This window comes from Rhizobium aethiopicum (genome assembly GCF_014197535.1).
In the GTDB taxonomy this organism is placed as follows: Bacteria; Pseudomonadota; Alphaproteobacteria; order Rhizobiales; family Rhizobiaceae; genus Rhizobium; species Rhizobium aethiopicum_A.
In genome coordinates, this window is record NZ_JACIFV010000026.1 from 1 (window position 1) to 94,606 (window position 94,606).

Below are 94,606 nucleotides of genomic sequence, written 5' to 3' on the forward strand. Positions count from 1 at the left end.
CGCCTCCCGTCAATCCAAGCCGGCCAAAACCCAAAACATCGCCAAACCAAATGGCTTTCTTTTATGCCTGACAATTTCCCCGGACAGCCCTGCCGATGATGGGGAGAAGAGAATATGCCGCGTCGTCTCCGTTCCTCGCTGGCTCTTGCAGGGCGAACCGGGCAGCCCTGGCTCGAGGGCGAGAGTAACACGGGAGTAAAGACGAGGTTTGTCACGAGCTGAGCCCCTCCCAATTCGCTGAAGGGGCTCGCCGGATGTTACTCCGCAGCCTCCGCATAACTCTCCACCGGCGGGCAGGTGCAGATGAGGTTGCGGTCGCCGTAGACATTGTCGACGCGGTTGACCGGGGACCAATATTTGTCGACGCGGAAGGCGCCGGGCGGGAAGCAGGCCTGCTCACGGCTGTAGGGGCGATCCCATTCCCCGACGAGGTCTTCGACCGTGTGCGGGGCGTTCTTCAGCGGGTTGTTGGTCTTGTCCATCCGGCCTTCCTCGATGGCGCGGGCTTCCTCGCGGATCGCCAGCATCGCCTCGCAGAAGCGGTCGAGCTCGGCCTTGGTCTCGCTTTCCGTCGGCTCGATCATCAGCGTGCCTGATACCGGCCAGCTCATGGTCGGTGCGTGGAAGCCGCAGTCGATCAGGCGCTTGGCGACATCGTCGACGGTCACGCCGGCGCTGTCGACAAGGGGACGAGTGTCGATGATGCATTCATGCGCGACGCGGCCGGTCTTCGATTTATAGAGCACGTCATAAGCGCCCTTCAGCCGGGCGGCGATATAGTTGGCGTTGAGGATCGCCACCTTGGTCGCCTGGGTCAGACCTTCGCCTCCCATCATCAGGCAGTAGCTCCAGGAGATCGGCAGGATCGAGGCCGAGCCGAAGGCGGCTGCCGAAACCGCGCCCGACCGTCCATCGGATTCGGGGTGACCCGGCAGGTGCGGCGCCAGATGTGCCTTGACGCCGATCGGGCCCATGCCGGGGCCGCCGCCGCCATGCGGGATGCAGAAGGTCTTGTGCAGGTTGAGGTGCGACACGTCGGAGCCGATGTCACCGGGGCGGGACAGGCCGACCATGGCGTTCATGTTGGCGCCGTCGAGATAGACCTGGCCGCCGTGCTGATGCACCAGTTCGCAGATTTGCTTGACCGTCTCTTCGAACACGCCGTGCGTCGAGGGATAGGTGATCATGCAGCAGGAGAGATTGGCAGCATGTTCCTCAGCCTTGGCGCGGAAATCCTCCATGTCGATGTCGCCGTTTTCGCGCACCTTGACGACGACAACCTTCATGGCGGCCATCTGCGCCGAGGCAGGGTTGGTGCCGTGCGCCGAAGTCGGGATCAGGCAGACGTCGCGATGGCCTTCGCCATTGGCGATGTGATAGTTGCGGATCGTCAGCAGGCCGGCATATTCGCCTTGCGCGCCGGAATTCGGCTGCATGGAAAAGGCGTCGTAGCCGGTGACGGCGCAGAGCTTTTCGGTGAGATCATCAAGCATCTCGCGATAGCCGAGCGCCTGGTCCGTCGGCACGAAGGGATGGATATCGGAAAATTCCGGCCAGGTGATCGGCAGCATTTCCGCCGTCGCATTGAGCTTCATCGTGCAGGAGCCGAGCGGGATCATGGCGCGGTCGAGCGCGAGGTCACGGTCGGAGAGCCGGCGGATGTAACGCGTCATCTCGCTTTCGGCCCGGTTCATGTGGAAGATCGGGTGGGTGAGATAATCGCTGGTCCTGAGCAGGTCCTTCGGCAGGCGGTAGGACGGCTCGAAATCGGCAATGGTGAAATTGCCGCCGAATGCGCGCCAGACGGCTTCGAGCGTCGCGGGCCGGGTGCGTTCGTCGAGGCTGATGCCGATCCCGGTCTCGCCGACCTTGCGCAGATTGACGCCCTCGGCGACGGCGGCGCGCAGGATCAGGCCCTGCATATGGCCGACATCGACGGTGATCGTGTCGAAGAAGCTTTCGGGCTCGACCTTGTAGCCGAGCTTCTCCAGGCCCTTGGCCATCAGCACGGCTTTCTGGTGCACCTGCTGGGCGATCGCCTTGATGCCCTTCGGACCGTGGAAGACGGCGTACATCGAGGCCATGACGGCGAGCAGCACCTGGGCGGTGCAGATGTTCGACGTCGCCTTCTCGCGGCGGATATGCTGTTCGCGGGTCTGCAGCGACAAGCGGTAGGCGCGGTTGCCGCGGGCATCGACGGACACGCCGACGAGGCGGCCGGGCATGGAACGCTTGATGGCGTCCTTGACCGCCATATAGGCCGCATGCGGACCGCCATAACCGACGGGAACGCCGAAACGCTGCGAGGAGCCGATGGCGATGTCGGCACCCATTTCGCCGGGCGATTTCAGCAGCGTCAGCGCCAGAATATCGGCTGCGACGACCGCGATGGCGCCGGTCTGGTGCAGCCGCGCAATCAGGCCTGTGAAGTCATGCACATGGCCGTGCGTGCCCGGATACTGGAAAATCGCGCCGAAGACATCGACCGGATCGAGATCGGTGAAGGGATTGCCAACGATGACCTGCCAGCCAAGCGGCTCGGCGCGGGTGCGGATGAGGGCGATGGTCTGCGGATGGCAGTCGGCGTCGACGAAGAAAGCCTTCGCCTTCGACTTGGAGACGCGCTCGGCCATCGCCATGCCTTCGGCGGCGGCGGTCGCCTCGTCGAGCAGCGAAGCGTTGGCGACGTCGAGGCCGGTCAAGTCGCAGATCATCGTCTGGTAGTTCAGCAGCGCTTCCAGGCGCCCCTGGCTGATCTCCGGCTGGTAAGGCGTGTAGGCCGTATACCAGGCAGGATTTTCCAGGATGTTGCGCTGGATGACCGGCGGCGTGATCGTGCCGTAGTACCCCTGGCCGATCAGCGAAACGAGCACCTTGTTCTTGTTGGCGGTCTCGCGCAGCTTGTCGAGCGCCTCGCGCTCGGTCATCGGCGCGCCCCAGACGAGCGGCGCCTTCTGGCGGATGGCGGGCGGCAGTGTCGCGTCGATCAATCCGTCGAGGCTGCTATAACCGATCACCTTCAGCATCTCGGTCATCTCGGTCGGCGAAGGGCCGATGTGACGGCGATTGGCGAAATCGTAGGGCTGATAGTCGGTGAACTGGAATTCGGTCGGCGTCGTCATTACGCGGTGAGCTCCTTGTAGGCGGCCTCGTCGAGCAGGCCGTCGGCATCGGCGGGGTTCTTGAGCTTGAGCTTAAAGAACCAGCCGGCGCCTTGAGGATCGGAGTTGATGAGCGAGGGATCGGCAACGATTGCCTCGTTGACCGCGGTGATCTCGCCATCGAGCGGACAATAGACCTCTGAGGCTGCCTTGACGGATTCGACGGTTGCCGCATCGTCGTTCTTCGCAAAGCTCTTGCCGACTTCCGGCAGTTCGACGAAGACGAGATCGCCCAGCTGTTCGACGGCATAGGTGGTGATGCCGACGGTGGCGACATCGCCGTCGAGCTCGAGCCATTCATGTTCAGCGGTAAATTTCAGCATGGAAAAATCCTTTCGGAAAACAGGGTTTCAGCGTTTGTAGGTCGGCGTAACGAACGGCAGGGCGGAGACAGCGACGGGCAGGAACTTACCGCGCACCTCGGCATAGACCTGGGTGCCCACCGCCGCATGGGAGACCGGCAGATAGCCCATGGCGACAGGACCTTCGACGCTGGGGCCGAACCCGCCCGACGTGACTTCACCGATTTCGGTCTTGCCCTCGGCATCGGCGTAAAGCTTGGCATGGCCGCGCACCGGCGCCTTGCCCTCCGGCTTCAGGCCTACCCGGCGGCGGGCGGCGCCGTTTTCGAGTTCGGAAAGGATGCGGCCGGAGCCCGGAAAGCCGCCGGCGCGTGCGCCGCCGGCCCGCCGCGCCTTCTGCATCGCCCATTCGAGCGCTGCCTCGACCGGCGAGGTGGTGGTGTCGATGTCGTTGCCATAAAGGCAGAGGCCGGCTTCCAGACGCAGCGAGTCGCGAGCGCCAAGGCCGATCGCCTGGACGTCCGGATGTTCGAGCAATCGCATGGCGACATCTTCGGCCTTGTCAGCCGGGACGGAGATTTCGAAGCCGTCTTCGCCGCTATAGCCGGAGCGCGAAACTAGGCAGGAAACGTCGTGCAGCCGGCAGTGGCGCACATCCATGAACTTCATCGCCGCGACATCGGCCCAGAGCTCGGCGAGAACCTCGACCGCGCGCGGTCCCTGCAGCGCGATCAGCGCGCGGTTCAGGAGCGTGATGTCGCACTGGTCGCCGATGTGGGTCTGCAGATGGGCGAGATCGGCCTCCTTGCAGGCGGCGTTGACGACGAGGAAAAGGTGGTCGTCGACATGGGTGATCATCAGATCGTCGAGGATTCCGCCAGTGTCGTCGGTAAAGAAGCCGTAGCGCTGGCGGCCTGCCGGGAGCCCGAGAATATCGACCGGCACCAGGCTTTCGAGCGCCAGCGCGGCATCCTCATAGCTGCCCGATTTCGCCTTCACGATGACCTGGCCCATGTGGGAGACGTCGAAGAGGCCAGCCTCGGCGCGGGTATGAAGATGTTCCTTCATGACGCCCGCCGGATATTGCACTGGCATGTCATAACCTGCAAAGGGCACCATGCGGGCGCCGAGCGAAAGATGCAGGGCATGCAGCGGGGTTTTCTTGAGGGCAGCAGTATCGTCCAAACGACGCCTCCGGGGTTTGCGCCTTTTGTTAAGGCGCGGGCTCAAATCTGAAGGCGCGGCTGCGCGCCTCTCTCCTGAGCCCCCTCTGTCCCTTTGCCTGAGATTGTTATCCCTTCGGCGAGCGTTTCGAGAACGCTTCTCTCCAGAGTTCCGTCTGCCCCCTTGCTGGTCCTTTGGCCTGAGAGTTTCCGGGGCGGTTGCTCCTTCGGCACCGGTGGCACAAGCACCGGATTCTCCCAACAGGGTTGGCCGCAATTATCCGGCGGGCGCAGCGCTTGGCAAGGCCAAATGTCGTGACCTGACAAATTTTTGTCGCCATAGTCACGGAAGGGCGCGATCTGCGGCAAATCTGCTTTTGCATTCGGCAGGAAAAACGGCTATCGCGACTTGCTGTTGAAGGGGATTTCATGCGGCGGACAGGACTGAAAGCGACGCTCTTCCTGCGCATGCTTTGCGCCTTGGGTCTGCTTTTGCTCGGATTCGCCCATCAGGCGCCGCAGGCTGTCGCTTCCGATGGTTATGACGCCGCGGCCTACATGCTGCCCGACGGCAGCTTTGCCTCGCTCTGCGTCACCGTAAAGCAGGTCGAAGGCAAGACTGTCGGCTTCAAGCCGAATTGCGAAGCCTGTCGGCTGTCTGCGTCGGTGATCCTGCCGACACCGGATGCGGGTTCGTGGCTCGAGCGCAAGCCCGCCTCGCTTGTCAATGCCCCGATCGAGACCGCAGCCGTTGCCGGTGTCAGCGCCGTCAGCCGGGCAAATTCGCGTGCGCCTCCTTCCTTCATCTGATCTGCCTCCGCAACCTAAGACGCAGAATGCCGGTTCGCCCAAAAGAAGTTCGCGGCCGGCGAGGAGATATCCGATGAAAACAATCAAGACTTTCGCGCTTGCCGCGCTTCTTTCCGCAACCGCCTTCGCCGGCGCCGAGGCGCATGTCAGCTTTCTCGACAAGGAGGTGCCGCTGGACACCACGATTCTCGCCACGCTGCAGGTGCCGCATGGCTGCGATGGCAAGGCGACCACGGAAGTGCGGGTGAAATTGCCGGAAGGTTTCGTCTTCGCCAAGCCGCAGCCGAAGGCCGGCTGGGAGCTCGAAGTGATCAAGGGCGACTACCAGAAGACCTACGACAATCACGGCGACAAGGTGAAGACGGGCGCTATCGAGATCCGCTGGAAGAACGGCAATCTTTCTGATGATTTCTACGATACCTTCGTCATCCAGGGGAAGGTATCGGGCGTCGAAGCCGGCAGCTCGCTTGCTTTTCCGGTGACGCAGCTGTGCGGCGATGCAGTCACGGCCTGGGATCAGGTGGCAGAGGCCGGCGGCGATGCGCATGGGCTGAAAAGCCCGGCGCCGCTGCTGAAAGTCGTTGCCGGCGAAGATCACGGCCACGATCACGACGACATGGCTGGCATGAACATGCCCGGCATGGACACGACCGGCAAACCAGGCATGGACATGTCCGCCATGGGGGCTGCGGCGCCGGAAACGGTCAAGGCTGGCGACCTCGAAATCTCCGGCGGCTTCGCCAAGGCGATGCTGCCCGGCCAGCCGGTCGGCGGCGGCTTTTTCACGGTGAAGAACAACGGCAAGACGGATGATCGCCTGGTATCGGTGTCTTCCCCGGTGGCCGGCGAGGTTCAGATTCACGAGATGGCGACGAAGGACAATGTCATGCGGATGCGCCAGCTGAAGGATGGCGTCGCCATTGCCGCGGGCGAGACCCTAAAGCTCGAGCCCGGCAACCTGCATCTGATGTTTCAGAAGGTGAAGACGCCGTTCAAGCAGGGCGACACGGTGCCGGTGACGCTGACATTCGAGAAAACAGGCAAGGTCGATCTGGCGCTGCAGGTGCTTTCGGCGCAGGGCAAGTAAGCTCTGGCTGGTTAAACCGGAAAAGCCCGCAATGCGGGCTTTTCATCGGAAAGGCGATTACCTAGACGTCTTCGTAGGACTGCAGCGCCTGCTTGAGGCCGGCCTGCGGCTGACGATTGCCCCTCTCCATCAGGTCGAGTGCCACTTCGGTGGACTGGATGATGCTGGCGGGATCGTCGACTCCTTCGGTGGCTTCGGCCTTCAACTGCCGGTCAGCGAGGCGGCGCGAGTCGCGGGCGGCAGTGCTCGTGGCGACGCGCTGCGGTATTCTCAGAGTTTCCAGGGCAATGGCGGCGGTGCTTGCCGAAATGGACAGGAGCTGGGTCATGCCGGCACAATATCGACAGGATCTTGGCGCCGGCATAAGAAAGTCGCTGGCATTTTACTGAATTAAAAGAATTTATTCCGTCACGATCGGATGCGCTCTCAAACTCGGATATCCCGCCCATGATCCAGGCTCTCCTCGTCGCCGTCGGCGGCGCCATCGGTTCCGTCCTCAGATATTTTGTCGGCCAATGGGCGCTTAGGCTCATGGGGCCGGCCTTTCCCTGGGGCACTCTCGCCGTCAATGTCGTCGGCTGCTTCGTCATCGGTGTCTTCGCCGAACTGGTCGCGCGGAAGTTCAACGCATCGGTGGAACTGCGCCTGCTGCTCATCACCGGTTTTCTCGGCGGCTTCACCACCTTCTCGTCCTTCTCGCTCGATGCCATGTCGCTCTTCGAACGCGGCGAGGCGGTCGCCGGCGGCATCTACATAGCAGCCAGCGTCGGCCTTTCGATGGCGGCAGTGTTCGCCGGCCTCGCCATCATGCGCGCTTTGGTCTGATTCCGGTTTCCGTTTTGCATGAAAATGCTCTAAGGCTGCGGCAAGAACGCCGGCTTGGCCCGCGCTGCAATTTCCGAAAGACTATTCATGGCTGGCATAGAACATATCAAGGTTGAACTCGACGAGGCGGGCATGCGGCTCGATCGATGGTTCAAGGTGCATTTTCCCGGGCTGGGCTTCGGGCCGCTGCAGAAGCTGCTGCGCTCCGGCCAGATACGCGTGGACGGCGGACGCGTGAAATCGGATGCGCGCGTGCAGCCCGGCCAGACGGTGCGCGTGCCGCCGCTCGATGTCGACGCCAGGCTGAAAACCGGGCCGATCGCCGGCAAGGATCTCAAACATTCCACGGATTTCCACCTCTTGTCACGCATGGTGCTGCATGAGGACGACAAGGTGATTGTCCTCAACAAACCGGCCGGCCTTGCCGTGCAGGGCGGCTCCGGCGTCGCCAGGCATATCGATCAGATGCTCGAGGCATGGACCAGTCCGAAGGGCGAGAAGCCGCGCCTCGTCCACCGCCTCGACCGCGACACGTCAGGGGTGCTCGTCATCGCCCGCACCCGGGGTGCGGCACAGAAGCTGACGGCCGCCTTCCGCGAGCGCGACACGAAGAAGACCTATTGGTCTCTGGTGAAAGGCGTTCCGCGCAAGCGCGAGGACAAGATTTCGACCTGGCTCGTCAAGGAGCCGACGGCCGACGGCGACCGCATGCGCATCGCCAAGCATGGCGAAGAGGGCGCCGATCATGCCGTGTCCTACTACCGCATCGTCGAGACGGCGGCGCAACGTCTCGCCTGGCTGGAGATGGAGCCCTATACGGGGCGCACGCACCAGCTTCGTGTCCATGCCTTGCACATCGGCCATCCGATCATCGGCGATCCCAAATATTTCGACGATGATCCGAACTGGGATTTTCCCGGCGGTATCCAGAAGCGGCTGCATCTGCACGCCCGCCATATCGATATCCCGCATCCCTCCGGCGGCCGGCTGCGCGTCACCGCGCCTTTGCCGCCGCATATGGTGCAGAGCTGGAACCTGCTCGGCTTCGATGAAAATTCGGCCCCCATCCTGGACGATGAAGCATGAAACTTGCGCTTTTTGATTGCGACGGCACGTTGGTCGACAGTGCCGGGCTGATCCATGAAACCATGCGCCGCACCTTCGCGAAGTTCGGCAAGGCGGAGCCTCGATTTGACGACACCAAGGCCATTATCGGCCTGTCGCTGGATCTCGCGATCGCCCGCATGCAGGGCAGGCCGCATGTCGAGCAGGAAGACATCGACATGACGGCGCATTATAAATCGCTGTTTACGATTGTGCGTAGGGATCTCGACCACAGAGAGCCGCTGTTTGCCGGCATCCGCGAGATGATCGACGCGATCAGCGGCCGCGAGGATCTGCTGATCGGGGCGGTGACCGGCAAATCCCGGCGCGGGCTGAACCTCGTGATGGAGACGCACGGCTTCGACAAGCATTTTGTCGTTGCGCGCACCGCCGACGACTGCCCCTCCAAGCCGCATCCGGCCATGGTGACGGAATGTTGCGACGAAACCGGGATGAATGCCGCCGATACCATTGTCATTGGCGACGCGGTTTACGATATGCAGATGGCAAAGGCTGCCGGCGCCAAGGCGATCGGTGTTGCCTGGGGCTATGCCAGCGTGGATGAGCTGATCGCCAACGGCGCCGATGCGATCGCCTACCATCCGAACGAGATATTGCGCCATTTTTCCTGAGGTGAGCCCATGCGCGATCTGCTGAACGATCTGTCCGAGGGACTGAGCCATCCCGATCCCATCCGTCGGGCCCAGATCCAGATGAAGAAGCCGCTGCCGAAGCGTTTCTACACCGACGTGGCGGTCGCCGAGGACGAGGGCAGTTTCGCGATCACGCTCGACGGCAAGTCGGTGCGCACGCCGGCACGGCAGGTTCTTGCCGTTCCCACAGAGGCGCTCGCACAGCTTGTCGCCGCCGAATGGCGTCGACAGGGCGAGGAAATCGACCCGGTCACCATGCCGGTGACCCGGCTGGTCAACACTGCGCTCGACGGCGTGGCAACCAATACGCAGGCCATCTTCGAAGACATTCTCCGCTTTTCCTCGAGTGACCTCATCTGCTACCGCGCCGACGGGCCGGAGCTGCTGGTCGAGCGCCAGAGGGAACGTTGGGACCCGATCATCGACTGGGCGGCCCACGATCTCGGTGCCCGTTTCATTCTCGTCGAAGGGGTGATGCCTCACGAACAGCCGCGAGAGGCGACCGCGGCCTTCGCCGTGACGCTGGCGCGGCATCAGAGTCCGATGGCGCTCGCTGCCCTTCATACGATCACGACGTTGACCGGCTCGGCGATCCTGGCGCTTGCCTTGGCCGAGGGCCGGGTGATGGTGGAGGAGGCATGGTCGCTTGCGCATCTCGACGAGGACTGGACGATCGAGCATTGGGGGCGCGACGAGGAAGCCGAGGAGCGACGGGCCAAGCGCTTTGCCGAATTCAAGGCGGCAGCGGACGTTTTTTTCGCCCTAAGCGCCTGAAACATATTGCCTTCCCAGACATTATGACGAAATCTGCGACTCCAACGGGGTGGTGCGGGATTTGCGATGAATTGGCTGAGGTCGTGTTTTTGCCGGACCGTGCTCGTCTGTATCGCGCTCACGGCCTGCGTCAGCCTCTCGGCCAACAAGCCGAAGGCGCCGCTCTATGATGTGCGCAGCGCCGTCGTTCTCTCAGGCCCGAACATCCCGGCCGAGCTGCTTGCCGGGATCAACGACCGCGTCAATGCCGCGATCAATGCAACGATGCGCGACACCGTGCTGCCGCGGGTGGTGCTGACAATCCGCGTGGTTTCGATTGAGAAGGGACTCGGTTTCCAAAAGGACCGCAACGTCGCCAAAATCCGCGTCGACGCGGCTTCGGTCGACGACGGCTCGGTGATTGCCGTCAGCGCCTTCGACGTGACCAGTATCGCCGCCGACCCGAAACTTGCCGACGACATCATGGCCGACGACGTCGCTGCACGGATTCGCTCGGTTTTCTCGCTCAGCGGACGCAGCCGCTAGCGCATATCGACCGCGAGAGCGGCGAGAGGAGATCGCATGAAGGAAATTCTCGAGGAACTGGAACGCCGCCGCGGCATCGCCCGCCTCGGCGGCGGCAAGGAGCGCATCAGCGCCCAGCACAAGCGCGGCAAGCTGACGGCGCGCGAGCGCATCGACCTATTCCTCGACGAGGGCTCCTTCGAAGAGTTCGACATGTTCGTGGAGCACCGCTCCACCGATTTCGGCATGGATAAGAGCCGTATCGCCGGCGACGGCGTCGTCACCGGCTGGGGTACGGTCAACGGCCGCACGGTCTTCGTCTTCGCAAAGGACTTCACCGTCTTCGGCGGCTCGCTTTCGGAAGCGCATGCGGAGAAGATCATGAAGGTGCAGGACATGGCGCTGAAGAACCGTGCGCCAATCGTCGGCATCTACGATGCAGGCGGCGCCCGCATCCAGGAAGGAGTCGCCGCGCTTGGCGGTTATGCCGAAGTCTTCCAGCGCAATGTGCTTGCCTCCGGCGTCATTCCGCAGATCTCGGTGATCATGGGCCCCTGCGCCGGTGGCGACGTCTATTCGCCTGCCATGACCGATTTCATCTTCATGGTGCGCGACACCTCCTATATGTTCGTCACCGGCCCCGACGTGGTGAAAACGGTGACCAACGAGACGGTTACGGCCGAAGAGCTCGGCGGCGCCGTGGTGCATACGGTGCGCTCGTCGATTGCCGACGGCGCCTATGAGAATGATGTCGATGCGCTGTTGCAGGTGCGCCGGCTGATCGATTTCCTGCCGCTTTCGAACACCGCGCCGCTGCCGGAGATCGAATGTTACCAGTCAGTGACCGAGACCGATGCGTCGCTCGACACGCTGGTGCCGGCGAGCGCCAACAAGCCTTACGATATCAAGGAGCTGATCCGGAAGGTGGCGGACGAGGGGGATTTCTTCGAGATCCAGGAGAGCTTCGCCAAAAATATCGTCTGCGGCTTCGGCCGCGTCGAAGGCTCTACCGTCGGTTTCGTCGCCAACCAGCCGATGGTGCTGGCCGGCGTGCTCGACAGCGACGCCTCGCGCAAGGCGGCGCGCTTCGTGCGCTTCTGCGACTGCTTCAATATTCCGATCGTCACTTTCGTCGACGTGCCGGGCTTTCTGCCGGGCACGGCGCAGGAATATGGCGGCCTGATCAAGCATGGCGCCAAGCTGCTCTTCGCCTATGCGGAGGCAACGGTGCCGAAGCTCACGGTCATCACGCGCAAGGCCTTTGGCGGTGCCTATGACGTGATGGCGTCCAAGCATCTGCGCGGCGATTTGAATTATGCCTGGCCGACGGCGCAGATCGCCGTCATGGGAGCCAAGGGTGCCGTCGAGATCATTTTCCGCAAGGATATTGCCGATCCGGAGAAGATCGCCGCCCACACGAAAATGTACGAGGACAGGTTCCTGTCGCCTTTCGTCGCCGCTGAGCGCGGTTATATCGACGAGGTGATCATGCCGCATTCGACCCGGCGGCGGCTGGCGCGCGGACTGAAGATGCTGCGCAACAAGGATCTCGCCAATCCCTGGAAGAAACACGACAACATCCCGCTCTGATATCTGGCCGCGTGTTGCCTGCTGTCGAAAAAGTGAACGGCCGTCAGCGATCCGTGTGTTCAATCAGGGCCGGGGACGGGCTAACGCTCGGCTGCAATTTCTTTAATGGAGAGGTTTAATGTCAACTTTCGAGCGTCTTTCCGCCTATCGCCCCTATGGGTTGGCCGCTCTCAGAATCATGACTGCCCTGCTGTTCATCGAACACGGCACCATGAAGCTGTTCGCTTTCCCGGCTGCACAGATGCCAGGCCCGCTGCCGCCATTGATGCTTTTTGCGGCTCTTCTGGAGCTTGTCGGCGGTCTCCTCATTCTGGTCGGCCTGCTGACGCGTCCGGTCGCCTTCCTGCTGGCTGGCCAAATGGCGGTTGCCTATTTCATGGCGCATGCCCCGAACAGCTTCTTCCCGGCCGTCAACCAGGGCGACGCGGCAATCCTGTTCTGCTTCGTCTTCCTTTACCTGTTCTTCTCCGGTCCCGGCGCTCTTGCCGTCGATAACCGGAAGACGGCTTGAAATGGACATTGATTGCGGGGCGTTTCGGCGCCCCGCAGCATCTCGGAATCAGGCGGTGAGCTTGAGGCCGGCGATACCGGCGACGATCAACGCGATGCAGGCAAGGCGGGAGACACTTGCCCCATCACCAAGCAGCCAAATGCCGAGGAGCACGGCGCCGACCGTGCCGATGCCGGTCCAGACGGCGTAGGCGGTGCCGATCGGCAGATACTTCACCGCCAGGCCGAGCAGGACGACGCTCACCACCATTGAAATGACGGTCAGCGCCGTCGGCAGCGGCCGCGTGAAACCCTCGGTGTATTTAAGGCCGATCGCCCAGCCACATTCGAAAAGACCAGCGAGAAATAGCAGAAACCAGGCCATACGCCTCTCCTTGTTCAAGAGCGAGGCCGTCCCCGCGACGGTTGCATCCTCAGGACGCCGCAGTCGTCTGCGATCGTGCTTATATCAGTGAGGGAACGGCCGTCTTCAAGGTAGGAATCGGCATGGCCGCCATTCCACCCGTTTCTTGCTGGCTTGCGGAGGAGATCATGACTGGCGGTCGGCCTCGGCGGAAAAGTTCTTGGCGCGGCGGCAGAGGCGGTCGAAGGTTTCGAGGAAACGCGAGCGGTCTTTCGGGCTGAAGGCGGCGTTGTAGCCCTTGCTTTCGCCGGTTTCGCGCAAATGCGCGCCAAGATCACGCATGGCGCTCGCCATGCCGATATTGCTCTCGTCGAAGACACGTCCGGTCGGACCGCTGACGAAAGCGCCGGTCGCGACGCAGCGCACGGCGAGCGGCACGTCGGCAGTAACGACGACGTCGCCCGCGCCGGCGCGCTCGGCGATCCAGTTATCGGCGGCATCGAAGGCGTTGGAAACGATGACGTTGTGGATCATCGGATCGCGGGACGGGCGCAGGCCGGAATTGGCGACGAAGGTGACTTCGAGGCCGTGGCGTTCAGCAACCTTCAGGATTTCCGGCTTCACCGGGCAGGCATCGGCGTCGACATAGATCATGGCGATATCCTCATGCCGATTGGGTGGCCGGCTGTCTGATCATATCGATATGGGGAATGCCGTCTTCCAGATATTCCTGCGACGTCCCGACAAAGCCGAAGGATTCATAGAAGCGGCGCAGATGGGCCTGCGCCGACAAGGCGATCGGATTGGCAGGATAAAGCCGCTCACAGGCGGTGATCGATTCGCGCATTAATGCATCGCCCAGACGTTTGCCGCGATGGGCAGGCGAGACGACGACGCGGCCGATCTTTGACGGGTCCTGTGGCGCATGTGGTTTCAGTATCCGCACCGCCGCCAGGAGGTCACCGCCCTCCAGCAGTCTGAGATGCAGGGCATCGATGTCCTTGCCGTCGAGTTCCGGATAGGGACAGTTCTGCTCGACGACGAAGACATCGACACGCATTCGAAGGAGATCGTAGAGCTCCCGCGCGGGGAGCTCATCGAAATGCCTGAGATCGACCTGGTAGTTGGCTGCCGCCATCAATAGATCACCACGCCGCGGATGCTTTCGCCCTTGTGCATCAGGTCGAAGCCCTTGTTGATGTCTTCGAGCGGCATGGTGTGGGTGATCATCGGATCAATCTGGATCTTGCCCTGCATGTACCAGTCGACGATCTTCGGCACGTCGGTGCGGCCGCGCGCGCCGCCGAAGGCGGTGCCCATCCAGTTGCGGCCGGTGACCAGCTGGAACGGCCGCGTCGAGATTTCCTGGCCGGCGCCGGCCACGCCGATGATGACCGATTTGCCCCAGCCGCGATGCGAAGCTTCCAGCGCCTGGCGCATCACCTTCGTGTTGCCGGTGCAGTCGAAGGTGTAGTCGGCGCCGCCGATCAGGTCGCCATTGCGCTTGGTCATGTTGACCAGATAGGGAACGATGTCGTCGCCGACCTCTTTCGGGTTGACGAAATGCGTCATGCCGAACTTCTCGCCCCAGGCCTTGCGATCCGGGTTGATATCGACGCCGATGATCATGTCGGCGCCGGCCAGGCGCAGCCCCTGCAAGACGTTCAGGCCGATGCCGCCGAGACCGAAGACGATCGCCGTCGATCCGATCTCCACCTTGGCGGTGTTGATGACGGCGCCGATGCCTGTGGTGACGCCGCAGCCGATGTAGCAGACCTTGTCGAAGGGCGCGTCGGGATTGATCTTGGCGAGCGCGATCTCCGGCAGCACCGTGTAATTGGAAAAGGTCGAGCAGCCCATATAGTGATGGATCTTGTCCTTGCCGATCGAGAAGCGCGAGGTGCCGTCCGGCATCACGCCTTGGCCCTGGGTTGATCGAATCGAGGTGCAGAGATTGGTCTTGCGCGACGTGCAGGAATAACACTCGCGGCATTCCGGCGTATAAAGCGGAATGACATGGTCGCCCTTCTTGACCGAGGTCACACCCGGACCGACATCGACGACGATGCCGGCGCCCTCATGGCCGAGGATGGCCGGAAACAGGCCTTCCGGATCGGCGCCCGACAGGGTGAAATCGTCGGTATGGCAGATGCCGGTCGCCTTGACTTCCACCAGTACTTCGCCGGCCTTCGGCCCGTCGAGCTGCACGGTCATCACTTCAAGCGGCTTTCCGGCCTGAACGGCTACGGCGGCGCGAACGTCCATCTTCCTATCTCCTGCTGATTTGTCGGTGCCGAACTGCTTGTATCGGCCAAGCTTGACATGGCCGGCGAGCCGGGCTCAAGCGAATTCCATGATAACAGCGTCGACCGCCAGGCTTTCACCGGCGGCGGCGTTGATCTTCGAGACGACGAGATCGCGATCGGCGCGCAGGACGTTTTCCATCTTCATCGCCTCGACGATCGCCAGTGTTTCACCGGCCTTGACCTCCTGACCCTCGGCGACCGCGATGGACACGACGAGGCCGGGCATCGGGCAGAGCAGGAGCCTGGAGGTGTCCGGCGGTAGCTTCACCGGCATCAGCCTGTCGAGTTCCGCATGGCGCGGCGAAAAGATCTTGGCGGTCACCGACAGTCCCTGCCAGTCGATGCGCAGGCCGTTGAGGACGGGACGGATCTGCGCGGTGATATCCTGGTCGCCGACCCTGCCGCTCCAGACCGGATCACCCGGTCTCCAATCGGTGACAATACTCCGACTTTCGCCCTCGATCTCCATCTCCATATCGAAGGGAATGGTGACGAGGCCATCGAGCAACCTGACAGCGACGTAGCTGCCTTCTGTTTTGACCACCCAATGCTCCCGCAGCGTGGCCGATGCGGCGCGCAGGCGATCGGCGAAACGTTCGCGGCGGCTCGCTTCGATGAGCGAGGCAGACAGCGCGATTGCGGCAAGCGTGGCTTCCTCCTGCCGGTCCGGCTTCATCGGCGCGAAGCCGTCAGGATACTCCTCGGCAATAAAGCCGGTGGAAAGCCGGCCCTCGCGCCAGCGTGGATGTTTCATCAGCGCCGACAGGAAGGGAACATTGTGCTCGATGCCGTCGACGACGAAGCCGTCCAGCGCCCTGCCCATGGCCTCGATCGCTTCGCTGCGCGTCGGCGCCCAGGTGCAAAGCTTGGCGATCATCGGGTCGTAATACATCGAGATCTCGGCGCCTTCGAAGACGCCGGTATCGTTGCGGACCACGACATTGCCGGTCCTGCCTTCCGCCGGCGGGCGGTAGCGCGTCAGGCGGCCGATCGAAGGCAGGAAGTTGCGGTATGGGTCTTCGGCATAGAGTCGGCTTTCGATCGCCCAGCCGTCGAGCCTGACAGCCTCCTGGCTGAAGCCAAGCGGCTCTCCCGCCGCGATGCGGATCATCTGCTCGACGAGATCAATGCCGGTGACGAGTTCGGTCACGGGATGCTCGACCTGCAGGCGGGTGTTCATTTCGAGGAAATAGAAATTGCGGTCGCGGTCGACGATGAATTCGACCGTGCCGGCGCTCTGGTAGTCGACGGCCTTCGCCAGCGCCACCGATTGTTCGCCCATGGCCTTGCGGGTCTTTTCGTCGAGGAAAGGTGAGGGTGCCTCTTCCGCGACCTTCTGGTTCCGCCGCTGGATCGAGCATTCCCGCTCGCCGAGATAGACGACGTTGCCATGCGCATCGGCGAGCACCTGGATCTCGACGTGACGCGGCTCGACGACGAACTTCTCGATGAAAACGCGATCGTCGCCGAAGGAACTCTTGGCCTCCGAGCGGGCGCGCTCGAAGCCGTCGCGCACCTCGGCTTCGTTCCAGGCAATGCGCATGCCCTTGCCGCCGCCACCGGCAGACGCCTTGATCATGACGGGATAGCCAATCCCGCCAGCGATCGTTTCCGCATGCGCGGCATCCTCGATGATGCCGAGATGGCCGGGCACGGTGGAGACGCCGGCCGCATTGGCGAACTTCTTCGATTCGATTTTGTCGCCCATCGCCATAATGGCCTTAGGCTTCGGGCCGATGAAGACGATGCCCTGCTTTTCCAGCTCGGCGCAGAAAGAGGCGCGCTCGGAGAGAAATCCGTAACCGGGATGCACCGCCTCGGCACCGGTCGCCTTGCAGGCGGCGATGATCTTGTCGGCGACCAGATAGCTTTCCGACGCTGCGGCGGGACCTATGTGGACGGCCTCGTCGGCCATGTCGACATGCAGCGCATCCCGATCCGCGTCCGAATAGACCGCAACGGTCGAAATGCCCATGCGGCGTGCGGTCTTAATCACGCGGCAGGCAATCTCGCCGCGATTCGCGATCAGGATTTTCTTGAACATCGAGACTCCACCCAGAAATGCGTTCCGGAGTTTTACGCATAAAACACCGGAACGCACAATCGGCTTGGGGTCGGCGCGCGGGAGACGTGGGATTACGTCGCCGAATGTCAGGCGACGGCGGCTTCCGCGACGGATTCCTCGTCGACGATGCGCAGCCAGCGGCTGCGCCGCGGTTCCGCGCGATCGCGCAGCGTAACGGCGGCCATGATCCCAGCCCAGTGCGGATGGTTGGCGCCCGGCAGCGTTGCCTGCTCGATCTGGTGGAGGACGCCATATTCGGCCGGCGACACGGCGATGACGCCGCCTGCGGCGATGCTTCTGAAGATGCGCATCGCAAAATCGGCGTCCTGGCGTGTGATGTTCTTGCGGTCGACGGCGCGCGACAGATTATAGCCGCCGATGCCGTCGGTGATCGCCAGACGAAGTTGGTTGAGGGCAAGCGCCCTCAATTCACCCGGCACATCGGCCGAAATCTCCATGATGTGGAGAATGAGCTCGAGCTCCAGCGCCGAGTTGACGACGCCGTCGGTCGTGAACATGCGCATGATCCAGGCAACGTTGATTTCATCAAGCGAGCCCTGCGGATAAGTGTAATGGACTATGAAGCCGGCGATCTGCTCCACGAAGAAAGCGTTCCACTCGGCACATTTTTCGGGACAGGAATTGTTGAGCGCCAACATTGCAACGACATCCTGGGATGTCCGGATCCCCTCCGGAAAGGCATGTTTGCGCAGCAGTACGATATCTTCGGCCGTCAGCCGATGCTTACCGGCCACGACACAGGCCGGAAAAGCGAGACGGAATTCGCTCATGTTTTAACTCCAGGCTTCATCATGAAGCCGGAGACAGTTTTACCGTTCGCGAATTGACGATCCCTCAAGAAGGGGAGTTAACCGCCTGCTGCGCGAGTCACGAAGATTTTAGCGATCGCGCCTGCAGCCGCTCTCGCCAGATGATGAAAAGGCCGGATGCGACGATGATGAAAATGCCGATCCATTTGGAGAAATTCGGGAAATCATTGAACAGAGCATAGCCGAGCACGGTGGCCGAGATGATCTCGAAATATTGGAACGGGGCAAGCAGCGACAGCGGTGCAAGCCGGAACGCTCGCACTACCAGCATATGCGCATATCCGGAGATCGAGCCGAGGGCGAGAAGCAGCGCAAGGCCGAGGCCGGAGGAGGGCAGGGAAATGGCGAAATCCCCATTGCCGGCGCTGCCGCCGACGAGAAGGGCGGCCGCCATGAAGATCGTTCCGCCGATGCCGGCCATCGTCTGCATGGTGAGCGGCGAATCGGCCTCGCCGATCGCGCGATTGAGGAAAAGATAGAGCGAGAAGAGAAAGGCGCAGGCTACCGGCAGCAGCGCCTTCAGGCCGAAAACCTCGTAACTCGGCTGGATGACGATCATCGCGCCACCGAAACCGACCACGATTGCCATCCAGCGCCGCCAGCCGACTTTCTCCCTGAGAAACAGGGCTGACATGGCGGTCAGCATGAAGGGCTCGACGAAATAGATGGCAAAGACGTCGGCAAGCGGCATGTATTTAACGGCGACGAAGAACAGTAGGCTCGCCGCCCCATGCAGCACGCCGCGCAGCAGATTCATCCACGGCCGCCTTGCGGAAAGCGCCTTGCGTCCAAAAACGGCAAAGAGAATCGGCAGGGTGCAGGCGATCTGGAAGAAGAAGCGGTAGAAGGTGACCTGACCCGGCGACATCGATTCGATGCCATGTATTTGGCGATGGCATCCATGATCGGCAGGATGAACATGGCGCCGGACATGATGGCCATGCCCTGCAGGGAATCTTGATGGGGCTTTGACATGGCTGCCGATTCTCGTGGGAACGGCGTCCATCAATCACGGGAAAGCCGGGCAAATCAAGCCCGTGAAACCGCGCAGGCGGTCAGAGATCATTGGCCGTTTCACCGAAAACCGTCTCGAACGCGGCGCGCAGCCGGATGTCGACATCCGCCATCATGACGGGAAGGCCGAGATCGACGAGGCTGGTGACGCCATAGGCCGATATCCCGCAGGGCACGATGCCGCTGAAATGATCGAGATCGGGATCGACGTTGAGCGACAGGCCGTGGAAGGTCACCCATTTGCGCAGCCGGATGCCGAGGGCGGCGATCTTGTCTTCAGCCATCGTGCCGTCTGGCAGCAACGGCTTTTCCGGGCGGCGGACCCAGACGCCGACGCGATCCTCGCGCCGCTCGCCGCGCACGTTCATCATGTCGAGCGTGCGGATGACGACCTCCTCGAGAGCGGCGACAAAGGCGCGTACGTCCTGGCGCCTGCGCTTCAGGTCGAGCATGACATAGGCGACGCGCTGGCCGGGTCCGTGATAGGTATATTCACCGCCACGTCCGGTCGCAAAGACCGGAAAGCGATCCGGCTGGACGAGGTCGCCCGCATTGGCACTGGTGCCGGCGGTATAGAGCGGCGGATGCTCGACGAGCCAGACAAGTTCGTCGCCGCCTTCTCCGATCGCCGCCACCTCGCGCTCCATCGTCTCCACCGCCGCCTCATAGGCAACGAGTCCATCGGCGATACGCCAGCGCACCGGCCGCGTACCGAGTTTCGGGAGCATGGAGAATTCGAGATCGGTGCGAAGCATGGCCATTCCTTGCCGCCTGTCCCAAATGCCTGACGAAATAGGGGCGGCAGGAGACCTATATGGACCCGTTTTCCGGCCAATTCAAATGCCGTGAAAGGTTTTCAAAAAAACTGTCATATCGCCCTTGTGCACCCCAAATGCTTTTGCTACATGCTGCCCCGCCGACGCAAATCGGCACCTACCACGATGCGGTCGTGGCGGAATTGGTAGACGCGCAGCGTTGAGGTCGCTGTGGGGCAACCCGTGGAAGTTCGAGTCTTCTCGACCGCACCAAGTTATTAAAAAACCCTCGTGACCTTTTGGTTCCACGAGGTTTTTTTATGTCTTCATTTTCCCAGATATACGTGAGAGTGCCGCGACGCAGGAACTCAGCGGGTCCCCGGCTACAGCCCGGGACAGCTGAACAGAAAAAAGGGCCGGCTACGGCCCTTTCGTTCCGATCGCGTGTTATGGCCGATCAATGCATTGCGCGGCAGGCTTCGGTGCGCGAAGCGCCGCTGTCGGCACCTTTGGTATGGGAGCCGCTCGGGCCGACCATGCTGTGGCACGGGGGCAGGGGCTTGATGCTTGCGGTCGCGGTCTTGTCGACCGCGGGGGCTGCCATGGCCGTCGGCGCGAAACCGTCGCTGTCATTGGTATAGTCGCTGGAATAGGCCGGAGCCTTGTGGTTGTTGCTGTAGTGCACCGGGGCAGGCTGCGCCATCTTAGAGGGCGCGAAACCATCGCTGTCGTTGGTATAATCGTCGGAATAAGTCGGCTGAGCGAAGGCCGCGCCGGCAAGGCTGACGGCAAACAGGGACGCGGCGAGGGCAAATCTGATGCGCATGGTTCTTCTCCTCAATCTGTTGTTGCATTCAACAACATAAACCATCCCCGGCGGATAAGATTTCGCGCGCCAATTGCGGCAATATTGTGAACGGAAAGCGATCGCTTCATTGCCTTTTGTTCAAATGAAATCACGGTGTTGTCAACGAAAGTGACGTTTCCGTTACGGCAACCGCCGCACAAAATGAACGGCAGACTGCCTGCTCCTGCTGCAATCGGAAATTGTTAACTTTTGGTAATGTGAGGCAAGACCGGACGGGAGGCGGCGCCGCCTCCCTTCGATGATAACTGTCGGGCGTCATGGATCAGTCTTCGTTCGGGATATGCGCGTCGACCCCGGTCAGCTGCAGCTTGTTGCGGACATGGTGGACGCCGTCGACCGAAAGCGCGCCGAGCTCGACCTTGCGGGCAATGCCGATCGTCTCGACCGAGCCTTCGAGGGTGACGACATGACCGTCCGCGTGAACCTCGATGCTGTTGATATCGACCTCGGGAATGTTTTCGAGGGCGTCGTTCACCCGCGCCTCGAGCTCGTCGCTTTCATCGCGGTCGATCATACCGGCGCGCAACGAATCCTTGAGGCGGTTCTCGTTGCCGTCTTGGTCTGTGCCATCGACTCGGAAGCCGGTGTTGGGATCGCTGTCGAAATTTGCCGCAGTCTCGCCATAGGGGCGGTTTGCCGGGTCGCTGGCAGCGGTGCCATCGGCATAGGGCCAGCCGTCGTCGAGATTGCGTTCTTCGAGGTCGCGATAATCTTCTTCACGGGAAAGCTCGGGGGCCTCGCGTGAAATCGGGGTCTTGTCACCGATCCTTGCCATTATAGTCGCTCCTAGTTTCTCTCGGGACAACGCCGACAGGGGCGAATGGTTCGGTGTGGCGGGCAATTTGTCAGCCTTGGGTTTTCTCCCATTTTTTGACGAGGCGTTCGCGTTTCAGCCGCGAAAGCCGCTGCAGCCAGAAGATACCGTCGAGCTGGTCCACCTCGTGCTGGACGCAGATGGCGAGGAAACCTTCGGCGGCCTCCTCGTGCACGATGCCGCCGGCATCCTGATAGCGAAAGCGGATCGCTCGTGGGCGTGTGACCTCTTCGGTCGCGCCGGGCATGGAAACGCTGCCCTCGGCATGGTTCATCGTCTCCGGCGACCTCCAGGTAATCTGCGGATTGACGTAGAGGCGCACACTGTCGGCCCGGTCGAGCTCCAGCACCGTCACACGGAGGAAGACGCCGATATGGGCGGCGGTGATGCCGACGCCGGGGGCTGAGCGCATCGTCGCCAGCAGGTCGTCGGCCAGCGCGGCCAGCGAGGCATCGAAGGCCGTCACCGGTTCGCAGACGGTCTTCAGGCCCGGATGCGGATAGCGCAGGATCGGACGGATGGGCATGAAGCGGGCTCCCCTCTCTTTGAGCGGCAGGGAAACTATGGCCGGCCGCAGACATTGTCATCACGAAGCACGGTTGGCGCTTTACGACAAGGATGCTTTGAGCTAGCAGGGGCCAAGAATTCTGACTGCGGGAGCCTCGCGCGGGATTCGCTTATCCGCTTGTTGACAATGTGTTTTCGGCCGACATTTGCGAATGCGGTGCGGCAGTCGCTGAAATTCGAACCAGGTGCGAGGGCGGCAGATGACGACGACCGACACGGAAGACCGCATTCGCCGGCGCGATGACGAGGAAGCGGATATCTACGACGAGGACGGCAATGTCCGCGGCGATTTCCTGGCGCTCGTCGGTGCGGCGATCGCCGATAGAGATACGCTGTTCCTGCGCGGGAATGTCGCCCGCCTGCATGAATCCGAGATAGGCGACCTGCTCGAATCGATTCAGCCGGATCAGCGCCTGGCGCTGGTGCGCCTGCTTGGCGAAGATTTCGACATGACGGCGCTGACCGAGGTCGACGAGGCAATTCGCCGCGAAATCGTCGACCAGATGCCGAACGAGCAGATCGCGGCCGCCATCGGCGAACTCGATTCGGACGATGCCGTTTACATTCTCGAAGACCTCGACAAGGAGGACCGGGAAGACATCCTCGCCCAGATGCCGTTTACCGAGCGGGTGCGGCTGCGCCGGGCGCTCGATTATCCGGAAAGCTCGGCCGGACGCCGCATGCAGACGGAGTTCGTCGCCGTCCCGCCGTTCTGGACGGTGGGGCAGACGATCGACTACATGCGCGACGAGGAGGATCTGCCCTATTCCTTCTCGCAGATCTTCGTCATCGATCCGACCTTCAAGCTGCTCGGCGCCGTCGATCTCGATCAGATCCTGCGCACCAAGCGGCAGACGAAGATCGAGCAGATCATGCGGGAGACCAATCATCCGGTTCCCGCCGAGATGGACCAGGAGGAGGCTGCCCAGCTCTTCGAACAATACGACCTGCTCTCGGCTGCCGTTGTCGACGAAAACGGCCGGCTTGTGGGCGTGCTGACCATCGACGACGTCGTCGACGTCATTCACGAAGAGGCGGACGAGGACATCAAGCGCCTCGGCGGCGTCGGCGACGAAGAGCTGTCGGACAACGTGATCTCGACGGCGCGCTCGCGTTTCCTCTGGCTTTTGATCAATCTCGGCACGGCAATGCTGTCGGCGAGCGTCATCGGCCTGTTCGACGCCTCGATCGAGAAAATGATCGCGCTTGCGGTGCTGATGCCAATCGTCGCCTCGATGGGCGGCAATGCCGGCACGCAGACGATGACGGTGACCGTGCGTGCGCTCGCCACCCGCGATCTCGACATCTACAATGCCGGCCGCATCATCCGCAGGGAGGCCGGCGTCGGCATTCTCAACGGCGCCGTCTTTGCGACGATCATGGGCGCGATCGCCGGCATCTGGTTTCACGACTATCAGCTCGGCGGGGTGATCGCGGCGGCGATGATCATCAATCTGATGGCGGCCGCGCTTGCCGGCATCCTGCTGCCGCTGCTGCTCGACAAGGTGGGAGCGGACCCGGCGATTGCCTCGTCGGTGTTCGTGACGACGGTAACCGACTGTACCGGCTTCTTCGCCTTTCTCGGCATCGCCACCTGGTGGTTCGGCATCTGACGGTTCGCCCGAAATTGACTATTACGTAAAAGTCAATATTATTGCCGGTTCGACGACGGGGAACACATGCCGGTGAACAAATATTATAGCATAACGGAGCTGACGCGCGAATTCGGTGTCTCGACGCGCACGCTCCGCTTCTACGAAGACGAGGGACTGATCCATCCGGAGCGGCGAGGGCGCACGCGTCTCTTCCGGCCGGCGGACCGACGGCTCATCGGGGAAATCCTGCGCGGACGGCGGATCGGCTTCACCATCGCGGAGATCCGCGAGATCATCCAGGTCTACAAGGAGCCGCCGGGCGAACTCGGCCAGCTGAAGCTTCTGATGAAACGCGTCGACGAGAAGCGTGAGGACCTACGCCAGAAGCGCAAGGACATAGACGACACGCTGACGGAACTCGACAATATCGAAGAGGCCTGCCTCGGCCGCCTCGCTGAAATCGGCGTCACCACCTGAGACCTGCCACAGGACGGTTGCCGGTCCTTATTGCGCCTCGGCGCTGCATTCGCCGGCGATCGTCTGGACCCGCTCATCGTTCTGCAGATCGATCTTGCCGGCCTGCAGCGGTATCAGCAGCGCCTGGGCCTGTAATCTGTCGAGCGTGCACTGGCAAAAGCTGCGGCAGAGGGCTTCGCCTTGCTGCATGACGCAAGCGGAGTTGCATTGCCTGAGGTAAGTTTCGACGGGATCCGGCTGCGGCGGCGGGACGATAAGGGAAAGTCCGTAAGCGATCGCGATCAGCACCGGCTGATGAATGAGGTAGAAGGCAAGGCTGTGGCGGCCAAGCTTCGCCGGCCACCAGGAGCCTGTGCCGATGGCCGCGAGCTGATGCGGCAGCCTGGTTCTGATGGCGATCAAGGCGATGCTCAAGCCCACGAAAAACGGTGTAGCCCAAGGAAACAGCGGCACGTAATCGTTGGAGCGTTGCGGCGTTTCGGCAAGGCCGATCCAGGCGAGATATCTCGGATCGAAGAAGGACGAGCGGAGCAGGCCCGGTGTGCCGAAATTATCGAGAATCCAGGCGGCAAGGAGCGCGACTGTGACCAGGAGCGTGACGGCGAGCGGCAATCTAACAAAAACGACGCCGATGAGCGTGAGCACCGCAATACAATGCAGGATGCCGAAATAGATCCACGTGTCCGGCATAGCGACGCGAGTGGCGATCGAAATGACCGCGGCCGCCGCGGCAATCATGCCGAAGCGTTTCCAGTAGGACGGCCAGCGAATCGTCGGCGTGCTGGAGAGCACCAGGCTGATGCCGACGATGAAGAGAAAGGTCGTGGCAATCGCCCGGGCATAGATCTTCAGCCAGCCCGTCTCGGCCGTGCCCGGCGCCAGATAGGCCATGAACTCCATGTCCCAGGTGAAATGGTAGCTCGCCATGGCGATCAGCGCGGCGCCGCGCGCCGTATCCAATAGACCGATGCGCGGCGGTCTTGCCACCGCATCGGCCCGCATTGCCGGCATTGTCATCAAAGTCCCCCGATCAAATCATTTCCGTCGTTCGACGGCGTGTCGCGGCGAATAGCAGAAAGGTGTGGATTTGATGGCGGGCCGGCATCCATGATCGCCAGCCGCGCCTGCGAGAAGAACTGCCGCCGTGTCAGCACGAAGATGACGGTCGCCGTCGTCAGCATGAAGACGTAAGGATTGATGAACCAGCCGAGATAGCCGATCGACAGGAAGATCGCCCTGAGCCCCTCGTTGAAATTGCTGCCTGCGATGACATTCATGCGGATGACGCGTTCGGCGGCCCGCTCGGCGGCGATGACGTCGCTTTCGGCTTCGCGCATCATCGGGATGGCGCCGAAAAGGATGGTGCAATAGTTGAACAGCCGATAGGACCAGCCGAACTTGAAGAAGGCATAACCGAACAGCGCCGCCAGACCGCCGACCTTCATCTCGAAGGCGGCGTGGCCGCCATGAAAGACGACGGGCAGGTCGGCAAAGACGGCGTCGACCTTTTCCGTCGCGCCGAGCAGCGCGAAGCAACTGCCGAGCGCAAAGATCGAGGTCGAGGCGAAAAAGGCCGTACCGTTCTGCAGGCCGGACATGATCTGTGTATCGATCATCTTCAGGTCGCGCCGCAGCGAATTATAGATCCACTCCCGCCGCCGTTCGGTCATCGCATGGGTCAGGCTGGTGCGCCCGAAGAAGGTGCGACCCTTCAGCAGCCAGGAGTAACCCATCCAGACACAGGCAAAGAAGGTCAGAGCGATATAATCCGCCGTCGTCATCAATGATTCAGTCTCCGCATGATTGCGGCCACCTTACATATGCGCTGAGATGCTGCAATGACCGGTAAGCCCGGCTCACATGGATTTAGACCGCTGCGCGTCCATAAGGGGACACACATGGCGATATAGCCATGAAAAGCGATTCCGATTTTCAGGGCTCTGCGCTAGTGTGAAATGTCGCACCGACTCCAGGCGATGTCGGTTCGCCGCTTGGATCCGAAGCCGGCGGCGTTTAAATTTGCATTCCAGCGGTTCAGAAGGCGCATCCATGTTTCTTTCGGTATTCGACGTGTTCAAGATCGGTGTCGGACCGTCGAGCTCACACACGATGGGTCCGATGTCGGCCGCCAACCGTTTTCTCGACCTGATCCTGTCGAGCGAATGGCCGCGCCCGTCAGGTGCTCAGGTCGCTGCGATCAACGTCAGCCTGCATGGCTCGCTTGCCCATACCGGGATCGGCCATGGTACGGGCAGGGCTGTCATTCTCGGACTGATGGGTGAGGCGCCCGACAGTGTCGATCCCGACAGGATGGACGGTATCATCGACACCGTGGAGCGCACCGGCCGCATCACGCCTGCGGGCCATCCGGCCTACCAATTCCAGCCGAAGACCGATCTGATCTTCGACAAGAAACAGCCGCTGCCAGGCCATGCCAACGGCATGATCTTTTCGGCGTTTGACAAGGACGACCGGCTGCTCCTCAAGCGCATCTATTATTCGGTTGGCGGCGGCTTCGTCGTTACCGACACCGAACTGGAACAGATGCGGGCGAAGAAGAATGCGACGGGCGGCGTGCGCGTGCCCTATCCCTTCTCGACCGCGAAACAGATGCTGGAGATGGCGGAGCGCTCCGGGCTTTCGATTGCGCAGATGAAGCGGGCGAACGAGGAGAGCCAGCGTTCGCGCGAGGAGCTCGATCAGGGGCTCGACCGCATCTGGGAAGCGATGCGTTCCTGCATCGAGCGCGGCCTCAAGGTCGAGGGTGTCATGCCCGGCGGCCTCAACGTCAAGCGCCGTGCCCGCCGCATCCACGACAAGCTGCAGGAGGAGTGGCGCAGCAATCGCGTCAATCCGCTGCTCGCCAATGATTGGCTCAGCGTCTATGCGATGGCCGTCAACGAGGAGAATGCCGCCGGCGGGCGCGTCGTCACCGCGCCGACCAATGGCGCGGCCGGCGTCATTCCGGCAACGATCCGCTATTATGAGCATTTCCACGAGGACTGGGACCAGAACGGCATCCGCGATTACCTGCTGACGGCTGCCGCGATCGGCGGCATCATCAAGCACAATGCGTCGATCTCTGGCGCCGAGGTCGGCTGTCAGGGCGAGGTCGGCTCGGCCGCGGCGATGGCGGCTGCAGGCCTGGCAGCGGTAATGGGCGGCACGCCGGAGCAGATCGAGAATGCCGCCGAGATCGCGCTCGAACATCATCTCGGCATGACCTGCGATCCTGTCGCAGGCCTCGTGCAGGTTCCCTGTATCGAGCGCAATGCGCTCGGCGCCGTCAAGGCCGTCACGGCGGCATCGCTTGCCGTTAAGGGCGACGGCCAGCATTTCGTGCCGCTCGACGCCTGCATCGAGACGATGCGCCAGACCGGCCACGACATGAGCGAGAAATACAAGGAAACCTCGACCGGCGGCCTGGCCGTCAACGTCGTCGAATGCTGAGCGTGCGGACTCCTTCGCTAGAGCGGCTCAGCGCTTCACGCGAGCGCTGAACTGCTATAAATTCTTGTTTTTACGTAATTGTCGGCAAACGCTTCGTGCTTTGCCTGGGAAAACCGCTTCACACTTTTCCTGGAATTGCTATAGGCGCTTGACGCCCGCCGCCAAAAGGATTTCAACGGCGGCATGGCATTGCATCTCATCAAACTCTGTGTCGGCGCCGACTCGATCGAGGATCTGCGCGAATGGGTGGCGGAGCGCTCGCTGCGCGCCATTGCCGCCGGGCTCGAACCGCATTCGGTTCACACGACGCGCATGGTGCCCAAACGCATGGCAGAGCTTCTCGACGGCGGATCGCTCTATTGGGTGATCAAGGGACAGGTGCAGGCGAGGCAGAGATTGCTCGACATCGAGACGTTCACCGACGACGAAGGGATTTCACGCTGCCGCCTGATGCTCGGCCCGGAGGTCATCGAAACCGCGGTGCAGCCGAAGCGGCCATTCCAGGGATGGCGCTACTATACCCAAGACGACGTGCCGGCCGATCTGACGAGCTTGGGCGCCGGGATCGCCGAAATGCCCGCGGAGCTGCGCCGCGAGCTGACAGATCTCGGCCTGCTCTAATTCTATCGCCCAAAATACCGGTTTCGGACGACGGCATGCGGATTTCAGCGCAGACGCAATTGCACCGGCGCACTGCCGTCCGGCGACGTCACATGCAGATGAATGCGGGCTTCCGGCTGCGAATAGCGCCAGGCGCGGGCGCCATGGCAAAGCAGCAGATTGATGAGATCCCGGGTCTTGGCAGACTTCGCTCTCGGCCGTTGCAGACCGATTTCGGCAAGCCGCAGAGCCGCCTCGTGCAGCGGATGCAGGGATGAACGCCCTTTAGCCCCGCCGCGGCGGTCGCCTGGCATTCCCGGAACATTCTCATTGATCGCCATAGTTTTCCCCGTACGCATTACTGATCGAGTTCAAACCGATGGCCGGAAACGCAAACACCGATTCCGGCCGTTACGGATGCCGCCGGCCATGTCGCAGGCAGCACCGAATAACTCATTGTGCTGCGGCCCAGCACTTGATACCGGCCCTCTTCAAGGCCTTGCAGGCGTTGACCGCATCGCGCTGATCGTCAAAGCCACCGAAGCGGGCGCGATAGACCTGGTCGTTGCCAGCGCCGTAGGCGACGGCGAAGGGCTTTGCCGAGGCCAGCGCCTTGCCGCCCTTGCTCTTGGCGCTCTCCAGGAGGTCCATGGCCATCTGCCGGCTCGGCGAGACGCCGACCTGGACGACCCATCCCGCAGGCGCAGCACTTGCCGGGGTGGCGCTGGTCGAAGCGGTCGTGACGTGGTCGACGGCGGCGTTATCCTGTGCAGCCGGTGCAGCGACCGGAGCCTGCTGCTTGAAGCTCGTGGTCTTGACCCTGGTCGGCGACGGCATCGCCTGGGCGACCAGCGGATTGTCGGATTTCGGCGACGATGTTTCGGTATAGGCGACTTCGGCCTCGGCTACCTGATAACGGGCATCCGGCAGCGGGCCCTTATGCGGCAGGCTGAGATCGGCGGCAGCGGCAGAAACCGGTGGCTGCGCCGCAGTGATCGTCTTTGCGACCTGTTCCGGGGCGACCTGCTGCCGAGCCTTCTGCGGCTGAACCGGAGCAGGCGTTTCGATCATTTCAGGGGCAGGGGCTGCCTGGGCCACCAGCGCCGAATTTCCGCCGCGGCTCGACGCCTTCGGGAGGTAGGTGGCGATCAGATTGCGCATCTGAGCGTCTCGAGCCGACCCGGAAGTGCCGCCGAGCACCACGCTGACGATCGACTTGCCGTCGACCTGTACCGAACTCACCAGGTTGAAGCCGGCGGCGCGCGTATAACCGGTCTTGATGCCGTCGACGCCGCGCACGGAGCCGACCAGCCGGTTGTGGCTGCGGATCGTGCGGGTGCCGAACTTGAAGGCGCGGGTGGAGAAATAACCGTAATATTGCGGGAAATGCTGGCGAAGGGCGATGCCGAGGCGGGCCTGGTCGCGCGCCGTCGTCATCTGCGCCGTATTCGGCAGGCCGTTGGCGTTGCGATAGGTGGTGCGCGTCATGCCGAGCGCATGCGCCTTGGCGGTCATCATCTCGGCGAAGCGGTCTTCGCTGCCGCCGAGCATCTCGCCAAGCGCGGTTGCCGCATCATTGGCCGACAGAGTGACGAGACCAAGGATGCCCTGTTCGACGGTGATGGTGCCGCCGGGGCGCACGCCAAGCTTGGTCGGCGCCTGGGCGGCCGCGTGAGCGGAGAAGGGAACCGGCGTATCGAGGCGGATGCGACCCTGCTCCAAGGCCTCGAAGGTCATATAAAGGGTCATCATCTTGGTCAGCGAGGCAGGATATTGCAGCCGATCGGCATTCTCGCTGTAGAGAACGTTGCCGGTCTTGGCGTCGACGACGATGCCCGCATATTTCGGATTGGCCGCCTCCGCGTCGGCATTGACCGATTCAACCAGGACGACCGTGAGAGCCACCGAAAGGATCGCCAGGAGCTTTGCGAAAAAGCTGCCGGACCGGGATGATGATACGGAGGAGACTGACCTTGACACTATTCCACTCTTCGCTTTGCATTTCAGATATTGGGCAGGAACCGCACACTCCCGCCGTACAGCTCGTCTTTTGAAATTACCGATTCAGCGTTACCAATCCGTTTATGATGAACCGTTTAACTCCTTGTCCGGGAGCATTTTAGGGGCTTGTTACAGAACGGTTCATAAGACGCGCTTCCACAAAGATGCGGATCGCGGCATCAATATGTTCCCAGTCGGCGAGATGGCTGCTGGAGAAGCGGTAGAGGACGCTGAGATCCTTGCCGACCTTGATGTCGCGCTGACAATCTCCGCTCGCGGCCTTGTCCGGAGTTGAAGGCAATATGCAGCGCACGACATAGTCCGGCCCGCCTTTGACCGTTGCCGTGAGCAGCACTTCTCCGCCGTAACCGGCGTCGGCGCGAAGTCGATGGAGTGTCAATCCGTCCCGGAAAGGCTCGGCTGCTCCTTCGATCAAATGCGAATAGATTGGCTCCAGCCGGCCGGACATGTCGCGCGACATGGTGCTCTGAGCGATCTGCAGGAAGATGAGGCCGGAGGATTGGGCGATATCGTCGAATCGCAGATGGTTGTCCTTGCCGTAACCCTGCATCGAGGGCCAGGCGAGGTAGAGATCGACGCGCTCGGCGGCGCCGTCATGCCTCTGGCTCGGGAAGCGGATGGTATTTTCGGGGAATCTCACTGTGTCGCGGCCGATGGTCAGCGTGATTTCCGCCGTGCTGTCGGTATTGCCGGCAAGGGAGATGTGCCGGCCGAACCAACGGCCGGCGATGCTGATGGCGACGGTCAGGACCGCCAGGACTGATATCGCCGCCATCGTACGCAGAAGAAACCTCATCGAAAGAAGCGGTTGCTCGTCGGGTGCGCTTTGGGCGGCTTGGCTCATGGCGGTTCTTTGCGTTTCGGTCCGCCGCAGGAAGAACATGAGCCGCCGGTGCCGATGATGAATCTCATCGCCATGATCGAACCGGCAGGGTTAATACTTCGCTAAGATTGTGGGTCGCAGCTGTCCCGGGATGGACGCATGTCCCAAAAAGGAGCGAGCCGTTCCCGGGACAGCGGGAACGGCTCTTGGGCACCGGTCGGGGACGGGATGCGGGGACTGACCGGGCCGAAACCTGTGCCGGCTTTGCCGGCTGGCTGGTTTACCTGACGCTGCCGACCGCGACAGCGCGGCCGTCCTGAAGCTTCGACCAGCGGGCCGGATCGCTGGCGGACTGGCGCTTCAGATAGGTGTATTCGGTGTCCGACCACAGCAGCACCTTGTTGCGCATGTTGTCGAGAATGAAATCGCCGTGATCGGTGCGGACCGTCAGTACGGCATGGCCTTCGCCGTTCGGCTGCAGCACGACGGTGATCAGCGTGTCGGATGGCGAGAAGCCGTCCTCGATCAGCATCTTGCGCTTCAGCAGGGCATAGTCCTCGCAATCGCCGACGGTTGTGGGATAGGCCCAGCGTTCCTCGACGCCGTAGATCTGTTCATCCGTCTCCGGCTGGATCGATGAATTGACCGTGTAGTTGACCTTGAGAATTTCCTTCCAGCGATCCTCCGTGAGGACGGCCGGCCCGGCATCGCCGCCGGCATAGGTGCATTCCGTCGGATTGGCCTTGCAGAATTCATAGTGTCCGATCGGCGGGCTGGCATTGCCGGCGAGGGCCATGCTGGCGGGCGTTGCCTGTCCCGAGCCCGCCATTGCCATCATGATCGCACTGGCCAGAAGGCCGCCTTTCAGGATATTCGCAGCTGTCATTGCCGTCTCCCCTAAGTTGAGGCGACAATGACACGGACGTTTTTATCTCACGCAAAATTACGCAATAGAATTAAATGCTTAGTTGAATAAAATGCCGATAAAACTTGGCTCGAATGCGAATAAAATTCGGTGCGTATTTGTGTCGAAATCGATTAAAATTGTAGTGCACGCGACAAGGACTTCGCCAATGGAAAGCCTGCGCCGCCGTCGCGTCGTTAAGAGTTTTCGCTGAGCCGGATAAGTGCCGGCGGCGCTGCGGCGGGATGCTTGCAGTGGCGATGCCGGTGGAATCTGCCGGTTGGAACGGGCCGAAAGCAGAATATCGCTCGGATTCCGGGGGCCGACATTAAAATTATTTTTGACAAGAATCGCGAAATCGATCGCTGGCGGCGACGATTGCCGCGCTCATATCGGGGTTTGCGGTGGAATGGGAAGCGCGCGGAAGGATCACGAGCTCGCTTTGCGGCCAAGCGCGGGCCAGTTCCCAGGCGGTGACGAGCGGTGCCTCGATGTCGAACCGTCCCTGCAGCAGGATGCCGGGAATGCCGGCAAGCCGCGCGGCGTTCTTCAAGAGCACGCCATCCTCCAGCCAGGCGCCGTTGACGAAGTAGTGGGTGATGATACGGGCGCGCGTCAGCAGATAAGCCGGATCGGCCCAGCAGCGCGGCAGTCCTTCCCCGGCGAGCAGGATCGAGGCTGATTCCCAATCATGCCAGTCACGCGCCGCCTTGAGGCGCGTTTCAGGATCCGGAGCGTTGAGGAGGCGGTGATAGGCGCTGGCCATGTCCTCATCCAGTTCTGGCGCGCCGGATTGTATTCCCTGACGGAAACGGTGCCACTCTTCCGGAAAAAGCGGCGCCATGCCGCGGCAAAGCCAGTCGATTTCCGATCGCCGCGTGGTGGTCACGCCCGATATGACCATCGCTGTGACATGCTGCGGATGCGTTTCGGCATAGGCGAGCGCCAGCGTCGAGCCCCAGGAGTTACCGAAAAGCAGCCATCTGTCGATGCCGAGAAAGAGCCGCAGACTCTCGATATCGGCCACGAGATGCCAGGTCGTATTGAGGGAGAGATCGGTTTCGGGATCTGCGGCACTCGGCAGGCTCCGGCCGCAATTGCGCTGGTCGAAGAGGATGATTCGATAGGCGTCCGGATCGAACTGCCGGCGCGCCGCGGTTGAACAGCCCGAGCCCGGCCCGCCGTGCAGCACGAGTGCCGGCCGCCCCATCGGGTTGCCGCAGGCTTCCCAATAGATCAGGTTGCCGTCGCCCGTATCGAGCAGGCCGTGATCATAGGGTTCGATTTCCGGGTAGAGAGCTGCCATCGGTTCGGTTCACTTTCGGTCGGGGCGGCCCCTTATCCATTACATCGCTGACAAAGGGAAGACGGGTGGCGCGTGACGCTCCGGACGCAAAATCACTGCACGATTTTAGGCAACCTGCTTGGCGACGATCCTTGTCGCAACTTGTTCCACCCATAATATCAGCGGTTAATCGGTGGAACCACTTGCGGCAGCACCCCAAGCGTGCGTTCCAAAGCCGGATTTGTTGCCGCTTGCAGGTCTGTTGACGCGAGGCGCAGGCGTCTTCAACGCGACCAGACCGGGAGCCCGCCGGACCTCGAAAGCGTCGTCGGTGGAAGTCCGTCGAGAATGCACCGCTGCAGAGGTTGGGAAGGGCAGGAGGTTTCGCACGAAACTTTTAAAGGAATTCCCGCAGCGTTTCGCGGGACTGGATCGATAGGAATTCGATCGCCACGCCTTCGACGAAATGACGCACGACACGGCCGCGCATGTTGCCGAGGCGCACGGCCGTTCCGATCGAGGGACGCATTTCGACGTCGATGGCGGCGCCCGACAGCGACAGGTCCATGATGCGGCAGGTATAGCGCGTGCCATCCTCGAGCGTGAGTTCGGTCTTCGTATCACGCGGCGTCAGACGGTCGTGGCGGCGATCTTCCGGCAGGCCGAGCTCGTGCTTGTTGGCAAGCCAGGTGAGCTGGGCAGCGAGCTTCTCGCGCTTGCGCTCCGTGGCATTGATCGACATGGTGAAGCCGCGGCCGTCGAGCGTCTGAACGTAACCTTCGACGCGCCCGAGATGGTCGATATAGGCGACGACGCGTTCGTTGGCGCGCGGCCGGCCGGAGCAGGTGACGTACATATCGCCGGGCGACATGTCGATCACCATGCATTCGAACTCCTCGTAATTCGCAAGCATCAGCCGGCCCTGCATATTGATCGGCACGCGCTGGAAAACGCCTTGTTCAGGGCGCGGCGCAGGTCGTTGCGTCTGAGCTGGCTGGAACGAGTGCATCAAAGGGCTTCTTCATAAAAACTGGAGAGATTAATCCTTACCTCCAATCCATTAACAGAAGGTTGTTTCGCCTTGTTGTGACATAGCCGAAAACGAGTGCGCGCCTTGTCCTGAAACAAGACGCTTAACGCGCCTCGGCACTCAACAGCTGTGACACCATGCGGCGCATGGCCTGGCCGAACCCGATGCCTTTTGCCGCGACGACTTCGTTGATCGAGCGCAGTTCGGCCGGCATGGCCTTGCTGAATTTTTCGGGCAGCAGACGGCTGCGGTCGAGCGCCAGGAATTCCAGCGGCACGATCTCCAGCCAGCTCGCAGGCGCCGTCGGTGCGATCGCGCCGAGCAGCCGGTCGCAGGCGCCGTCCGACGAGCGCAGCGGCATCATGATGATCTCGAAGGAGGCCTGATGACCGACGGTGCTGTAGCCGGTGGTGTTGAACAGGGCCGGCATGGCATGGTCCATAACGCCCATCGCCGTGCGTTCGATGTCCGCGTGCTGGCCATGCGCCCAAAGGGACGAAAAACGTTCACCGCGCAGGTCGCGTCCGAAGAAATCGCAGATGCGGGTGCCGGCGAGCCGGAAAACGATGTCTCCGCCGTCGCGCGTCTCGAGGATGAAGAGACTTTGCAGAAGATGGGGAACGGCAGAGGGTTCGACCTGTGATTTCAGCGGCGCATCGGCAGCGCCGCGGATACGGTTCCAATAGTCAAAAATTTCGATGGTCGTTTGCACACGCATTTCACACCAACCTGTCCCATTCCGGAGCATTTTCGGGCAGTCATTGCCCGTACAGCTTCTACCTTGCGGATTTCATGCCAGATCCAGGCCGTTAAGGTTAAGAAAGGGTTTCGGTTGAGGCGCGACGTCTATCGTGGCAATGTCCAGTCATCGCTTCGACTTTCGGAGTTCAGCACGATCTGCCGATCCTGGGTCTTTCCAGGAATTCGGGTTACGCCGCCCGGCACTACGGGCGGCTTTTTTTTTGACAGGCGCTCCTGTATGGCTGAGGCCTCAACGAGGCGATAAAAATGAACGAGCAGACGGGCGAGCCAGACAAGGCGCCGGAACCCTCCGAGGCCCGGCCGCCGGCGCGGCCCCCGCGCGTACCGGTCTTCAACCTTCCGCCGGCGCTGCTCTTCAGCCTTTGCCTGCTCATCCTTATCTATGCGGTGCAGGCGCTCGTTCTCTCGGACGATGCGGTGGGCTGGCTGCTGTTTACCTTCGGTTTCGTCCCCGCTCGCTACGTGATTCCGTTGTCGCAGCAGGGGCTGGAGCTGTTCTGGACGCCCGTTACCTATTCGCTGCTGCACGGCAGCACCCAGCATATCGTCTTCAACGCCTTCTGGCTGATGGCCTTCGGCGCGCCGGTCGTGCGCCGCATCGGGACGTTGCGGTTCCTGTTCTTCTGGATCTTGTCCGCCGTCGCTTCCGCCGCCCTGCACGCGATCCTCAACTGGGGAGACGTATCGCTGCTGATCGGCGCCTCGGGCGTCATTTCCGGGCTGATGGGGGCCGCCTGCCGATTCGCCTTTCCGGCCGATCGGCGACCGATGCCGGTGGCGCATCTCAACGCCCGGCTTTCGATCATCGACGCCCTGAAGAGCCGGACCGTCGTCATCTTCATGCTTCTCTGGCTGGTCGGCAACGCCTTGATTGCCGCCGGCATTCCGCTCGTCGGCGACAGCGACCAGGAGATCGCCTGGGACGCGCATATCGGCGGCTTCGTGTTCGGCTTCCTTTTGTTTTCGCTGTTCGACCGGGCGCCACGGCCGCCCGCAGAACCGGCGGGAGCGGAGAAGGATATGTTGCAATCCTGAGCCGGGCGGTGCACCATCGAACGATCCGCGATTGGGGGGAGAAACCGCCGCGGTTGCCTGTGACACATGTCACAGGCTCGACATAGGAGGTTCGAATGACCAGTTCAGTCAAAGCAATCCTCGACCTGAAGGGCAGGGACGTCATCACCGCCGGGCCGAACACCACCGTCGCCGAGGCGGCCGCCATTCTGAGCAAGAAGAAGATCGGCGCCATCGTCGTCGTCGGCATGGAGAACCGGATTTCGGGCATGTTCACCGAGCGCGATCTGGTGCATGCCATCGCCAAGCACGGCAAGGATGGCCTCGATCAGCCGCTCTCTCAGCTCATGACTTCAAAGGTCTACCGCTGCCACGAGGAGACGACCGTCAACGAGTTGATGGAACTGATGACCAGCCGCCGCTTCCGCCACGTGCCGGTGGAAAGCAACGGCAAGCTTGCCGGCATCATCTCGATCGGCGACGTGGTGAAATCCCGGATCGCGGAAGTCGAGCGCGAAGCCGAGGAGATCAAGGCCTATATCGCCGGCTGAGGGTCCGGCTGTTTGTTCAAACGTGCTGTCGCCCCTTTCGGGGCGCTTCACGGAGGGCTGGCGTAGACTTCCTGCATGCGCTTGATCTCGGGAAGCCTGGCTCTCGCTTCCTCGTAGCCGCGTTCGATCGCCTCGCCGGCCCGATGGAATTCCGAGAGGCCGATATAGCTGAGGCGCGGCTGCAGCGAAATGTCGGGCGGATCGCCGGCAAGGCGGGCGCGGGCAATCCTGTCCTGGATGATGTTGAAAGCCTGCACCATCACGCCGGTCATGCCGAGGCGAGCATAAGGCGCCTCTTCCTGTTTCTGCATTTCCTGCTGCGAGAGGCTGGCATTGTGCCGGACCACGGCCGAGCGGCCGTAGAGATCGTAATTGAGATTGACGGCGACGACCAGCGGCTGCTCATAGGCACGGCAGACGGAGACGGGAACCGGGTTGACCAGCGCGCCGTCGACCAGCGTGCGGTGATTGCTGCGGACCGGCTCGAAGATGCCGGGCAGGGCATAGGAGGCGCGCAGCGCCGTGATCAGCGAACCATTGGCAATCCAGACCTCGTGGCCGGTATTGACCTCGGCCGCGACTGCGACGAATGGCCGGTCCAGATCCTCGACGTTCAGGCCCTCGAGATGCTCCTGCATGCGCTTGGTCAGCCGCATGCCGCCGAACAGCCCGCTGCCGCCGATCGTCAGATCCAGCAGACTGGCGATGCGGCGCATGGTCAGCGAGCGCGCGAAGGTTTCGAGTTCATCGAGCTTGCCGGCGAGATAGCAGCCGCCGACCAGCGCGCCGATCGATGTGCCGGCAATCATGCCGATCTCGATACCGGCCTCGTCGAGTGCGCGCAGTACGCCGATATGGGCCCAGCCGCGGGCCGCGCCGCCGCCAAGCGCGAGCGCGATCTTGACTCTGTTGACAGGCGCGGGCGAGGGAATTGTCTCGAGTATCGTCGACATGCCGGAACCGGAACCTTCGCCTTCAGCGCTTTGACGGTGTAGACTCCAGTTCAGCATTGCGCTCTCCCCTCCAGCAGAACACGTATGTCTTGATAGTGTCCCCGATCGGTTGCCAAATGGTATATAGAAGCGGTTTCTGGCACAATAAGGGGCAAATACCAGTATAGTTCAGTCTATTTTCCGTAGACATCCTGCGGATCGAAATGACGTTCGTCGTCGACGATGTCGAGCATCGGCTTTCCGTCGCGCAGCGTCACCGTCCGATAGAAGCAGGAACGGCGGCCGGTGTGACAGGTGGCGTCATGGCCGGCGACCTCGACCTTCAGCCAGATGGCATCCTGATCGCAATCGGTGCGAATTTCCTTCACCGTCTGAAGATTGCCCGAGGTCTCGCCCTTTTTCCAGATCTTGCCACGCGACCGACTGAAATAATGGGCCGTGCCCGTCTGGATGGTCAGCGCCAGGGCCTGGGCATTCATATGCGCCACCATCAGCAGTTCGCCATCGCCGGCGTCGGTGACGATCGCGGTGATCAGGCCGCGGTCGTCGAAACGCGGCGTGAAATCGCCGGCGTCTTCCAACGCCGACTTGTCCTCGGATGGTTGATTGAAGATCAGTTGACTCATTGCGGCCCTCCTGAGGGAGCCGGTATCAGCGGCTCCGCACCATGCTCATGAAACGGGCCTGATCGGCCGGTTCGGTCTTGAACGTTCCGGTAAACGTCGTGGTCAAGGTGGTCGAACCCTGCTTCTGAACGCCACGCATCGCCATGCACATATGTTCGGCCTCGATCAGTACGGCAACACCGCGCGGATTGAGCGTATCGTCGATGGCCCGGGCAATCTGGGCCGTCATCGTTTCCTGGGTCTGCAGGCGCCGGCCATAGATCTCGACTACACGGGCAATCTTCGACAGGCCGAGCACGCGGCCATCAGGCATGTAGGCGACATGGGCCTTGCCGATGATCGGCACCATATGGTGTTCGCAATGCGAGTAGAACGGAATGTCCTTGACGAGGACCATGTCGTCGTAACCGGCGACTTCCTCGAAGGTTCGGCCAAGCACATCTTCCGGCGCCATGTCGTAGCCGGCGAAAAGCTCGCGGTAAGCTTTGGCGACACGGGCCGGCGTCTCGATGAGGCCTTCGCGCGTCGGATCGTCACCGGCCCAGCGCAACAGAACGCGAACGGCTTCCTCAGCCTCCTGCTGGGAGGGGCGCTCCGAGTCACGGTTCGGCTGCGGAAAGTTCTTTACGATGGCGTCCATGATCAATGGTCTCCTGGCCCGCATCGCGGACCCATCTGTCGGAATCGCCACTGGTCAGTCCCATGCGGGAATTCATGCACCTTTGGCAGGCTCCGGGGCTTTCAGGGCTAATTCAAGCGCCCATCCGGCACGGTTTCCCAATCAAACTTACACAAGGCCATTGCATTTTCATGGCCTTGGAACGACATACATATAGGAAGACGGCCATTATATGTAAGTATCCTCAGATGACACGGTGTGTTTTTTGTTTCAACGACAATGACAGCCCGATTTAGGCCGATCCGCAGCGATTTTGGAGCGGAAATCCAGCATGGACGACATCTACAACAGCAAAATCCTCGAATTCGCCGGCAATATTCCATTGACCGGGACACTTGATGATGCCGATGCGACCGCCCAGGCGCACTCTAGGCTTTGCGGCTCCAAGGTGCGGATCTGGCTGAAGATGGATGGCGATGTCGTGACCGGTTTTTCCCATGACGTAAAGGCCTGCGCGCTCGGCCAGGCCTCGTCCTCGATCATGGCCCGCCATGTCGTCGGCGCGACATCGGGCGAATTGCGGCAGGCGCGCCTGGACATGCTCGCTATGTTGAAGGCGGACGGGGCAGGGCCCGGCGGACGGTTCGAAGACATGCGCTATCTCCTGCCCGTGCGGGACTACAAGGCCCGCCATGCTTCGACGATGCTGACCTTCGATGCGGTCGTCGACGCGATCGGGCAGATCGAGGCCAAACGGGCGGAAGTTGTCGAGGCGTAACCGAAATGTGCGAGTTCTGCGTCCGGCAGGCTGACGATGAGGACGATGGCGGTGCGGCCGCATCGAGACGGCCGATCGAAAAATCGGCACGCTACTCCCGCAATTACACCGGAGCGTTCCGCAAGACGCCGGACCGCCTGCTCGGCATGGGGCTTATCCGTCTCTATCAGCTGACGCTTTCCGGCTTTGTCGGCAACTCCTGCCGCCATATCCCGACCTGCTCGGAATATGGTTACGAGTCGATCGCCCGTCACGGATTATGGGCCGGCGGTTGGATGACGCTGTTTCGCGTCGGCCGCTGCGGTCCGGGCGGCAGCAGCGGCCTCGACCAGGTGCCAGAGACGCTCGGCAACGATTTTCGCTGGTGGACCCCATGGCGCTATCTCGCGCTTGGACGCAAGAGAGCGTGAACGCAGTGACGATGCCCGGCGAACATCATTGTGTTTCGGAGGTCAGGGCAGCGACGATGCGTGAGGCGCGGTCACTGTTCGGTGACTACGATCGCGAGGAGGAGGAGAGCGAGTTGCTATGAGCATGTTTGTCGCCCTCCTGCACAGCATCGTGCTCTCGCCCGACCGCCGGGTGATCATGGAAGACCTGCGCGCGCTTGCCAGAGAGCTCGGCTATCGCGAGCCGCGCACACTGGTTTCAACAGGCAATCTCGTTTTCGAAGCCGACCAAATACGTCCGCATGAACTCGAGGTCGCGCTGGAAGAGGGTTTCGAAGAGAAGTTCGGCAAACATGTCGATATCATCGTGCGCAGCGACTGCACCTGGATGGCGCTCTGCGGCACCAATCCCTTCCGGGACGGCAGCGGAGATCAGGTAATCGTCCGGGTGATGCGCCTGCCGATCGATCCTGAGAAAGTGGAGGCGCTGAAACCGCTGATGGCGGAAGGGCAACGCATCGCCGTCGTCGGCGGCGATCTCTGGATCGATTTCGCGGGCAAACCGAGTCAATCGAAACTGCTTTCAGCGCTGACGACCCAGCGGCTCGGCGTCGGAACCATGCGCAACTGGAACACCGTTTGCGGTCTTGCTCAGATGATCATGTGAGCCGGCTGCTTCTTTACTCCCGGGCGAAATCTGAGTATCAGGCGGCAGCGCATCCAACAAAGGGAGGCGCTTCCATTTCAACCACCCGCATTCGTTGGCGGGACTGGACAAGGAGAATTTCGATGTCCCAATCCGTTTCCCTGACATTTCCCGATGGTTCCGTGCGCAGCTTCCCAGCTGGCGCAACCGGCCGGGATGTCGCTGAATCCATTTCCAAATCGCTCGCCAAGAGCGCCGTCGCCATTGCGCTCGATGGCGCCGTGCAGGATCTTTCGGATGCCGTGACCGACGGCAAGATCGAGATCATTACCCGCAAGGACCCGCGCGCGCTGGAACTCATCCGCCATGACGCTGCGCACGTGATGGCCGAAGCCGTGCAAGAGCTCTGGCCCGGCACGCAGGTGACGATCGGTCCCGTCATCGAGAACGGCTTCTATTACGATTTCGCCAAGAACGAACCTTTCACGCCCGACGATCTGCCGAAGATCGAAAAGAAGATGAAGGAAATCATCGCCCGCAACGCGCCGTTCACCAAGCAGATCTGGTCGCGCGAAAAGGCCAAGGAAGTCTTCGCCGCCAAGGGCGAACAGTACAAGGTCGAGCTCGTCGATGCGATTCCCGAAGGACAGGATCTGAAGATCTACAATCAGGGCGAATGGTTCGACCTTTGCCGCGGCCCGCATATGGCCTCCACCGGCCAGGTCGGCACGGCCTTCAAACTGATGAAGGTTGCCGGCGCCTATTGGCGCGGCGACAGCAACAATGCCATGCTATCGCGTATCTACGGCACGGCATGGGCTGACCAGGCCGATCTCGATAATTACCTGCATATGCTGGCGGAAGCCGAAAAGCGCGATCATCGCAAGCTCGGCCGCGAAATGGACCTGTTCCATTTCCAGGAGGAGGGGCCGGGCGTTGTCTTCTGGCATGGCAAGGGCTGGCGCATCTTCCAGACGCTCGTCGCCTATATGCGCCGCCGGCTTGCCATCGATTATGAAGAAGTCAACGCACCGCAGGTGCTCGACACCTCGCTCTGGGAAACCTCGGGTCACTGGGGCTGGTATCAGGAAAACATGTTCGGCGTAAAATCGGCGCATGCGATGACGCATCCCGACGACAAGGAAGCGGATAATCGCGTCTTCGCGCTGAAGCCGATGAACTGCCCCGGGCATGTGCAGATCTTCAAGCATGGCCTGAAGTCCTATCGCGAGCTGCCGATCCGTTTGGCGGAATTCGGGCTGGTGCATCGCTACGAGCCTTCGGGCGCGCTGCATGGCCTGATGCGCGTCCGCGGCTTTACGCAGGACGATGCGCATATCTTCTGCACGGACGAGCAGATGGCGGCCGAATGCCTGAAGATCAACGACCTGATCCTGTCGGTCTATGAAGACTTCGGCTTTAAGGAAATCGTCGTCAAGCTTTCCACCCGTCCGGAAAAGCGCGTCGGTTCCGACGCTCTCTGGGATCGCGCCGAAGCCGTCATGACCGAGGTGCTGAAGACGATCGAGGCTCAGTCCGAAGGCCGCATCAAGACCGGCATCCTGCCGGGCGAGGGCGCCTTCTACGGTCCGAAGTTCGAATATACGCTGAAGGATGCGATCGGCCGCGAATGGCAGTGCGGCACGACGCAGGTGGACTTCAACCTGCCGGAACGCTTCGGCGCCTTCTACATCGACAGCAACTCCGAGAAGACGCAGCCGGTGATGATCCATCGCGCCATCTGCGGCTCGATGGAGCGCTTCCTCGGCATCCTGATCGAGAACTTCGCCGGCCATATGCCGCTCTGGGTATCGCCGCTACAGGTGGTAGTCGCAACGATCACCTCGGAGGCTGATGCCTACGGGCTTGAAGTGGCCGAGGCGCTGCGCGAGGCCGGTCTCAACGTCGAAACCGACTTCCGCAACGAGAAGATCAACTACAAGATCCGCGAGCATTCCGTCACCAAAGTTCCTGTCATCATCGTCTGCGGCAGGAAGGAAGCCGAGGAGCGCACGGTCAACATCCGCCGCCTCGGCAGTCAGGACCAGGTTTCGATGGAGCTTGACGCCGCCGTCGAGAGCCTCACCCTCGAGGCGACGCCGCCCGACATCCGTCGCAAGGCCGACGCAAAGAAAGCCAAGGCGGCCTGAAAATAGGGGGAATACGACAGCGCCGACTTCGGCGCTGTCGAAAATGTCTTTCGCGACGGGCAGCCGCTCATACCCCTCCCGCCTGCACTTCGAAATCTTCCTGCCAATGAATGAAATCCGCGCCCAGCGGATCGCCGATGCGTAGATTCAAAATGTCATAGCGTCCTTTGCCCGTCTGATCAGACGACCGATCGGCTTGACTGCTGGGACGCCGGAGACGCGTGCCCCGGCAGAATCAATCCAGGCTGGCGCCGTCGCCGCCGCCCTGCGGCACGAGCTGTTCGTAGGAGGGCAGAGGCTCCTCCGGAGCCGCCTGGACACCTGGGGGCGGCGGCGTGCCGGCCGGCGTCTGCTGCACCGTGCGGGCAGCCGGGCTCTCGGGCTGCTGCGGCTGCTGGTCCTTCATCAGAACCTCGACATCGGTATTCCGGCCGGCAACCACTGTAAAATCGCGCTGATAGATCTTGTCCTTGTTGCGGGCGATGGCCGAATATTCGCCCTCGGCAAGAACCATGGTCGGAAAGGCGCTGACGCTTTCGCCGACACTGTCGCCGGCGGCCGTCAGGATCGACCAGGCCGTGTCGGCGATCGCCTCGCCGCCGGCTTCGGAGACCAGCTTGAAGGTCATCTGGGCGGCGCGGTGCTGGATCGTTGCCTCTGTGAGCTTGCCGGCCTCGACCTGGATGTCGGCGCGGATGACGGCGTTGACGCTGCCATATTCGGAAACGATGTGATAGGTGCCGGCGTTGAGGCGCACGACGGTGTTCGGCGAGACATCGGCCAAGACGAGACCGCGCTCGCCATCGTCGCGCACTTCCGAGGAATAGATCGAGAAACTCAACTGGTCGGGGCGGATGCGGGCATCGGTGCCGGAGACAGCGTTGAGCAGCAGGCCGCCGGCATCAAGGACCATCACCTGCTTGTCGACCTCGCCGTCAGCGGGCACGGTCAGCTTCTTGGTGACGCCGGCGCGGCCGAAGGAGACATTGACGAAATAATCACCCGGAGCGAGCTGGAAGGCGGCGGGTCCGCCCTTGGCGCTGGCGATCAGCGGCAGCTTGCCGTCGGCTCCGGCGATCGGGCTGAAGACATACCAGGAAAGGCCATCCTCGACGGGCGTACCGTCGGCCGTCAGCTTGGCTTCCATCGCGACGTCGCGCAGCTTGGCGCCCTCAGGTGCGGTGCCGGGCGCGATGAAGGCGTTGAGCTTCGGCATCTTCGACGTCGAGTCGAGCTGTTTGAAATCCTTGAAGGCATCCTGCGCACCGGCGCCGACGACAGGCATCAATACCATCAGGGCAATGGCGAGGCCGGTGCGTGCAAGAGGCGAAATGCCAAACATCTGTTTCGTGAACCGATTGACTTCTGAAATCGCAAAGGCCACTTCAAGACCAACGCGATGGCAAATTCAAGACCCACGCTTTGCAGCAGCATAAAAATGAAAGTTTCTCCCGCATGAAATCCGATATCAAGTTGATCGATTACCTCGCCGTGCGCCGTTCCATCCCCGCTTTCCAGATGTGCGAACCCGGCCCCGAAAAGGCCGAGATCGAAGAGATCCTGCGGCTTGCTTCGCGTGTTCCCGACCACGGCAAGATCGCTCCCTGGCGCTTCATCGTCTATCGCGGAGATGAGCGTGCGCGCCTCGGCAAGGAGCTTCTCAAACTGGCGCTCGAGGCAAAGCCGGACCTTTCCGAAGAAATGATCCAGGTCGAGCGCACCCGCTTCACCCGCGCGCCGGTCGTCGTCGCCGTGGTCAGCAAGGCGGGGCCGCATATCAAGATCCCGGAGTGGGAGCAGCTGATGTCGGCGGGCGCGCTTTGCTTCAATGTCATTCTTGCCGCCAATGCCAGCGGCTATGTCGCCAACTGGCTGACGGAATGGTTCGCCTATGACGAACGCGCCTATCCGCTGCTCGGCGTCGAGCCCGGGGAAAAGGTGGCGGGTTTCATCCATATCGGCTCGACGACATTCCCGGCGATCGAGCGGCCGCGGCCGGAGCTTGCCGATACGGTGACCTGGGTCGGCGGAGCGGACTGATGTTCTACACGACGGACAGCAACCGGCACGGCCTCGCGCATGATCCCTTCAAGGCGATCGTTTCGCCGCGGCCGATCGGTTGGATCGGCAGCAAGGGCAGGGACGGTTCGATCAATCTTGCGCCCTATTCCTTCTTCAACGCCGTCGCCGACCGGCCGAAGCTGGTGATGTTTTCTTCCGCCGGACGCAAGGACAGCCAGCGCAATGCGGCGGAAACCGGCGCCTTCACCTGCAATTTCGTCAGCCGCGATCTCGCCGAAAAGATGAACCTCTCCTCGGCGGCGCTGCCTTACGGCAACAGCGAATTCGATTTCGCCAGGCTGACGCCGAAACAGTCCGAACTGATCGACGTCCCCTATGTCGTCGAGGCTTACGCCGTGCTCGAATGCAGGGTCACCGAAATCTTCGAGCCGAAGACGTTATCGGGTGTGCCGTCCGAAAACGTCCTCGTCTTCGGCGAGGTGGTCGGCATCCATATCGACGAGTCGATCGTCAGGGACGGCCGGCTCGACATGTCGATCGCGCGGCCTGTCGCGCGCATGGGCTACATGGATTACAGCGAAGGCAGCGATGTTTTCGAGATGTTCCGGCCGCAGATACCAAAGGCGGAAGCCTGAGCGCAAGGCATACAAAGCCTTAAGAAATATGGTGAACCAATCTTAAACCTTTTGTCGCTACGGTCGCAGCATTGAATGAAACGCGAAGGAATCGCGTTCAAGTGCTGGGGCGTCGCGTGATCGTAGAAGCTTTCCTTCGTTGGATCGAAACGGCCAAGACCGGTGATCGGGCCCGGGCCGCGAACGCACTCGGTCGAGCCTATCTGCAATCCGAGATGAGCGGCGAGGAGCGGGCGGCAGCCGAGATGGCGATGACCGTTCTTCTTGATGACCCGTCGCCGCGTGTGCGGCTTGCGCTGGCCGAGGCGATCGCCTGGTCGCCTGATGCGCCGCGCAGCCTGATCCTTTCGCTTGCCGCGGACCAGCCCGAGGTTGCCTGCCACGCCGTCACCTGTTCGCCGCTTCTCAGCGACGCCGATCTTGTCGATCTCGCCGCACGCGGCAACGGCGCCACCCGCATGCTGATCGCGGCCAGAGCCCATGTCACCCGTCCGGTCTCGGCTGCACTCGCGGAGGTCGGCGATGAAGACGAAGTGCTCTGCCTGCTCGAAAACGACGGCGCGGCCATCTCCGGCCAGTCGTTGAAACGCATCGCTGAGCGGCTTGGCGATTGCTACGATGTCCGCAACCTGCTGCTCGACCGCAGCGATCTTCCGGCCGATGCCCGCCAGCTGCTCGCCCAGCATGTCAGCAATGCGCTGGTCGGCCTGCCGCTGGCGCAGGCGGCGATCGGCCTGCAGCGGCTCCAGCGCATCAGCCGCGAGGCGACCGAGGCAGCCATCGTTTCGATCGCCGGTGATATCGCGCCGCGGGAGGTACCGGATCTCGTCGAGCATCTGCGCCTCAACGGCCGGCTGACGCCGTCCTTGCTGATGCATGCGCTCTGCGCCGGCAAGCTGGATTTCTTCGCTGCTGCAATCGTGGATCTGACAGCGTGCAGTGAGCGCAGGGTGCGCTCGATCCTGGCAACCGGGCGCATGCACGCCGTGCGCGCGCTCTACGAATCCGCCGGCCTGCCGAGGGATATCAGCGTAATCTTCGTCGAGGCGACGCTTCTGTGGCGCGAGGCCGCGCGAAAGGCGCCAGGCAGCATGCTGGGCACTGTCGGCGGCCGTCTTCTCGAAAAATTCCGCCATCACCATGGCGCACACGGCGCGGCCGGAGAACTGCTCGACATGGTGGAAAAGCTTCATGTCGCCGAGCAGCGCCAATCGGCCCGTGTCTATGCGGCGCTTGCGGCGGCCTAGTCGTTCAGCCGGGTCACTACCCAGGAATAGCTGGCGGATACGAAATGCACGGGCTTGGAAAGCGTCTCCTTGACGTCTCGGCCGGATGGCAGATGGGCGCGGACCTGGCCTGCGATGTTTTCAGCAAAGCCGGCGAGGCCTCTTGGTTCTTCGGATGCCGCAGGAGTGGTGTCGGCCGCGGCGACAGGCAAGGGCGCCGGTTTCGGCGGTTCGGCGGCGGCCAGCGCTTTCGGCGCCTCGCACACGGCGATCACCGAGGGATAGCTGACATTGGCATAGGCCTTGAGCCGGCGTTCGGCTTCGGCATCGCAAGCGGCAACGGTTTCCCAGCGTTTGTCGACCGTTGCGACATAGCTGCATTGGCTGACGGAATCGTCGCAACCGAGAATGGTCATTGCGATGAGCACCGCTTGCATATTCTGCCTCCTTGGCTATTGAACTGAGATCGCCTTAGACGGCGCAATTCCAACCGAAACAAGGCGAAGGCATTAACTCTTCGTCATGTCAGCAAAAATTTGCGCCTCCCGCAAACATTGGAAACCATCATGTCCGTCACTATCGCCCAGGAGCCGCCGCGCCAGGACGCCATCATCCGCCTTCTCGATCTTTCCGACGCCTATGCAGCGTCGCTTTATCCCGCGGAGAGCAACCACATGGTCGACCTCTCCTTGCTGGAGAAACCTTCGGTAAGCTTCTTCGTCGCCCGCAATGAGGGGGCGATCGTCGGATGCTGCGCGCTGGTCGAGGCCGGCGACGGAACGGCGGAGATCAAGCGCATGTTCGTTGACCCACAGGCGAGGGGATTGAGGATCGCGAGCGGGCTGATGAATGCGCTGGAGGCGATCGCGAGGGAAAAGCGGCTGACGGCGATCCGGCTCGAGACCGGTATCTATCAGCCGGAGGCGATCGCTCTCTACCGCAAATACGGGTATCGGGAGATCGAGGCTTTCGGCACCTATCTGCCGGATCCGCTCAGCTTGTTCATGGAAAAGCGGCTGGGATAGGCTTCACCAAGGCAGTTCAGCCTTCGGCGACGCGCGGGATCGGCTTGGACGGCGGCGGGGCCTGTTCGTCGATGACGATCTGCGGCACCCGCTCGCTGCTCTCGGCGTTGCGGGCCTCATGGATCCATTCGCGCCAGATGGCGACGATCAGCGCCATCAGCACCGGGCCGATGAAGAGGCCGAGAAAACCCATCGTCTTGACGCCGCCGACAAGGCCGAAAAAGGTCGGCAGGAAGGGCAGCTTGATCGGGCCGCCGACGAGCTTCGGCCGCAGCGTCTTGTCGACGATGAAGAGCTCGACAGTGCCCCAGACGAAAAGGCCGACGCCGGCGACATGCGAGCCGCTCGCCAGGAGATAGATGGAAACCAGCGTGAAGGAGAGCGGCGCACCGCCCGGTATCAGAGCCATCACCCCCGTGAGCACGCCGAGCGTTACCGGCGACGGCACGCCGGCGATCCAATAAGCCACACCGAGCACGATGCCTTCGCCGATGGCAATCAGCGTCATGCCCATGACGGTGGAGCTGATCGTTGCCGGGACGACGCGGGAAATGCGCTCCCAGCGGTTCGGCAGGATCCGCTCGCCCAGCATGTCGATCTGCTTCGAGAAGGAGAAGCCGTCGCGATAGACGAAGAACAGGGCGATCAGCATGAAGAGCAGCGTCAGGAGAAGATGGAAAGCGCCGCCGCCGGCTGCCAGCACGGCGCGATAGATGTTGCCGATGTGGGCGCCGCTGATCGCCTGGATGAGTTCGCCGAGAGCGCCGGGACTGCCGACATATTTGGTCCAGAGATCATCGAGATAGGGGCCGGCAAACGGCAAGGCAACGATCCAATCCGGTGTCGAGGCGCCGGCGCGGTTGGCGTGGATCGCCCAGGCGAGCCAGGTGCGCACTTCGCCCGTCGTATAGGTGACCGCGAGCCCGATCGGGATGACCAGGAAGGTAAGGATCATCAGGATGGCGATGGTCGCGGCGACCGTCGTATTGCCGCCGACGCGGGCAAGCAGCTTGCGATAGAGCGGCCAGCTGGCAAAGCCGATGACCAGCGCCGCCAGCACCGGCACGAGGAAACCGTAGAAGAAATAGACCCCGGCGGCGGCGACCAGCACCAGCAGCCAGCGCGCCGCCGAAATGGAGGGAATCAGCGGCGTGCGCGTCGGCGCCGACGGCCCCAGCCATCGCGGCTCATGATTGCTTTTCTGACGGTCGAACACACCCACGCGCGCCTCTTCTTATTCTTGTACTCTGGTTATGGGCCATGAACCCGGCGGTTTCAAGGTCCGCGCCGTGAAAGCTGATATAAAGCATCACTGTTCGGCCGTCGGACACGGCGTCTTACTGCCGCGGGCGGCTGAGAACCTTGAAGGCGTAGAATTGCGTCTTCTGATTGGTCGAGAAATTATTGTCGAAGCCGAGGATGAGGACGTCGGTCCCGTCCTTGGCCTTGCCGAGCGACATCGCCTCGATATTGTCGGGAACGAGGCCAATTGCTCTGAGATCGAGGATCTGGCTCTTGCCGGCGGGGACGACAGGCGGGTCGTTCTTGGCGAGTGACGGGATGGCGGATATGTCGGTCGCGTCGGCGAGATCCATCATCGTGATCTTGACGTTATTGCCGAAGCCTTCGGCGTAGCTGCGCTCGACGGCGAGCAGGCGGTGATCGTCAAGGGCGATCATTTCCGACATGCCGTTGTCGTTGCCGCCGTCGGCCTTGGTGGCGGCCTGCGGGATCGGCGAGACGGGATAGACATACTCAGCCTTCGGCTCGCCGGTTGCGCCGTCATAACGAATGATGCGCGACAGGCTGCCCGTCGTCAGCAACGGTTTCGGCCCATCCTGGTAGAGGGCGGCTTCGACGCCGACGAAAACGTCGCCCGAGGGCGCGACGGCGAGATCTTCGAAAGCGAGGTTGTCGCGGATGCCGGTCGACTTGTCGATGGCCGGAGCAGAGCCCTCCGGCAGTTTGAACTCGCGCGCGAATGAACCGTCCGGCGTCGTGACGCGGATGAAGGGCGGCAGCAGCACCTTGGCATCGCCTTCGCTGCCCCAGTAGATGCCGTCCTTGCCGAGGCGGATCGATTCCGGGTCGACGGTCTTGGCGGCGAAGAGCTCACCGGTCTTGTCTTTCGGCGTCACATGCTTGTCGACGGAAACGCCCTTGAGGCGCGATGCATCGACGTCGATGTCGAGTTCATAGAAGCGGGCCGGCGCCTTGTCCGAACGGTCGTCGCTGATGGCGATATAGTGGCCGGTGGCGGCATCGAAATCGAGGCCTGAGATGCCGCCGAACTCGACGCCGTTTTCGATCTGCCCCGTGGGGATGACGAATTCGCCGAGATAGGAGAGCGAAATGCCGGCGGCGCAATCGCCGAAGGGGCAGGCGCTCATGAAAGTGGCGCCGATATCGGTGGCGCTGACGGTGACGGTGCTGGACAGGAGAACGAAAGCGGCAGTCGCGGCAAAACGCTTGGTCATGGCAAAATCCGGCAAGGGTTGAAAACGGCTCGAACCGGCGCAGGCGCTTCTCCCCGGGGGAGGTCGCGCGCCGTCCGCTTCATGCACCGGTTATTTGACCGAGTTGTTACGGTTCTTCGTCAGTTCCGTGAAATCGCAGATGCTAAAATGCGGCGCGCCGGGCGTATCTGTCAGATCGTTCGGCGCGCCTGAGATGTATTTAAATATCAAGGTTTTCAGCGAAGGCCGCACGCTCCTGGATGAAGCGGAAGCGGGCCTCGGGCTTGGTGCCCATCAGATCGTCGACGGCGCTGCGGGTGCCTTCGAAATCCACCTCGTCGATCAGCACCCGGAGCAGGGTGCGCTTGGCCGGGTCCATGGTGGTTTCCTTGAGCTGGGCGGGCATCATTTCGCCGAGGCCTTTGAAGCGGCTGATCTCCACCTTGGCCTTGCCCTTGAATTCCGTCTGCATCAGCTCGGCGCGATGATTGTCGTCGCGCGCATAGGCGGATTTCGCTCCTTGGGTGATCTTGTAGAGCGGCGGCACGGCGAGGAAGAGATGACCGCCACGCACCAATTCCGGCATTTCCTGATAGAAGAAGGTGATGAGCAGCGAGGCAATGTGAGCGCCGTCGACATCGGCATCGGTCATGACGATGATGCGCTCGTAGCGCAGATCTTCCTGCCGGTATTTCGAGCGCGTGCCGCAGCCGAGCGCCTGAATGAGATCGGCGAGCTGCTGGTTGGCGCCGAACTTCTCGCGGCCGGCGCTGGCCACGTTCAGGATCTTGCCGCGCAGCGGAAGGATCGCCTGGTTGGCGCGGTTGCGCGCCTGCTTGGCTGAGCCACCTGCCGAATCGCCCTCGACGATGAAGAGTTCGGCGCCTTCGGCGGTGTTCTGCGAGCAGTCGGCAAGCTTGCCGGGCAGGCGCAGCTTGCGCACCGCCGTCTTGCGGTTGACTTCCTTCTCCTTACGGCGGCGCAGCCGCTCCTCGGCGCGCTCGATCACCCAGTCGAGCAGCTTGGCCGCTTCGTTCGGGTTGTCGGCAAGATAGTGGTCGAAGGGGTCGCGCAGTGCGTTCTCGACGATGCGCTGGGCCTCGACCGTCGCAAGCTTGTCCTTGGTCTGGCCGACGAATTCCGGCTCGCGGATGAAGACCGACAGCATGCCGACGGCCGAGATCATCACGTCGTCGGTGGTGATCTGGGCAGCGCGCTTGTTCTGGGTCAGATCGGCATAGGCCTTCAGGCCCTTGGTCAGCGCGATGCGAAGGCCGGCCTCATGCGTGCCGCCTTCGGGGGTCGGGATGGTGTTGCAATAGGAATGCACCTGCGGATCGCCGCCATACCAGGTGATCGCCCATTCCATCGAACCGTGGCCGCTGGCCTTCTCCGTCTTGCCGGCGAAGATTTCGCGGGTGACGGTGAATTCCTTGCCCATCGTCGCCTGGAGATAGTCCTTGAGGCCGCCGGGGAAGTGGAAGGTGGCCTTGTCAGGCACCTCGGAGCCTTCGGGCAGTACGCCAGGCTCGCAGCTCCAGCGGATCTCGACGCCGCCGAAGAGGTAGGCCTTCGAGCGCGCCATGCGAAAGACGCGGGCGGCCTCGAACTTCATGTGGTCCCCAAAGATCTGGGGGTCGGGATGGAAGCGCACGCGGGTGCCGCGGCGATTGTGGACGTCGCCCAGTTCTTCGAGCCCACCTTGCGGCAGGCCGCGGGAAAAGTGCTGGCGGTAAAGCTTGCGGTTTCGTGCCACCTCGACTTCGAGGAAGTCGGAGAGGGCGTTGACCACCGAGACGCCGACGCCGTGCAGGCCGCCCGATGTCTCGTAGGCCTTGCCGTCGAATTTGCCGCCGGCATGCAGCTTGGTCATGATGACTTCGAGCGTCGACTTGCCCGGCACCTGCGGATGGTTCTCGACCGGGATGCCGCGGCCGTTGTCAGTGACGGTCAGATAACCCTGCAGATCGAGATGCACTTCGATGAAATTGGCGTGTCCGGCAACCGCCTCGTCCATGGCGTTGTCGATGACTTCGGCGAAGAGGTGATGCAGCGCCTTTTCGTCGGTGCCGCCAATATACATGCCCGGGCGCATGCGCACCGGTTCGAGGCCTTCCAGGACCCGGATCGATGAGGCGCCATAGTCATCCGCGTTCGAGGCCACAGGTGCCGGGCGCGCCGGCGCCGACGGCACGGCGGTCAAGGGGGCGGCCGCCGGCGGACGTTCGCTCGGCGCGGCAGGTTTCTGCGCCTCCTCGCGTTTTTCGGAGAGGGGCAGTCCGGAAAAAAGGTCGTTGCTGTCGTCCATGGAGCCGTTCAGATCTTCGTCCTGTCTTGGGTCTGGCTTGGGCTTGCATCCGCCGCCGACCCAAAATCACCGCATTTCATGTCACGTTTGCGAATCAGGCAGATTCTGCCAGAAAGCACCGCGATACGCGACACCGCCGGATTGGCGGGCTTTGACACATGATTTGCGTTGCCGGGCGCGGAATGGCAAGCGGCGGCAGGCTTCAGGAAACCATCCGCATGCGAATGTCCACAAGTGATTACACGGTTATATCAGCAATTGCGGCCTTTTTCCTATCCGCAGCCGTTCTTTCCGCCGGCGGACCGGCGCGGGCGGCCGACACTCTGCCGCCTTTCAAGGACGACCTGTTCTCGAAGCAGTCTGTGCTGCAGACCAGCGACGGCGGCGCCTCCGAGGTCATCGATTATGACGAGATGCGCGATATCAACGGCCGCGACCAGATCCCCGAGAAGCGGGCGCAGCAGAAATATGTGTCTCTCGCCATCCGCAAGGCTCAGGCGGATGAAACCCTCTCTCTCGACGGCATCAGGCTCGATGTCACCAGGGTGGGACCGGCCGCGAATGCCGCCATCACGGTGATTTTCATCCACGGCCGCGATGGCGACCGCCGGCTCGGGGCCAATGATTACAGCTTCGGCGGCAATTTCAACCGGCTGAAGAATCTCGTCGCCGGCAATGGCGGCGTCTATTATTCGCCGACGGTCAGGAGCTTCGACAGCAACGGCGTTGCCGCGATCGAAGGCCTCATACACTATGCCAGCGCGCAATCGCCCGGCCGGCCGGTGATCCTGTCCTGCGCCTCCATGGGCAGTCAGGTCTGCTGGGGCATCGCGCGTGACGAGGCCAGCGTCAAGCGGTTGAAGGGCATGTTGATCATGAGCGGCGTCACCGATCCGGATTTCACCAGAAGCGCCTTCTACAAGGCGAAGCTGCCGCTCTGGTTCGCGCATGGCAGCCGCGATCCGGTCTACGCCGCCGCCGACCAGCAGGCGCTGTTCGAGAGCCTGCGCAAGGCAAAATATCCGACGCACTTCACGCTGTTTCAGACCGGCAATCACGGAACGCCGATCCGAATGATCGACTGGCGCAGGGTCTTGAACTGGATTCTTGCGGCTTAACGGGCGTTTTCCGGCAGAAATATGCCCGAGATCGCAGAGATTCCCGTTACGTCAGGGGCATGATGCTTTTCTTTGCCGCAAGCTTTTGATAATGCGGCCAGGGATATGAAGTTTTGTGGAAGGCCGGCATGACACCTGACGTGCGCCCGCTGGTGGCGGGAAATTGGAAAATGAACGGCACGCGTGCCTCCCTCGATCAGATCAAGGCGATCGCCGAAGGTGTTCGCCCGCCGCTCGCCGACAAGGTCGAGGCGCTGATCTGCCCGCCGACGACGCTGCTCTACGTGGCGACCGCGCTGTGCACCGACAGCCCGCTGGCGATCGGCGCGCAGGACTGCCACCAGAAGCCATCCGGTGCGCATACCGGCGACATTTCCGCCGAAATGATCGCCGATAGTTTCGGTACCTACGTGATTGTCGGCCATTCCGAGCGTCGCACCGACCATGCCGAGACGGATCATCTCGTCCGCGCCAAGGCGGAGGCGGCTTTTGCCGCCGATCTCACTGCGATCATCTGCATCGGCGAGACGGCCGACGAACGCCGCGCCGGGCAGGAGCTAGACGTCATCAAGCGCCAGCTTTCCGCCTCGGTTCCCGATGCCGCAACCGCCGAGAACACGGTCATCGCCTACGAGCCGATCTGGGCGATCGGCACCGGGGTCACGCCGACATCGGGCGATGTCGAGAAGGCGCATGCCTTCATGCGGGCGGAACTCGTCTCCCGCTTCGGCGACGAAGGCCGCAAGATGCGCCTTCTCTACGGCGGCTCGGTCAAGCCCGCCAATGCCGGCGAGCTGCTTGGCATCGCCAATGTTGACGGTGCGCTGATCGGCGGGGCGAGCTTGAAAGCCGCCGACTTCCTCGCCATCTACCGGGCCTATGAGGCGCTGCTCGCCTGACGCGTTGTTCATAGCTCGGTTTATTCCGGCAGAAGGGCTTGGAATAGGCGAGAGCCTCATGTAAAGAGCCGCCAGAATTCTTATTTATGTCCGTCTCCAGACGGGCAGGACTGGACCCATGCAGACAGTATTGATTGTCATCCATCTCATGATCGTGCTCGCCCTCGTCGGCGTCGTGCTCATTCAGCGCTCGGAAGGCGGCGGCCTCGGCATCGGCGGCGGTTCGGGCTTCATGTCGGCCCGCGGCACGGCCAATGCACTGACCCGCACGACCGCGATCCTTGCGACCTTGTTCTTCCTCACCTCACTTGGCCTCGGCATACTGACGCGTTACGAGGGCCGTCCGAGCGACATCCTCAACCGCATCCCCGCGACGAGCGGCCAGGGCAACGGCATTCTCGATTCGCTCGGCGGCGGTGCACAGGCCCCGGCGAACCAGCCGGCCGGCAATGGCGTTCCGAGCAGCGGTGCGGCTGCGCCAGCACAGCAGGCTCCGGCACAGGCTCCGGCGGCCACCGCGCCTTCAACGACAGCGCCGGCAGCAACCGCTCCTGCGACGACCGCCCCGGCAGCGCCCGCAACTCCGGCCACGCCGGCGCCGGCTCAGCCTTCAGGCGTCCCGACGGGACAGTAAACCGATCTTCGACATAAACCGCCGGCAGGCCCTCGGGTCTGCCGGTTTTCTTTTGTTCAGATTCCCGCGCCACCCTCCGAAAATTCCGGAAAAGAGTTTTTGGGGCTGGCGGAATCGTTTTTGAAAAGGTATCCGGTGAAGCCCATGGCGCGATACGTATTCATCACTGGCGGCGTGGTTTCCTCCCTCGGAAAAGGAATTGCGGCCGCGGCTCTCGGAGCGTTGCTGCAGGCCCGTGGATATCGGGTCCGGCTTCGCAAGCTCGATCCCTATCTGAACGTGGACCCGGGCACGATGAGCCCGACCCAGCACGGCGAGGTCTTCGTCACCGACGATGGAGCGGAAACCGATCTCGATCTCGGCCACTACGAACGCTTCACTGGGCGTTCGGCGACCAAGACCGACAACATCACCACCGGCCGCATCTACAAGAACATCATCGACAAGGAACGCCGCGGCGACTATCTCGGCGCGACGGTGCAGGTCATCCCGCACGTCACCAACGAGATCAAGGATTTCGTCACCGAGGGCAATCAGGACTACGATTTCGTCATCTGCGAGATCGGCGGCACGGTCGGCGATATCGAAGCAATGCCCTTCATGGAGGCGATCCGCCAGCTCGGCAACGACCTGCCGCGGGGCACCGCCGTCTACGTCCATCTGACGCTGATGCCTTACATTCCGGCGGCCGGCGAGCTGAAGACCAAGCCGACGCAGCACTCGGTCAAGGAGCTGCAGGCGCTCGGCATTCATCCCGATATCCTGCTGGTGCGCGCCGACCGCGAAATCCCGGAGGCGGAGCGCCGCAAGCTCTCGCTGTTCTGCAACGTGCGTCCGTCGGCGGTCATTCAGGCGCTTGATGTGGCCAACATCTACGACGTGCCGATGGCCTACCACAAGGAAGGGCTCGACGACGAAGTGCTCGCCGCCTTCGGCATCGAACCGGCGCCAAAGCCTCGTCTTGACCAGTGGGAAGAGGTCTGCAACCGCATCCGTACGCCGGAAGGCGAGGTGACGATCGCGATCGTCGGCAAATATACCGGTCTCAAGGATGCCTATAAGTCGCTGATCGAGGCGCTGCATCACGGCGGCATCGCCAATCGCGTCAAGGTCAAGCTCGAATGGATCGAGTCCGAAGTCTTCGAAAAGGAAGATCCGGCGCCCTATCTCGAAAAGGTGCACGGCATCCTGGTGCCCGGCGGCTTCGGCGAGCGCGGCTCCGAGGGCAAGATCCATGCAGCGCGCTTCGCCCGCGAGCGCAAGGTGCCTTATTTCGGCATCTGTTTTGGCATGCAGATGGCCGTCATCGAGGCGGCGCGCAATCTCGCCGATGTGCCTGACGCTTCATCGACCGAATTCGGCCCTGCGAAGGAGCCGGTGGTCGGCTTGATGACGGAATGGATCAAGGGCAACGAGCTGCAGAAGCGCACGGCGGCCGGCGATCTCGGCGGCACCATGCGCCTCGGCGCGTACAAGGCGGCGCTGAAGAAGGGCACGAAGATCTCGGAGATCTACGGCTCGACGGATATTTCCGAGCGTCATCGCCACCGCTACGAAGTCAATATCGACTACAAGGATCGGCTCGAGAGTTGCGGCCTCGTCTTCTCCGGCATGTCGCCCGATGGCGTGCTGCCGGAGACGATCGAATATCCTGACCATCCCTGGTTCATCGGCGTGCAGTATCACCCGGAACTGAAGAGCCGGCCGCTCGACCCGCATCCGCTGTTTGCAAGCTTCATCGAAGCGGCGACCGAACAGAGCCGTCTCGTCTGACGCATGCGGCGCCAGATCGCGCTGTAATGCGCGATCTGGATAATTCGTCATCCTACTTTCAGGCAGCGGCCGGCAACGGCCCGATATAGACGGAACGCGGGCGGATCAGCCGGCCGTCGAGCGCTTGTTCGCGGGCATGGGCCAGCCATCCCACAGTACGACCGATTGCAAAAACGCCGGTGAAGGCCTGCCTGGGAAAGCCGAGGGCTTCGAGCAGCAGCGCGGTATAAAATTCGACATTGACGTCGAGCGGCCGGTTCGGCTTGCGCGCCTTAAGGATCGCCAATGCGGCGGCTTCCACCGCCTCGGCGAGTTCGACGCGGGCCCCGTCGACCTGGCCTGACGCGATCACCGGCTTCAGCGCGCCTTTCAACGCATCGGCGCGCGGGTCGCGGACGCGGTAGATGCGGTGGCCGAAGCCCATCAGTCTTTCGCCGCGATCGAGTGCATCGGCAAGCCATGTGCCGGCATTATCAGGCATTCCCACCGCATCCAGCATGTCGAGGACGGGACCGGGTGCGCCGCCATGCAGCGGCCCCTTCAGCGCGCTCAACGCCGCCAGAACCGAAGAGGTGAGGCCGGCCCGCGTCGAGGCGATGACGCGTGATGCGAAGGTCGAGGCGTTGAGGCCGTGGTCTGATATCGTCACGAGATAGGTGTCGAGTGCCGCCGTCTGCTCCCTGGTCGGCAATCGTCCGGTCAGCATGCGCAGGATATCGGCTGCCTGCGGCAGCGAGGCGTCGGGCGCGATCGGCGTTTGACCGCGCTGCAGCCTGAGAATCGCCGGCAGGAAGACTGCCGGTGCTGCCAGAAGGCTGAGCGCGATGTCGAAATCCTCACGGTCCGGCAGCCTTGCGATCAGCGCCCGCATCGCATCGACCGGTGGCAGGGCGATCAAGGGGGCGTCGGCGGCTTTGATATGGGCGAAAACCTTCGTTCGTGCCTGTGCCAGCCAGTCGCGCAAGAGCGCCTCATCGAAGCTTCGCTCCATCAACCCGTCGAGCAGCAGTGCAGCGACGCGCTCATAGGTGCCGTCTGCGACCAGATGATCCAGCGATACGCCGCGGATGATCAGTCGACCCGCTTCGCCATCGACATCCGACAGCTGCGTTTCGGCGGCAATAACATCTTCCAAGCCGTTTTTCATGTGGGTTCTCCTTTACGGTTCGAATGATCCGACCTAGTCTTATTGACGTCAATCTTGACGCAATTGATCAATGTGAGGCCGTGATGCCGTGGTTGACCACCCACGAGGCGCTGCAGGCGCTGAAGACCAAACCGCAGACGCTCTACGCCAATGTCAGCCGAGGGCGCATCCGCGCCAAGCCCGATCCCGCCGATCCGCGCCGCAGCCTCTATCACGCTGCAGACGTGCGGCGGCTTGCAGATCGCCACGCCGGCCGCCGCAAGGCCGAAACGGTCGCGGCCGAGACAATCCGATGGGGCGACCCCGTTCTCTCCTCGACAATCTCCACCGTCACGGGCGGACGCCTTTTCTATCGCGGTAAGGACGTGGCCAATCTTGCCGAGACTGCGACGCTTGAGCAGACGGCGGCATTGCTTTGGAATGGAGCGGAGATGCCTGCATCCGCTACCGCGGCCGCGCATGGCCCTCCATCGCTTCAGGCCGCGTTCCTGGCGCTTGCCGGGCGCGTGACATCGGACCTGCCGTCGCTTGGCCGCTCGCCGGCGGTACTCCGGCGAGAGGCGCATGGGATTCTTGCAACGATCGCGGATGCGCTGGCGCCCGGCGCTTCGGACCAGCCGCTGCATCGCAGGCTGGCGGCTAGCTGGCATCGGCCGGAGGCCGGCGATTGCCTGCGTCGCGCGCTGGTGCTGCTTGCCGATCATGAACTCAACGCCTCGGCCTTTGCGGCACGAGTCACCGCCTCGTCGGGTGCGGCACTGTCGGCCGCCGTGCTTTCCGGCCTGGCGACGCTGACGGGACCGCTGCATGGCGCCGCCTGGCAGAGCGTCGATGCGTTGATCGAGGCGGCTTGCACCCTCGGTCCGGCGCAGGCGATCCGCCGAACCCTTGCACAGGGCAATCGCTTATCCGCCTTCGGTCATCCGCTTTATCCGGACGGCGATATCAGGGCGCTGGCGCTGCTTTCGCAATTTCCACTGCCGCCTGAGTTCGCCGAGGTCAGGGAGAGGGGCGAGGAGATCGTCGGGGAAAAGGTCAATATCGATTTCGCGCTTGCCGCGATGGCAGCGGCCTTCGATCTGCCGAGAGAGGCGCCGATCATCATTTTTTCGCTTGCACGCTGCACCGGCTGGCTTGCGCATGCGATGGAGCAGATCGAAAGCGGCGAATTGATCCGGCCACGGGCACGTTATACCGGACCGGCGCCCGATATGAAGAGCAGCACTTGAGGATGCGCGGTACGCTTTTTTTCGCCTATGGAAATATCCGAATTCGGCTATCATGCCTCGCATGGAAGAAGACGGTTGGCGGGCGCTTTCGCAGAAGCAGTTCCGCACGGTCACGGGGGCTTTCCATGAATATGACGTTTCTCAAGCTGTTTGCCGCCGGACTCGCTGCCGGCCTCATTCCGCATGACGCGGTGCTCGCGCAATCTGCGGGCTGCGCAATCTCGCGCGATGCCGGCGCCCGCCAGACGCTCAGTTGCCCTGGTGGCGTCAAGGTGACGGCGGAGGCCGGCGCGTCTTTCCAACTCTCCGACCGCAATCGTGATGGCAGTCCCGATTCGGCCTCGCTGCGGCGTAAGGCCATCCTCGTCGATGTCGACGGCAGTCAGCATGCGGGTGGTTTCCAGGTGGTGACACCGCAGGCGATCGCTGCCGTGCGCGGCACACGATGGGCTGTCGACGTCGCGGGCGGCAAGACCTCGGTCCTCGTCGTCAGAGGCAGCGTGGCCGTCCGCCGGCCTGCCGGCGAGCCGGTGGTGCTGTCGCCGGGCGAGGGCGTCGATGTTATCAACGGAGCCGAACCGCTGGTTGTGCGCCGCTGGCCCGCACCGCGTGTCGCCGCCCTTCTCGCCCGCCTCGGCCAATAAATGCCATGAGCCATCGCCTGCTGACCGTGATCGCGCTGCTGCTCGCCGGTCTCTGGGGCGCGGCGCTCGGCTATCTCAATCTCAATGGCGGGATCGGCCTTCTCGACCGGATGGAGGCCTCGCTCGCCGACATTCGCAGCATCGTCGTCGGAGCGAAGGCGCCGCCTCCCGTCGTCTCGATCGTCGCGATCGACGACCGTACGGCGGCGGCCCACGGCTATCCCCTTGACCGGGCGACACTGGCGCGCCTCATCAATGCGATCAACGCTTTGAAGCCGAAGGCTCTGGCTCTCGACATCCTGCTCGTCGATCCGGGACCGGAGGAGGGCGATGCGGCGGTGACCGCTGCCCTTGGAGAGGGACCGAGCGTGATTGCGGCGGCGGCCACCTTTGCGCAGAGCCGGCAGCGGGTTACCGACTTGGCGGACGATCCGCTTGCCGCCATCCCTGAGGCAGATCAGCTTCTCTTGCCGCTTCCCCGCTTTGCCGGCGCGGCTGCTGTCGGGGTCGTCAATGTCGCTACCGACCAGACCGGCACGCCGCGTTTCATTCCACTGATCTCGCGCGCCGCAGACCGGCTGGATCCGGCTTTTCCGCTGCGAGCCGCCTCGGTGGCGCTCGGTGTCGACCCGACTATCGAACGCGATGCGATCATGCTCGGAGCATTGCGCATTCCCACGGATATTGGCCAGCGCCTGCCGGTGACCTTCTATGGCCGGCGCGGCAGCATCGCCACGTCAAGCGCCGCCGATGCGCTTGACGGCAAGCTGGCGGCGGACGCGGTCACTGGCCGCATCGTGGTCATCGGTTCGACCGTCACCGGCGGCGGCGACGTCTTCCCGACGCCGTTCGATCCCGTCATGCCGGGCGTCGAGGTGATGTCGACCGCGATTACCCATCTCGTCACCGGCGACGGCATGGTGCGCGACCACAGGATCAGGCTGATCGATGCCGCCATGGCCGTCGGGCTGGCGATCGTGCTGGTTTCGCTGACCGCCTGGCGGCGCAGTGCTGCCGGCTATGCCATCATCGTGCTGGCGCTGGTCGTCTGGGCAATGCTCAATCTGGCAGCCTTTGCGCATGGCTATTGGCTGAGTGCCGCCCTGCCGATCGCCGCAGCATTGCCGCCGGTGCTGATCTTCGGCGCAGCCGAGCTCTGGCTCGACCGCGGCCGCGCCCGCCATTTCGCCGAACAGAGCGCGCTTCTGCAGCGTATCGAGGCGCCCGGCCTTGGAGAATGGCTGGCGCGCCATCCGAATTTCCTTGCCGCCCCGGTGCGCCAGAACGCCGCCGTCGTCTTCATCGATCTCTCGGGCTTCACCGGCCTCAGCGAAACCCTCGGCCCGGTCAAGGTGAGCGAAATGCTGAGCGGCTTCTTCGAAATCGTCGATGAGGAGGCGCGCGCCCACCGCGGCGCTATCACCAGCTTCATGGGCGACGGGGCGATGATCCTGTTCGGGCTGCCGGAGCCGGCCGACGACGATGCCGCCCGCGCCGTCGCCTGCGCGGTCAGCCTGTGCGAGCGGACGCGGCAATGGCTGGACGTTCATGCCGGGTTTGCCGAAAAGAAGATCAGCTTCAAGGTCGGCGCCCATTGCGGGCCGATCGTCGCCTCGCGGCTTGGCACCGGTGACCGGCAACAGATCACGGCAGCCGGCGATACGGTGAATGTCGGCAGCCGGTTGATGGAGATCGCTGCCCGCCACGGCGTCGAGCTGGCGCTCAGCGCCGAAATCGTCGGCGCCGCGGGGCCGGACAGCGTGCTCCTCGCGGCCGGCAGCATAGAGGGTCCGCTGGAAACAGCGCTGCGCGGCCGCGCCAGCCATATCGACGCCTGGCTGTGGCGCAGCCGCACGCTTTGACAATCGCTGCGGGAGCCGCTAGGAACGGCGCAAATACCCCGCCGGCTGGCTCCGGCCATGGCGCATTTCGCGCCTGAAAGCTCCGAAAGATCGAACTCATGACAGAATTCAACGGCGTCGTTCCGGCGATCGCCAAGGCGTTGCAGAAGCGCGGTTACGCCGAACTCACCCCGGTGCAGAAGGCGATGCTCGATCCTGATCTCGCCGCGTCCGATGCACTGGTTTCGGCTCAGACCGGGTCCGGCAAGACCGTCGCCTTCGGGCTGGCGCTGGCGCCGACGCTGCTCGACGGCAGCGAGCGTTTCGCCGCTGCCGGCGCGCCGCTCGCTCTCGTCATCGCCCCGACGCGCGAACTTGCCCTGCAGGTGAAGCGCGAACTCGATTGGCTCTATGAGATGACCGGTGCGGTGATTGCCAGCTGTGTCGGCGGCATGGACATCCGCAGCGAGCGCCGGTCGCTCGAGCGCGGCGCCCATATCGTCGTCGGCACGCCCGGCCGCCTCTGCGACCATATTCGCCGCCACGCGCTCGACATGTCGGAACTGAAAGCCGCCGTGCTGGATGAGGCCGACGAAATGCTCGACCTCGGCTTCCGTGAGGACCTGGAATTCATCCTCGACTCGGCACCGGACGAGCGCCGGACGCTGATGTTTTCGGCAACGGTGCCGGCGGCAATCGCCAAGCTCGCCAAGAGCTATCAGCGCGATGCCGTGCGCATCAGCACCGCGGCCGAGGAGAAGCAGCATGTCGATATCGAATATCGCGCCCTTGTCGTTGCCCCGAGCGACCGCGAGAACGCCATAATCAACGTGCTGCGTTATTACGAGGCAACCAACGCCATCGTCTTCTGTTCGACGCGCGCCGCCGTCAATCATCTGACCGCGCGCTTCAATAACCGCAATTTCTCCGTCGTGGCGCTGTCCGGCGAGCTGACGCAGAACGAGCGCAGCCATGCGCTGCAGGCGATGCGCGATGGCCGCGCCCGCGTCTGCATTGCAACCGACGTCGCCGCCCGCGGCATCGATCTGCCGGGCCTCGATCTCGTCATCCATGCCGACCTGCCGACCAATCCGGAAACGCTGCTGCATCGCAGTGGCCGTACCGGCCGGGCCGGACGCAAGGGCATCAGTGCCATGATCGTGCCGCAGAGTGCGCGGCGCAAGGCCGAGCGTTTGCTGGAGAATGCCGGCATTTCGGCAGCCTGGGCGCGGCCGCCGTCGGCCGAGGAGGTGAACGAGCGCGACGACGAGCGGCTGCTCGCCGACCCGATCTTCCGCGACGAGCCACAGGAGGAAGAACAGAAGCTGGTGCAGCACCTTCTCGCGAGCCACGGCGCCGACAAGCTCGCGGCCGCTTTCCTGCGTCTCTACCGCACCAACCATTCGGCGCCGGAAGATCTCATTGAGGTTACCGTTCAGGACGATCGCAGCCGTAAGCGCCGCGACAATGCCGCCCCCTTCGAGCCGGCGCAAAAGGGACCGCGCGAAGATTTCGGCCCGAGCGTGTGGTTCTCCGTCTCGGTCGGGCGCAAGCAGAATGCCGAACCGCGCTGGCTGATCCCGATGCTCTGCCGCAACGGCAACGTGACGAAGCGCGAGATCGGCGCGATCAAGATGCAGCCCGAGGAAACCTATGTGGAGATCGCGGCAGCGAGCGCCGAGAGCTTCCTGAACGCAATCGGACCGAACAAGGCGCTCGAACGCGGAATCCGCGTGACGAGGCTTGCCGGCACGCCGGATTTCAGCCGCGCGCCGTCGCCGAAACCCTATGCCGGCAAGGCATCCCGTGACGAACGGCCGGGCGAGGCGTTCCGCGACGAACGGCCGAAAAAGAAGTTCGGCAAGGGTTCGAGCGGCGGCTATGCCGCAGCCGACAATGGCGGCGGCGAACGGCGGGACGCCAAGCCCTGGAGCAATAAGGCAGGCAAGCCTGGCTACGATGGCGCGAAATCCGACAAACCCAGATTTGACAAGCCGAAATTTGAAGGCGGCAAGCATGAGGGCAAAGGCGGCGCTGGGCCAAAAGGCAAATTCTCGAAGAAGAAGCCCGGCTGATTTCGATCGCCGCGTGACCTCTTGACCGGCAGGATCAGACGACGATGAAACGCTCCGGCATGCCGCGTCCCGATCCGGCCGCCTTCATCAGGGCCAATCTGCCGATCTCACGGGTCCCCTCGATCCCCGAGATCCTGCTCCACACCGCCGGGCCTGCGAGCGGGCTCTGGCGGCTTGCCGGCCGTCGACAAGCCGACGCGCCGCCTTACTGGGCCTATCCATGGGCCGGCGGCGCCGTGCTTGCCCGCCATCTGCTCGACCGGCCGGAAATCGTTGCCGGTCGACGCGTCCTCGATCTCGGCGCTGGCTCCGGGTTGGTCGCCATCGCGGCGGCAAAAGCCGGAGCAGCAATAGTGACAGCGGTCGATATCGATGCCAATGCGATTGCCGCGATCGGTCTCAACGCGGCGATCAACGGGGTCACTATTGCGGTGATCGCCGCCAATATCATCGAGGCGTCCCCGCCGGAGACGGATGTTCTCGTGGTCGGTGACCTGTTCTACGATCCCCTTCTAGCCGTGCGGGTAACGGCCTTTTTGCGGCGTTGCCAGGCAAGCGGCATCGAGGTGCTGATCGGTGATCCGGAGCGGACCTATCTGCCGCAGGGCGATCTCAGCCGCGTCGCTACCCACGCCGTTGCCGATTTCGGCGCAAATACCGGGGCCAAAGCGGTGCAGGCGGGCGTCTTTTCGCTCCGGCAATAGCCGGAAGCGACTTAACAGCTAACCTGTCTGCCGCCGTACCCTCTATCCGCATCGAACGACTGCTTGGCCAGTGTAGACGAGCTGCCTTTATTTCCTGTCATCAACGCAGATTCCGGCTGATTCACAGGAGTCAGGAGAAATGCCGAAAGTTGCTGGAAGGGTCACATCAAAACATCTGTTGTCGGCCGAGTCGTCCACATCGATCAATGCGAACCAATTCTTTGTATTTCTGGTGGGAAAATAGTCTTCTGTCGGATAGTAGAACTTCGAATAACATTGGAGCGGCAGTATTTCTTTTGGGAGCGCTCCAGCTTTTACCAAACTCTGAAAATCATTTTGTTGAGCCGACATCGCCTTTTCGGTGAAGTCAGCGACAATCGGCTGGAGTTCCGGGTAGTTCGCGATGCAATCGCTTACGGTCCGGTCCTCGTTACCTTTATGTGCAGAGAAGATGTAGCCGATGGCGCCAGCCACTGGCTTGTATGCCACAGGCTTGCTTCCATCCAGGATCGTATAGCCCTTCAGCACGCCGAGCTTTTCAATCAGCGAACGATACCGCCTGAGATGCTCGTCCATATGGTCCGAGCAAAGGACAAGAGTTTTTGGCGTCATCTCGTCTTTGCGATCGGGCACGCTCCACTCAATCGCCCAAGGGGCACCGGGATCGGGAGGCGGCTCCAGCGCGGGGCTTCCTTGTGCCGCCGCAACGGCGGACGAACAGGCTGAGAGAAGGATGGCAGCCAATATCGTGCACCTGGGTAACATAAGCATCACCTATAAATGTGGCTCCTGCTGCCCTCATCAGCTTGGCAGGAGGGGAAAGGATTGGCTAACCTCAGGTCAGGAGATCCGGCCGCAGCAGCATGACCGGGCAGGGCGCTCCGGCCGGCAGTTCCGGTGCATGCGGCGGGCGGATAATGAGACAGTCGGCTTTCGCAAACTCTTTCATCATCGAGGAATCCTGCTTGCCAAAGGGCTCGGCAAGCCAACCGCCTGCAGCGGACTTCGAAAGTTTTGCTCTGATATAATCCTGCCGGTGATCATTGGCGCGCAATGTGACGGCCGCCTCGACTACTGTCTCGCGTCGCATTGGGGGCAGGGAGGCGAGCTTGCGAATCAGTGGCTCGAGGAACAGCAGCGAACAGACGAGGCTTGAAACCGGATTGCCGGGCAGGCCGAGCACATGGGTTTCGCCAAAGCTGCCGACCATCAGCGGTTTGCCGGGGCGCATGGCGATGCGCCAGAAATCGAGCTGCATCCCGGCTTCCATCAGTGTGGCCTGCACTAGATCATGATCGCCGACCGACGCGCCGCCGAGCGTGACGATGACATCGGCCTTCGCATCCCGGGCCCTGTCGACCGCCGTGGTAATTCTCGTCTTATCGTCCGGCACGATGCCGAGATCGAGTACATCGGCGCCGGCTTTGCGGGCAAGGGCCGCAATACCGAACGTATTGGAGGCGATGATCTGCGAAGGGCCGGGCTTGCTTCCGGGCGGCAGCAACTCGTCGCCGGTCGCGAGGATGGCAATCAGCGGGCGCTTGAGAACCTCGACATCGGGCCGGTTCATGCCGGCCGCGACCGTCAGCCGGGAGAAATCGAGCACGGTGCCGGCAGGCAGCACCGCTTCGCCTTCGGCGAAATCCTGGCCGCGGGGGCGCACATGCTGGCTCTGCCGCACCGGGAACCTGGTTCTGATGCCGCCTTCGATCTTTTCCGCATCCTCCTGCAGCAGGACGCTGTCGGCGCCTGGCGGAACAGGCGCGCCGGTGAAGATACGCACGGCCTCTCCCTGGCCCACGCTTCCGTCGAAGCCGTGACCGGCGGACGACGTGCCGATGACCTTCAGTTCAGCACCCGGCTCCGGCGCGTCTTCGCGGCGCAGCGCATAGCCATCCATCGCCGAAGCATTGAAGGGCGGCTGGGTCAGACGCGCCGTGAGATCAACCGCCAGCACGCGGCCCTCAGCCTCGGAAAGCGGCAGCGTCTCGGACGCGGCGACCGGCTTTGCGCAGGAGAGCAGGCGGTCCAAGGCGTCGGCGACCGGCAGAAGGTTCATCTTGCCTCCGGACGACGGAAATCGCCTGATTTGCCGCCGGATTTTTCGAGCAGTCTGACGCCGCCGATCTCCATCGCCTTATCGGCGGCCTTGGCCATGTCGTAGATCGTCAGGCAAGCGACCGAGACGGCGGTCAGCGCCTCCATCTCGACACCGGTCTTGCCGGTGAGCTTGGCGGTGGCGGTGACGCGCAGGCCGGGCAGGGCGGCATCTTCCTCGATTTCGACCGTGACCTTGGTCAGCATCAGCGGATGGCAGAGCGGGATGAGATCGGCGGTGCGCTTTGCCGCCATGATGCCGGCAAGGCGCGCCGTGCCGATGACATCGCCCTTCTTGGCATTGCCCTGGCGGATGAGCGCGAGGGTTTCCGGCGCCATCTTTACATGGCCTTCGGCGGTGGCGATGCGCACGGTCTCGGCCTTGTCGGAGACATCGACCATATGCGCCTCGCCGGAGGCATCGATATGGGTGAGGCCGGGCTTGCCGCCGCTCATATCATTCGGCCGCGATGGCGGCTTCGCCGAAGAGCAGCGCCCGGGTGGCGGCCGCCACGTCGTCCTTGCGCATCAGGCTCTCGCCGACAAGGAAGGTATTGATGTCGACGGCCCGCAGGCGCTGGCAATCGGCATGGGTGAAGATGCCGCTTTCGCCGACGAGGAGCCGATCATCAGGAACCATGGGGGCAAGCGTCTCGCTGACCGTCAGGCTGACCTCGAAGGTCCGCAAATTGCGATTGTTGATGCCGATAAGCGGCGAGGAGAGCTTCAGCGCCCGCTCCATTTCCGGCGCGTCGTGAACCTCGACCAGCACGTCCATCCCCAGCGAGAAAGCTTCGTCCTGCAGACGCTCCGCATCGTCATCGGTCAGCGACGCCATGATCAGCAGAATGCAGTCGGCACCCCAGGCGCGCGCCTCGTGGACCTGATAGGTCTCGAACATGAAATCCTTGCGCAGGGCGGGCAGCGCGCAGGCAGCACGAGCCGCCGTCAAAAATTCCGGCGCGCCCTGAAAGCTCGGCGTATCGGTCAGCACGGAAAGGCAGGCCGCACCGCCGGCTTCATAGGCTTTCGCCAATGCCGGCGGATCGAAATCCGGACGGATCAGCCCCTTGGACGGGCTTGCCTTCTTGATCTCGGCGATCAGGCCGAAATTGCCGGCCTCCTGCTTGGCGACGAGCGCCTTGTAAAAACCGCGCGGGGCGGACTGGCCAGCCTGCATCGCCTTCAGATCGGCAAGCGATACCGTCGCCTTGGCGGCGGCGATTTCCTCGCGCTTATAGAGTTCGATCTTCTTCAGGATATCGGTCATCGGCCAATCCTAGTCGATATCGTTGGAAACGGCGATGAGTTTATCGAGGGCGAGGGCGGTGGCGCCGCTATCAAGCGAATGCGCGGCCAGCGCCATGCCGTCGCGGATCGTCTCGGCCTTGCCCGCGATGACGAGCGAAGCGGCGGCATTCGCAAGCGAGACGTCGCGATAGGCATTCCTGGCGCCGCCGAGCACTTCGCGAAGCGCTGCGGCATTGGCGATGCCGTCACCGCCCCTGATATCGGCGAGCAAGCAGGGGCTGACGCCGAAATCGGCGGGCGACAATTCGAAGCTGCGGATCTTGCCGTCTTCGAGCGCTGCGACCTTGGTGATGCCCGTCGTGGTGATTTCGTCAAGGCCATCGCCATGGACCACCCAGACGCATTCGGAGCCGAGATCGCGCATGACTTCGGCAAGCGGCACCAGCCATTGCGGCGAGAAGACGCCAAGCAGCTGGCGGCGGACGCCGGCCGGGTTGGACAGCGGCCCGAGAAGATTGAAGATGGTGCGCGTGCCAAGTTCGACCCGCGAGGGGCCGACGTGGCGCATGGCGGAATGATGCAGCTGGGCGAACATGAAGCCGACCCCGGCATCCGCGATGCAGCGCGTGATGATCTCGGGACCGACATCGATATTGACGCCGAGTGCCGCGAGATTATCCGCCGCGCCCGATTTCGAGCTCAGCGCCCGGTTGCCGTGTTTGGCGACGGGCACACCGGCGCCGGCGACGATCAGCGCCGCCAGCGTCGAAATATTATAGGTGCCGCTGGCGTCGCCGCCGGTGCCGACAATGTCGATCGCATCGGCCGGTGCCTCGACGGTCAGCATTTTCGACCGCATGGTGGTGACGGCGCCGACGATCTCGTCGACGGTTTCGCCGCGCACGCGCAGCGCCATCAGGAAGCCACCGATCTGCGAAGGCGTCGCCTGGCCCGACATCAGGATGTCGAAGGCATCGCGGGCCTCGTCACGCGTCAGCGGCTCGCGGCTCGCGGCCTTGGCCAGGAACGGCTTCAGATCGGTCATAAAACCTCCTAGCGGGTCGTCGCCTGTTCGGCGAGTGTCTGGTTGATCGAAGCCCCATACTGCGTCTGCAGCAGGTTGACCATCTGGTCGAGGATATCATCGCCGGCGGCATTGGCCATGGCGGTGAGCTGGGCGTCGCGGTTGTTCAGCACGTCGCCGGTCGGCTGGCTGTTGACCTCGGTGACCTTCATCAGGATCTGCGTCGAGGGATCGGCGCCGACCGCGCTCGCAACCGTATCGACCGGGCCGGAGAAGGCGGCCTTGACGGCGGCGCGTCCGAGAACCGGATCATCGGTGGAGCGGGTGATGCCGCTCTTGCTTTCGACGGCAATGCCGAGCGGCGCTGCAATGTCGGCAAGGGCAGTGCCCTTTTGCGCCTGGGCCTTCAATTCCTCGGCCTTCTTGGCGAGTTCGGCCTTCTGCTGCTCTGCTGTCCAGTCCTCGACGGCTTTCTCGCGCACCTCCGCGATCGGGCGGTCCCGGTCCGGCGTGATTTCGCGCACGTTGAACCAGACATAGCCGTCATTGCCGATCGGAAGCGGCGAGGCATCGACGCCGACCTCGGTCTTGAAGGCTTCGCCGAGCAGCTGCTGCTTGGCGGGAAGATCCTTGACCTCCTTGCCGTCCTTGTCGACGCCGGTCGCATCGACGGCGTCGACGGTCACCGCCTTGAGCTTCAGCTGACCGGCGATATCCTCGAGCGTGGAGCCGCCGGCGCGCATATCCTCGATACGGTCATGAACGTTGATGACTTCCTGAGAAGCGTTGGAAAGCGCCAGCTGCTTGCGGATGTCTTCCTTCACCTCGTCGAAATTCTTGACCGTTTCCGGCTTGATGTTGGTGATGCGCAGGATGACCGGGCCGAACGAGCCGTCGACGACAGGCGTCGTGCCGCCATCCTTCGACACCGCAAAAGCGGCATCAGCGACGGCCTGGTCGGGAACCTTGTCCTTGGTGAACTCGCCGAGCAGCACGTCGCTTGCCGTCTTGCCCTGGTCGGTGACCAGCTGGTCGAAGCTTGTGCCGCCCTTCAGCGCCGTTTCGGCAGCGGTGGCGAGATCCTTGCTGGTGAAGGTCAGCTGCTCGATCGTCCGGCTTTCCGGCGTGCGATAACTATCCTTGCCCTTCTCGAAAGCTTCGCGGATCTGGTCGTCGGTGACGGTCGCGGCATCGGCGATATCGGCCGGCTGCAGCTTGAGATAGATGAGCTTGCGGTATTCCGGTGCGCGGTAGCGCTGCTTGACGCCTTCGAACCAGCTCGCCAGCACGTCGTCGGCGGGGGCCTTGATCGGCTCGATATTGGCGTTGGTCAGCAAGAGGTAGTCGATGCTGCGGCTTTCATCGCCATAGAGCTTCAGTGCGTCGATCAGCGTCTTCGGCGCGGTAAAGCCGTTGGAAACGGCATCGACGATCTGGCTGCGGACGGCGACCTTGCTGCGCTCTTTGATGTAATCGTCCTGGCGGATGCCGGCATTGCGCAGGCGCGAAACGAACAGCTCGCGATCGAACTGGCCATTGACAGCCTTGAAAGCCGGATCGTCGCCAATGAGCTGGGCGAGACGATCCTCGGACAGGCCGAGGTTCATATCTTCGGCGAGCTGATCGAGTGAGGCGCCGGCAACGAGCTGTGACAGCACCTGCTGCTCGACTCCGAAGGCGCGGGCCTGCTCGGGCGTGAGGCGCATGCCGAACTGCTGGCCGATGCTTGCCACCTGACGCTGATAGGCAAGGTGAAATTCGTTGACCCCCACCTTCTGATCGCCGACGGTCACGACCGTGGTGCTGCTGCCGCCTGATATCAGCTCACGCGATATGCCCCAGATGCCGAAGGAGGCCACCAGGAGAAGCAGGAGCAGCTTGGCAACCCAGGTCTGAGCAGCTCTTCTCAGAAGATGGAACATGGAAACGCAAACCTCGCAGTATTTATTGACCCGCGCACGGGCAGACATTCGACGTTCCTTAAAACAAAGCCGACAGGAAATGAAGGGTTTGTCACGCGAAAAGCTGCGCATGGCCGCGAGGGCTACGCAAGGCGTTGAAGGTGAACAAAAGATCGGCTCGCGGCGGAACCTTTCAGGCCGCCATTTCGTTGAAGCGGCATCCCATGAAACAGGAGCAGACCATGGCAGAAATGAAAACCGCTTCCGCCGAATCCACCGCTGCGCGCGTCAAGGCGGATATCGCAGCAGACGATCTGTCGGCACAGGTTACGGCACTCCGTGAAGATCTCTCCAGATTGACGGACAGTGTGCGTGCGCTGGGGCAGGGGGCAAAGTCGGTGGTTACGGACGAAGCTTCGCTGATGACGGAACGGCTGCGCGACAAAGTTCGCGAAGAACCGATCATGGCGCTCGCGATAACGGCAGGCGTAGCCTATCTTTTCGGCCTGCTGAGCCGCCGTTGAACATGGAATTCGGGACGGAAAAAGCCGGACGCAAGGCGCGCCCGGCTTTTAGTCATGTCTGCCAGTGATGTCTGGACAATCAGCGGCGGATGGCGCGGCCGATGAAAATCAGAATGCAGGCACCGATGAAGCCGGTGATCAGGTAACCAAGCCACCCCGCCAACGGCTGGATGTGCAACAGACCCAGAATCCAGTTGGCGACGATCGCGCCGACGATGCCGAGCAAAATGTTCATGAGCACGCCCATATTGCTGCTCATGACCTTTTCTGCCAGCCATCCGGCAATGCCGCCGATAATGATGGCCGCAATCCAACCCACGCCTGCGTTTTCCATAATGATCCCTCCTGGTGAAACGACTCGCAAGAATGCACGAAACCAAGGAAAGTTCCACTCCTGGAGGAACTTTAGCGCCTATGGATGCAGCACGGTGACCGGCGTTTCCAGCAGGTAAGCGATGAGTTGGAACATTAGGCCGCTTAGCGCAAGAATTGCGAAGCCGAAAGGCATGATCAGGCTTTTGCTAAACATTCTTCCTCTCCCTTCTGAAGTAAAGCATAAGCCGAAGTGTGGGTTTCGCAAGGTTATTACTAACAATTGGTTAAGTGCGATATTTAAGTAAAATGCTACATTCAGAGTGTGATGTCGAAATTGTTCGCGGATATCATGCTGAAATACACGGAGTAATGGTATATGCCGCCGCTTCCCGTCAAGCCATTCTACATCTCGGAGAGTTTTGGCCGGCCTAATCGGTTTCTCGACGGAACAGGGAGCCGCGGGATGCACCAATTCGGCGCAGGTGCTGATATATGTCCGGCCGCCGGCGGATTGATTTTGGCTCGGACTGCGTCATTTTTCCGGGGGTTCGTTCAATCAGGGAAAGACCTAAATGCCAAAAGCTGCAATCGCTATCGCCTGCTGCCTCTGCCTGCTTACGCTCCCCGGCTGCGGCAATACTGCATACGGGCTGAAGAAGGATGGACAGGAGGCGAGCCACGCAATGGATAATGCGACCCATCGGGTGCTTTCGGCCGGCGCCAAGAAGTAATGGCGGCTGCCGGCGACACGCAGCAAATCTTGCATGAAAAAAGCCCGCCTGGGGTGAGGCGGGCTTAGCATAACAGAGAGAATGAACGGACGAAAACCGTCCCGACTGATACAGCATTTCCTTAAAGGCGCCGCCGTACGTCATTCGACGTAACCGCGACCGAAAGGTTCCGGCAGCGGCGTCAGAATCGGGTCAGAAGTTGCCCCAATTCTGAGCGCGGGCACGGGCGCGAATAATCCGATATTCGCGACCGCCATAGAGCGAACCGATGGTCAGCAGAAGCGTCAGAACGTCCCAGATGATATGCATGTTATCCTCTCAGGTTGGACGGCTCTGCCGTCGATCGGTGAAGGTACAATAGCAATCTTTCGAACCTGCTTATATGACAAGAAATCGGGATGAGCGGGGAAAGGGCAGGCCGCTTGCGGCGTCTGATGAGACGCGCGGCGCTGTAGGAGCAGCAACGTGAACAAATCAGCCGGCGCCAGTCCATGACGATTTTCTCCGTTCGCCACATCACGTCCTATCGTTACCGCCGGGAGGTCGATTTCGGCGAGCATCGCCTGATGTTTCGGCCGCGCGACAGTTTCGACCAGCGGCTGATCGAGGCGTCGCTGACCACCTATCCGGAGCAAAGCCATGTGCGCTGGATCCACGATGTTTTCGGCAATTGCGTGGCGCTCGTCGATTTTTCCCGGCCGTCGGTGGAGCTTCGTTTCGAAACTTGGATCACACTCGATCATACGCCTCAACTCGCCCCGGACATTCGGATCGACGAGGCGGCGCTGACCTATCCTTTCTCCTACGACAAGGACGAAATCGCCGATCTCGCGCCGGCGATGCAGCGCCATTATCCCGATTCGGGCGATGAGGTCGGTCGCTGGGCGCGGCAGTTCGTGCGCCTGGGGCACCCGACAGAGACCGGGCACCTGCTGATGACGCTCTGTTATGCCATTCGCGAAAGCTTTGTCTATGCACGCCGCCAGGAACATGGAACGCAAACGCCGCTGCAGACCTTGCAGCTTCGCTCCGGCACCTGCCGGGATTTCGCGCTTCTGATGATGGAGGCGGCACGCTCGCTCGGCTTGGCGGCGCGGTTCGTTACCGGTTATGTCTACGTCCCCGACCGGGACGGCTCGACCCTCCTCGGCGGCGGCTCCACGCATGCCTGGTGCCAGGTCTATCTTCCCGGGGCCGGCTGGGCCGAGTTCGATCCGACCAACGGCATCGTCGGCAACCGCGATCTCATTCGAGTGGCCGTTGCCCGAGACCCGCGCCAGGCAATTCCTCTGAGCGGCAGCTATGACGGGGAGGGGACGGATTTCGAGGGCATGACGGTGCAGGTCAACGTGACCACGCGGCAGTCGTGGATCACCGAGGGGTAATGGTGCATTGCCCCGGGGAATTGCATCGCGGGAACCGGGCGGCGCGATCGACGTTCCATTCTCACCTCCGCCCATGCCGGGAGGGACGAGGAAGCCACAATGAAGATACGCGCCGGGTTTCATCTGGGCTATAAATGCATACAGCCGACGCCGATGCTGCTGGTCCTCAACATTCATCCCTCCCGTCGCGCCGATCTTCTGAGCGAGCAGGTCCTGACATTCGACCGGCCGATCGAAGCGTGGGAATATACCGATGGCTTCGGCAATGCCTGCAGCCGGATCGTCGCTCCGCCGGGGCTGACGACGATTTCCACCGAGTTCGAGATCTATGACACGGGGCAGGCCGACATCGTCCCCGTCCAGGCCGTGCAGCACGCAATCAAGGATCTGCCCGACGAGGTGCTCGTCTTCCTGCTCGGCAGCCGCTACTGTGACACAGACAGGCTTTCGGATTTCGCCTGGGCGACCTTCTCATCAACGCCGCTCGGATGGGCACGCGTGCAGGCGATCTGCGATTTCGTGCATGACCACATCACCTTCGATTATCAGAAGGCCGACGTTCTCAGAACCGCGCATGGCGGCTTCACCGATAAGAGCGGCGTCTGCCGCGACTTCGCCCATCTCGCCATCGCGCTCTGTCGATGCATGAATATTCCTGCCAGATACTGCACCGGTTACCTCGGCGATATCGGCGTTCCCGCCGATCCGAATCCAATGGATTTCAGTGCCTGGTTCGAGGTCTTTCTCGGCGGGCACTGGCATACGGTCGATGCCCGCCACAACACCCCGCGTATCGGCAGAATTCTGATGGCGACAGGCCGTGATGCGACCGACGTGGCGATGTCGACGGCTTTCGGCCCGGCGACGCTTTCCCGCTTCGAAGTGATCACCGAGGAAGTGCCGTAAGTTGCAGCCACGGACCCACGGGCCGCCGCAGGTAGATCCTACGCCTTCTTCAGGAATTCCGTTTTCAAGACGAGGCCTTTGACTTGCTTGGTGTTGCACTCGATCTCGCCGGGATTGTCGGTCAGACGAATGCCTTTGACCAAAGTTCCACGCTTCAGCGTCTCAGAGGTGCCCTTGACCTTGAGGTCTTTGATCAACGTCACGGAATCGCCGTCGTGAAGCTGGGTTCCGTTGCTGTCCTTTACGATAATGTCCTCGGCCATGATATCCTCGCTTGATGATGCGAGGGGGAAAACACGACGACAGGGGAGAGTCAATTACCAGCCCCGTCCTATCCCGTCGGATTCTCGTTCTGCTGCCCCCGATCCGCGGCTGAACAGACCTCACGAACACAGCTGCGCAGCCAGCGATGCGCGGGATCGGCATCCATCCTCGGGTGCCAAAGCAATGAAACCGTGAGCTCCGACGTCGGAACGGGAAGGGGGAAACTGTGCATTCCCGCCCGCAAGCCTGCCGTGTGCCGTTCAGGAACGCTGGCGACCATGTCCGAGGCGCGGGCGAGCGCCAGCGCCGTGGAAAAGCCGCCGACGACGGTGGCGACCTGCCGTTCCAGCCCGAGCGCATTCAGAGCGTCATCGATCGCTCCTTTGTCGAACCCGCGCCGCGAGACGGCAATATGGCCGCCGGCCGCGTAACGGGAGGGCGTGATCTCATCGCGGCAAAGCGGATGGCCGGTGCGTACGACACCGATGAAGCGGTCGCGGAACAGGGCCTGCGCCCGCACCTCCGGTCCCATCGTCTCGCCAACGACACCGGTTTCCAGATCGACGCTTCCGTCACGCAACGGTGCGCTGTCCTTGTCCGGTTTCTGCATGAAACGCAGCCGCACGCCAGGGGCTTGCTTGCCGAGGCGGGCAATGAGATCGGGGCCGAAGCTTTCGGCAAAACCTTCGCTGGCGCGCAGCGTGAACGTCCGGACGAGCTTGCCGAGATCAAGCGCTTCGCCAGGACGCAGAACCGCCCGAGCATCCTCGACGATGCGGCCGACCCGCTCGCGCAGCTCGAGCGCCCGGGGTGTCGGAACCAGGCCGCGGCCGGCGCGCACCAGCAGCGGATCGCCCGTGGCCTCGCGCAATCGCGCGAGCGCCCGGCTCATGGCCGATGGGCTGAGCCGTAGCCTCTCGGCCGCAAGGGCGACGCTGCCTTCGGCGAGCAAGACATTAAGGGTGACAAGCAGGTTGAGGTCAGGAGTCGACATGCATGCGGTATAACACAGTTTCGCAGTGATGTGGCGCTAGACGCATGAATGAAGTGCAAATGCTGCGCGTTCCGCCATGCCAGTTGCAGGATTAGGGTTCGCTGGCTCCCTTTCCAGGAGCGTGAACATGGAGATCCTGTTGAACCCGATCATTGCAGAACAGAGCGAGGCAGTCGCCGAACGCCCCTATTCCGTCCGCTGGGCGCTCGCCAGCCTTTGCCTCTCCATGCTGCTGCCATCGCTCGGCACCAGCATCGCCAATATCGGTCTGCCGGCCCTGGCGCAGGCATTCGGCGGCTCCTTCCAGGAGGTGCAGTGGATCGTGCTGGCCTATCTTCTTGCCATCACCACCCTGATCGTCAGCGTCGGGCGGCTTGGCGACATGAGCGGCCGCAGGCGGCTTCTGCTCATCGGCATCCTGCTGTTTACGCTGGCCTCTGTCCTCTGCGGGCTTGCGCCCGCGCTCTGGCTGATGATCGCCGCGCGGGCGCTGCAGGGTCTCGGTGCGGCCATCATGATGGCCCTCACCATGGCTTTTGTCGGCGAAACGGTGCCGAAGGCGAGGACCGGCAGCGCCATGGGGCTGCTCGCAACCATGTCGGCGATCGGCACCGCTCTCGGCCCGTCGCTCGGCGGGGTTCTGATTGCCGGGTTCGGCTGGCCGGCGATCTTTCTTGTCAACGTGCCGCTCGGCATCGTTGCCTTCACGCTCGCCTATTGTTTTCTGCCTGCCGACGTCAACATGGGGAAAACGAAACGCGCCGGTTTCGACATGGCAGGCACCTTGCTGCTTGCCCTGGCGCTCTTGGCCTATGCGCTGGCGATGACGACCGGTCGGGGCAGCCTTGGATTGCTGAATCTCTCCCTGCTGGCGGCGGCTTTTTTCGGGGCCGGTCTCTTCGTCTTTGCCGAGAGGAAAGCCGCTTCACCGCTGATCCGGCTGGCGGTGTTCCGCAATGCGGTGCTGAGCGCAAGCCTGGTCATGAACGCGCTCATCTCGACGGTGATGATGGCAACGCTGGTGGTCGGCCCGTTTTATCTCTCCCGTGCGCTCGGGCTCAGCGAGGCCGCCGTTGGCGCCGTCATGTCGATCGGCCCTGTCATCTCCATCCTTGCTGGAGTCCCGGCCGGCCGCCTGGTCGATCGTCTGGACAGGCCATTCGTGATCGCCGCAGGCCTCGTCGCGATGGCGGCCGGCGCCATCGCACTTGCCGTGCTTCCCGGAATGGCCGGCTACATCGCCGCCATCGCCATACTGACGCCGGGCTATCAGCTTTTCCAGGCGGCCAACAACACCGCCGTCATGGCGGATGTCGGCCCTGACCAGCGCGGCGTCATCTCGGGCGCGCTCAACCTGTCACGCAATCTCGGCCTGATTACCGGCGCCTCCGTCATGGGTGCGGTATTCGCGCGAGCGTCGGGAACATCGGATGTCGCCGTGGCAGGCCCCGAGGCCATTCACTCAGGGATGCAGATCACCTTTGCCGTCGCAGCCGTGGCGATCGCCGCGGCACTCGCCATCGCCGCCGCGACTTACCGCCGCGGTCGTTGAAGCAGAGCGCCGTCGAGACTGAGACCAAGGTCCTATCCGACCCGGACTTCATGCCGATACCAAACCCTCGGTCGCTGCAATAGGTTTTCGCGGTGGAACGAATTCGCGGAGTTTAGCGGTGACCAAAATCTTCGTTGTGGGGATGATACTGACGCCGGTTATTTTCTGGGGTTCCATCGGCGCGCTGATATATTCGATGTTGTCGTGAACGGATGTTTTCTGACCGAGCTTGCTGATCAACTCGGGAGCTGAGCCCTTGTTCATCGGCTCGGAACAATCCCGTCAAGCAGGAATTCCAGGCCTTTCCTGAAAACGCCGTCCCAGTCATTGTCCAACAGCAGACGAGCGCGTCCGATCGTCGGGTATTCTGCGCTGAGATGAGCAAGGCGCTGCTGCCCGGCGAGCATGTCTTCGTCCGAAAGGACGAAGTTCGCACGAGTGATGGTCGCGCCCATCACATAGTTCCAGAGGGACCATATCGCGCCGTTCAAATCCGCCTCCTCGACACCGGCTGTGGATAAGACCCTGCCCAGCAACTCCAGACGACCGAGGATGTTCGAGCCGAGCGCCCGGCGCGGCAACAGCGACGCCGACCAGGGATGGCGAAGCATGCTGGCGCGCCAGTCTTCAAGGATGTGAAAGACCGCCTGACGCCAATCCGGCGATTCGATCATTTGCGACGATCCGCGATATTCGAGCACCGAATCGAGCGCGAGATCAAAAACCTCCTCTTTGTTGGCGACGTGCCAATAGAGACTCATCGCGCCCGAGCCGAGGCGATCGGCCAGCCGACGCATCTTCAATCCCTCGACGCCTTCGGCATCCAGCAGTTCAACCGCGGTCGCTACGATCCGTTCGAGCGAAAGACGCGGTTCCTGTGCGGAGGGGACCGGGGCAGCTTTCCGGTGAGGCCGTTTATCCTGGGTGCCGACGCGTTTGGCTGCCATGTGTCTTTCCTAAAAGGATCGGGACATCGATTTAAGCCGGCGAAGCGACAGATGTCGATCCTCGCCAGTTGACTCGTACAATGTACGATGCGATGTAGTCGTACGTTGTACGAGTGTGTTGCCGAAGAGTAAAAAGCGTAATCCAGCAGGCGGCGAGGGTCGTTCCTCGCAGTCCTTACGGCTGAAAGAACATCATGTCACATGCAATCAAACATCTGCTTATCGGAGGGCTGATCATCATGACCACAGGAATTCCCAACGCGACGACGGCGAACGAGGGTGACCTCAAGCTGACTATCGTCAATCCAAAAAACCTCTACGATCCGACGCCGAATGGCTATAGCACGGCAGTAATCGTCCCCCGCGGCGCCCGGTTGGCCTACATCTCCGGACAGGGTGGTCAGGACAGCACGGGCGCCTTGTCGCCGGACTTCGCCGTCCAGGTTAAGCAGGCCTACGCAAATTTGCGCAGCGCCCTCGACGGCCTCGGAGCAAGGCCGGATCAGGTCGCCAAACTGACGATCTTCGTGGTTGATCACGATATGTCCAAGCTCGAGGTGCTGACCAGAAACGTCAAAGACATGTTCGGCGACGCACTCCCGGCGCAGACCCTTGTCCCCGTGCCCAAACTTGCAATCGATCCGATGCTGTTCGAAGTCGAAGCCGTCGTCATGCTTGAATAGTGATTGCGACTGATCCGCCGGCTGGCCTGATGGAGAAAATTGCAAAATGGCGGAAGAGGTGGGATTCGAACCCACGGTACGGTTTCCCGCACGCCGGTTTTCAAGACCGGTTCCTTAAACCACTCGGACACTCTTCCAAGTATTTGGGAAGCCTGAAGAAAGTCCGTTTCGGTCTTTCCGGTGGATCGGTGGTTTCTGCCGATTTGCTGCCCATTCACTCACAGGCCGGCTTTTTAGCAGCTTTGATGGCAGCGTCAACTTGTTCTGCAGAGAAGCGGCTATGAGAGCCGCTTCTCTCTGCCGCCGTCAGACCAGGACGGTGAAGTTGTCGAATGCGAGCTGCGGAAAGCCCGTCGGCTCGACGTCGGGCTGAATATCGAAGCGGATAAAATCGACCGCTCCCAGCGCTGCCAACGAAATGTGCTGGCCATCGGCAATGGTGTCACCATAGACCGTCAGCGACATCTCACTCACCTTGTTGCCACCGATATAACCCTCGAAGGTTACGAGAGCATCGACACCTTCATAGGCGGGGTCGAAATTGGTTGCGACGTCGACGCCCTCTATGGTGAAGAGCTTGCCATCAACACGTTCGAAAAACGGATTATAGGGATTGGTGACAACGTACTCGTTGCCGGCGGATTCGGCGACCGCCCAAAGGTTGCCATCGAGTTTGTCGCCAAACTTGAATCCTGCATAGCCCGAGGCGATGTCAGGCAGCCCGGGATATTCCGTGGGAGCATCCTCGAAATCGATCGAATACTGCCCTTGCGGAGGAGTGTGGACTCCGATGTTGAGACTGCCGACATCCGTGCCGCCTTTTCCATCGGAGATCTTGAATGAAAAATTCTCGCCGAAGATCCCGCCGGGCTCAAGCGCGCTCGGATCATTGACCGTGTAACTATAGCTGCCGTTGCTCCAAATCGTCAGCGTTCCGTGCTCACCCTCGATGGTAAGATACCCCGGCTCGCCTGCCTTATTAGGAATTCTCATTCCGTTGACGAACTGAACCTGGAGCAGATCGCCGTCGGAATCCGAGGCGTTGTCGAGAAGGTTTCCTTCGATGGCCTCCGCTGGTGCGTAGTCGTGGACCGACACGTCAGGCACTATTGGTTTGTGATTTGCCATGGCTCGTCTCCTAAAGATGAGCGTGGAAAGGACGCCGGGCTGCGACCCCAACGCTGCAAATAAACTTTCTACTCCACTTTGAGTCAAGCAACAAACTACACGCCCTAAGGGAGTGACGGCCGATGCCATTGCCGTGAAGGACACGTAAACAAGAGAGCAAAAGCCGATCTACTACCTTGGGACGAAGGCGCCAGTTGCAGCCAGCGTCCTTAGAACAGCTGCTGCTATCGTCGGTGTGTCGATCCGGTACTTCCCGACCTCTAAAATCCCGCCAACGTTTACCATGTGCTCCGCATCGGCACGCCGATTTCGGCTCTCATTGCAACAGCGGGAGGCCAGGGCGGAGACTTCGCGTTAGCAATTTATAAACCATAATCATTGGAATTGTCGCTATCGCTGCGAAATCGTTCGTAAATTTGCCACGAACTCAGCAAGATTAAAGTCTCGTTAGGCGGGCGGGGATAAGGCGTTATTGACCCAGGATGGGGCAGAGTTCCTTAACCATAACGATCTTTGAGCGGCGTGGGGCACATGAAACTGGAATACGGGGCGTCTTTCGCAACGACAGCGCGGTGGTTGGCGATATCGGCGATGTGTGCGACGGTTGCGGCATGCGGCACGACACAGGGGGTGCCGAAAAAAAGAGCCCACGGCAAAGAATATTTCTCCGAATCCGAATATGGCGTGAAGGCCAGCCCCCGCGTCGCCACCGGCAACAATATCCCCAAGGGCGGCGGCCGTTACATGGTCGGCAACCCCTATGAGGTGAAGGGCAAGTGGTACTATCCGAAGGAAGATTTCGCCTATAACAAGGTCGGCGTTGCCTCCTGGTACGGCTCGGCCTTTCACGGGCGGCTGACGGCGAATGGCGAAGTCTACGACCAGATGCATCTTTCCGCCGCGCATCCGACCTTCCCGCTGCCGAGCTACGCCCGCGTCACCAATCTTGAGAACGGCTCCTCCATCGTCGTGCGTGTTAACGACCGCGGCCCCTATCACGAAGGCCGCATCATTGACCTTTCCAACAAGACGGCCGACATGCTGGATCTGCAGCACAGCGGCACCGGCAAGGTGCGTGTGCAATATGTCGGCCGCGCCCGCATGGACGGCCATGACATGCCCTATCTGATGGCCTCCTACGTGCCGAAGGGCAGCCGCATTCCCGGCATCAATCCGGAAGGGCAGATCGCAACCGGCGTGATGGTCGCCTCCAACAGCCGCAAGATCACCCGCGATCAGCTGCAGAACGCCGAAGACTACGAGACGCCGGCTAATGTGCCGGTGCCGATGTCGGCGACCTCCTATGCCGGCTCGACGCCGAGCGCGCGCTACAATGCGGCGCCCGGCCTTGCGCCGGCCGTCCATGTTCTGGTGGCGCCGTCGGCTTCTTCCCCCAATGCCTCGCCGGGCTTCGATCAGATGGTCGTGCTGCCGGAGATCGGTCCCATGCCCTATGAGCGGCCTTATGGCGGTTCTCAGCTTTCCCTCGCTCTCGGCTACCAGAACGAGGCGGTAAAAACGATAACGGTCGATCTCGCCTTCGATGCGGTGATGGTGCGCAATGACGGGCTGACAAAGGCTTCCATCCTTGCCTCGGCCAAGCGCCAGCAGGCAAAATCGGCAGCGCGTTGAGCATGGCGATTGCATCGAATTTCGCCGCGCTCTAACCTTCTCAAAACGCCGTTGACCGATGGGAATTGCGATGCTGAGGCCTGTGCTTCGTCTGCTTGCATGTCTGATGCCGCTCGCCGCCGGCGCACATGCCGCCGATGGGGGCGCAGCCGGTTTTGCCACCAAGGCGGCGCAGGCCTATATGATCGAGGCTTCCACCGGCACGGTGCTTCTCGCCAAGAATGAGGATCAGAGCTTTTCGCCGGCGTCGCTCGCCAAGCTGATGACGATGGATCTGGTCTTCGAGGCAGTGACCAAGGGTCAGATCACGCTCGATACCGAATATCCCGTTTCCGAATATGCCTGGCGCACCGGCGGCGCGCCGTCAAGGACGGCGACGATGTTTGCGGCCCTCAAATCACGCGTGCGCGTCGAGGATCTGATCAAGGGCGTCGCGATCCAGGGCGCCAATGACAGCTGCATCATCCTCGCCGAGGGGATGGCCGGAAGCGAGCAGCAATTCGCGCAGTCGATGACCCGCCGCGCCCGCGAACTCGGGATGGAGAAAGCGGTGTTCGGCAATTCCACCGGCCTTCCGGACGGCAAGAGCAAAGTGACGGCGCGCGAGATGGTGACGCTTGCCGCTGCCCTTCAGCAGTCCTATCCCAATCTCTATCCCTATTTCGCGCAGCTGGATTTCGAATGGAACAAGATCTTCCAGCGCAACCGCAATCCGCTGCTCGGGCTCGATCTCGGCGCCGACGGGCTTGCGACCGGCTTTGCCGAGGGAGAAGGTTATTCGATCGTCGCGTCGGTCCAGCGCGACGGCCGGCGGCTGTTTCTGGCGCTTGCCGGCATCGCTTCCGACAAGGAGCGGACCGAGGAGGCCAAGCGCGTGCTCGAATGGGGGCTGACTGCCTTCGAGAGCCGTCAGATCTTCACCGAGCATGAAGTGATCGGCGCAGCCAGCGTCTATGGCGGCTCGGCGCGCACCGTCGATCTCGTCGCCAAGGTGCCGGTCAGTGTCTATATTCCGATCAGCAACCCCGACCGGCTTTCGGCGCGCATCGTCTATCACTGGCCGCTGATGGCGCCGGTGAAGCCGGATTATCAGGCCGGCACGCTCAGGATTTTCGCCGGCAGCCGGCTGCTCAGGGAAGTGCCGCTCTATACCGCGCAGGCGGTCGGCGAGGGCTCGCTCAGCAGCCGGGCGGTCGACGCCGTGCTGGAACTCGGCGAATCGCTGTTCTTCTCCTGGCTCTGGGACAAGTCCGCCCCCGGCTGAACGCCGGGATGAGGCTCTTGCGCGCAGCGTTTCTTTTCCCGCGTGTCGTTGCCGCACAGTCATGCTCCAGACTTGAATGCCTGACCTTCTGATACAATTTGCGGGGAAGGTGATTATGTCGCCGCCGCGAAAGGTTTTCCTTCCCGATGTCTTCGGATAGATAGAAGAAGCGGGGCGCGCGGGCGTGCGGCGTCCGGAATGCGGGAAGTTGTCATTGTCATCCGGTACGGGACTGTTCGTTACGTTTGAAGGCGGGGAAGGCGCGGGGAAATCCACGCAGATCCGCCGCCTCGCCGAGGCGTTGAAAGGCGAAGGGCATGACGTGCTGGTGACGCGGGAACCGGGCGGGTCGCCGGGCGCGGAAGCCGTGCGCCACGTGCTTCTGTCAGGCGCTGCCGAGGCCTTCGGCACGCGGATGGAGGCGATCCTCTTTGCGGCGGCGCGCAACGATCACGTCGAAGAGGTGATCCGGCCGGCCCTGACATCAGGCAAGATCGTGCTCTGCGACCGCTTCATGGATTCCTCGCGTGTCTACCAGGGCATCACCGGCAATCTCGAGCCCGATTTCATTGAGATGCTGCAGCGGGTCGCCATCAACGGCGTCATGCCGGATTGCACCTTGATACTGGATATTCCCGCAAAGGTCGGCCTGGAGCGGGCGCAGAAGCGCAGCGCTTCGGACGGTCCCGATCGCTTCGAAAAGGAGCGGCTCGAAACGCACGAAAAACGGCGCGAAGCCTTTCTCGATATTGCCGTCCGCGAGCCGGAGCGCTGCCACGTGGTCGACGCCATGCAGACGGAAGAGGCGATCGCCGCTGAAATTCTGGCGATCGTCAAGCGGCTGATGTCGCCCGCAGACCGCGCGCGGATGCCGGAAGCTGCCCATTATGAGTGAAGTCCATTATGAGTGAAGATCGGCCGGGACTGCTGGACGGCGCCATCTGGCCCGCCGAAAATACCAGGCTGTTTGGCCATGAGGAGGCGGAATCCTTCCTTGCCCAGTCCTACCGATCCGGCAAGGGTCATCACGCCATTCTGATCGAAGGGCCGGAGGGTATCGGCAAGGCGACGCTCGCCTTCCGCTTCGCCAACCACGTGCTCTCGCATCCCGATCCCGACGCGGCGCCGGAGAAGATCGGCGATCCGGATCCGGCCTCGGCCGTCAGCCGGCAGATCGCCTCCGGCGCCTCGCATAATCTTCTGCATCTCGCCCGGCCGGTGGACGAAAAGACGGGCAGGGTGAAATCGGCGATAACCGTCGACGAGGTGCGCCGCGCCGGCAAGTTCTTCTCGCAGACCTCAGGCACCGGCAACTGGCGAATCGTCATCATCGACCCGGCCGACGACATGAACCGCAATGCGGCCAACGCCATTCTGAAGATCCTCGAGGAGCCGCCGAAGCGGGCGCTGTTCCTGGTGCTGTCGCATGCGCCGGGGCGGTTGCTGCCGACCATCCGCTCGCGCTGCCTGCCGCTGAAACTGGCGCCGCTTGCCGACGAGGCACTCGTTGCGGCCCTTGCCCATCTCGGCATAACAGGCGAGGGCAGCGTGCTTTCGGCGGCCAAGGGCAGTGTCGGCGAAGCCTTGAAGCTCTTGAACTATGGCGGCAGCGAAATCATCGCCGGTTATGACGAGGTGCTTTCCGCCGAGGGGCCAGCCGCCCGCAAGGCGATGCACCGGCTGGCCGAGGCGCTTTCGGGCAAGGAAAGCGATACGATTTTCGATTTCTTCGTCAGCCACGTCGGCGACGACATCATGAGCCGCGCTCGCGCGGCGGCAGGCGAGGGACAGATCGCCGCGGCCGAACGGCTGGCACGGCTCTACTCGGAGGTTACCGAGCGACTTACCGTCTCCGATGCCTACAATCTCGACCGCAAGCAGACGATCATCAGTATCCTCGCCGATATCAGGCAGCCAAGATTCTAACGGATCAACCGGCCAGCAGCTTCCATGCGACGACGCCAAGTGTCACGGCAAGAACAATGCGAATGATGCGTTCGTGCAGCCTCGGCGCAAGAAGGCTTCCCAGAATGATACCGGGAATTGAGCCGACGAGCAGGGCAAAGAGCATCGCCCAATCGATCTCGCCGATCAGCCAATAGCCGGTGCCGCCGATCAGGGTCAGGGGTACGGCGTGGACGATGTCGGAGCCGACGATTTCGCGCACGTCGAGCCTCGGATAGAGCACGAGCAGGATCGTCACCCCCAGCGCACCGGCGCCAACCGAGGTCAAGGTGACAAGCACGCCGAGACAGAATCCAAGAATGACGGTTAGGGCAAGAATGGTCGTCGCTCGCGGCGGCGTGCGTTCGCCGATGGCGCGGCGCGCCAATTGAAGGATCGGGCCGCGAAAGATCAGCATGATCGCGGTCATGACGAGAAGCCAACCGAGGGCCGATGTAATGGTGTTGGTCACGCCGATGCTCTTGCGATCGACACCTGCCAGCAGCCAGAGCATCAGCAAGGCGGCCGGGACGCTGCCGGCGGCGAGACTGCCGACGATCTTCCAGTTGACGCGCCCATGCACGCCGTGAACGGCGGTGCCCGCTGTCTTGGTGATTGCAGCATAGAGAAGATCGGTGCCGACGGCAGTTGCCGGATGGACGCCGAAGAGCAGCACCAGCAGGGGTGTCATCAGCGAACCGCCGCCAACGCCGGTGATGCCGACAAGGGCGCCTACAAACAGTCCCGAAATTGAATAGAGAGGCTCGAATGTCAAGCAAGCGCCTCCAACGGCGCCCGGCCACCGGGATTGTGGTAGGTGAAAACTGGCACGTCGTTCGGTCCCGCCTCTCTTTCTGACGACCGGTAAATTGCGTGCGAGACGGAGTCAAGCTCACGACCCCGTGTCCTCGAAATCATGGACGGCAGCGAAACTTGATGTTTCGCTTGACGGTGACATGCGCTAAGAGCGGCTAACCATTGATAGAATAAGCCGGACATTGGCCGCCATGACAGACAAGACACCTTTCTACATCACCACCGCGATTTCCTATCCCAACGGCAAGCCGCATATCGGCCACGCCTATGAGCTGATCGCGACGGATGCGATGGCGCGCTACCAGCGCCTGGACGGCAGGGATGTCTTCTTCCTGACGGGCACCGACGAACACGGCCAGAAGATGCAGCAGACGGCGCGGGCCGAGGGGATCTCCGCGCAGGCGCTTGCCGACCGCAACTCCGGCGAATTCCAGGCAATGGCGAAGCTGCTCAACGCCTCGAACGATGACTTCATCCGCACTACGCAGGAGCGTCATCACGAAACGTCGCGGAATATCTGGAAACTGATGGCCGACAATGGCGACATCTACAAGGACAGCTATGCCGGCTGGTATTCGGTTCGCGACGAGGCCTACTACCAGGAAAGCGAGACGGAGCTGCGCGCCGACGGCGTGCGTTACGGCCCGCAGGGCACGCCCGTCGAGTGGGTGGAAGAGGCAAGCTATTTCTTCAAGCTTTCCGAATACCAGGACAGGCTGCTTGCCCATTACGAGGCCAATCCCGATTTCATCGGTCCGGCCGAGCGCCGCAACGAGGTGATCTCCTTCGTCAAGTCGGGCCTCAAGGACCTGTCGGTGTCGCGCACGACCTTCGACTGGGGCATCAAGGTGCCGAACGACCCTTCGCATGTCATGTATGTCTGGGTGGACGCGCTGACCAACTACATCACGGCGACGGGCTATCTCGAGGACAAGAATGGCCCGAGAGCGAAGTACTGGCCGGCGGATGTGCACATTATCGGTAAGGACATCATCCGCTTCCACGCGGTCTATTGGCCGGCCTTCCTGATGTCGGCGAAGCTGCCGCTGCCGAAACGCGTTTTCGCCCACGGCTTTCTGCTCAACAAGGGCGAGAAGATGTCGAAGTCGCTCGGCAACGTCGTCGATCCGGTCAATCTGGTGAACCATTTCGGCCTCGACCAGGTGCGCTACTTCTTCCTGCGCGAAGTCTCCTTCGGTCAGGACGGCAGCTATAGCGAAGAGGCGATCGGCACGCGCATCAATTCCGATCTCGCCAACGGCATCGGCAACCTCGCCAGCCGGTCGCTGTCGATGATCGTCAAGAATTGCGACGGCAAGATTCCGGAATGCGGGCCGCTGACCGACGAGGACAAGGCGATGCTGGCCCAGGCCGACGCGCTGCATGCATCGACGCGCGAGGACATGAGCAAGCAGCTCATCCATCGCGCGCTCGCCTCGATCATATCAGTCGTTTCGGAGGCTGACCGCTATTTCGCCGGCCAGGCGCCATGGGCGCTAAAGAAGACGGATCCGGCGCGGATGGCCACGGTGCTGTACGTCACGGCCGAGGTGGTGCGCCAGATCGCCATCCTGCTGCAGCCCTTCATGCCGGAATCATCGGGCAAGTTGCTCGATCTCGTCGCCGCGCCTGCCGACAGCCGAGATTTTGCCGCGCTTGGCGAAGCTGGCCGCCTCGTTGCCAGGACGGCGCTCGAAGCGCCGGCGCCGGTCTTCCCGCGTTATGTGGCTCCGGAGGCCTGAGGCCGTGCTGATCGATACCCATTGCCATCTTGATTTCGCCGATTTCGAGGCGGAGCGCGACGAGATCGTCACGCGCGCCCACCAAGCCGGCGTCAAGCAGATGGTGACGATCTCGACGCGCGTGCGCAAGCTCGACGGGCTGCTCGCCATCACGGAGAAATATCCGTCGGTGTTCTGCTCCGTCGGCACCCATCCGAACAATGCCGGCGACGAGTTGGACATTCAAACCGAAGAGCTGGTGCGCCTGGCGAAAGCGCATGAGAAAGTGGTGGCGATCGGCGAAGCGGGCCTCGATTATTTCTACGACACGCAGACACCTGAGGACCAGCAGACCGGCTTTCGCCGCCATATTGCCGCGGCTCGGGAAACGCAGCTTCCGCTCGTCATCCACAGCCGCAGCGCCGACGCCGACATGGCTGACATCCTGACCGAGGAAACGGGGAAGGGGGCCTTCCCTTTCATCCTGCATTGCTTCTCGGCGGGGCCGGATCTGGCGCGGACCGGTGTCGAACTCGGCGGTTACATCTCTTTCTCAGGCATTCTGACCTTCCCGAAATCGGAAGAACTGCGTGAGATCGCCAAGACGATCCCGCATGAACGGCTGCTGGTGGAAACGGACGCGCCCTATCTCGCGCCGAAGCGCTGGCGCGGCAAGCGCAACGAGCCGTCCTATGTCGTCAATACGGCCGAAGTGCTCGCCGAGACGATCGGCCTTTCCTATGCCGACGTCGCACGGATCACGACGGAGAACGCTTTGCGCCTGTTCTCGAAAATGCCAAGGATCTAGCAGGTGCTCTATCGGCGGCGCTTCACCATTCTCGGCTGTTCGTCGTCACCTGGCGTGCCGCGTATCACCGGCGACTGGGGCGCCTGCAACCCCGACAACCCAAGGAATCGGCGCACGCGCGCCTCATTCATGGTGCAGCAATTCGCTCCTGATGGCGGCGTGACGACCGTCGTCATCGACACCGGACCGGATTTTCGCGAGCAGATGATCAGGGCAGGGGCCGACCATGTCGATGCGGTGCTCTACAGCCATCCGCATGCTGATCATATTCACGGCATCGACGATCTGCGCGGCTATTTTCACAATACGCGCCGGCGAGTGCCGATCTACGCCGACCAATTTACGATGGACAGGCTGCGTGAAGCCTTCGGCTATTGCCTGGAGACGCCGCCGGGCAGCAATTATCCACCGATCGTGCTGCCTGTCGTCATTGAAAATCTTGACGAACCCGTCGAAATCCGCGGCCCCGGCGGCAAGATCGATTTTTTTCCGCATATCCAGCAGCATGGCGATATCAATTCGCTCGGCTTCCGCATCGGTGATGTAGCCTATTGCAGCGATATCAGCGATTTCCCGCCGCAGACTGTCGAGAAACTGCGAAATCTCGACGTGTTGATCATCGACGCCCTGCAGTACACCTATCATCCAAGCCATCTGTCGCTGGAACAATCGCTCGACTGGATCGGCCGGCTGAAACCGAAACGGGCGATTCTCACCCACATGCATACGCCGCTGGATTATGATGCAGTGATGGCGCAGACGCCGGACCACGTGGTGCCGGCGTTTGATCAGATGAGCTTCGAGACCGAGTTTCTCGCTTAACCCAGCGCTGCAGCATGCTTACACGCGTGCAGCAGGATCGGGGATTGAGCCCCGACCCTGGGACAGGTCATTGCATATAGGGAAGAACCTCGACGGCGCCGCGATAGATCATGTCGAGCGAGACGTAGAGGATGATCAGCAGACCGATATAAGCGATCCAGCGATGGCGGCCGAGCAGCCGGGCGATCAGGTTCGCGGCAATACCCATCAGCGCGATTGACAGGGCGAGGCCGATGACCAAGACGCTCGGATGTTCGCGCGCAGCACCGGCAACGGCGAGCACGTTGTCGAGCGACATCGAAACGTCGGCAATGACGATCTGGGTTGCCGCCTGGAAGAAGGTCTTTTTCGGCGCGCCTTTGCCGCTTTCCGCTATCTGATCCTCGTTATGGCCGTTGCGAAGCTCGCGCCACATCTTCCAGCAGACCCAAAGCAGCAGAAGGCCGCCGGCCAGCAGCAGGCCGACGATCGCCAACAGATAGACGGCGACACTGGCGAAGAGAATACGCAGAACCGTCGCGGCAAGAATGCCGACGATGATCGCCTTGCGCCGTTGCGTGGCCTCGAGGCCGGCAGCGGCGAGACCGATAACCACGGCGTTGTCGCCGGCAAGAACAAGGTCGATAGCAATGACCTGCAGCAAAGCCGTCAGACCGGCTGCCGTGAAGATGTCCATATGAAATGTCCCCAATGCGTCGAAAGCCGTGCTAGCGTCTCGATGGTTTGACGTCAACCGCCGAAGGCTGGAACAGACGGTGCTATTCACTGCCTGGTGTATCTGAAAAAGGACAGGCGGAAAAGTTATGGAACTGCCATGGAATGCCGCCGATCCGCCCCACTGCCGTGGAACATTCATCTCGGCTGCCGGTTCTTCAAGTCAGAAACCAGGCGTCGGGTCGACGGCTGGAACGAGACATCGAGAGGAGCGTTCCGTGAGCAACATTCACCACGATACCAACCCGGGCTCTTCAGGCCCGATGGGCGGCGGCAGTCTTACCGCATTTTTCGACAGCCGGTCCGAAGCCGAATCTGCGATCTCCCGTCTCGAGGACGCAGGTGTGCCGGTCGCGAGGATCAGATTGATGCCGGGCTATGAAGCGGATGGAAAGAATGCCGGCGCCATAAGCGACGACCGCAGCGGCTTCTTCGACGCGCTGGCCGACTTCTTCTTCCCGGATGAAGATCGCGCGATGTACGCAGAAGGGCTGCGGCGAGGCGGCTTCCTCGTTCAGGTCAACGATATCGACGACGCGCTCTATGAGACCGTTCACGATATTCTCGACGACGAGGGCAGCATCGACATTGATGAGAGGGCAGATCTCTGGTTATCGGAAAGCGGCCGGGAAGGCGGGGCGAATACCGGTTTTGCCGGCACAGCCCGTGGCGGCAGAGCCGCGGACGACCTGGCCGTGTCCGAAAGCGCGTTCGAAACATCATCCGAAGATGAAACCCGACCGGTGGCGATGCGCGACACCACGCATGGAAGCGCCAAGGTCCGCGCCTATACCTATCCCGGAGGCGGCTCGCCATCGACCGATCCTGGCCGGCAAACGCAGACGCAGTCGCAAGGCGGGTCGAGCCAAAGTCAGGGATTCCGACGTGATCACTGATGTGTCGGCATGAGGAGCCGGCCTCGTTCGCCCCTGCTGAATAATTGAGGAGACGTCCATGCAATCATCCATCAATCGCGACGGTTTCCTTCCGCCGGATCCCGATGAGCTGGTCGCGGAAGGTGAGCCGCCGTTTGCCGACGCCGCCACCGCGACTGCGCGCGAGAAGGCCGACCACGATCTCGACCTCCTACAGCATGAAGTAAGGCTGTTGCGCGCCCGGATCGGCATCCTGCGCGAGGATGCGGAAACGGCGCTGAGAGCCCAGGCAAACCTGATTGACGCAAGCGCCCATGTCCAGCTCGGCAACTATCCCTGGGCAAAGCTCGCCTTGGCCACGGGCGCGGCTTTCATCGCCGCCACAATCGTTCGCAGCCTTCCGTTCGGAGTTTTGCTGGCCGGATTTGCCGGCCACCCCTCTGAGACGAGACGGTGGTGAAGGGCTGACCATCTGAGACGCTCGGTCCTCCGACAACTCGGTGGAGAGCCCAATGTGCCGCCTGCGGTCTGACTGCGGGCCGCACCTCGCAGCTGTTGCCCCAGATTCATTTGTGACATTACCAACCGTAGCCAGCACTGTGCCGCAGGGAGTCTGCAGCCCGGAGAGGGCGCCCGGATGATGCGTCAGCGAGACAAGGATCGGCAATGATCGCAGCTGGGCAACGATCCGCCTGCCTCGGCCAGACAGGTTCGTCGATTGACGTTGATGGCGTGACGCTTCACAAGTGCCAAGCTTCTGGAGCAGAAGCGGCACCGTCCCGGGGACCACGATCACATGCGCAGCAACGACGACCGCCACCGCTTGCGGAAAATATTCACAGTCCTGACGATCGTGCTTTCCACGCTGCTGCCAATCGGCATCAATCCTGCTTCCTCGGCCGAGTCATCCGGATCCTCGGCGCCGATCCGCGTCATCATCGAATTGCCGAATGACGATTCCGGTCGCACTCTGGTCGATCGGATCGTTCCCGGCAATCAGGAGCCCACGCCGCCAGCCGCCCTCTCACCAGAGCCAGCGCCGCCGTCGATCGCGACCTCACTGCAGGATTTGCGCCAGCGCTTGCTCTCGCTCGTCAACGCAGTTCCAACCCTTCCGGGACAGATCGAGGCGGCGATCCGGCTCTTCCAGACAGACAATCGTATCGACCCTGTCGGTCTGATCCTGGCGGTCACACTCTTCGTTGCAGGCGGATTTCTCGCGCAGCGCATCGCCTGGTGGTCGGGGCGAGGGCTCCTTCATTTTATACTGACCGCACCTGCCGACACAGTCCGGCAGCGGATCAAACTGCACGCCGGGCGGCTGTCAATGGGGCTTCTCGCATTGATCGGCTACCTCATCGGAAGCCTCGGCGCCTTTATCCTGTTTCCCTGGCCCGCGGTGTTTCGCGATGTTGCGCTCGTTCTGCTGTCAGCTGCGCTCATGGTGCGCCTCGGCGTGCTGGTGGGCCGCATCGTGATCGCGCCGGGCGCCCGCCTGCCGCATATGCGGCTTGTGACCCTTGTGACGTCGCTTGCGTGGTTCTGGTACTACTGGCTCCTTGCAACGGTCGCTCTGTTGGCAGCCGGCTGGGCCACCATCGAAGTGATACGAACGATCGGGGCTCCGGCCATATTGGTCGATCTTTTTACCGCCGCATGGCTCGCGGTCGTCTCGATTGCGCTGATCGCGATGATTTGGCTGCGGCAGTTCCGTTCCGACGGGCCGCCGGTGAACCGGCTGATCAGCGTCGGCTTCAGCGCAAGCGTTATTCTCTCGTGGCTGTTATGGGTGTCGGGACTGCGTGCTGCATTCTGGACGGTGATCGTCATTGCGCTTCTGCCGCTGACGGTATCAGTAGCGCGCGATATCACTCGGCGCATCATCATAAATTCGCAGGATGAGCTTGCGGTGGAGGATCCGGCCATCTTGGGATGGTCGGTCGTTATCATGCAGACCTTGCGCAACGGCCTTATCGTGGTTGCCGCGCTGCTCGTCGCCCGCTCGTGGGATGTCAATCTCGGTGATCTTGCCGCAGCCGAAACGGTGACCACGCGTCTGATCCGCGCGGGAATCCGGATCGTGATCGTCTTGCTGGTGACCGACGTCATCTGGAAGCTCGTCAGCACTCTGATCGACACGCAGATGGAAGTGGCGTCCCGAAGCGTGAATGCAGGCCACCAGGAGGGGCCGGAGGCGCGCCGCCGTCAGCGGTTGAATACGCTTCTTCCCATTCTTCGCAATGTGCTGTTCCTCGCGATCGGCGCTGTCGGCTTCCTGATGATCCTGGATGCTGTCGGCATTCAGATCGGGCCGCTGCTTGCTGGCGCTGGTGTCGTCGGCATAGCTGTCGGCTTCGGTGCACAAACGCTGGTCAAGGACATCATCTCCGGCGTGTTTTATCTGTTCGACGATGCCTTCCGCATTGGAGAATATATCCAGGCGGCAAAATACAAGGGTACGGTCGAGGGGTTTTCGCTGCGATCGATCCGCTTGCGACACCACCGCGGTCCTGTCACCATCGTTCCATTCGGCGAACTCGGCGCGGTGCAAAATCTGAGCCGCGACTGGGTCATCGACATCATTACGCTTACGCTGAACTATGACAGCGACCTGGAGGAGGTCCGCAAGACCATCAAGCGCATTGGCGTCGAGCTTCTGGACGATGCCGAGCTCGGGCCCAACATCATCGAGCCCTTGAAAATGCAGGGCATCGAGCAGATGGCGGATTATGGCGTGCAGATCAGGCTGAAATTCATGTCAAAACCGGGCGAACAGTTTGGCGTCCGCCGAAAGGCGCTTGCCATGCTGAAGAAGACCTTCGCCGACAAGGGCATCCAGTTTGCAACTCCGACGGTGCATGTCTCCGGCGGGACGGCCGATGCAGCGTCATCAGCCGCCGCGTCGGAGCTCCAGAGACCAACAAAACCCATCTCGCCGATTGAGGAGTGACAAACCGCAGGGCTTCCATGCCCCTTGTTTGGAATGCCCGTGGGCGATGTGCGAGTCGAACCTGTCGAGCAATCGACCTAAAGGTACAGCCAGATGATTGATTTCAGGTCACTGACAGAGGCAGATTTTCCGTTATTGTGTGAGTGGCTAAATAACCCTCATATGCGTGCTCACTACCAGAAGACGCCGATAACGATCGAGGAAGTTCAGAGGAAGTATTCCGAACGCCTGAATCCCCGCCATCCTACCCATTGCCATATAGTTTGTTATAACGGGGAGCCTTTTGGAAAATTGCAGTGCTATTTGCTTCGCGACTATCCCGAATTCGCGTCTGAGATGGGCGAGCACGACGGCGTCGCGGTCGACTTATTTATCGGAGATGTGCAGTTCTTAGGGAGAGGCTTGGGGAAAGCTATGCTTCGCTCATATGTGCTGAACGTGGTTCCTTCGCTTTTTCCCGACGACTGCAAATGTTTCATTTGTCACGCTAAAGAGAACAAAATAGCTATTCGTAGTTCGCTGTCCGCAGGTTTTCTGCCGTATCGAGACGTCATCGAGGGCGGAGTGGAAAGTCTGCTACTTTCATTCGACCGACCGAACTAGGCATCTCGGCCTTTTATCCGATAATCTCGTTCGGCGATAAATCCTGCTGACCATTGCGGAGAGACGGTTCGTGGCCAAAAGCAAAGGGTCGGAAATCCGCTCTCATGTTCCATAATCTGTCTTATGCGATTTTTGTTTGTAAGGGCTATTTAGTAATGCGACAGTTGGGCCAGTTAGAGATGCGACAGTCTCGCCTCTCGATGTTCTGGTCAATACCAACGTTGGGAGCAAGGATGGCGACTTCAGCCTGGTGGAGACCATGAGCGTTCGGAGTCGTGATGTCCTGTTTGATCACCATGT

95 protein-coding genes, 2 tRNA genes, 1 pseudogene and 2 riboswitches are annotated in these 94,606 nt (G+C 62.0%); of the genes and pseudogenes, 50 read left to right on the forward strand and 48 right to left on the reverse strand.

Going from position 1 to position 94,606, the window contains the following annotated elements; all coding sequences use genetic code 11:
• Positions 1 to 257 precede the first annotated feature (257 nt).
• Genes gcvP through gcvT form a run of 3 tightly spaced genes read right to left on the reverse strand, consistent with a single transcriptional unit; the run spans position 258 to position 4,648 of the window.
• Positions 258 to 3,122, reverse strand: coding sequence for an aminomethyl-transferring glycine dehydrogenase (gene gcvP, locus GGD53_RS25775; protein ID WP_184459580.1), 2,865 nt, complete (start codon positions 3,120 to 3,122; stop codon positions 258 to 260).
• A complete protein-coding gene (gene gcvH, locus GGD53_RS25780) occupies positions 3,122 to 3,484 on the reverse strand; it encodes a glycine cleavage system protein GcvH (RefSeq protein WP_064802805.1) in 363 nt (120 codons plus the stop codon). Before gcvH ends, gcvP begins: the two co-directional genes overlap by 1 nt.
• A gap of 27 nt (positions 3,485 to 3,511) precedes the next feature.
• A complete protein-coding gene (gene gcvT, locus GGD53_RS25785; protein WP_184459581.1) occupies positions 3,512 to 4,648 on the reverse strand; it encodes a glycine cleavage system aminomethyltransferase GcvT in 1,137 nt (378 codons plus the stop codon).
• A 75-nt stretch (positions 4,649 to 4,723) separates the two neighbouring features.
• Positions 4,724 to 4,804: riboswitch (glycine riboswitch) on the reverse strand.
• Positions 4,805 to 4,897: riboswitch (glycine riboswitch) on the reverse strand.
• Positions 4,898 to 5,055: 158 nt separating this feature from the next.
• Between gcvT and GGD53_RS25790 the strand changes: the two genes are divergently transcribed.
• Both GGD53_RS25790 and GGD53_RS25795 read left to right on the forward strand, forming a co-directional pair.
• Positions 5,056 to 5,436, forward strand: a complete 381-nt coding sequence (locus GGD53_RS25790; protein WP_184459582.1) for a hypothetical protein — start codon at positions 5,056 to 5,058, stop codon at positions 5,434 to 5,436.
• A gap of 73 nt (positions 5,437 to 5,509) precedes the next feature.
• On the forward strand, positions 5,510 to 6,523 hold the full coding sequence (locus GGD53_RS25795; RefSeq protein WP_184459583.1) for a copper chaperone PCu(A)C: 1,014 nt from the start codon (positions 5,510 to 5,512) through the stop codon (positions 6,521 to 6,523).
• A 61-nt stretch (positions 6,524 to 6,584) separates the two neighbouring features.
• Here GGD53_RS25795 and GGD53_RS25800 read toward each other — a convergent pair whose 3' ends face one another.
• A complete protein-coding gene (locus tag GGD53_RS25800) occupies positions 6,585 to 6,851 on the reverse strand; it encodes a hypothetical protein (RefSeq protein ID WP_184459584.1) in 267 nt (88 codons plus the stop codon).
• A 119-nt stretch (positions 6,852 to 6,970) separates the two neighbouring features.
• Here GGD53_RS25800 and crcB point away from each other — a divergent pair, with 119 nt between their 5' ends.
• The 7 genes from crcB (at position 6,971) to GGD53_RS25835 (ending at position 12,484) form a co-directional block, all read left to right on the forward strand.
• Entirely contained in the window at positions 6,971 to 7,348 is a 378-nt protein-coding gene (gene crcB / locus GGD53_RS25805) for a fluoride efflux transporter CrcB (protein ID WP_184459585.1), read from the forward strand.
• Positions 7,349 to 7,435: 87 nt separating this feature from the next.
• On the forward strand, positions 7,436 to 8,434 hold the full coding sequence (locus GGD53_RS25810) for an RluA family pseudouridine synthase (protein WP_184459586.1): 999 nt from the start codon (positions 7,436 to 7,438) through the stop codon (positions 8,432 to 8,434).
• Positions 8,431 to 9,084: an HAD-IA family hydrolase gene (locus GGD53_RS25815; protein WP_184459587.1), complete on the forward strand. Its 654-nt coding sequence runs from the start codon at positions 8,431 to 8,433 to the stop codon at positions 9,082 to 9,084. The genes GGD53_RS25810 and GGD53_RS25815 overlap by 4 nt, the downstream gene beginning before the upstream one ends.
• A 9-nt stretch (positions 9,085 to 9,093) precedes the next feature.
• On the forward strand, positions 9,094 to 9,879 hold the full coding sequence (locus GGD53_RS25820; RefSeq protein ID WP_184459588.1) for an ATP12 family chaperone protein: 786 nt from the start codon (positions 9,094 to 9,096) through the stop codon (positions 9,877 to 9,879).
• A 66-nt stretch (positions 9,880 to 9,945) separates the two neighbouring features.
• Complete coding sequence (locus GGD53_RS25825) at positions 9,946 to 10,404, forward strand: hypothetical protein (protein ID WP_184459589.1); 459 nt, start codon at positions 9,946 to 9,948, stop codon at positions 10,402 to 10,404.
• Between the two features lie 36 nt (positions 10,405 to 10,440).
• The gene (locus GGD53_RS25830; RefSeq protein ID WP_184459590.1) at positions 10,441 to 11,973 is read left to right on the forward strand and encodes an acyl-CoA carboxylase subunit beta; all 1,533 of its coding nucleotides are present in this window, start codon (positions 10,441 to 10,443) and stop codon (positions 11,971 to 11,973) included.
• A gap of 118 nt (positions 11,974 to 12,091) precedes the next feature.
• Positions 12,092 to 12,484, forward strand: coding sequence for a DoxX family protein (locus GGD53_RS25835; protein WP_184459591.1), 393 nt, complete (start codon positions 12,092 to 12,094; stop codon positions 12,482 to 12,484).
• Positions 12,485 to 12,532: 48 nt separating this feature from the next.
• Here GGD53_RS25835 and sugE read toward each other — a convergent pair whose 3' ends face one another.
• From sugE to lipB, 8 genes and pseudogenes are all read right to left on the reverse strand, one after another.
• Positions 12,533 to 12,847: a quaternary ammonium compound efflux SMR transporter SugE gene (gene sugE, locus GGD53_RS25840; RefSeq protein ID WP_184459592.1), complete on the reverse strand. Its 315-nt coding sequence runs from the start codon at positions 12,845 to 12,847 to the stop codon at positions 12,533 to 12,535.
• A gap of 165 nt (positions 12,848 to 13,012) precedes the next feature.
• Positions 13,013 to 13,480 (reverse strand): YaiI/YqxD family protein, encoded by a 468-nt coding sequence (locus GGD53_RS25845; protein WP_184459593.1) that lies wholly within the window; start codon positions 13,478 to 13,480, stop codon positions 13,013 to 13,015.
• A 10-nt stretch (positions 13,481 to 13,490) separates the two neighbouring features.
• Complete coding sequence (locus GGD53_RS25850) at positions 13,491 to 13,964, reverse strand: GNAT family N-acetyltransferase (RefSeq protein WP_184459594.1); 474 nt, start codon at positions 13,962 to 13,964, stop codon at positions 13,491 to 13,493.
• Positions 13,964 to 15,091, reverse strand: a complete 1,128-nt coding sequence (locus tag GGD53_RS25855) for an S-(hydroxymethyl)glutathione dehydrogenase/class III alcohol dehydrogenase (RefSeq protein ID WP_184459595.1) — start codon at positions 15,089 to 15,091, stop codon at positions 13,964 to 13,966. Before GGD53_RS25855 ends, GGD53_RS25850 begins: the two co-directional genes overlap by 1 nt.
• A gap of 75 nt (positions 15,092 to 15,166) precedes the next feature.
• Positions 15,167 to 17,176 (reverse strand): acetyl-CoA carboxylase biotin carboxylase subunit, encoded by a 2,010-nt coding sequence (locus tag GGD53_RS25860; RefSeq protein WP_184459596.1) that lies wholly within the window; start codon positions 17,174 to 17,176, stop codon positions 15,167 to 15,169.
• A gap of 107 nt (positions 17,177 to 17,283) precedes the next feature.
• Positions 17,284 to 17,988 (reverse strand): hypothetical protein, encoded by a 705-nt coding sequence (locus GGD53_RS25865; protein ID WP_184459597.1) that lies wholly within the window; start codon positions 17,986 to 17,988, stop codon positions 17,284 to 17,286.
• A 97-nt stretch (positions 17,989 to 18,085) separates the two neighbouring features.
• Positions 18,086 to 19,002 (reverse strand): annotated as a pseudogene (locus tag GGD53_RS25870) (DMT family transporter).
• Between the two features lie 80 nt (positions 19,003 to 19,082).
• The gene (gene lipB, locus GGD53_RS25875; RefSeq protein WP_184459598.1) at positions 19,083 to 19,802 is read right to left on the reverse strand and encodes a lipoyl(octanoyl) transferase LipB; all 720 of its coding nucleotides are present in this window, start codon (positions 19,800 to 19,802) and stop codon (positions 19,083 to 19,085) included.
• A 182-nt stretch (positions 19,803 to 19,984) separates the two neighbouring features.
• Here lipB and GGD53_RS25880 point away from each other — a divergent pair.
• A tRNA-Leu gene (locus GGD53_RS25880) sits at positions 19,985 to 20,069 on the forward strand.
• Positions 20,070 to 20,253: 184 nt separating this feature from the next.
• On the opposite strand, the gene GGD53_RS25885 is transcribed toward GGD53_RS25880, so the two are convergent.
• The 3 genes from GGD53_RS25885 to GGD53_RS25895 form a co-directional block, all read right to left on the reverse strand.
• On the reverse strand, positions 20,254 to 20,622 hold the full coding sequence (locus GGD53_RS25885; RefSeq protein WP_184459599.1) for a hypothetical protein: 369 nt from the start codon (positions 20,620 to 20,622) through the stop codon (positions 20,254 to 20,256).
• Positions 20,623 to 20,926: 304 nt separating this feature from the next.
• Positions 20,927 to 21,439 carry a BON domain-containing protein gene (locus GGD53_RS25890; protein ID WP_184459600.1) on the reverse strand — a complete coding sequence of 171 codons (513 nt, stop codon included), beginning with the start codon at positions 21,437 to 21,439 and terminating at the stop codon, positions 20,927 to 20,929.
• A 70-nt stretch (positions 21,440 to 21,509) separates the two neighbouring features.
• On the reverse strand, positions 21,510 to 22,004 hold the full coding sequence (locus tag GGD53_RS25895) for a peptide deformylase (RefSeq protein WP_184459601.1): 495 nt from the start codon (positions 22,002 to 22,004) through the stop codon (positions 21,510 to 21,512).
• A gap of 241 nt (positions 22,005 to 22,245) precedes the next feature.
• Here GGD53_RS25895 and mgtE point away from each other — a divergent pair, with 241 nt between their 5' ends.
• On the forward strand, positions 22,246 to 23,658 hold the full coding sequence (gene mgtE / locus GGD53_RS25900; RefSeq protein ID WP_184459602.1) for a magnesium transporter: 1,413 nt from the start codon (positions 22,246 to 22,248) through the stop codon (positions 23,656 to 23,658).
• Positions 23,659 to 23,724: 66 nt separating this feature from the next.
• On the forward strand, positions 23,725 to 24,117 hold the full coding sequence (locus GGD53_RS25905; RefSeq protein ID WP_011425479.1) for a MerR family transcriptional regulator: 393 nt from the start codon (positions 23,725 to 23,727) through the stop codon (positions 24,115 to 24,117).
• 27 nt (positions 24,118 to 24,144) lie between these two features.
• Here GGD53_RS25905 and GGD53_RS25910 read toward each other — a convergent pair whose 3' ends face one another.
• Together GGD53_RS25910 and GGD53_RS25915 are read right to left on the reverse strand one after the other, a co-directional pair.
• A complete protein-coding gene (locus tag GGD53_RS25910) occupies positions 24,145 to 25,134 on the reverse strand; it encodes a heparan-alpha-glucosaminide N-acetyltransferase (RefSeq protein ID WP_184459603.1) in 990 nt (329 codons plus the stop codon).
• Positions 25,134 to 25,898 (reverse strand): DUF599 domain-containing protein, encoded by a 765-nt coding sequence (locus GGD53_RS25915; RefSeq protein ID WP_184459604.1) that lies wholly within the window; start codon positions 25,896 to 25,898, stop codon positions 25,134 to 25,136. The genes GGD53_RS25910 and GGD53_RS25915 overlap by 1 nt, the downstream gene beginning before the upstream one ends.
• A 268-nt stretch (positions 25,899 to 26,166) precedes the next feature.
• Here GGD53_RS25915 and GGD53_RS25920 point away from each other — a divergent pair, with 268 nt between their 5' ends.
• Together GGD53_RS25920 and GGD53_RS25925 are read left to right on the forward strand one after the other, a co-directional pair.
• Positions 26,167 to 27,567 (forward strand): L-serine ammonia-lyase, encoded by a 1,401-nt coding sequence (locus GGD53_RS25920; RefSeq protein ID WP_184459605.1) that lies wholly within the window; start codon positions 26,167 to 26,169, stop codon positions 27,565 to 27,567.
• 183 nt (positions 27,568 to 27,750) lie between these two features.
• Positions 27,751 to 28,188: a DUF1489 family protein gene (locus GGD53_RS25925; protein WP_184459606.1), complete on the forward strand. Its 438-nt coding sequence runs from the start codon at positions 27,751 to 27,753 to the stop codon at positions 28,186 to 28,188.
• A gap of 44 nt (positions 28,189 to 28,232) precedes the next feature.
• Here GGD53_RS25925 and GGD53_RS25930 read toward each other — a convergent pair whose 3' ends face one another.
• The 7 genes from GGD53_RS25930 to GGD53_RS25960 all read right to left on the reverse strand — a co-directional run bounded on the left by GGD53_RS25930 (position 28,233) and on the right by GGD53_RS25960 (position 34,979).
• Positions 28,233 to 28,508, reverse strand: a complete 276-nt coding sequence (locus GGD53_RS25930; RefSeq protein WP_088393824.1) for a hypothetical protein — start codon at positions 28,506 to 28,508, stop codon at positions 28,233 to 28,235.
• Positions 28,509 to 28,620: 112 nt separating this feature from the next.
• Positions 28,621 to 30,147, reverse strand: coding sequence for a serine hydrolase (locus GGD53_RS25935; RefSeq protein WP_184459607.1), 1,527 nt, complete (start codon positions 30,145 to 30,147; stop codon positions 28,621 to 28,623).
• A gap of 139 nt (positions 30,148 to 30,286) precedes the next feature.
• Positions 30,287 to 31,072: a hypothetical protein gene (locus GGD53_RS25940; RefSeq protein WP_184459608.1), complete on the reverse strand. Its 786-nt coding sequence runs from the start codon at positions 31,070 to 31,072 to the stop codon at positions 30,287 to 30,289.
• Between the two features lie 220 nt (positions 31,073 to 31,292).
• On the reverse strand, positions 31,293 to 31,898 hold the full coding sequence (locus tag GGD53_RS25945) for a transglutaminase-like cysteine peptidase (protein ID WP_184459609.1): 606 nt from the start codon (positions 31,896 to 31,898) through the stop codon (positions 31,293 to 31,295).
• Between the two features lie 352 nt (positions 31,899 to 32,250).
• The gene (pip, locus tag GGD53_RS25950; RefSeq protein ID WP_184459610.1) at positions 32,251 to 33,222 is read right to left on the reverse strand and encodes a prolyl aminopeptidase; all 972 of its coding nucleotides are present in this window, start codon (positions 33,220 to 33,222) and stop codon (positions 32,251 to 32,253) included.
• A gap of 376 nt (positions 33,223 to 33,598) precedes the next feature.
• Entirely contained in the window at positions 33,599 to 34,210 is a 612-nt protein-coding gene (locus GGD53_RS25955) for a PilZ domain-containing protein (protein ID WP_085778243.1), read from the reverse strand.
• A 124-nt stretch (positions 34,211 to 34,334) separates the two neighbouring features.
• Positions 34,335 to 34,979 (reverse strand): PAS domain-containing protein, encoded by a 645-nt coding sequence (locus GGD53_RS25960; RefSeq protein ID WP_184459611.1) that lies wholly within the window; start codon positions 34,977 to 34,979, stop codon positions 34,335 to 34,337.
• 260 nt (positions 34,980 to 35,239) lie between these two features.
• Between GGD53_RS25960 and GGD53_RS25965 the strand changes: the two genes are divergently transcribed.
• Both GGD53_RS25965 and GGD53_RS25970 read left to right on the forward strand, forming a co-directional pair.
• Positions 35,240 to 36,028, forward strand: coding sequence for a rhomboid family intramembrane serine protease (locus GGD53_RS25965; protein ID WP_184459612.1), 789 nt, complete (start codon positions 35,240 to 35,242; stop codon positions 36,026 to 36,028).
• A 95-nt stretch (positions 36,029 to 36,123) separates the two neighbouring features.
• Positions 36,124 to 36,558 carry a CBS domain-containing protein gene (locus GGD53_RS25970; protein ID WP_184459613.1) on the forward strand — a complete coding sequence of 145 codons (435 nt, stop codon included), beginning with the start codon at positions 36,124 to 36,126 and terminating at the stop codon, positions 36,556 to 36,558.
• A 47-nt stretch (positions 36,559 to 36,605) separates the two neighbouring features.
• Here the strand turns inward: GGD53_RS25970 and GGD53_RS25975 are convergent, their stop codons facing one another.
• The 3 genes from GGD53_RS25975 to folE all read right to left on the reverse strand — a co-directional run bounded on the left by GGD53_RS25975 (position 36,606) and on the right by folE (position 38,777).
• A complete protein-coding gene (locus GGD53_RS25975; protein ID WP_184459614.1) occupies positions 36,606 to 37,568 on the reverse strand; it encodes a patatin-like phospholipase family protein in 963 nt (320 codons plus the stop codon).
• A 116-nt stretch (positions 37,569 to 37,684) separates the two neighbouring features.
• Positions 37,685 to 38,137, reverse strand: coding sequence for a phosphoribosyl-AMP cyclohydrolase (hisI, locus tag GGD53_RS25980; RefSeq protein ID WP_085778238.1), 453 nt, complete (start codon positions 38,135 to 38,137; stop codon positions 37,685 to 37,687).
• Positions 38,138 to 38,162: 25 nt separating this feature from the next.
• Entirely contained in the window at positions 38,163 to 38,777 is a 615-nt protein-coding gene (gene folE, locus GGD53_RS25985) for a GTP cyclohydrolase I FolE (protein ID WP_184459615.1), read from the reverse strand.
• 310 nt (positions 38,778 to 39,087) lie between these two features.
• Between folE and GGD53_RS25990 the strand changes: the two genes are divergently transcribed.
• From GGD53_RS25990 to thrS, 4 genes are all read left to right on the forward strand, one after another.
• The gene (locus tag GGD53_RS25990) at positions 39,088 to 39,534 is read left to right on the forward strand and encodes an iron-sulfur cluster assembly scaffold protein (protein WP_088393840.1); all 447 of its coding nucleotides are present in this window, start codon (positions 39,088 to 39,090) and stop codon (positions 39,532 to 39,534) included.
• 5 nt (positions 39,535 to 39,539) lie between these two features.
• Entirely contained in the window at positions 39,540 to 39,944 is a 405-nt protein-coding gene (gene yidD, locus GGD53_RS25995; protein ID WP_184459616.1) for a membrane protein insertion efficiency factor YidD, read from the forward strand.
• Positions 39,945 to 40,062: 118 nt separating this feature from the next.
• On the forward strand, positions 40,063 to 40,590 hold the full coding sequence (locus GGD53_RS26000; RefSeq protein WP_184459617.1) for a DUF1697 domain-containing protein: 528 nt from the start codon (positions 40,063 to 40,065) through the stop codon (positions 40,588 to 40,590).
• Between the two features lie 122 nt (positions 40,591 to 40,712).
• Complete coding sequence (gene thrS / locus GGD53_RS26005) at positions 40,713 to 42,719, forward strand: threonine--tRNA ligase (RefSeq protein ID WP_184459618.1); 2,007 nt, start codon at positions 40,713 to 40,715, stop codon at positions 42,717 to 42,719.
• A gap of 235 nt (positions 42,720 to 42,954) precedes the next feature.
• On the opposite strand, the gene GGD53_RS26010 is transcribed toward thrS, so the two are convergent.
• A complete protein-coding gene (locus GGD53_RS26010; protein WP_184459619.1) occupies positions 42,955 to 44,061 on the reverse strand; it encodes a hypothetical protein in 1,107 nt (368 codons plus the stop codon).
• 113 nt (positions 44,062 to 44,174) lie between these two features.
• Here GGD53_RS26010 and GGD53_RS26015 point away from each other — a divergent pair, with 113 nt between their 5' ends.
• The 3 genes from GGD53_RS26015 (at position 44,175) to GGD53_RS26025 (ending at position 46,623) form a co-directional block, all read left to right on the forward strand.
• Entirely contained in the window at positions 44,175 to 44,759 is a 585-nt protein-coding gene (locus GGD53_RS26015) for a nitroreductase family protein (protein ID WP_184459620.1), read from the forward strand.
• Positions 44,759 to 45,376, forward strand: coding sequence for a flavin reductase family protein (locus GGD53_RS26020; RefSeq protein ID WP_184459621.1), 618 nt, complete (start codon positions 44,759 to 44,761; stop codon positions 45,374 to 45,376). The genes GGD53_RS26015 and GGD53_RS26020 overlap by 1 nt, the downstream gene beginning before the upstream one ends.
• 101 nt (positions 45,377 to 45,477) lie before the next feature.
• Positions 45,478 to 46,623, forward strand: coding sequence for a DUF2336 domain-containing protein (locus GGD53_RS26025; protein WP_184459622.1), 1,146 nt, complete (start codon positions 45,478 to 45,480; stop codon positions 46,621 to 46,623).
• On the opposite strand, the gene GGD53_RS26030 is transcribed toward GGD53_RS26025, so the two are convergent.
• Positions 46,620 to 47,039, reverse strand: a complete 420-nt coding sequence (locus GGD53_RS26030) for a hypothetical protein (protein ID WP_184459623.1) — start codon at positions 47,037 to 47,039, stop codon at positions 46,620 to 46,622. The genes GGD53_RS26025 and GGD53_RS26030 overlap by 4 nt on opposite strands.
• A gap of 129 nt (positions 47,040 to 47,168) precedes the next feature.
• On the opposite strand from GGD53_RS26030, the gene GGD53_RS26035 reads away from it, so the two are divergent.
• Positions 47,169 to 47,627: a GNAT family N-acetyltransferase gene (locus GGD53_RS26035; protein ID WP_184459624.1), complete on the forward strand. Its 459-nt coding sequence runs from the start codon at positions 47,169 to 47,171 to the stop codon at positions 47,625 to 47,627.
• A gap of 16 nt (positions 47,628 to 47,643) precedes the next feature.
• Here the strand turns inward: GGD53_RS26035 and GGD53_RS26040 are convergent, their stop codons facing one another.
• From GGD53_RS26040 to parE, 3 genes are all read right to left on the reverse strand, one after another.
• Positions 47,644 to 48,849, reverse strand: a complete 1,206-nt coding sequence (locus GGD53_RS26040) for an AI-2E family transporter (protein WP_184459625.1) — start codon at positions 48,847 to 48,849, stop codon at positions 47,644 to 47,646.
• 115 nt (positions 48,850 to 48,964) lie between these two features.
• On the reverse strand, positions 48,965 to 50,104 hold the full coding sequence (locus GGD53_RS26045; RefSeq protein ID WP_184459626.1) for an esterase-like activity of phytase family protein: 1,140 nt from the start codon (positions 50,102 to 50,104) through the stop codon (positions 48,965 to 48,967).
• Between the two features lie 199 nt (positions 50,105 to 50,303).
• The gene (gene parE / locus GGD53_RS26050; RefSeq protein WP_184459627.1) at positions 50,304 to 52,391 is read right to left on the reverse strand and encodes a DNA topoisomerase IV subunit B; all 2,088 of its coding nucleotides are present in this window, start codon (positions 52,389 to 52,391) and stop codon (positions 50,304 to 50,306) included.
• A gap of 218 nt (positions 52,392 to 52,609) precedes the next feature.
• Here parE and GGD53_RS26055 point away from each other — a divergent pair, with 218 nt between their 5' ends.
• From GGD53_RS26055 to GGD53_RS26070, 4 genes are all read left to right on the forward strand, one after another.
• Entirely contained in the window at positions 52,610 to 53,509 is a 900-nt protein-coding gene (locus GGD53_RS26055) for an alpha/beta hydrolase (protein WP_184459628.1), read from the forward strand.
• A gap of 128 nt (positions 53,510 to 53,637) precedes the next feature.
• Complete coding sequence (gene tpiA / locus GGD53_RS26060; protein ID WP_184459629.1) at positions 53,638 to 54,408, forward strand: triose-phosphate isomerase; 771 nt, start codon at positions 53,638 to 53,640, stop codon at positions 54,406 to 54,408.
• Positions 54,409 to 54,526: 118 nt separating this feature from the next.
• Positions 54,527 to 55,042, forward strand: coding sequence for a preprotein translocase subunit SecG (secG, locus tag GGD53_RS26065; RefSeq protein WP_184459630.1), 516 nt, complete (start codon positions 54,527 to 54,529; stop codon positions 55,040 to 55,042).
• Between the two features lie 144 nt (positions 55,043 to 55,186).
• Positions 55,187 to 56,815 (forward strand): CTP synthase, encoded by a 1,629-nt coding sequence (locus GGD53_RS26070; RefSeq protein ID WP_184459631.1) that lies wholly within the window; start codon positions 55,187 to 55,189, stop codon positions 56,813 to 56,815.
• Between the two features lie 58 nt (positions 56,816 to 56,873).
• Here the strand turns inward: GGD53_RS26070 and GGD53_RS26075 are convergent, their stop codons facing one another.
• Positions 56,874 to 57,962 (reverse strand): citrate synthase/methylcitrate synthase, encoded by a 1,089-nt coding sequence (locus tag GGD53_RS26075; protein WP_184459632.1) that lies wholly within the window; start codon positions 57,960 to 57,962, stop codon positions 56,874 to 56,876.
• Between the two features lie 83 nt (positions 57,963 to 58,045).
• On the opposite strand from GGD53_RS26075, the gene GGD53_RS26080 reads away from it, so the two are divergent.
• The 5 genes from GGD53_RS26080 (at position 58,046) to GGD53_RS26100 (ending at position 64,455) form a co-directional block, all read left to right on the forward strand.
• Positions 58,046 to 59,191 carry a citrate synthase gene (locus tag GGD53_RS26080; RefSeq protein WP_184459633.1) on the forward strand — a complete coding sequence of 382 codons (1,146 nt, stop codon included), beginning with the start codon at positions 58,046 to 58,048 and terminating at the stop codon, positions 59,189 to 59,191.
• A gap of 125 nt (positions 59,192 to 59,316) precedes the next feature.
• Positions 59,317 to 59,835 carry a FecR domain-containing protein gene (locus GGD53_RS26085; RefSeq protein ID WP_184459634.1) on the forward strand — a complete coding sequence of 173 codons (519 nt, stop codon included), beginning with the start codon at positions 59,317 to 59,319 and terminating at the stop codon, positions 59,833 to 59,835.
• Between the two features lie 5 nt (positions 59,836 to 59,840).
• The gene (locus tag GGD53_RS26090; protein ID WP_184459635.1) at positions 59,841 to 61,697 is read left to right on the forward strand and encodes a CHASE2 domain-containing protein; all 1,857 of its coding nucleotides are present in this window, start codon (positions 59,841 to 59,843) and stop codon (positions 61,695 to 61,697) included.
• Between the two features lie 98 nt (positions 61,698 to 61,795).
• Positions 61,796 to 63,751, forward strand: a complete 1,956-nt coding sequence (locus GGD53_RS26095; RefSeq protein ID WP_184459636.1) for a DEAD/DEAH box helicase — start codon at positions 61,796 to 61,798, stop codon at positions 63,749 to 63,751.
• Positions 63,752 to 63,795: 44 nt separating this feature from the next.
• Entirely contained in the window at positions 63,796 to 64,455 is a 660-nt protein-coding gene (locus GGD53_RS26100; RefSeq protein WP_184459637.1) for a class I SAM-dependent methyltransferase, read from the forward strand.
• A gap of 87 nt (positions 64,456 to 64,542) precedes the next feature.
• Here GGD53_RS26100 and GGD53_RS26105 read toward each other — a convergent pair whose 3' ends face one another.
• The 6 genes from GGD53_RS26105 to GGD53_RS26130 form a co-directional block, all read right to left on the reverse strand.
• A complete protein-coding gene (locus GGD53_RS26105) occupies positions 64,543 to 65,220 on the reverse strand; it encodes a hypothetical protein (RefSeq protein ID WP_184459664.1) in 678 nt (225 codons plus the stop codon).
• 70 nt (positions 65,221 to 65,290) lie between these two features.
• Positions 65,291 to 66,514, reverse strand: a complete 1,224-nt coding sequence (locus GGD53_RS26110; RefSeq protein WP_184459638.1) for a molybdopterin molybdotransferase MoeA — start codon at positions 66,512 to 66,514, stop codon at positions 65,291 to 65,293.
• Positions 66,511 to 67,008, reverse strand: a complete 498-nt coding sequence (gene moaC, locus GGD53_RS26115) for a cyclic pyranopterin monophosphate synthase MoaC (RefSeq protein WP_184459639.1) — start codon at positions 67,006 to 67,008, stop codon at positions 66,511 to 66,513. Before moaC ends, GGD53_RS26110 begins: the two co-directional genes overlap by 4 nt.
• Position 67,009: 1 nt before the next feature.
• Positions 67,010 to 67,822, reverse strand: coding sequence for an indole-3-glycerol phosphate synthase TrpC (gene trpC / locus GGD53_RS26120; RefSeq protein WP_184459640.1), 813 nt, complete (start codon positions 67,820 to 67,822; stop codon positions 67,010 to 67,012).
• 9 nt (positions 67,823 to 67,831) lie between these two features.
• Entirely contained in the window at positions 67,832 to 68,848 is a 1,017-nt protein-coding gene (gene trpD / locus GGD53_RS26125) for an anthranilate phosphoribosyltransferase (RefSeq protein ID WP_184459641.1), read from the reverse strand.
• Positions 68,849 to 68,856: 8 nt separating this feature from the next.
• Positions 68,857 to 70,749: a peptidylprolyl isomerase gene (locus tag GGD53_RS26130; protein ID WP_184459665.1), complete on the reverse strand. Its 1,893-nt coding sequence runs from the start codon at positions 70,747 to 70,749 to the stop codon at positions 68,857 to 68,859.
• A 221-nt stretch (positions 70,750 to 70,970) separates the two neighbouring features.
• Here GGD53_RS26130 and GGD53_RS26135 point away from each other — a divergent pair, with 221 nt between their 5' ends.
• Positions 70,971 to 71,252, forward strand: a complete 282-nt coding sequence (locus tag GGD53_RS26135; RefSeq protein ID WP_184459666.1) for a hypothetical protein — start codon at positions 70,971 to 70,973, stop codon at positions 71,250 to 71,252.
• Positions 71,253 to 71,331: 79 nt separating this feature from the next.
• Here GGD53_RS26135 and GGD53_RS26140 read toward each other — a convergent pair whose 3' ends face one another.
• Positions 71,332 to 71,586, reverse strand: coding sequence for a GlsB/YeaQ/YmgE family stress response membrane protein (locus GGD53_RS26140; protein ID WP_064802691.1), 255 nt, complete (start codon positions 71,584 to 71,586; stop codon positions 71,332 to 71,334).
• Positions 71,587 to 72,139: 553 nt separating this feature from the next.
• Here GGD53_RS26140 and GGD53_RS26145 point away from each other — a divergent pair.
• The 3 genes from GGD53_RS26145 (at position 72,140) to GGD53_RS26155 (ending at position 74,589) form a co-directional block, all read left to right on the forward strand.
• Positions 72,140 to 72,298: an entericidin gene (locus GGD53_RS26145; protein WP_184459642.1), complete on the forward strand. Its 159-nt coding sequence runs from the start codon at positions 72,140 to 72,142 to the stop codon at positions 72,296 to 72,298.
• Between the two features lie 491 nt (positions 72,299 to 72,789).
• Positions 72,790 to 73,683, forward strand: coding sequence for a transglutaminase family protein (locus tag GGD53_RS26150; RefSeq protein ID WP_184459643.1), 894 nt, complete (start codon positions 72,790 to 72,792; stop codon positions 73,681 to 73,683).
• A gap of 99 nt (positions 73,684 to 73,782) precedes the next feature.
• Positions 73,783 to 74,589 (forward strand): transglutaminase-like domain-containing protein, encoded by an 807-nt coding sequence (locus tag GGD53_RS26155; protein ID WP_184459644.1) that lies wholly within the window; start codon positions 73,783 to 73,785, stop codon positions 74,587 to 74,589.
• A gap of 38 nt (positions 74,590 to 74,627) precedes the next feature.
• Here the strand turns inward: GGD53_RS26155 and GGD53_RS26160 are convergent, their stop codons facing one another.
• Both GGD53_RS26160 and GGD53_RS26165 read right to left on the reverse strand, forming a co-directional pair.
• A complete protein-coding gene (locus GGD53_RS26160) occupies positions 74,628 to 74,852 on the reverse strand; it encodes an alkylphosphonate utilization protein (protein WP_184459645.1) in 225 nt (74 codons plus the stop codon).
• 68 nt (positions 74,853 to 74,920) lie between these two features.
• Complete coding sequence (locus GGD53_RS26165; RefSeq protein ID WP_184459646.1) at positions 74,921 to 75,847, reverse strand: LysR family transcriptional regulator; 927 nt, start codon at positions 75,845 to 75,847, stop codon at positions 74,921 to 74,923.
• A 139-nt stretch (positions 75,848 to 75,986) separates the two neighbouring features.
• Between GGD53_RS26165 and GGD53_RS26170 the strand changes: the two genes are divergently transcribed.
• The gene (locus tag GGD53_RS26170; protein ID WP_184459667.1) at positions 75,987 to 77,399 is read left to right on the forward strand and encodes an MFS transporter; all 1,413 of its coding nucleotides are present in this window, start codon (positions 75,987 to 75,989) and stop codon (positions 77,397 to 77,399) included.
• Between the two features lie 48 nt (positions 77,400 to 77,447).
• Here the strand turns inward: GGD53_RS26170 and GGD53_RS26175 are convergent, their stop codons facing one another.
• Positions 77,448 to 77,663 (reverse strand): hypothetical protein, encoded by a 216-nt coding sequence (locus tag GGD53_RS26175; protein ID WP_184459647.1) that lies wholly within the window; start codon positions 77,661 to 77,663, stop codon positions 77,448 to 77,450.
• Positions 77,660 to 78,346 carry a TetR/AcrR family transcriptional regulator gene (locus GGD53_RS26180; RefSeq protein WP_184459648.1) on the reverse strand — a complete coding sequence of 229 codons (687 nt, stop codon included), beginning with the start codon at positions 78,344 to 78,346 and terminating at the stop codon, positions 77,660 to 77,662. The genes GGD53_RS26175 and GGD53_RS26180 overlap by 4 nt, the downstream gene beginning before the upstream one ends.
• Before the next feature lie 194 nt (positions 78,347 to 78,540).
• Here GGD53_RS26180 and GGD53_RS26185 point away from each other — a divergent pair, with 194 nt between their 5' ends.
• Positions 78,541 to 79,029 (forward strand): RidA family protein, encoded by a 489-nt coding sequence (locus GGD53_RS26185; protein ID WP_184459649.1) that lies wholly within the window; start codon positions 78,541 to 78,543, stop codon positions 79,027 to 79,029.
• Positions 79,030 to 79,076: 47 nt separating this feature from the next.
• Here the strand turns inward: GGD53_RS26185 and GGD53_RS26190 are convergent.
• Positions 79,077 to 79,166, reverse strand: a tRNA-Ser gene (locus GGD53_RS26190).
• Between the two features lie 169 nt (positions 79,167 to 79,335).
• Positions 79,336 to 80,157: an Ig-like domain-containing protein gene (locus GGD53_RS26195; protein WP_184459650.1), complete on the reverse strand. Its 822-nt coding sequence runs from the start codon at positions 80,155 to 80,157 to the stop codon at positions 79,336 to 79,338.
• Between the two features lie 531 nt (positions 80,158 to 80,688).
• Between GGD53_RS26195 and GGD53_RS26200 the strand changes: the two genes are divergently transcribed.
• From GGD53_RS26200 to GGD53_RS26215, 4 genes are all read left to right on the forward strand, one after another.
• Positions 80,689 to 81,789 carry a septal ring lytic transglycosylase RlpA family protein gene (locus GGD53_RS26200; protein ID WP_184459651.1) on the forward strand — a complete coding sequence of 367 codons (1,101 nt, stop codon included), beginning with the start codon at positions 80,689 to 80,691 and terminating at the stop codon, positions 81,787 to 81,789.
• Positions 81,790 to 81,859: 70 nt separating this feature from the next.
• Positions 81,860 to 83,053, forward strand: a complete 1,194-nt coding sequence (locus tag GGD53_RS26205; protein ID WP_184459652.1) for a D-alanyl-D-alanine carboxypeptidase family protein — start codon at positions 81,860 to 81,862, stop codon at positions 83,051 to 83,053.
• A 214-nt stretch (positions 83,054 to 83,267) separates the two neighbouring features.
• On the forward strand, positions 83,268 to 83,948 hold the full coding sequence (tmk, locus tag GGD53_RS26210) for a dTMP kinase (protein ID WP_184459653.1): 681 nt from the start codon (positions 83,268 to 83,270) through the stop codon (positions 83,946 to 83,948).
• Positions 83,949 to 83,956: 8 nt separating this feature from the next.
• Entirely contained in the window at positions 83,957 to 84,979 is a 1,023-nt protein-coding gene (locus GGD53_RS26215; RefSeq protein ID WP_184459654.1) for a DNA polymerase III subunit delta', read from the forward strand.
• Positions 84,980 to 84,983: 4 nt separating this feature from the next.
• On the opposite strand, the gene GGD53_RS26220 is transcribed toward GGD53_RS26215, so the two are convergent.
• Positions 84,984 to 85,772, reverse strand: a complete 789-nt coding sequence (locus GGD53_RS26220; RefSeq protein ID WP_184459655.1) for a sulfite exporter TauE/SafE family protein — start codon at positions 85,770 to 85,772, stop codon at positions 84,984 to 84,986.
• Between the two features lie 232 nt (positions 85,773 to 86,004).
• On the opposite strand from GGD53_RS26220, the gene metG reads away from it, so the two are divergent.
• The 3 genes from metG to GGD53_RS26235 are packed head-to-tail and all read left to right on the forward strand — an operon-like array spanning position 86,005 to position 89,164.
• Positions 86,005 to 87,555, forward strand: a complete 1,551-nt coding sequence (gene metG / locus GGD53_RS26225) for a methionine--tRNA ligase (protein WP_184459656.1) — start codon at positions 86,005 to 86,007, stop codon at positions 87,553 to 87,555.
• A 4-nt stretch (positions 87,556 to 87,559) separates the two neighbouring features.
• Complete coding sequence (locus GGD53_RS26230; RefSeq protein WP_184459657.1) at positions 87,560 to 88,342, forward strand: TatD family hydrolase; 783 nt, start codon at positions 87,560 to 87,562, stop codon at positions 88,340 to 88,342.
• Between the two features lie 3 nt (positions 88,343 to 88,345).
• Complete coding sequence (locus GGD53_RS26235; RefSeq protein ID WP_184459658.1) at positions 88,346 to 89,164, forward strand: MBL fold metallo-hydrolase; 819 nt, start codon at positions 88,346 to 88,348, stop codon at positions 89,162 to 89,164.
• Between the two features lie 67 nt (positions 89,165 to 89,231).
• On the opposite strand, the gene GGD53_RS26240 is transcribed toward GGD53_RS26235, so the two are convergent.
• On the reverse strand, positions 89,232 to 89,840 hold the full coding sequence (locus tag GGD53_RS26240; protein WP_184459659.1) for a TerC family protein: 609 nt from the start codon (positions 89,838 to 89,840) through the stop codon (positions 89,232 to 89,234).
• 256 nt (positions 89,841 to 90,096) lie between these two features.
• Here GGD53_RS26240 and GGD53_RS26245 point away from each other — a divergent pair, with 256 nt between their 5' ends.
• From GGD53_RS26245 to GGD53_RS26260, 4 genes are all read left to right on the forward strand, one after another.
• Positions 90,097 to 90,774: a hypothetical protein gene (locus GGD53_RS26245; protein ID WP_184459660.1), complete on the forward strand. Its 678-nt coding sequence runs from the start codon at positions 90,097 to 90,099 to the stop codon at positions 90,772 to 90,774.
• A 58-nt stretch (positions 90,775 to 90,832) separates the two neighbouring features.
• Positions 90,833 to 91,213, forward strand: coding sequence for a hypothetical protein (locus tag GGD53_RS26250; RefSeq protein ID WP_184459661.1), 381 nt, complete (start codon positions 90,833 to 90,835; stop codon positions 91,211 to 91,213).
• 336 nt (positions 91,214 to 91,549) lie between these two features.
• Positions 91,550 to 93,703 (forward strand): mechanosensitive ion channel family protein, encoded by a 2,154-nt coding sequence (locus GGD53_RS26255; RefSeq protein WP_184459662.1) that lies wholly within the window; start codon positions 91,550 to 91,552, stop codon positions 93,701 to 93,703.
• A gap of 93 nt (positions 93,704 to 93,796) precedes the next feature.
• Entirely contained in the window at positions 93,797 to 94,306 is a 510-nt protein-coding gene (locus tag GGD53_RS26260) for a GNAT family N-acetyltransferase (protein ID WP_184459663.1), read from the forward strand.
• Positions 94,307 to 94,606: the final 300 nt, after the last annotated feature.

Bases quoted from the DNA above. Each gene is read 5' to 3' on its own strand.
- GGD53_RS25885 (WP_184459599.1), bottom strand. From the start codon at position 20,622: ATGCGCATCAGATTTGCCCTCGCCGCGTCCCTGTTTGCCGTCAGCCTT.
- GGD53_RS25790 (WP_184459582.1), top strand. From the start codon at position 5,056: ATGCGGCGGACAGGACTGAAAGCGACGCTCTTCCTGCGCATGCTTTGC.
- GGD53_RS26195 (WP_184459650.1), bottom strand. From the start codon at position 80,157: ATGGCAAATCACAAACCAATAGTGCCTGACGTGTCGGTCCACGACTAC.
- GGD53_RS25860 (WP_184459596.1), bottom strand. From the start codon at position 17,176: ATGTTCAAGAAAATCCTGATCGCGAATCGCGGCGAGATTGCCTGCCGC.
- GGD53_RS25905 (WP_011425479.1), top strand. From the start codon at position 23,725: ATGCCGGTGAACAAATATTATAGCATAACGGAGCTGACGCGCGAATTC.
- GGD53_RS25975 (WP_184459614.1), bottom strand. From the start codon at position 37,568: ATGCTGAACTGGAGTCTACACCGTCAAAGCGCTGAAGGCGAAGGTTCC.
- GGD53_RS26075 (WP_184459632.1), bottom strand. From the start codon at position 57,962: ATGAAAAACGGCTTGGAAGATGTTATTGCCGCCGAAACGCAGCTGTCG.
- GGD53_RS26165 (WP_184459646.1), bottom strand. From the start codon at position 75,847: ATGTCGACTCCTGACCTCAACCTGCTTGTCACCCTTAATGTCTTGCTC.
- GGD53_RS26240 (WP_184459659.1), bottom strand. From the start codon at position 89,840: ATGGACATCTTCACGGCAGCCGGTCTGACGGCTTTGCTGCAGGTCATT.
- GGD53_RS25850 (WP_184459594.1), bottom strand. From the start codon at position 13,964: ATGGCGGCAGCCAACTACCAGGTCGATCTCAGGCATTTCGATGAGCTC.
- GGD53_RS26205 (WP_184459652.1), top strand. From the start codon at position 81,860: ATGCTGAGGCCTGTGCTTCGTCTGCTTGCATGTCTGATGCCGCTCGCC.
- GGD53_RS26035 (WP_184459624.1), top strand. From the start codon at position 47,169: ATGTCCGTCACTATCGCCCAGGAGCCGCCGCGCCAGGACGCCATCATC.
- GGD53_RS26215 (WP_184459654.1), top strand. From the start codon at position 83,957: ATGAGTGAAGATCGGCCGGGACTGCTGGACGGCGCCATCTGGCCCGCC.
- GGD53_RS25820 (WP_184459588.1), top strand. From the start codon at position 9,094: ATGCGCGATCTGCTGAACGATCTGTCCGAGGGACTGAGCCATCCCGAT.
- GGD53_RS25965 (WP_184459612.1), top strand. From the start codon at position 35,240: ATGAACGAGCAGACGGGCGAGCCAGACAAGGCGCCGGAACCCTCCGAG.
- GGD53_RS26015 (WP_184459620.1), top strand. From the start codon at position 44,175: ATGAAATCCGATATCAAGTTGATCGATTACCTCGCCGTGCGCCGTTCC.
- GGD53_RS26145 (WP_184459642.1), top strand. From the start codon at position 72,140: ATGCCAAAAGCTGCAATCGCTATCGCCTGCTGCCTCTGCCTGCTTACG.
- GGD53_RS25955 (WP_085778243.1), bottom strand. From the start codon at position 34,210: ATGCACTCGTTCCAGCCAGCTCAGACGCAACGACCTGCGCCGCGCCCT.
- GGD53_RS26110 (WP_184459638.1), bottom strand. From the start codon at position 66,514: ATGAACCTTCTGCCGGTCGCCGACGCCTTGGACCGCCTGCTCTCCTGC.
- mgtE (WP_184459602.1), top strand. From the start codon at position 22,246: ATGACGACGACCGACACGGAAGACCGCATTCGCCGGCGCGATGACGAG.
- GGD53_RS26135 (WP_184459666.1), top strand. From the start codon at position 70,971: ATGGCAGAAATGAAAACCGCTTCCGCCGAATCCACCGCTGCGCGCGTC.
- lipB (WP_184459598.1), bottom strand. From the start codon at position 19,802: ATGGCCATGCTTCGCACCGATCTCGAATTCTCCATGCTCCCGAAACTC.
- GGD53_RS26020 (WP_184459621.1), top strand. From the start codon at position 44,759: ATGTTCTACACGACGGACAGCAACCGGCACGGCCTCGCGCATGATCCC.
- moaC (WP_184459639.1), bottom strand. From the start codon at position 67,008: ATGAGCGGCGGCAAGCCCGGCCTCACCCATATCGATGCCTCCGGCGAG.
- GGD53_RS26180 (WP_184459648.1), bottom strand. From the start codon at position 78,346: ATGGCAGCCAAACGCGTCGGCACCCAGGATAAACGGCCTCACCGGAAA.
- GGD53_RS26085 (WP_184459634.1), top strand. From the start codon at position 59,317: ATGAATATGACGTTTCTCAAGCTGTTTGCCGCCGGACTCGCTGCCGGC.
- GGD53_RS26030 (WP_184459623.1), bottom strand. From the start codon at position 47,039: ATGCAAGCGGTGCTCATCGCAATGACCATTCTCGGTTGCGACGATTCC.
- GGD53_RS26140 (WP_064802691.1), bottom strand. From the start codon at position 71,586: ATGGAAAACGCAGGCGTGGGTTGGATTGCGGCCATCATTATCGGCGGC.
- GGD53_RS26175 (WP_184459647.1), bottom strand. From the start codon at position 77,663: ATGAACAAGGGCTCAGCTCCCGAGTTGATCAGCAAGCTCGGTCAGAAA.
- GGD53_RS26155 (WP_184459644.1), top strand. From the start codon at position 73,783: ATGAAGATACGCGCCGGGTTTCATCTGGGCTATAAATGCATACAGCCG.
- parE (WP_184459627.1), bottom strand. From the start codon at position 52,391: ATGGACGACAGCAACGACCTTTTTTCCGGACTGCCCCTCTCCGAAAAA.
- GGD53_RS26010 (WP_184459619.1), bottom strand. From the start codon at position 44,061: ATGTTTGGCATTTCGCCTCTTGCACGCACCGGCCTCGCCATTGCCCTG.
- GGD53_RS25795 (WP_184459583.1), top strand. From the start codon at position 5,510: ATGAAAACAATCAAGACTTTCGCGCTTGCCGCGCTTCTTTCCGCAACC.
- GGD53_RS26045 (WP_184459626.1), bottom strand. From the start codon at position 50,104: ATGACCAAGCGTTTTGCCGCGACTGCCGCTTTCGTTCTCCTGTCCAGC.
- metG (WP_184459656.1), top strand. From the start codon at position 86,005: ATGACAGACAAGACACCTTTCTACATCACCACCGCGATTTCCTATCCC.
- gcvP (WP_184459580.1), bottom strand. From the start codon at position 3,122: ATGACGACGCCGACCGAATTCCAGTTCACCGACTATCAGCCCTACGAT.
- GGD53_RS25940 (WP_184459608.1), bottom strand. From the start codon at position 31,072: ATGTTCTTCCTGCGGCGGACCGAAACGCAAAGAACCGCCATGAGCCAA.
- GGD53_RS26105 (WP_184459664.1), bottom strand. From the start codon at position 65,220: ATGTTACCCAGGTGCACGATATTGGCTGCCATCCTTCTCTCAGCCTGT.
- folE (WP_184459615.1), bottom strand. From the start codon at position 38,777: ATGGACGCCATCGTAAAGAACTTTCCGCAGCCGAACCGTGACTCGGAG.
- tpiA (WP_184459629.1), top strand. From the start codon at position 53,638: ATGACACCTGACGTGCGCCCGCTGGTGGCGGGAAATTGGAAAATGAAC.
- GGD53_RS26090 (WP_184459635.1), top strand. From the start codon at position 59,841: ATGAGCCATCGCCTGCTGACCGTGATCGCGCTGCTGCTCGCCGGTCTC.
- GGD53_RS25825 (WP_184459589.1), top strand. From the start codon at position 9,946: ATGAATTGGCTGAGGTCGTGTTTTTGCCGGACCGTGCTCGTCTGTATC.
- GGD53_RS26260 (WP_184459663.1), top strand. From the start codon at position 93,797: ATGATTGATTTCAGGTCACTGACAGAGGCAGATTTTCCGTTATTGTGT.
- GGD53_RS26130 (WP_184459665.1), bottom strand. From the start codon at position 70,749: ATGTTCCATCTTCTGAGAAGAGCTGCTCAGACCTGGGTTGCCAAGCTG.
- GGD53_RS26185 (WP_184459649.1), top strand. From the start codon at position 78,541: ATGTCACATGCAATCAAACATCTGCTTATCGGAGGGCTGATCATCATG.
- sugE (WP_184459592.1), bottom strand. From the start codon at position 12,847: ATGGCCTGGTTTCTGCTATTTCTCGCTGGTCTTTTCGAATGTGGCTGG.
- GGD53_RS25810 (WP_184459586.1), top strand. From the start codon at position 7,436: ATGGCTGGCATAGAACATATCAAGGTTGAACTCGACGAGGCGGGCATG.
- yidD (WP_184459616.1), top strand. From the start codon at position 39,540: ATGTGCGAGTTCTGCGTCCGGCAGGCTGACGATGAGGACGATGGCGGT.
- GGD53_RS26080 (WP_184459633.1), top strand. From the start codon at position 58,046: ATGCCGTGGTTGACCACCCACGAGGCGCTGCAGGCGCTGAAGACCAAA.
- GGD53_RS26160 (WP_184459645.1), bottom strand. From the start codon at position 74,852: ATGGCCGAGGACATTATCGTAAAGGACAGCAACGGAACCCAGCTTCAC.
- GGD53_RS25920 (WP_184459605.1), top strand. From the start codon at position 26,167: ATGTTTCTTTCGGTATTCGACGTGTTCAAGATCGGTGTCGGACCGTCG.
- GGD53_RS25915 (WP_184459604.1), bottom strand. From the start codon at position 25,898: ATGACGACGGCGGATTATATCGCTCTGACCTTCTTTGCCTGTGTCTGG.
- GGD53_RS25865 (WP_184459597.1), bottom strand. From the start codon at position 17,988: ATGAGCGAATTCCGTCTCGCTTTTCCGGCCTGTGTCGTGGCCGGTAAG.
- gcvH (WP_064802805.1), bottom strand. From the start codon at position 3,484: ATGCTGAAATTTACCGCTGAACATGAATGGCTCGAGCTCGACGGCGAT.
- GGD53_RS25895 (WP_184459601.1), bottom strand. From the start codon at position 22,004: ATGCCCATCCGTCCGATCCTGCGCTATCCGCATCCGGGCCTGAAGACC.
- GGD53_RS26150 (WP_184459643.1), top strand. From the start codon at position 72,790: ATGACGATTTTCTCCGTTCGCCACATCACGTCCTATCGTTACCGCCGG.
- GGD53_RS25855 (WP_184459595.1), bottom strand. From the start codon at position 15,091: ATGGACGTTCGCGCCGCCGTAGCCGTTCAGGCCGGAAAGCCGCTTGAA.
- GGD53_RS25930 (WP_088393824.1), bottom strand. From the start codon at position 28,508: ATGGCGATCAATGAGAATGTTCCGGGAATGCCAGGCGACCGCCGCGGC.
- GGD53_RS26250 (WP_184459661.1), top strand. From the start codon at position 90,833: ATGCAATCATCCATCAATCGCGACGGTTTCCTTCCGCCGGATCCCGAT.
- GGD53_RS25945 (WP_184459609.1), bottom strand. From the start codon at position 31,898: ATGACAGCTGCGAATATCCTGAAAGGCGGCCTTCTGGCCAGTGCGATC.
- GGD53_RS26255 (WP_184459662.1), top strand. From the start codon at position 91,550: ATGCGCAGCAACGACGACCGCCACCGCTTGCGGAAAATATTCACAGTC.
- GGD53_RS25800 (WP_184459584.1), bottom strand. From the start codon at position 6,851: ATGACCCAGCTCCTGTCCATTTCGGCAAGCACCGCCGCCATTGCCCTG.
- pip (WP_184459610.1), bottom strand. From the start codon at position 33,222: ATGGCAGCTCTCTACCCGGAAATCGAACCCTATGATCACGGCCTGCTC.
- hisI (WP_085778238.1), bottom strand. From the start codon at position 38,137: ATGAGTCAACTGATCTTCAATCAACCATCCGAGGACAAGTCGGCGTTG.
- trpD (WP_184459641.1), bottom strand. From the start codon at position 68,848: ATGACCGATCTGAAGCCGTTCCTGGCCAAGGCCGCGAGCCGCGAGCCG.
- GGD53_RS25925 (WP_184459606.1), top strand. From the start codon at position 27,751: ATGGCATTGCATCTCATCAAACTCTGTGTCGGCGCCGACTCGATCGAG.
- GGD53_RS26095 (WP_184459636.1), top strand. From the start codon at position 61,796: ATGACAGAATTCAACGGCGTCGTTCCGGCGATCGCCAAGGCGTTGCAG.
- GGD53_RS26100 (WP_184459637.1), top strand. From the start codon at position 63,796: ATGAAACGCTCCGGCATGCCGCGTCCCGATCCGGCCGCCTTCATCAGG.
- trpC (WP_184459640.1), bottom strand. From the start codon at position 67,822: ATGACCGATATCCTGAAGAAGATCGAACTCTATAAGCGCGAGGAAATC.
- GGD53_RS25830 (WP_184459590.1), top strand. From the start codon at position 10,441: ATGAAGGAAATTCTCGAGGAACTGGAACGCCGCCGCGGCATCGCCCGC.
- GGD53_RS25890 (WP_184459600.1), bottom strand. From the start codon at position 21,439: ATGGCAAGGATCGGTGACAAGACCCCGATTTCACGCGAGGCCCCCGAG.
- GGD53_RS25910 (WP_184459603.1), bottom strand. From the start codon at position 25,134: ATGACAATGCCGGCAATGCGGGCCGATGCGGTGGCAAGACCGCCGCGC.
- GGD53_RS25835 (WP_184459591.1), top strand. From the start codon at position 12,092: ATGTCAACTTTCGAGCGTCTTTCCGCCTATCGCCCCTATGGGTTGGCC.
- GGD53_RS26070 (WP_184459631.1), top strand. From the start codon at position 55,187: ATGGCGCGATACGTATTCATCACTGGCGGCGTGGTTTCCTCCCTCGGA.
- GGD53_RS26200 (WP_184459651.1), top strand. From the start codon at position 80,689: ATGAAACTGGAATACGGGGCGTCTTTCGCAACGACAGCGCGGTGGTTG.
- GGD53_RS25815 (WP_184459587.1), top strand. From the start codon at position 8,431: ATGAAACTTGCGCTTTTTGATTGCGACGGCACGTTGGTCGACAGTGCC.
- GGD53_RS25845 (WP_184459593.1), bottom strand. From the start codon at position 13,480: ATGATCTATGTCGACGCCGATGCCTGCCCGGTGAAGCCGGAAATCCTG.
- crcB (WP_184459585.1), top strand. From the start codon at position 6,971: ATGATCCAGGCTCTCCTCGTCGCCGTCGGCGGCGCCATCGGTTCCGTC.
- GGD53_RS25990 (WP_088393840.1), top strand. From the start codon at position 39,088: ATGGACGACATCTACAACAGCAAAATCCTCGAATTCGCCGGCAATATT.
- GGD53_RS25970 (WP_184459613.1), top strand. From the start codon at position 36,124: ATGACCAGTTCAGTCAAAGCAATCCTCGACCTGAAGGGCAGGGACGTC.
- GGD53_RS26055 (WP_184459628.1), top strand. From the start codon at position 52,610: ATGCGAATGTCCACAAGTGATTACACGGTTATATCAGCAATTGCGGCC.
- GGD53_RS26000 (WP_184459617.1), top strand. From the start codon at position 40,063: ATGAGCATGTTTGTCGCCCTCCTGCACAGCATCGTGCTCTCGCCCGAC.
- secG (WP_184459630.1), top strand. From the start codon at position 54,527: ATGCAGACAGTATTGATTGTCATCCATCTCATGATCGTGCTCGCCCTC.
- thrS (WP_184459618.1), top strand. From the start codon at position 40,713: ATGTCCCAATCCGTTTCCCTGACATTTCCCGATGGTTCCGTGCGCAGC.
- GGD53_RS25960 (WP_184459611.1), bottom strand. From the start codon at position 34,979: ATGCTCCGGAATGGGACAGGTTGGTGTGAAATGCGTGTGCAAACGACC.